This is a genomic window from Achromobacter veterisilvae, from assembly GCF_037619525.1.
GTDB classification, from domain to species: Bacteria; Pseudomonadota; Gammaproteobacteria; order Burkholderiales; family Burkholderiaceae_B; genus Achromobacter; species Achromobacter veterisilvae.
Genome location: NZ_CP148753.1, coordinates 3561367 through 3674175 on the forward strand (window position 1 = coordinate 3561367; position 112809 = coordinate 3674175).

Sequence of the window (112809 nt, forward strand, 5' to 3'; positions counted from 1 at the left end):
GTGACCGATGTGATCATTACCCACATGCACATGGATCACGTGGGAGGGCTGCTGGTCGCCGGGGTGAAGGAGCGCCTGCGACCGGACGTGCGCATCCATGTGTCCGCCGCCGAAGTCGAGTTCTGGACGTCGCCCGATTTCTCCCACACGGTCATGCCGAAGCCGGTGCCGGACGTGCTCCGATCCACCGCCACAAGCTTCTACAACGAGTACCGCGACCGGCTGCGGATCTTCGAGGACAGGCATGAGGTTGCGCCGGGCGTGGTCGTCCGGATCACCGGCGGCCATACTCCGGGGCACAGTGTGGTCGACCTGGTGTCGGGCGATGAACGCCTGACCTTTGCCGGCGACGCCATGTTCCCGGTCGGGTTCGACCACCCCGATTGGCACAACGGCTTCGAACATGACCCCGAGGAGTCGGCCCGCGTTCGCATCGGCCTGTTCCGGGAACTGGCGCAGAATCGCGGGCTGCTGGTGGCCGCCCATCTGCCGTTCCCGTCCGTCGGCCGGGTGGCGGTCGACGGCGACGCCTTTCGCTGGGTTCCGGTCATCTGGGATTACTGATCGCTTCATCGAAGGAAACCCATGAAAAAACTCTCGGGAAAGACCGCTGTCATCACCGGCGGAAACAGCGGCATCGGCTTTGCCGCGGCCCGCGCCTTCGTGGCCGAAGGCGCGCGCGTCGCGATCCTCGGGCGGCGGCGGCAGGCCGTCGACGACGCGGTGGCGCAACTCGGAACCGCCGCGTTCGGCGTGGTGGGGGACGTCGCCGAGCTGTCGACGCACGATCGCCTGGTGGCCGAAGTGCGCGAGCGCTTCGGCACCATCGACATTTACATGGCCAACGCCGGCATGAACAATATCGAGCCCTCGCCGGCGGTGAGCGTGGACAGCTACGACGCCCAGTTCGGCACCAACGCGCGCGCCGTGTTCTTCGGCGTCAACAAGGCGCTGCCGCTGATGCGCGACAGGGCCTCCATCATCCTCACCGGCTCCATCGCGAGCGCGAAGGTGCTGGAAAACCACGCGGTCTACGCCGGCTCCAAGGCGGCCATCGGCGCCTTCGCGCGCGCCTGGGCGCTGGAGTTCAAGGCCAGGAAGATCCGCGTCAACGTGCTGAGCCCCGGTCCCACCGACACTCCCATCCTCGAAAAGCTGGGCGTGGCCGAATCGGACCGGCCGGCGTTCGAGCAGGGCATGGCCTCGGCCATTCCCCTCGGACGGCTGGGGCAACCGGACGAACTGGCCCGCGCCGCGCTGTTCCTGGCGTCGGACGACAGCAGTTTCATCACGGGAGTCGACCTGCGCGTCGACGGCGGCATAGCGTTGGCTTGAGGCGGTTCGCCGACGGCGCTGTCGTAGCGCCTGTCGAAATGTGGCTGTAGCTGGCGCGCGGCCGCCTACCACCGGGCCGGCCGCAAGGCGCCCAGCGCCACGAGTCCGGCCGCCGCCAGCAGCCAGCGCCACAACGCGTCGGGCGCGGTCCGCAAGGGAGCGGGGGCGCGCGCCTCCAGCGCGTAACCCTGGACCTGCACGCCAGGAGGCGCCGCGCCGGGCTCTTCCGCGGCGGGCGGGGCCAGCGCGGGCGCGGGCTGCGCCTGCGCCGGCGCCGCGGAACGGCAGCCGGGCAGCGCGCAGTCGGCCCCGTATCGCGCCACGCTTTGCGCCAGCGCCTGTTCCAGTTGCCGCCGATCCGCGGCATCGGCCCGCCACGCGCCCCGGTCGATCGCGGCGACCAGGGTTTCGAGCAAGTGCTGGCGCGCATGCGGATTGTGCCGGTCGAAATAGTCGTCCAGGCCGAGGTCGAATTTGTCGTCGACATAGACGGCCTTGACTTCGGACCAGTCGGCATCGCTCACCAGCCGGGGCGTCGTGACGTCCCACAGGAGCAGGTGCGCGGGCAGGTCGGCCATGTAGCGGGCGCCGTTGTAACCGCTGTCCTGCATGGCGCGGATCCAGGCCGGATTGAAGTAGCGCGATTGCAGCTCGCGGCCGAAGGTCCGCGCCAGCGGTTCGAGCCGTTCCGCGCCCGGCCGGCTGTCCTTCAGGTCGGCGACATAGTTGGTCACCTCCCTGCCGGTATGTTCACGCACCGCCATGCCGATGCCGCCGAGGTACGCGGCCGGCATGCTGGTGTCGAGCAGGCCGTAGGTGTTGGAACTGCGGCTGAAGACGGCGGCCTCCACGCCGGACAATTGCGCCACGAAACCCTGCGCATCGGGCGCGCCGCTGTCGCCTTCGCCGTAGGCATGGCCCAGGCGGTCGGTGTAGAGCCTGGACAAGCGGGCGTCGGTCCAGTCGGCCCCCGCCTGTATCGCGAACTGGGTCGAGGGCGAGTAGGCGCCGGGCGCGGTGGAATAGATGCGGCGGTCGGCCCGCGCGCGCGCCTCGGGCGCGGCCACGCCCGCGGCAAGCAATTGTTCCGCGATCGCCAGGCTGTTCGCGCGCACAGCGTTGTCGCGTTCGTCCGCCGCGGACGCCAGCCGGGCGGCCTTCGCCAGCAGGGCGATCTTGTCGCCGAAGTGGTCGCGATAGGTGCCCGAGGTGGTGACCAGCACGTCCACGCGCGGGCGTCCCAGCGCGGCGCGGCTGTCCAGCGCGACGTCGATGACTTCGCCGCGCGGATTCCATACTGGGCGGGCGCCCATCAGGCGCAGGATCTGCGCCTCGACGGCACCCTGGTTCTGGGCCGATTCGACCGACCAGAGCACGAAGGCCACCTTGCGCGGCATGACGCCATGTTCTTCGCGATACGTGTCGATCAGGGTGTCGGCCATGCGCGATCCGGTCTCCCAGGCTTCGCGCGTGGGCAGGCGCCGCGTGGCGAAGGTGTAGGGATTGCGCCCGGGCGGAAGCGCGTCGGGGTTGCGCACGGCGTCGGCCATGGGGCCGGGTTCGATGTAACCGCCGTTGAGCGCGTCCAGCAGGGCGTCGATCTCCCGCGGCGCGGCCGCGACGCGCGCGGCGTAGTCCTGGATGCGCGCCGCCATGTCCGCCGGGGCCTGCCGCGCGCCGTCCGCCATCGCCGCGCGCACCGCCTCGATCGACGGGGGTTCCGCCATATCGCCCGCCAGCATGGCGTGCACCATGCGCGCCGACCCGTCGGCGCCGGGAGCCTGGCCCAGCACATGCCCGCCGACCGGCATCGCCGCCGCCGAGACTTCGGCAAGATAGCGGCGCAGGGCGGCGTCCAGCCGCGGCCACGGCGCATGCGCCACGTCCAGGCCCAGCGCGCGCGCGTGGCCCGCGGCCAGGCTTCGCACGGCCTGCCTGGCCGTCTCGTCGGACGACTGCGCGGCGGTATCGAGCCGGTCGCGCAGGGTGGCGAGTTCGGGCGGCAGCGGAGAGCGGGCGAGGGCCGGCATGAAGCCGATGGTCACCGCGTTGGCGCGCCGCTTGTTGCCGATGCCGCCGTTGGCCTGCAGGGGCGTGGGCTGTATATGCGGCAGGTCGCCGATCAGGCGGCCGATCCAGTCATCGCGGGACGGCCCCTGTTGCTTGCCGGGCATGAGCGACAACTGGGTGAACAGCGGTACATAGGCGTCGGTATGGCGGTCGCGCGTCATCCATAGATAGAACGCGATGTATTGATGATGCGGCGGCAGCGCATCGGTCGACGCCAATGCGCCGGCGTCCTGCAGGAAGCCCCAGACCGGATGCGGCGCGGCGATGACCTTGCCGAAGCGCAGCATCGGAATCACGATGGAGCGCTGGCCGTCCTCGGCGGTGTGCACCATGATGCGGCCGGGAGGAGGGCCCCAGCGCGCTTCGGTCGCGGCGCGCAAGGCTTGCGGAAGCTGCCGGTACCAGGCGAGATACCGCGCTTCGGGAATCGCCACCGCGTCGCCGGATTTCAGGCGGCGCGCCAGTTCGGCCTGCGCGCGCGCATACTGCTCGTCGGATTCGCCGGCATGGCAGGGGCTGCCCCACAGGCCGGCGCTCACGTTGCTGCCGTCGCGCGCCATGCGCTGCGCCAGCGCGTCCGCGTCCGGCAGGGGGGCGGCGCCGACGTCGTAGCCTTCGTCCCGCAGCCGCCGCAGCAACGCGGCCAGGCTGGCCTGCGCGTCCAGGTAGCTGTCCGGATCGCTGCCCACGTCGGCCTGGTCGGCGGCTTCGCTGTGGTAAGAGATTACCAGCCGCTTCTCCGCGTTGGGCAGGCGGCGCAGCCGTGTCCAGGCCAGGGCGCGCGCCACGCGCCACGACACCTGTTCGGCGAGCGGCTCGTGCAGCACCGCGCCGTCTTCGCGCAGGCGCCGCGCGCCCACCATCATGGGTTCGACGACGCCGTTCGCTTCGCTGAGCGCCAGTTGTCCGCTGCGATCCGGCGCGAAGCCCCCCGGGTCCGCGCGCCATTCGGCCAGGTCGCGCGTGTAGTCGGTGGTGCAGCCCAGCACGGCCACGCCGAGCGCGCGCGCCTCGTCCACGCCGGCCCGGTGGGCGGTGTAGTCGATCTGGCTCGCGCAAAGCACCAGGGCGTCCACCGCGGGCTTGCCGTCGGCGCCGCGCAGAGGGCGCAGGGAATCGTGGCTGTCGCTGCGCCACAGGGGCACCGGCAGGCCGCCCTGGCGTTCGGTCTCGCCGATCAGCGCATCGATCACCGCCGCGTTGTTTCCCAGGACCAGGCTGCGATAGAACACGATGCCGATCCGGGGCCGCGTGCCGGCGTCCGGCAGGCGCTGGCGCGTCCACGCCAGATAGGCATCGACGTCCGGGAAGACTCCGTCATGCGCGGGATGGTAGAAGGCGCGGTCGGGATACTCGATGGGCGGCTCGAACGGCAGCGGTAGGCCGAGGACGCGCGCGCCCAGATAATCCAGCAGGCGCGTGTAGTTTTCGACGGTGCCGTTGCGCCAGTAGGCAAGGGCTTGCGGCACCGCCGAGGCGGCGACGTTGCCGCGTACCCATTCGTCGCCATTGATGACGAGCACGCGGGTCCGCTTTGCCGCCGCGTCGAAGCGGGCCCGGTACTGGGCCAGGCGCGGGCCGATGCCTTCGACCACGACCAGGTCGTAGGCCGACAGGTCCACCGAATCGATCCCGGGCAATTGGCCGCCGCCCAGGCCGTAGAGGTCGATCGCGAGGGTGCCGGCGCGCCGCGCCGCGGCGGCGCGCATCAGGGTCGGCTGCTGCGCGAGTTCGATCGAAATCACGGCCACGCGCGGACGCGCGCCGGCGCGCGCCGGAGGGTCATTCGCAGCCTGCGCCCAGCCCGCGAAGGCCAGCGCGACCAGGGCTGCGCAGGCCGCGGCCAGCCGGGCGAACGCGCGCGCGGTTCGCAGCGGCGCGGCTGCCTGAAGGGCGCGATGCGTGCCGCCGGCTGCCGGGAGTTCAACGGTTCGTGTGCGCATGGACGTTCCTATTTCGCCGCTTCGCCCGGCTCGGGGACATACACCACCTGTCCGTCCGGCAGGCGGTAGGCGGTGCCCAGGCGTTCGCCCTGTCCGGACAACTGGCGATCCGTGACCCGCTCGACCTTGACCTGTTGCTGTGTCTTGCTCACCACTTCAAGTTCGCCGTCGGCGGTCTGGCGCGTCAGCGTCCAGGACGCGTCGGCGCTGAGCAGATCGGTCGAGCCCAGCACCGAGAACAACGCCAGGGCCATGGCCACGATGAAGGCCAGGCTGGCGTCGAACAGATTGGCCACGCCCGCGAGCGGGTCGTCGTGATGGGCGGACTCAAGCCGCGAGCGGGTGAACCTCAAGCGGGATTTCATGCGGGCCGCTCCGTCGGGCTGGCCGCCTGCGCAGCGCGCAGCGCGCGTTCGGCATACAGCCGCAGGGCGTCCAGGTCTTCGCGCTGCCAGCCTTCGCGGACCATCGCGATGACATGCGCCGCGACGCCGATCGCGATGCCGACGATGGTGGCGGAGAATGCCACCACCATGTGTTCGGCCAGCGCCGGCAGATCGCCGCGCGCCAGGCCGTTCAGCGCGGCCGCCATCGGGATCAAGGTGCCCATCAGGCCGAGCGACGGCCCCGCCCGCACTGCGAAGCGCACCGCGTTCAGGCTGCGCAGGCTGGCGTGCTCGGCGCGGGCCAGGACGCGTTCGATAGCCAGGTCCAGGTCGGCGCCGGGTGCGGCGGCGGCCGCGTCGATCTGGGCCGCATGGCGCGCCACCGCCGGCCGCCGGCCGCGCCAGCGGACGGCGGCGCTGCGCGCGAACATGCCCAGCGCCACCAGGGTCCAGACCACCAGCGCCACCAGCAGGAGCAGTACGGGCGCGAACAGCAGTTGAGAGACTTGCTCCAGGACGAATTTGGGATTCATGATTAGAGGGCTCGCGTGTAGCGCAGGTAATAGGCACGGCCGGGCATGGTGTAGTCGGCCTTTTCGTAGTAGTCGCGGTTGAAGAGATTCGACACGTCGAACCGCAGGGTGTCCTTGGGCGTGACCTTCCACCGCGCGCTCAGGTCCACGACCGTGAACGGCCTGTTTTCGAACAGGCCGCCGCGGCCATCGGTGAAAATGCTGCGCTGGCTGTTGTCGGTGTCGTAGCGGGTATCGACGTGGCGGGCCGTCAAGGTTCCCGACAGCGTGTTGCCGTCGCTGACGGTGAGCGAAAGATTGCCTTTCCATTTGGCCACGTTGCGGATCGGCACCGCGCCGGTGGCGTCGAAGTCTTCGGCTTGCAGCAGCCGGGTGAAGCTGCCTGAGATGCCGACGCGGCCCGCGGGCAGGCCGAACCAAAGGCCGGCGTCATAGGCCAGCCGCGCCTCGATCCCGCGCATGCGGGAGTTGTCCGCGTTTTCGTAGCTGCTGACGCGCTCGGCGGCGGTGTTGCTCACGATCACGGAGCGGATGCGGTCGCGAATGCGCGAATCGAAGTACGTCAGGTCCGCGTCGAGCCGGCCATCGGCATAGCCGAGGCCGATGTCCCAACTGCGGTTGCGCTCGGGTTCGAGACCGGCGTTGCCCATCGTGACGCGGCGCTGCGCGCCCGCGTATTCGACGTTTTCACCCGCGAGTTCGCTGCCCTGCGGCGGCGCGAACGCCGTGCCGGCCGAGCCGTGCACCCGCCATGAGTCGGTCAGCTTGAAGACCGCGCCGCCGCGCGGGTTGAAGCTGGTGAAGTCCGACGAACCGGGGCTGTAGCTTGTCTTGTAGGGCGTGGCGCGAGTGCTGGAACGGATCCAGTCGTAGCGGCCGCCCAGGGTCAGGATCAGCCTGTCGTCGAGCCAGTTGCTGGCCCATTCCGCGAAGACGCCGTTGCTGTCGCGGCGTTCGTTGGGGCTGAACGGCGCCAGGCGCTGGCCTTGGGCGCCATAGGAGTACCGATCGGCCTCGACCCGCTGCCAGTCGGTGCCGTAGGTGAGCGTCATGCTGTCGGCGAAGGCCCACACGTCCTGCACCTGATAGCCCAGGTACCGCGACTCGGTGCGGCTGGAACGGTAGCGTTGCGCGGCCGCGGGCACCGTGATGTAGTTGTAGTTCTCGCGCGAGGCGTAGGCCGTCGCCGTGATGAGGTGATCCCGCGGCGCGATGGTGAAGCGCAGGTCGCCGCCGAGCCGGTCGGTTTCGTTGGCGGAGGCATTGGGCGGATCGAAGCTGACCGGGCCCGGCGCGTTGTTGCGCAGGTCGGCCCAGTCGATCGTGGCGTCGACGCGCACCATGCCGGTCAGGTCGCTGCCGATGCGCGCCTTGCCGGACGTGCGGCGAAAGTCGCTGTTGGGCCGCTTGTCGCCGGCGCCGGTGGTGAAGTCCCCATTCTGATTCACGTAGCCGACGGCCAGATCGAAATCGGTGCGATCGGACAGGGAGCCGCCCAATGCGAAATCGGTCATGCGCGTATCGAACGAACCGTATCCCACGCCGATCGAGCCGCCGATCGGGCCGGTCGACCGGCGCGTGATGATGTTCACCACGCCGCCCATGGCCGAGGCGCCGTACAGCGACGAAGCGGGGCCCTTGAGCACCTCCACGCGCTCGATGCTTTCGGGCGAGAGTGTCGTGAAACTGGTGGATCCCGAAGGCCGGCCGTCGATCAGCACCAGCGTGCGCGGGTTGATCGTGAACTCGAAGTTCGGCCGCATTCCGCGCAGGCCTATGCCCGCCAGCCCATTGGGATACTGGATCACATCGACGCTGGCGTTCTTCTTGAGTTGATCGATGAAGCTGTTGGCGACCGTTGCCTGCAACACATTGCCATCGACGACTTCCATCGACGAGGCCACGTCATCGAGGCGCTGTTCGTTGCGGGTGGCGGTGACCACCACAGGATTCAGCTCCACCACCTGGTCCAGGGCGGCCCCGCCGTCTGGCGCGGCGCCGGGCGAGCGTCCGTCCCCGTCATCGGCGGCCTGCGCGCTGAACGTCAAACACAGCGCGGCGCCCAGCGCCGCGAATCGCCTGCCGTCACGCCCCGACGGCCACACATGCACAGACTTCTTTTTCATCCCGCTGCTCTCTAAGCCCTGCTTAAATTTGGTAATGATATAACATATCAAATCAATACCGAAATTTTTGTGCATGCAGCCGCCGGCCCAGGGTAGGTCCTTTCAACGGCACGTACTATTATTCAAAAGGCAGCTTTGGCGCATCGCTGGAAACGGCGGTTGCGCCTTTCCGGGAGCCGGAGAAATCGCTGAAGTCGCAAGCCCACACGTCCAGGAGGCGTTCATGCAAACAAGTGCCCGCAATCAACTATCCGGCGAAGTGGTCGCCTTTACACGGGGATCGGTCAATGACGAGGTCGTGCTGCGCACGACGGATGGCCTGGATGTCGCGGCAATCATCACGCATGGCAGTTCGCTTTCGCTCGATCTCGCGATCGGCAAGGCCGCCATTGCGTTGGTAAAGGCATCATCGGTACTCATCATGGTCGATACCTCCGCCGCGCAGGTGTCCGCCCGCAATTGCGTTGGCGGGGTGGTCAAGGCCATTACGAAGGGCGCCGTCAATAGCGAAGTCATCGTGGAAGCGCCGGGTGGCGCCCAGATCGCGTCGATCATTACCAACAATAGCGTCGAACGCCTCAATTTGAGCGTCGGCAAGCCTGCCACCGCGGTTTTCAAGGCATCGAGCGTCCTCATCGCCGTTGATGCCTGACCCCCGCTGCGCAGCGCCGAAGGCAACGCCCACGCACCGGACGAGGTGGCGGCGGGCGTTGGCCAGCGCGGCGTCAGGACGCGTCAGCGAGCGCGTCCCGCAGCCAATCTACAAAAACCTCCGCCTGGGCATTCATCCGTCGTCCGGCCGCGGGCAGGGCGCGTAAACCTTCGTCGAATTCTACGGATCCGAACGGGGCGACCAGTGTGCCGTCGGCCAGTTCACGCGTGATCAACCGCTTTTCCACCAGGGCGACGCCCAGTCCGGAAAGCGCGGCCTCGATGCAAAGATGGGTGTGCGGGAACTCCAGCACATCTCCGCGGGCGACGGATTTTCCAGTCTTGATTTCCCACTGATTCCAGGCGCTGGAGGTGTACTCGTGCGCGATCCGTACGCGCTTGCCGGGAGGCAGCTTCGCGCAGGCAGGCACGCAGACCGCGGCAAAGCTCACTGGGGCCAGGGGAATGGCGCGCCGCTGATCGGCATCGGTGTAATGGGACATGTCCCAAGCCACCAGCAAGTCCGCGCCTTCATTGCGCATTTCGCGTGCCGATGTCATGGACAGCCGGATCCGGATGTCGGGGTGTCTGCGATAGAACACCGCCAGTTGCGGCACCAGCCATCGCATTGCGAAGGTCGCGCTGCACGCCACGTGTACGCCGGGTCCCGACGCATGATTCGCGAGACTGCTGTAGGCGCTTTCCAGTTGATCGAACGCGGACCGGGCCGCGGCGTAGAAGTCGGCCGCCGCCGGCGTCATCCGCAGGCCCGTGCCGTCCTTTTCGAAGAGTTCGACGCCCGCGTCGTCCGCCAACAGCCTGAGATGCCGGCTGACCGCGCCGTGGGTGCGTGCCAATTCCTCGGCCGCCCGCGTGACCGAGCCGGTGCGCGCGACCGCTTCGAACGCCCGTAAGGAAGCCAGCGGGGGGAGTTTTCGCATGAATGCCCATCTGTCAGAAAAACTGACGAAGCCACAAAACAAATCGATTTTCGGATGCTAGCAGGCTGGATAGCATTCTTCAAAGAAATGTGCCGGATCGCGGTCATGGCATAGGGCTAACTACGTTCAATTAACTGACATATTGGAGTCATGCGGCATGCACATTACCAACATCGGCGCGCACGAGGCGCTCGACAGCCGGGGCAACCCTACGCTGGAGGTGGAAGTCGAGTTGTCGGATGGCGCCAGCGGGGTGGCGCTGGTGCCGTCCGGGGCATCGACGGGCAACCGGGAAGCCTGCGAACGGCGCGACGGCAACGCGGAACGCTTTCGAGGGCGCGGCGTCCTGGATGCCGCCCGGAGCGTGAATACGGAACTGCGCGGCTTGCTGCTGGGCATGCGCGCGGATCGGCAGGCGGAACTCGATCAGGCGATGATTTCCCTGGATGGCACGGAGAACAAGCGCCGCATCGGCGCCAATGCGATCCTGGGCGTATCCCTGGCCGCGGCTCGCGCGGCGGCGTCCAGCCTCGGTGTTCCTCTCTGGCGTTACCTGGGCGGCAGCCAGGCTTGCGTCATGCCGGTGCCCATGATCAATGTGCTCAACGGCGGCGCCCACGCGGACAATCCGCTGGACTTCCAGGAATTCATGATCCTGCCGGTGGGCGCCGCGTCATTCGCGGAAGCCGTTCGTATGGGCGCCGAGGTGTTCCACTCGCTCAAAGAGGTTCTGAAGCGCGCGGGTCATGCCGTCAATGTGGGCGATGAAGGGGGCTTCGCGCCCGACCTGCGCACCGCCGTCGAGGCGCTGGACTTCCTGATGGATTCGATTGAACGGGCAGGGTTCAGGCCGGGCCAGGACATTGCGTTGGGGCTCGATCCGGCCGCCAGCGAATTCCACAGCCCCGCGGGCTACCTTTATGCCGGACAGGACCGCCACTTGAGTTCCGAAGAGCAGGTCGATTATCTGGCGGAACTGGTGCGGGCCTATCCGATCGTGTCGATCGAGGATGGCATGGCAGAAGACGACCCGGCCGGCTGGCAGATGCTGACCGCCAGGCTGGGAGATCGTTGCCAATTGGTCGGCGACGACGTGTTCTGCACCAACCCGGCCCTGTTTCAAAGCGGAGTGGAGCAGGGCATCGGCAACGCCATCCTGGTCAAGATCAACCAGATCGGCACCCTGACCGAAACCCAGGAGGTATTGCGCATTGCCGCCAGGCACGGATATCGCGCCGTCATTTCGCATCGCTCCGGCGAAACGGAAGACACCAGCATCTCGGATCTGGCGGTGGCCGGCAATGGCGGATTCATCAAGACCGGTTCGATGTCGCGCTCGGACCGCACGGCCAAATACAACCGGCTGCTCAGGATCGAGCGCGAGATCGGCGCCGGCGCGATCTACGCGGGTCCGTTATCGTTTCCCCGGGTAATTCGCCCCAATTGAGTGTCGGATCGCCCTTGGCGCCTGCGGCCTGGCGCGCGGACGCCGGTTTGGGTAAAGTTATCCGCCGCCGGCGCCGCAGGCTCCTATGGCGCATTTCCGTGTTGTCGTTCCCAAGAATAATCAGAGTCCCACGATGAATAGCACTGAAGCTGCAAAACGCGAGGCAACCGGCGCCGGGTTCTCACTGGCGTCGATGCAATACGCCCGCATCCGCTCCTGGGAAGCCGTGCGTGAAATAGCGGCGGGGATACGCCCGGGGATGACCGAAAACCAGGCCCGCGAGCATGCCGCGGGCGTGTTGGCGCAGGCGGGAATGGACCGAATCTGGCATCCGGTCATCGTCCGCTTCGGCGAAGGCACCCTGAAGACGTTCAAAGAACAGTCGGATCCGGCGCGGGCCCTGGGCGAGAACGACATTTTTTTCATCGACATCGGGCCCGTGTGGCAGGGGCACGAGGGAGACGCGGGCGATACTTTCGTTGTGGGCGACGACCCGGACATGCACGCCTGTGCGGAGGTTGCCCGCCTGCTCTGGGAGGAGGTCAGCCAACACTGGAGGACAAACGGCGTGAGCGGGACCGCGCTGTATGCGTTCGCCGCCGAGCGGGCCGCGTCTTTGGGATGGCGGTTGAACCTCGACATCAAGGGACACCGTGTCTGCGATTTTCCCCATGCGATCTACAAAGCCGGCAGTCTCGGGGATTTCGCCGCGTGCCCGAATACCGGTCTATGGGTACTGGAAATCCAGATCGCGCATCCTTCGCGCCCTTTCGGCGCATTCTACGAAGACATATTGATCGCCGACGATGCCGGCGTCCGCCCGGAACCGTCTTCTGCGGCGCGCTGACCGCGCCGGTCTCATCGCGCGTCCAGTAGAATCAACGCCCGGCACCACTCCGATAAAGGAGGTTCCATGGCTTCCCTTACGCCGGCCTCTGCCGATACGCCGCCCCGGTCCTGGCTGCGCTGGCTGCCCGGACTGGCGGTGTTGCGGTCATATGAAGCCGCCTGGCTGCCGAAGGACCTGGCCGCCGGCCTGGTGCTGACGGCGATGCTGGTGCCGGTCGGCATTGCCTACGCCGAGGCCTCGGGCGTGCCGGGCGTCTACGGTCTTTACGCCACGATCATCCCGATGCTGGCCTATGCGCTGTTCGGCCCGAGCCGGATCATGGTGCTGGGGCCGGACTCCGCGCTGGCGGCGCCGATCCTGGCGGTGGTGCTCGGCGTTTCCGGCGGCGATCCCATGCGAGCGGTGGCCGCGGCCAGCCTGATGGCCATCGTCGCCGGGCTGTTCTGCATCGTGCTGGGCTTGCTGCGGCTGGGGTTCGTCACCGAGCTGCTGTCCAAGCCGATCCGCTACGGCTACATGAACGGCATCGCTCTGACGGTGCTGGTGAGCCAGTTGCCGAAGCTGTTCGCCGTTCCCATAGACGATGCCGGCCCGCTGCGCGAACTGTGGCAACTGGGGCTGGCGGTGTCGGGCGGGAAGACCAACTGGCACAGTTTCGCGGTGGGGGCGGCGACCCTGGCGGCGATCCTGCTGCTCAAGCGCTTCGAACGCGTGCCGGGCATTCTGATCGCGGTCATCCTGGCCACGCTGGCGGTCAGTGTGTTCCGGCTGGACGCCGTGGGGGTGAGCGTGCTGGGCGAGATTCCCCAGGGGCTGCCGAAGTTCGCGTTGCCGTGGCTCAGCAACGCGGACCTGGTCAAGATCGCGCTGGGCGGGTGCGCCGTGGCGATGATCGCCTTCGCGGATACCAGCGTGCTGTCGCGCACCTACGCCGCGCGCACGCATACGCGGGTGGACCCCAATCAGGAAATGGTGGGCCTGGGCGTCGCGAACCTGGCCGCCGGTTTCTTCCAGGGGTTCCCGATCAGCGGCAGCGCGTCGCGCACGCCGGTGGCCGAGGCGGCGGGTTCGCGCACGCAGCTCACCGGCGTCGTGGGCGCGGTCGCCGTGGCCGCCTTGCTGCTGGCGGCGCCGAGCCTGCTGCGCTATCTGCCGAACAGCGCGCTGGCCGCCGTGGTGATCGCGGCCGCCATCGGCCTGTTCGAATTCAAGGACCTGCGGCGCATCTACCGCATCCAGCAATGGGAATTCTGGCTGTCGATGCTGTGCTTCGCGGGCGTGGCCGTGTTCGGCGCGATTCCCGGTATCTGCCTGGCGGTGGTCATCGCCGTCATCGAATTCCTGTGGGACGGCTGGCGGCCGCATTTCGCGGTGCTCGGCCGCGTGCCGAACCTGCGCGGCTACCACGACCTGAAGCGCTACCCGCACGCGGCGCTGATCGACGGCCTGGTCCTGTTCCGCTGGGACGCGCCGCTGTTCTTCGCCAACGCCGAACTGTTCCAGCAGCGGCTGATGGAAGCCGTGCGGGCCTCGCCCACGCCGGTGCGGCGCGTGGTGGTGGCGGCCGAGCCCGTCACCAGCGTGGACGTCACGTCGGCCGATATGCTGCGCGAACTGAGCCGCAACCTGGCCGAGGAGGGGGCCGCGCTGCATTTCGCCGAGATGAAGGACCCGGTCCGGGACAAGCTCAAGCGCTTCGAGCTGACCGAGATATTCAGAGACGACCGCTTCCATCCCACGGTGGGCAGCGCGGTGGAAGACTATCTGGAGAGCGTGGGATAGGCTCGCGCGAAGACCGGGGCGGCGGTCCTCAGTCCGCCGCCGCGATCGCGGCGGCGATTTCGGCGGCCGCGGCCTGCATGGGTTCGCGGAACCCGGCCAGTTCGTCGAAGGCCACGCGCGCGCTGGGCACGGAAATCCCCAGGCCGGCGATGAGCTTGCCCTGCGCATCCCGGATGGGCACGGCGCAGCCGACCACGCCGGCCATCACCTCTTCATTGCTTGCCGCCCATTGATCCTTGCGCACCTTGCGCACCACGTCGCGCAGCGTATCCGCGGAAACGATGGTGTTGGGCGCGAGCGGTTCGAGCGTGGCGTGGCCGAGCCACCATTCGAATTGTTCCTCGGGCATTTCGGACAGGAACAGCTTGCCTATCGACGTGCAGTACAGCGGCGAACGGTGTCCGTGGTCGAAGTACAGGCCCTGCGACCGCGTGGCGGTCGCCGAATCCACATAGAACACTTCGTCGTCCACCCGGCGGCCGAGCTGGCAATGTTCGCCGATGCGGTTGGACAGCGCGACCAGGATCTGGTGGCTCTGGTCGCCGCGCATGGCGGCCGAGACCGCGGCCATGCCCAGGTCGACCAGGGCGGCGCCGACCGCGAGCTTCTTGCTGCCCAGCACGCGCTTGAGCAAGCGCCTTTCTTCCAGTTGCGCGACGAGCCGGTGCACGGTGGGCACCGGCAGGCCGCAGGCGGCGGCCACATCGGTCATGGTGAGGGCGCGGTCCGCATGCGCCACTACGTCGAGCACGTGCAGCAACCGGTCTAGGGGTTGATCCCTAGGGACAGCCTGTGAGTCGCTGATCATAATGAATCCAATTAGTGAAAGAAAAACTTCCAATATTCGGAAGTTTATCACAGGGCAGATTTTCTTTCCAAGTGAGATCGGAACCCACCATGTCCAGTTCCCCCGAAACCGTACCCAGCGCCGAACCGGCCGCGGCACTCTCTCGCAAGGGGCCGCTCGCGGGCCTGCGCGTCATCGATGCGGGCAATATGATCGCCGGGCCGTTGGCGGCCACCCAGATGGCCGATTTCGGCGCCGACGTCATCAAGCTGGAATTGCCGGGCTCCGGCGATTCGATGCGCCACTGGACCCCGATGAAGGAGGGGCTGTCGCTGTGGTGGAAGGTGATCGCCCGCAATAAGCGGCTGATCACCCTGACCTTGTCGAATCCGCGCGGCCAGGAGCTGTTCCGGGAACTCATCCGCGAAGCCGACGTGCTGATCGAGAACTACCGTCCCGGCACGTTCGAGCGCTGGGGCCTGGGATACGACGAACTGGCGCGCATCAATCCGCGCCTGGTCATGGTGCGCGTCTCGGGGTTCGGCCAGACCGGCCCCTACGCCAGGCGTGGCGGCTACGGCACGATCGCGGAAGCATTTTCGGGCATCCCGTCGTTCACGGGCGCGCCGGACCGGCCGCCCACGCTGCCGGGCTTTCCCATGGCCGATTCGGTGGCCTCCACCTTCGCGGCGATGGCGGCGATGTTCGCCGTCTACAACCGCGATCACGGCAACGGGCAGGGCCAGGAGATCGACGTCAGCCTCTATGAGCCTTTGTTCCGGCTGGTCGAATCCCAGGTGATCGGCTTCGACCAGTTGGGCATCGTCAAGCAGCGGCTGGGCAATCGGTTGGCGGAGGATTCGCCGCGCAATACCTATCAGACGCTGGACGGGCGCTGGGTGGGTATTTCGGCCAGTTCGCAACGCACATTCGAACGCCTGGCCCAGGCGCTGGGCATGCCGGAACTCATTACCGATCCGCGCTTCGTCGACAACGCCTCGCGCTGCGAACACGACACGGCGCTGGACGAGATCATCGCCGGCTGGTTCCGCGAGCGCGACTGCGCGGCCGTCATGGCGCTGTTCGAAGAGGCCGAGGTGGTCGCCGGGCCGGTGCTGGACATCAGCGACATCGTCCGCGACCCGCACTACCAGGCCCGCGAGAACATCGTGTCGGTGCCCGACGACGATTTCGGGCAGGTGCGCATGCAGGGGGTGGTGCCGCGCTTCCTGGACACTCCGGGAGAGGTGCGCCACGCCGGCCGCGCCCTGGGCGCCGACAACCGCGAAATCTACCAGGGCCTGCTGGGCGTGTCGCCGCAGGAATTCGACGCGCTGACCGCGCAGGGAGTGATCTGATGGCCGGGATGTTCGAAGGGGTGCGGATCGTGGGCGCGGGGCAGGCGCCCTACGCCAAGCGTTCGGAACGCGGCGTGCAGCGACTGATGTACGAGGCGGGCGCGGCGGCGCTGGCCGACGCCGGGCTGCCGTGGAGCGCCGTGGACGGGCTGGCCGTCACTTGCTTCCTGCTGCCGCCCGACAATGCGCCGACGGTGGCCGAGCACCTTGGCATCGAGGCGCGCTTCCTGTTCCAGGGCCTGTATGGCGGCGCCTCGGGCATCATCGGCATGGCCCACGCGGCGCGCGCCATCCGCGACGGCGCCTGCGACGTGGCGCTGGTGCTCGCCGCCGACGCGTTCGACGTGGCCGCCCATAACGAAACCCTGGACCGCTTCAACGGTTCCATCAAGGAATACATGTCGCCGCAAGGGTTTGGCGGCGCCAACGGCATGTTCGCGCTGCATACCCGTCTGTATATGGAGCGGCATGGCGCGACGCCCGAGGATTTCGGCCGCTTCTGCGTGGCCTTGCGGGAGAATGCGCTGCGCAATCCCAACGCGCTGTTCAAGACCCCGCTCACGCTGGACGATTACCTGAACGCCAAGCCGATCGCGGATCCTCTGCGCCTGTACGACTGCGTCATGCCCTGCGTGGGCGGAGACGCCATCGTGCTGGCGTCGGAGCGCGTGGCCGCCGGGCTCAAGGGGCCGTCGCTGCGCATCCTGGCGGCGGAAGAAATCCACAACTACCCGGCCAACGATCCCTATGCCGTCCCGGGCGGCTGGTCGGGCCTGTCGAGCCGCCTCTACCAGCGTGCCGGCGTCGAACCCGCGCAGATGCAGTTCGCCCAACTGTACGACGATTACCCGGTCATGGCCTTCGTGCAGATGGAAGGGCTGGGGCTGTGCGAGCCCGGCCGCGCCCACGAGTACGTCCGCAACAACGACCTGAGCTGGCGCGGCGCGTTGCCCGTCAATACGGGCGGCGGCCAGTTGTCGGCCGGCCAGGCCGGCGCCAGCGGCGGAATGATCGGCGTCTACGAGGCCGCGGCCCAGTTGCTGGGCCGCGCGCCGGGCCGGCAACTGGACTGCCGGCTGGGCCTGGTGTCCGGCTACGGCATGGTGGCCTACGGCCGCGGCCTGTGTTCCAGCGCCGCCATTCTCGAACGCGTCCACTGAGGAATCGACATGCTCAAGCCCCAACCGCGGATCAATGCCTTGAACCAGCCCTTCTGGCAGGGCTGCAACGAGGACCGGCTGATGATCCAGTACTGCGGCGCCTGCCGGCGCCACGTGTTCTATCCCCGCGTATGTTGCCCGTTCTGCCGCGAGGACGGCCTGCAATGGGTGTCGGCCAGCGGGCGCGGAAAAGTGATTTCGCACACCACGGTGCGCCGTACCCACCATGACGGCTTCAATGCGGAGGCGCCGTATGTATTCGCCGCCATCGAACTGGAAGAGGGGCCCTGCCTCTATGGCCAGTTGCCTGGCGCGCCGCTCGAAGGCGCGTCCCTGATCGGCCAGGCGGTGCTGGCCACCTTCGTCGAGCACGGTCCGGGCCAGAAGATCGCGGCCTTCCGCCTGGCTTGAGGCGCAATCCTTTCTGGTAGACCTGCCATGTCCGATTTCCATGCTTGCGCCGCGGTGCGCGAGGATTTTCCCGCCAGTTCCCGGATGTTGTACCTGGATACCGCCCACCAGTCGCCGCTGGCCGGCAGCGTGCGCCAGGCGCTGGAGGCCTTCTATCAAGAGGCCAGCGCCTGCGGCGGCCCCAAGCCGGTCTGGCTCGAGCGGGTGGAGCGCGTGCGCGCCCGCGTCGCCGCCTTCCTCGGCGCGCAGGCGGGAGAGCTTGCATTCACCAAGAACACCTCGGAAGGCTTGAACATCGCGGCCAACGCCATCGATTTCAAGCCGGGCGACAACGTGCTGCTGATCGAGGGCGATCATCCCAACAACGCTTATGCCTGGCTGAACCTGAAACGGCGCGGGGTGGAAGTGCGCTTCGTCAAACTGGACCGGGGAGTGGCCGACGCCGCCTTGTTCGCGCCGCGCGTGGACGCGCGCACCCGGGCCATCTCGCTGTCTCACGTCACCTTCCATGCCGGCCATCGCCATGACGTGGCCGACGTCGGGCGGCTGTGCCGCGAGCGCGGAATCTACCTGGTGGTGGATGCGATGCAGTCGGTCGGCGTGCTGCCGGTCGATGTGAAGGCCATGGGCGTGTCCATGCTGGCCGCCGGCTGCCACAAGGGGCTGCTGGTGCCGCAGGGGCTGGGCCTGCTGTACGTGGACGCGGCGCTGACTGAGCTGCGGCCGGTCTATCTGGCCACGGCCGGGCTGGCGCGCCCGCCGGCCGATCTGATCGCCGATCCCGACGACCTGGCCTTGCGCGAGGATGCCGGCCGCTTCGAGATCGGCAACTACAACCTGGCGGACATCCACGCGCTGGATGCCGCGCTGGATCTCATCGCCGGCGTGGGCATCGCCAACATCGAGCGCCACGTGCTGGCGCTGGGCGACCGCCTGATCGAACGCATGGACGCGCTGGGCGTGGGCCTGGCGGGCCCGCGCGAACGCGCTCGCCGCGCGCACATCTACGTGCTGGACCTGCCCGCCGAACGATGGGCGGGCTACCTGGCGCAGCAGGGCGTGCGCGTTTCGCCGGAACGCGACGGGGTGCGCGTGTCGTTCGGCGTATTCAATACCCCGGACGACGTCGATCGCGTCGCCGGGATCATCGCCGCCGGCTTGCAGGCGCCGGCGTCGGCTTGAGTAGAAGTGCCGCCTGCCATGCTAATCGCCCGGTCCCGAGGCCTGGCTTTACACAAGGGGTATGACATGAAAAACAGCACGTTCTCCCGCTACGCCACCGCCTGCGCGCTGGCGCTGGGCCTGTCGTCCGCCTGGGCCCAGGATCCGGGACCCACCCTGCAGAAGATCAAGGAGACCGGATCGGTGACGCTGGGCTACCGCGAATCCTCGGTGCCGTTCTCCTTCCTGGACGGTCAGCAGAAGCCGGTGGGCTTCTCGCTGGACCTGTGCGCGGCCATCGTCGACCGCATCAAGCAGCAGTTGGGCCTGTCCAGCCTGGCGGTCAAGCAGGTGGCGGTGAATTCCTCCAACCGCATCCCGCTGGTGGTCAACGGCACCGTGGACATCGAATGCGGCGGCACGGCCAACAATCTGGCGCGGCAGAAGCAGGTGTCCTTCTCGGTGGCCACGTTCGCCAGCCAGCCGCGCTGGCTGGTGCGCGCCGATTCCGGCCTGAAGCAGCCGGCCGATCTCAAGGGCAAGACGGTGGTGGTCACGCAGGGCTCGAACGCCGTGGGCTTCGTGCGCGCCGCCAACGACAAGGAGAAGCTGGGCATGAACGTGATCCAGGCCAAGGACCACGGCGAATCCATGCTGACCCTGAGCAACGGGCGCGCCGTCGCCTTCCTGGAGGACGACATCCTGCTGGCCGGCGAGCGCGCCAATTCGCGCGATCCGGCGGCCTTCGTCTTCCTGGAGGGCGGCTACGATCCGGGCTACTACGGCCTGATGTTCAAGAAAGACGACGCGCCCTTCAAGGCCCTGGTGGACGGCGTGCTGACCGGGATGATGAAGGACGGCTCGTTCGAGCAGGCCTACCGCAAGTGGTTCGAATCGCCCATTCCGCCGCGCAACGTCAACCTGAGTTTCCCGGTTCCGGAGCGGCTGCGCGAACGCATCGCCTCGCCCAGCGACAAGGTCGATTTCTGAAGACGGCGGGGCGGCCATGTTCAGCGTGCTATTCGAGGAAGTGCCGGAAGGCGGCGAGCGTTATCTGGATTGGCTGATGACCGGACTGGGCTGGACGCTGTTCCTGGCTCTGGCGGGATGGGCGGTCGCCTTCGCGCTGGGCCTGGCCGTGGGTTGCGCGCGCACCGCGCGCAGGCCGCTGGTCGCCGCGCTGGCGCGGATCTACGTGGAGGTGTTCCGCAACATTCCGGTGATTGTGCAGATGTTCGTCTGGTACTTCGTCGTGCCGGAGCTGCTGCCGCGCGCCTGGGGCGACGCGGTCAAGGCCGTCCCGCCGCCCTGGGGCAGCGTCATCCCCGCGCTGCTGGGGCTGGCGCTGTACACGGCGGCGCGCGTGGCCGAGCAGGTCAAGGCCGGGATCGAAGCGCTGCCGCCGGGCCAGCGCCAGGCCGCCGAGGCGCTGGGCATGCGCAGCTTGCAGGTCTACCGCCTGGTGCTGTTGCCGCAGGCGCTGCGCATCATCATTCCCACCCTGACCAGCGAGGTCATGGGCATTTTCAAGAACAGTTCGGTGGCGCTGACCATCGGCGTGCTGGAGCTGACGGCCCAGGCGCGCCAGATCAATGAGTTCACGTTCCAGACGTTTCAGGCCTTCGGCGCGGCGACGCTGCTGTACCTGCTGCTGGCCTGCCTGGTGTACGTCTGCATGCGCCTGATCGAAGGCCGCCTGCGCATTCCGGGCCAGCAGGCGGATGCCGCGCCCAACCGTCCGGCGCGCGGCCGCATGCGCTGGCGCAAATCGTTCAAGGAGGTGTGACGGCCATGAACAGCTTCGACTTCGGCGCCATCGAGCGGGCCGCGCCCTATCTGCTGGAGGGGCTGGGCTTTTCGCTGCGGCTGACCGTCAGCAGCTTCGCCGGCGGGCTGGTGCTGGGCGTGGGGCTGGCCCTGGCGCGGCACCTGCGCGTGCCGGTGCTGGCGCCGCTGGCCACCGCCTACATCACGCTGATGCGCGCCATTCCGCTCATCATGGTGCTGTTCTGGTTTTTCTTCCTGGTGCCCATGCTGCTCATGTGGGCCACCGGCGCGGCGCGGCCGGTGCCGGTGGGGCCGGTGTATACCGCCTTCATCACGTTCGCGATGTTCGAGGCGGCCTATTACGCCGAGATCATCCGGGCGGGCCTCAATGCCGTTCCCAAGGGGCAGTACGAGGCCTGCCGGGCGCTGTCCATGTCCACGGCCAAGACCTACTGGCTGGTCATCCTGCCGCAGGTGCTGCGTTCGGTCAGCCCCATCCTGCTGACCCAGACCATCATCCTGTTCCAGGATACCTCCCTGGTCTACGTGCTCTCGATCACCGACATGCTGGGCGCGGCGTCGAAAATCGCGCAGCGCGACGCCAGCCTGGTGGAGATGTACCTGACCATCGCGGCGACCTACCTGTTGATTTGCGTCGTGGCCTCGCAGGCCGTCGCCTATCTTCGCAAACGCAATACCCCGGCCGCGCATGCCTGAGCGCCCCGGCCCCACCTGGAGAACGATCATGAGCCCGATCACCGCCACGCCCGCCGTCCAGTTGCGCCGGCTGAACAAGCACTACGGCGAGTTCCACGTCCTGAAGGACATCGACCTGGAGGTGGCCCAGGGCGAGCGCGTCATCGTCTGCGGACCTTCAGGGTCGGGCAAATCCACCATGATCCGCTGTGTCAACGGGCTGGAAAGCTATACCGATGGCGAAGTGCTGGTGCTGGGCCACGCCCTGGCCCACGAGGGCGCGGCGCTGTCGCGCGCCCGCCAGGAGGTGGGCATGGTGTTCCAGAGCTTCAACCTGTTTCCCCACCTGACGGTATTGGAGAACTGCATGCTGGCACCGGTGCATTGCCAAGGGGTGTCGCGGGCCGAAGCGCGCGAGCGCGCCTCGCACTACCTGGACCGGGTGCGCATCGCCAACCAGGCGGGCAAGTATCCCGGCCAGTTGTCCGGCGGGCAGCAGCAGCGCGTGGCGATCGCGCGAGCGCTGTGCATGCGGCCTAAAGTCATGCTGTTCGACGAGCCGACCTCCGCCCTGGACCCCGAGATGGTCAAGGAAGTGCTGGATACCATGCTGGCGCTGGCGGCCGATGGCATGACCATGATCTGCGTCACCCATGAAATGGGCTTTGCGCGGCAGGTTGCCGACCGGGTGGTCTTCATGGATGAAGGACTGGTGGTCGAGCAGGGCTGCCCCAGGCAACTCTTCGACGCCCCGGTCCATGAGCGCACGCGGCGCTTCCTGGAGCAGGTGCTGCATTGATCGGCCCGGAAGGGGCCTGCCGGCCGCCGCGTCCGGGTGAAATGCGGAGGCCGCCGTGCTAGATTCAGATACCTCTTCCATGGCGCAGCCATCATGCCGCGACACACCGAACCCGCGATCGTCCCGGCGCGCACCGCGCTGCTGGTGATGCACTACCAGACGGACATCATGGCGCTTTTCCCCGCGGTGGCGCCGACCCTGCTGGCCAATACCCGCGAGCTTTGCGATGCCGCGCGGCGCGCGGGCGTCGCGGTCTATTTCGCGCGGATCGGGTTCAGCGCGGGCTATCCGGAGGTCAGTCCGCTGAACAAGAACGGGCAGGGGATCAAGCGGCTGGGCCTGTTCCTGGATGACGAGATTTCTCCGGAGCTGGGCCGGCGGGCCGGCGAGCCGCTCATCCTGGCGCACCGGGCCAGCGTGTTCTTCGGCACCGATCTGGAACTGCGGCTGTCGGCGGCGGGGGTGGATACGCTGCTGATGGCGGGCATCGCGTCCACGGGCGTGATGCTGTCGTCGGTCGCCTATGCGAGCGACGCGGATTTCCGGCTGTACACCGTCAAGGATTGCTGCTTCGATCCGGACCCGGTCGTGCACGAACACCTGTTCGCGACGGCGTTCGAGTCCCGCACGACGGTGCTGTCCCTGGCCGAGGCCTTGTCCCTGCTGGCGTAGCGGCGGCGCCCTCAGGCCGTGGCGCGGACCTGTTCGGACGCCAGGTAGGCGTCCCGCGAGGGCACGAGGTGGTTGCGGCAGACCGCCATCAGCGCGCCGCGGTCGCCGTCGCGCAGGGCGTGGATCAGGGCCCAGTGCTCTTGCCGGGCCCGTTCGCGGTAAGCGGCCGAGGTCAGCGAGCCGAAGCGGATGGGGTGGGTGCGGCGGGCGTATTCCTCGATGGCCTGGCCCAGCACCGCGTTGTCCAGCAGGCTGAAGAATTCATGGTGGAAGCGCTGGTTGCTGCGGAATACGCGGCGGGTGTCGCCGTCGGCGACGGCCGCGTCGTGTTCGCGCTGCACGGCCACCAGCGCCGCCAGCCGCGCTTGCGGCACGGGCAGGGGAATCAGGCTGGCGGCGTGCACTTCCAGCACTTCGCGCAGGGCGTACAGCTCCATGACTTCGCGCGCCGAAAAGGCGCGCACGACGGCGCCCACGTTGCGCTTTTTCTCGACCACGCCCAGCAGTTCCAGGCCGGTCAGGACCTGCCGCACGGCGTGGCGCTTCATGGAAAAGCGCGCCATCAGGTCGTCTTCGGTCAACCGTTCGCGCGGGTGCAGCCGGCCGAAGACGATGTCTTCCTCCAGGGCCGCCACGGCGGCTTGCACGGCGTCGGGGGCTTGCGCCTGCAGGGCGTCGGGCGTGATGGCGTTCATGGAGCGATGGCCTATTTCTTCGGAACGGTGTCGTGCGTGACGCCGGCGCGCAGGAAGTCGAAGTCGACGCCCTGGTCGGCCTGGGTCACCGTCTGCAGGAACAGCTTGCGGTAGCCGCGTTCGGCGGTGGGACGGCTGATGGGCAGGGCCGCGGCGCGGCGCGCCAGTTCGGCGTCGTCCACCAGCAGCGAGATTTCGCGGCCGGCCACCGACAGGCGGATGCGGTCGCCGTTCTGCACGTAGGCCAGGGGCCCGCCGATGGCGGCTTCGGGCGTGACGTGCAGAACGATGGTGCCGGCGGCGGTGCCGCTCATGCGGCCGTCGGAGATGCGCACCATGTCCTTCACGCCGGCGCGCGCCAGCTTCTTGGGGATGGGCATGTAGCCGGCTTCGGGCATGCCGGGCGCGCCGGTCGGGCCGATGCGCTTGAGCACCAGGATGTCGTCGGCGGCCACGTCCAGCGCGTCGTCGTCGATGCGCCGCGCCATGTCCTCGGCGTCTTCGAACACCACGGCGCGGCCTTCGTGTTCCATCAGCGCGGCGTTGGCGGCCGATTGCTTGATGATGGCGCCGCCGGGCGCCAGGTTGCCGCGCAGCACGGCCAGGCCGCCCACCGGGTAGATGGGCGAAGCCGCCGTGCGGATGACGTCCTGCGGGAAGGCGGGAGGCGCGTCGTCGAGTTCTTCGCCCAGGGTGCGCCCGGACACGGTCAGCGCGTCCAGGTGCAGGTAGGGGCGCAGTTCGCGCAGCAGCGCCGGCATGCCGCCGGCGTGGTGGAAGTCTTCCATGTAGTGCTGGCCCGAGGGCTTCAGGTCCACCAGCACGGGGGTCTCGCGGCTGATGCGGTCCAGGCCGGCCAGGTCGATGTCGATGCCCAGGCGGCCGGCGATGGCCGTCAGGTGCACGATGCCGTTGGTGGACCCGCCGATGGCCAGCAGCACGCGCAGGGCGTTTTCGATGGACTTGCCGGTCAGGATGCGGTCCGGGGTCAGCCGCGACGCGGCCATGGCCACGGCCGTGGCGCCGGTCTTTTCCGCGACGCGCACGCGGTCGGCGGTGACGGCCGGGGCCGAGGCGCCGCCCGCCACCATCATGCCCAGGGCTTCGGTGATGCAGGCCATGGTGCTGGCGGTGCCCATCACGGAACAGGTGCCGACGCTGGCCACCAACTGGTTGTTGACGTCCGCGATCTCCTCGGCGTCGATTTCATCGGCGCGGTAGCGGCCCCAGTAGCGGCGGCAGTCGGTGCACGCGCCCACGCGTTCGCCGCGGTGCGAGCCGGTGAGCATGGATCCCGTGACCAACTGGATGGCGGGCACGCCGGCGGACGCCGCGCCCATCAACTGGGCGGGCACGGTCTTGTCGCAGCCGCCGATCAGCACGACGGCGTCCATGGGCTGCGCGCGGATCATTTCCTCGGTGTCCATGGACATGAGGTTGCGCAGGTACATGCTGGTGGGCTGCGAGAAGCTCTCGTGCACCGAAATGGTGGGGAAGTCCATCGGCAGGCCGCCGGCCAGCATCACGCCGCGCTTGACCGCTTCGATCAGTTGGGGGGCGTTGCCGTGACAGGGGTTGTAGCTGCTGCCGGTGTTGACGATGCCGATGATGGGGCGGGACAGGGCGTCGTCGGTGTAGCCCGCGCCCTTGATGAATGCCTTGCGCAGGAAGAGCGAAAAGCCGGTGTCGCCGTAGTTGGTGAGCCCGCGGGCCACGCCGCGCGCGGCCGCGCCCGCGCTGTCGAAAGGCCCGGGGGCCGGCTTGCCGTGCTTGGTCTCGTCCGTCATTTTGCTCTCGATAATATTATTGATAATCTAATGGCGGCATCATATCCACCCTTTGAAAGCGGCGGCAAGCGCTTTGTTCCAGCAATTCTATTGATCTATTTTTAAGATCAGTCGATAGAAAAATTCTGCTTCTTCAATCAAGTTGCTGACCCTACACTGGCGCCGTTGACGAGCCGGGCGTCCCGTTCATTCCTATACCCATCCCGGCAGGAGACCTACATGTCAGACCTGCGTCTGCGGCCCCGCCGCGCCATGCTGTTTTCCCTGTTGGCGCTGTGCGCCGGCGTTTCCGCTCCGGCCCTGGCCGCCGATGCCTATCCCGACAAGCCCATCCGCCTGATCGTCCCGTACCCGCCCGGCGGCGCGACCGACGTGATCGGCCGCGTGCTGGCGCAGGAGCTGACGGGCGCGCTGGGGCAGTCCGTGGTCGTGGAGAACCGCGCGGGCGCCGCCGGCAACATCGGCGCCGACCAGGTCGCGAAGGCGCCGGCCGACGGCTACACGCTGCTGATGGGCGCGCTGACCAGCCATTCGATCAATGCCGCGCTGTACCGCGGCCGCGTCACCTATGACGTGGAGAAGAGCTTCGCGCCGGTGTCCATCGTGGGCACGGTGCCGCTGGTGTTCGTGGTGCACCCGTCGGTGCAGGCGAACACGCTGGCGGAGTTCATCGCGCTGGCGAAGTCCAAGCCGGGCTTCATCACCATGGCGTCGGCCGGCAACGGCTCGCCGCAGCACCTGGCCGGCGAAATGTTCAAGCGCACCGCGGGCGTGGACGTGCTGCACGTGCCGTACAAGGGCAGCGGCCCGGCCATGACCGACCTGATGGGCGGCCAGGTGCTCAGCATGATCGAAACCGTGCCGGCGGCCCAGGCCAACATCAAGGCGGGCAAGCTGCGCGCGCTGGCGGTGACCTCGCCGCAGCGCGTGGAAGCGCTGCCGGACGTTCCCACCGCGGCCGAGGCCGGGCTGAAGGACTTCGAAGTGAGCTCGATGTTCGGCATCGTGGCGCCGGCCAACACGCCGGCTCCGGTGGTCGACCGCCTGAACGGCGAACTGAAGAAAATCCTGGCCAAGCCGGACGTCAAGGCGTCGTTGCTGAACCAGGGCGCGATCGCCACCTGGACCACGCCGGCCGACGCCGGCGCCCGCGTGTCGGCCGAGCTGGCCCGCTGGACCAAGGTGATCGACGAGGCCGGCGTCAAGGGCGACTGATCGTCCGCTTGCGCCAAGGTTGCGCCGTTGCGTCACTCGCCGGAAGTTCCTCCAGGAATTTCCGGCGATGTTGTTGCGGCCGGCCGCAAGGCATGCGCAACAAGGCTTGCGCGCGAGCGCGGGCGGACGCGTCATCGGCCGCGCCGCCGCGGCGCACGCATGCAATATTCCGCAATAAACCCCGAGCGGTCCGATACGGGGAGGTTGACCCCGAATTGACTAGGCCGTAATGTGCTTTGCGGGCCATCCTAGGACGGCAGGGGGATTCCACAATGACAGAGAACCAGGACGAAAGATCGATCCTGTATGCGCATTTCGGTACGCATAGCCCGTATTGGCGCCTGGCGGCTGACAGCGACGCGTTCGAGCTCGCAGCGGTCAAGGGCGCCGCGAACATCGCCATGGCGCTGCGGCCGGAACAGGCCGCGACGATACGCGGGTTGACCGGCATCACCTCCAGCGTGCGCATCGACATCGCGCTGTACGGCGACCTGCTCCGGCTCCACCTGGTGGGCCGCAAGATCAATCCCAACGAATGGGCCGGCACCGCGTCCGCGCATTCCGATACCGAGTCCGTCGCCAAGGACCTGGTCGAGGGCCTGTCCTTCGCCGAAACCGTGGTGTCCGAGGCCAATTCGGTCATCGTCATCGTCGACCAGAACGGCCGCGTGCAGCGCTTCAACAAGCTCAGCGAGGAATACACCGGCAAGCGCGAACAGGACATCGTCGGGCGCAGCGTCTTCGACATGTTCATGACGCGCGAAGAGGCCATCGCCTCGCGCCGCAATATCGCCGAGTTCTATAAGCGCGGCCAGTCCTACGAAGCCGAGCGGGTCATCAATACGGTCAAGGGCCCCCGGCTGTTCCTGTTCCGCAACAAGTTCGTCACCAGCGGCAGCGGTGAAAAGCGCGTCTACCTGATCTGCTCGGGCACCGACATCACGGAAGAGCGCCAGGCGCAGGAGCGCCTGCGGGTGCTGGCCAATACCGACATGCTGACCGACCTGCCCAACCGCCATGCCATCACGGCGCGGCTGAAAGAGGCGCTGGCGGCGGGCCGGGAAGGGCGGGGCGGCGTGCTGTTCCTGGACCTGGACAACTTCAAGCGCATCAACGACCACTACGGCCACGGCTTCGGCGACCACCTGCTCAAGGCGGTGGCGGTGGCCATCTCCGCCTGCCTGTCCGAGGGCCAGACGCTGGCGCGGCTGGGCGGCGACGAGTTCATCGTCCTGCAGGAAGCGGCCCAGCCCTGGGAACTCGAAGCCACCGCCCAGCGCATCATCGAACGCCTGCGCGAACCTTTCCGCCAGGGGCTGATCGAGGTCTACACCAGTTGCTCCATCGGCATCGCGATGTACCCCGACCACGGCGCCGACCTGGACAGCGTGGTGCGCAGCGCCGACATCGCCATGTACGTGGCCAAGGAAGCGGGGCGCCACACTTATCGCGTGTTCCAGCCCGAAATGGACCGGCGCAACGCGGACTACGTCTGGCTGGATACCAATCTGCGCAAGGCCCTGAGCGAAGGCCACCTGATGCTGTACTACCAGCCCAAGCTGGCGGGGCGCACCGGCGAGGTCGACGGCGTGGAAGCCCTGGTGCGCTGGCGCTCGCCCGAGCGCGGCATGGTCGGCCCGGGCGCCTTCATCCCCTATGCCGAGGAATCCGGCCTGATCTCGCCGCTGGGCGTATGGGTCATGCGCGAAGCCGCCCGGCAGGCTGCCGCCTGGAAGCGCGACGGCCTGAATATCCGAATCGCCATCAACATGTCGGCCCGGCAGTTGAACGACAAGGGCGTGGTCAGCGATTTCATGCGCGCGATCGGCGACACCGGCCTGGATCCCTGCCTGCTGGACATCGAACTCACCGAAAGCTGCCTGATCGAAGACGAAGTCGCGGCCATCGAACTGATCAAGCAGTTCCGGCAACTGGGCGCGCGCGTCCACCTGGACGACTTCGGCACCGGCTATTCCTCGCTGTCGCAACTGGCCCGCATTCCGCTGGACGCGATCAAGCTGGACGCCAGTTTCGTGCGCGGCGTGAACGAGAACCCGGTGTCGCAGGCGCTGGCGCGCGCCATCGTCGCCGTGGCGCGCACGCTGGAACTGAAGGTGATCGCCGAGGGCGTGGAAACGACGGAAGAGGCGGTGTTCGTGGATACGCTGGGCGTGGACGCCAAGCAAGGCTATCTCTATGCCAAACCCATGCCGGCGCCGGAGTTCACCGCCTGGCTGACCCAGCGCCGCCGGCTGCATCTGATCGCCTGACGCAGCCGGCACCGCGCCGGCGTCAGTGCATGGTGGCTTCCATCGCGGCGTCGGCGGTGACGGCGCTGCGCCGGTTCTGCGCGATCACCAGGCGCTCCATGTAGGCCCGGTCCTTCGGATCGATCGAGAACGCGGCGTCGACCCAATCCTCGGTAATGTCCATCAGCTCGGAACGCGGCAGGCTCAGCACGCGCTGGCGCGTGCGCAGCATGGCGCGCATGCCGTTGAGCTTGGGCCGCATGACGTCGATGAACGTGCGCGTGGCCTTGTAGGCGTCGCCCGGCTCGAACAGCACGTCCACCAGGCCCCTGGCGTGGAACCATTCGGCGGTGTGGGATTCGCCCGTGCCGATCAGTTCTTCCGCGAGCTTCATGCCCGAGCGCCGGGCCACCAGCGAATAGCCGCCCATGCCCGGGAACAGGTTGAACGCCATTTCCGGGAAGCCCATGCGGGCATTGTTCTGGGCCAGCACGAAATGGTGGGCCAGCGCGGCCTCGAAGCCGCCGCCCAGCGCCGTGCCTTCGATCATCGCCAGCGAGATCGCGCCGGTGTCGAAGCCGCGCGTGGCCGCGTGCACGCAATCCACGCAAGCCCGCGCATAGGCCCGCAAGGCCTCGCGCTTGCCGGTGCGGATGGCTTCGGCGAAGAAGTTGAGGTCGCCGCCGACGTTGTAGATCTGCGGAACCAGCGAACCCGTGACCCAGAAGTCGATGGGCAGGCCGGAATCCTTGGCGGCCCGCGCCAGGGTCATGATTTCGTCGATCAATTCATGGTTAAAGCATGGGCGCGGCTGCGCCCGGAGCATCATCCACATGACTCGACGTCCCTCCTCGTAAAACGCGGAGATCTGTTTCAGATTGCCTGCTGCGGTGAAGGGGTGGCAGTCCGGATGAATGAGTTGATTCATTTGCTTTCGTCCAATCGATCAGGGTGAGTCGGAGTACTGCGGAGTCAGCCTAATACAGACCTTCCGGCTTCCGTCTCATGCAAACCTCATGCGACTGGCCAGACTTGTCCGTAAGTCAAAGGTCCGAGTGATCGTTGGAAAAAAGCGCGGCGCGCCATGGCCCGCTCAGCCCATCAGGCGAGGCGGGCATGGGTAGAACGGATGAGGACGCACGCAAATCCGCGGCTGTCCGGGCGGCGCGCCGCAAGTCCGCCGCGGCGGGCGGGCTCATGCGTAGGGAGGAGGAAGACGGCGCGTTCAGGCAAGGCCGCCGTTGGCGCGCAGGACCTGGCCGTTGACCCAGCCGGCGTCGGGGCCCGCCAGGAACGACACCACGCCCGAGATGTCGTCGGGCTGGCCCAGGCGTTCCAGGGGCGGCATCTTGGCGTAGTGCTCGATCAGTTCCGCGCTCTTGCCTTTCATGAACAGTTCGGTGGCGACCGGGCCCGGGGCCACCGCGTTGACGGTGATGCGGCGCCCGCGCAGTTCCTTGGCGAATACCTGGGTGAGGCTTTCCACCGCGGCCTTGCTGGCGATGTAGACGGCGTAGCCCGGCAGGTTGAGCGCGACGGTGGTGCTGGACACGTTGACGATGGCGCCGCCGTCGGCCAGGCGGGCGGCCGCCTCGCGCAGCGTGTTGAAGGTGCCGCGCGTGTTGATGGCGAAGGTGCGCTCGAACAGGTCGTCGCTGGTCTCGGCCAGCGGCTTGATCTCCAGGATGCCGGCGCTGTTGACCAGCACGTCGACGCGGCCCAGTTCCGCTTCCACCTGGGCGAACATGGCGCGCACGTCGTCGGCGGCGGACACGTCGGCGCGCACCGCCACGGCGCGGCCGCCCGCCAGCCGGATTTCCTCGGCCAGCGCGTCGGCTTGCGCGGCGCTGGAGGCGTAGTTGATGCCGACGGCGAAACCGTCGCGGGCCAGCCGGCGCGCGATGGCGGCGCCGATGCCGCGCGACCCGCCGGTGACCAGGGCGATGCGTTGCGGGGTTTGGACGTTCATGAAGTCTCTCCTGTGGGTGGGGGGATGAGTCGAATCATGGACTATTTCAGACGGAAGATAATTACTCTATATTCGCTAACATAATTTCATTTCCATTAATAATGGACGGGGCGCGATGGATCGTTTCCAGGAAATGCGGGTGTTCGTGCGCATCGCCGAGCGGCGCAGTTTTTCCAAGGCCGCCGAGGACCTGCGGATACCGCGCCCCACGGTCACCAATCTGATCAAGCGGATGGAAACGCGCCTGGGCGCCCGGCTGCTGGAGCGCACCACGCGGCAGGTGCGGCTGACGCACGACGGCGAGGCCCACTACCGGCGCTGCGTGCGCCTGCTGGCGGACCTGGAAGAGGCCGACGGCGCGTTCCTGGACACCGCGCCCAAGGGGCTGCTGCGCGTCAACGCGCAAGGCACGCTGGCCAGGTTCTTCGTCATGCCGGGGCTGCCCGGCTTCCTGGAACGCTATCCCGACATCGTGCTGCACCTGGGCGAAGACGACCGCCTGGTCGACCTGGTGCGCGAAGGCGTGGATTGCGTGTTGCGCACCGGCTCGTTGCAGGACTCGTCGCTGGCGGGGCGGCAGATCGCCCTGATGCCGCAGGTGACCGTGGCCAGCCCGGCCTATCTGGCGCGCTACGGCGAGCCGACGCGCCTGGAAGACCTGGAGGGGCACCGCGCCGTGGACTACCTGTCCAGCGCCACGGGGCGCAGCCTGCCGCTGGATTTCACGGTGGACGGGCGCAACGTGCAAGTCCGGCCCCGGGCCGTGGTCAGCGTGACCGGGGCCGAGCTTTATACCGGCGCGGCGCTGGCGGGCCTGGGGCTGGTCCAGGTGCCGCGCTACCGCATCGAGCGCGAACTGGCGGCCGGCGAACTCAAGGTCGTGCTGCCCGCCGCGCCGCCCGCGCCCATGCCGGTGTCGGTGCTGTACCCGCAGAACCGCCAGGTGTCCGCGCGGGTGCGGGTCTTTACGCAGTGGCTGGCGGAGATCATTGCCCCCGCCTTCGGTCAGACGATGCCGGTCAGGTAGTACACGGCGATCGCCAGGAAGACCGACAAGGTCGATATCACGGTGATGGCGAAGATATCGCCGTAGGACTGGCGGTGCGTCAGGCCGGTCACCGCCAGCAGGGTGATGACCGCGCCGTTGTGGGGCAGCGTGTCCATGCCGCCGCTGGCCATGGCGGCGATCCGGTGCAGCACTTCCATGGGGATGCCCGCCGCGTTGGCGCTGTCGATGAAGGTCTGCGCCATGGCGGCCAGCGCGATGCTCATGCCGCCCGAGGCCGAGCCCGTGATGCCGGCCAGCGAGGTCACCGCCACCGCTTCGCCCACCAGCGGATCGGGAATGGCCTTGAGCGCGTCGGCCACCAGCAGAAAGCCCGGCAGCGCGGCGATGACGCCGCCGAAGCCATATTCGGCCGCGGTGTTCATGGAGGCCAGCAGGGCGCCGGAGACCGCGCTTTTGCTGCCCTCGGCGAAGTGCGCCTTGATGGCCCGGAACGAGAACAGCAGGATGGTGACGATGCCGGCGATCAGCGCGCCCATGACGGCCCACAGCGCCACCTGGTCCTCGGCGTTGACGGGCATGGGCTGGGGCAGGCCGGGCAGCGCCACTTCGGAGCCGGCCGGATACCAGCCCGGGATCCAGCGCGTCAGCAGGTAATTGGCCACCCCCACCACGACCAGCGGCAGCAGCGCGACCAGCGGGTGGTGGTCGCGTTCGCCGGGCGGGGTGGCCGGCTCGTTGCGCAGGTCCGTGCCATAGGTTTCCCCGGCCGCCGCCGCGCGCTTGCGCCGCCATTCCAGGTAGGCGATGCCGGCCGTCAGCGTGAAGGCCGCGCCGATCAGGCCCAGCCAGGGCGCGGCCCAGGTGGTGGTTTCGAAGAAAGTGGTGGGGATGATGTTCTGGATCTGCGGCGTGCCGGGCAGGGCGGTCATGGTGAAGGTGAACGCGCCCAGCGCGATCGCGCCGGGCATCAGCCGCTTCGGAATGCCGCCCTGGCGGAACATCTCGGCGGCGAACGGATAGACCGCGAACACCACCACGAAGAGCGACACGCCGCCGTAGGTCAGCACCGCGCAGACCAGCACGATGGCCAGGATGGCGCGTTCGGCGCCGATCAGGCGCAGCACCGCCTGCACGATGGCGCGCGAGAAGCCCGACAGCTCGATGAGCTTGCCGAACACCGCACCCAGCAGGAAGACCGGGAAATAGAGCTTGGCGAAGCCCGCCATGCGCTCCATGAAGATGCCCGAGAACACCGGCGCCAGCGCCGAAGGGTCGGTCAGCAGCACCGCGCCCATGGCCGCGATGGGCGCGCACAGGATCACGCTATAGCCTCGATACGCCGCCAGCATCAGAAACGCCAGCGCCGCCACCACGATGAACAATCCGGTCATTCGGTGCTCCAGGAATGAAGAGATAAGGGGTGAGGGGCTACACCTTACCGCATCCTTCCCGGAGACCGGGCGGCGATCAATATGTGGCGCGCAAGGTCAGCATCACATTGCGGGGTTCGCCATACACGCTGTAGTAGCTGGACGGCACCCGGCTGTAGTAGTGGCGGTCGAACGCGTTGTTCAAGGTGATGGACGCGTCCAGGTTGCGGTTGACGCGGTAGCCGACCTGCGCGTCGACCACGGCATAGCCGCCCTGCCACGACTCGCCGTTGCGGCTGGTGCGGCTCTGCACCCGCGCGCCCGCGCCCACGCGCCAGCCCGGCAGCACGTCGGGCGTGAATCGGTAGGTGGTCCAGACCTTGAACAGGTGCTTGGGCGACTCCGGATTCACGATCTGGTTTTCCTGCGTGGGGTCGGACAGGTAGCGGGTCTGAAGATAGGTGTAGCCGGCGTATACGTCCCAGTTGGGCAGCAGGCGGCCGGTGATTTCGGCTTCGACGCCCTGGCTTTGCGCTTCGCCCTGGGAAACATACCGTCCGGGGTTCGCGTCGTCCGGCACGGCACGGTGGTTGTCGCGGATCCGGAACAGGGCCAGGGACGCGTTGGCGGCGCCGTCCAGGAACTCGCCCTTCAGCCCGATCTCGTATTGCTTGCCCGTGCGCGGGGCCAGCGGCTTGCCGTCGGCCGTCATCTGCCAGGCTTCCGAAAAGGCGAATACGTCGGAGTAGCTGGCATACGCCGACAGCCAGGGGTTCAACCGCGCCACCGCGCCGAAGTACGGCACGAATTTGCGCACTTCGGGGTCGCGCCGCGTGTCGCCGGCCGTCGGCAGCACAGGCTGGGTCGCGTTGCGGTACCAGCTCTGGCGGCCTCCGGCGATCAGGGTCAGCGGATCGGCCACGTTGAAGCTGAGCTGGCCGTACACGCCCATCTGGCTGGACTTGCTGTTGTCGCCCGAGGTGAACGGCACATCCATTTCCGGCACGTCGATGTGGTGGATGTCCACGCTGTCGATGCCGGCGCCCGACGACCGGCTGTCCTGTTTGCGCTCGGCGTAGTTGGCGCCGACCATGGCCGTGTGGGTGCGGCCGAACAGCGTGAACGGGCCGGAGGCGTGGGTGTCCAGGCCCATCCAGCGGATGCGGTCCTTCTGGAATTGCAGCCAGTAGGCCGCCTGGTCCGTGGCGGGATCGACCGGGCCGTCGATGTAGCCGTACTTGCTGTCCAGGTCGGTCGCCCGGTAATTCATCGACACCTGGCCGGTCCAGCCGTTGGCGAAGCGGTGGCTCAGTTCCGCGTAGAACTCGGACAGGTCGGTATCGCCGCGCGCCCAATCCACGCCGTAGAAGCCGGAGCGGGGGCCGTCCACGAACCTGCCGTCGGAATAGGTCGACAAGCCGTAGTCGAAAGGCTCCATGCGCGTTTTCTGGTAGGCCGCCGACAGCGTCAGCAATGTATTGGCGGTCAGGTCGAATTCCAGCGATCCGTAGACCAGGCCCTGGCGCGTATGGGCTTCGTCCATCGAGTAGTCGCGGTCCTGGCCGGCCAGCCCGGCCCGGGCGCGGACGCGGCCGTCGGCGGTCACCGGGCCGGTGACGTCCAGTTCGGTGCGGTAGTTGTTCCAGGATCCGGCCATGACGCTGCCGGTCAGGCTGAAGACGTCCAGCGGACGCTTGCGCACCAGGTTGACGGTGCCGGCCGGACTGCCGAATCCTTGCAGCAGGCCCGCCGGACCGCGCAGCACTTCAATCCGGTCGTACATCGCCAAGTCGAACTGCGGCAGGTATTGCAGCGCGCCGTTGGCGGGCACGCCGTCGAACTGGACGTCGGTTTCGTAGCCGCGCGCGGTGAAATAGGCGGTGCCGTCGCCATAGCTCATGGCGCTCACCCCGGTGGTCTCGCGCAGCGCGTCCTGCACGGTGGTCATGTTCTGGTCGTCCATGCGCTGGCGCGTCACGACGGACACCGAGTTGGGGATGTCGCGCACGTTCGTGGCGCTCTTGCCGATGGTGACGGTGTTGGCGGTGTAGGACTGCGAACCCTCGGTCTGGCCGGGATCCGAGAGTTTCTCGGCCGCGCCGGTGACGCGCACGGGACTCAGTTGCGGGACATCGTCGGCGGCCTGGGCCAGGCCGGGCAGGCAGGCCTGGGCCAGCAGGGCGGCGGCGAGGGTCAGGCGGAAGGCGGGGAGGCGGCGTGGGGCAAATGCGACAGGGGGAAGTGCGGCGGGCGTCATTTTCTTTTGAAAACAATGGGAATCATTTGCATTAATGATAAAAAGCAATTTCCCTGCGCGCTGGACAGAAAATGTCGAAAAACGGACATAACTGGCTGGATCGCGAGCCTTTCAACCTTTGCTATCGAAATCCCGCCAATGCGTGAGTTTCCCGTCGAGGCGCCGCCCGTGGTGGCGCGCTCGTTCCACTACGAAGATGGCCAGCGGCAAGAGCCGCATTCGCACGAGCGCATCCAACTGATGTATTCGCCCACCGGCATCATGCGCGTCATGACCGAGGACGGCGCCTGGCTGCTGGCGCCGATGCGCGCGCTGTGGATCCCGCCGGGCGTGGCCCACGAGGTGCGCATGGTCGGCCAGGTGACGATGCGCTCGGCCTTCATCGCGCCCGACGCCGCGCCCTGGCTATGGAAGGATACTTGCGCGCTGGACGTGGCGCCGCTGATGCGCGAACTGATCCTGGCGCTGAACCAGCCGGTGGCGCGCCACGGGCCGGTGCAGCGGCTGAGCGCCGAGCTGTTGCTGAACCTGCTGGCCGGCACCGAGCGGCAGCATCGCCAACTGCCGCTGCCGTTCGACCGGCGCCTGCGCAAGGTCTGCGCGGCGGTGCTGCAGTCGCCCGGCAACGACGACACGCTGGAACAGTGGGGCGAGCGCATGGGCGCCAGCGCGCGCACGCTGGCGCGGCGCATGAAGGACGAGACCGGCATGAGCTTCCACAACTGGCGGCTGCAGGTGCGCATCGACGAAGGCATCTGCCGGCTGCTGCAGGGGCAGCCGGTGGTGAGCGTGGCGCGGGCGCTGGGGTATGCCGGCGCCAGCGCCTTCGTCTATATGTTCCGCAATGTGATGGGGGTGTCGCCGACGCGGTATCTGGAGCAGATCGCGGGCGGGCCGCGCTAGCCTTCCAGCAGCGCCAGCGCCTTGCGCGCCACCGCCGCGACGCCGAAGCTGGTCGCCAGGGCCTGGCCCTCCAGCTCGGCCAGCGGCACCCAGCGCGCGTCCAGCGCATCATCGCCGGCCACCGGCTCGCCGGCCTGCCAGCGGCACAGCACCGCGATCAGGATGTAATGCCGGCGCAGCGCGCCGGCTTCGTCATGGTCGAACACGTCGACGGCGTCGAAGACGCGCAGCGGCTGGGCGCGTACGCCGCATTCCTCGAACAGTTCGCGCGCGGCGGCGTCCTCGATCCGTTCGCCGGCCTCGATCTTGCCGCCCGGAAAGGCCCAGCGGCCCTGGTCCGGCGGGTTGGCGCGCCGCACCAGCAGCACGTGGCCGTCGCGCACCACGGCGGCGATGGTGGCGGGAATGGGGCGCGAGGGCGGGGTGGTCATGTCGGGCTGTCCTTGGGGGTGTGGGCCGGCGGCATTCAGTCGGGCGCCAGGCCGTCGAGCATCATCGCCAGGCCATATTCAAAGGTGGCGTCCGGTCCCTGCCTGTCCAGCGCTTTCATGGCGCGGGCCAGGGCGGGCGGCGGCGTGGGCGGGTCGGCGCGTTCGGGGGCGGCGGCTTCGGCGGCCTGCTGTTCCATGACCGAGCCGACCACGTAGTGGCCGATGGCGACCAGGGCGTTGGCCGCCTGCAGCGGCTTGAAGCCGGCATCGCAGAGCAGCTTCAATTGCGCCTCGACGCGATCGTACTGGGGCTCGGCGGGGTGGGTGCCGGCGTGGATGCGGGCGCCGTCGCGGTAGGCCAGCAGCGACCGACGAAAGCTGCGCGCATTGGCGTACAGGAAGTCCTTCCAGGGCGCGCCGGGCGGCGGCATCGACTGGGTGTGGCTGCGCGCCATGGCGTCGGCCAGCGCGTCCAGCAGCGCCTGCTTGTTCTTGAAGTGCCAGTACAGCGCCGGCTGTTGCACGCCCAGGCGCTCGGCCAGCCTGCGGGTGGTCAGGCCGTCCACGCCCACTTCATTGAGCAGCTCGAGGGCGCTGGCGATGACGGCGTCGCGTTGCAATTTGGCCATGGGGATTCCGGTTCGGCTTGATAATTTATCGACGATCAATTTATCATGCGAAAACTTATCGTTGATAAATTTCATCCTCATGCCGGACCGCGCCATCGCCTTGCTGCTTTTCATCGTCACCCTGGACGCCGCCGGGATCGGGCTCATCATGCCGGTGTTGCCCGGCCTGCTCGACCAGTTGAGCGACCCGGCCTCGACCCCCGCCCACTACGGCCTGCTGCTGTCGCTGTATGCGCTGGCGCAATGCCTGGCCGGGCCCGTCCTGGGGGCGCTGTCCGACCGCTACGGGCGGCGGCCGGTGCTGCTGGCGTCGCTGGCGGGCGCGGCCGTCGACTACGTGGTGATGGCGGCCGCGCCGGCGCTGTGGGTGCTGTACCCGGGCCGCATCCTGGCGGGCATCACGGGGGCCACCGGCGCGGTGGCCGCCGCCAGCATCGCAGATGCCGGCGATCCGTCGCGGCGCGCCCGGCGCTTCGGCCTGCTGTCGGCCTGTTTTGGCCTGGGCATGATCGTCGGCCCGGCGCTGGGCGGGCTGGCGGGGCTGGCCGGCGCGCGCATGCCGTTCGTGGCCGCGGCGCTGGCCAACGGCGTGGCCTGCCTGCTGGCGCTGGTGTGGCTGCCGGAATCGCGCCAAGGCGCGCGGCCGCCCTGGTCCTGGCGCGCGCTCAATCCGGTGGCGGGGCTGCGCCAGGCGTTGGGCGGCAAGGGCCTGGGCGGATTGCTGTGGGTGTTCCTGGTGATGCAGATGGCGGGGCAGGTGCCGGGGGCGCTTTGGGTGCTGTATGGCCAGGACCGCTTCCAGTGGGACGCGGCCGCCGTGGGCCTGTCGCTGGCGGGTTTCGGCGCCTTGCACGCGTTGACGCAGGCGACGCTGCCGGGGCCGCTGAGCGCGCGGCTGGGCGAGCGCGGCGCCCTGGCGGTGGGCATGGCGGCGGATGCGGCGGGCTATGTGTTGCTGGCCTGGGCCACGCAGAGCTGGATGGTGGCGCCGCTGATGCTGCTGTTGGCGGCGGGCGGCGTCGGCGCGCCGGCGTTGCAGGCGCTGCTGTCGGCGCGCGCCGGCGCGGGCAGCCAGGGGCAATTGCAGGGCGCCATGAACAGTCTGGCCAGCGCCGCCGCCATCGCCGGGCCGCTGGCGTTCACCACGCTGTACGCGGCCAGCGTCGGCGGCTGGACCGGCTGGCCGTGGGTGACGGGCGCCGCGCTCTATCTGCTGTGCGTGCCGGTGCTGGCTCGGCCGGGCACGCGCCACGGCACGGCGGCCCAGGCGAGCCAGCACCGGCGCGCCTAGCGCAAATCCCGGTAGTGGCCGCCGGGGCCTTGGGGCACACTGTCGCACTCGCCCGATAAGGGCGTGATGGATAACGACAGGGCCCGCGGGCCCGCTGGGGAAGCCGCATGGATACGCCGGACCGGCAGTTGCGCTATTTCTTGCGCATTGCCGAATTGAAATCGCTCTCGCGCGCTGCCGAGGACCTGGACCAGACCCAGTCCGGCCTGAGCCGGCAACTGGCCGCGCTGGAAGCGCACGTGGGCAAGCCGCTGTTCGTGCGCACCGGCCGGGGGGTGGAACTGACTGAGGCCGGCGCCCGCCTGCTGGACGGCATCCAGCCGGCCTACCAGAGCATCGACCGCGTGCTGGAGGCCGTGCGCCAGCGCGAGGGCGTGACCCAGGGGACCGTCAGGCTGGCGACCGTGCATACGCTCAGCTATTACTTCATGGCGGAGGTGGTGGCCAGTTTCGTCAGCAGCCATGAACACGTGAACCTGTCCGTCATGGGCCGCAGTTCGCCGGAAGTGGTGGCGCTGGTGGAAAGCGGCAAGGCTGACGTGGGCTTCGTCTACGATTCGGCGGTCGCCTCCGACAACCTGGCGTCGACCACACTGTTCGACGACGACATGTGCCTCATCGTGCAGAGCGACCAGCCCCTGATGGACAACGTGGACCTGGCGGGCATGAACCTGCGGCTGGTAGGCTTCCCGCCGCACTACGCGCTGCGCAAGATGATCCACAGCGCGGGCCTGGAGCCCGAATTCGTGGCCGAGGCCGAGACCATCGACGCCATGCTGAAGCTGGTGTCCTCGGGCGTGGGCGCCTGTATCCTGCCGTCCCGCATTCCCGACAAGCTGCTCCGCGACTATGGCTTGCGCAAGATCCGCGTCCACAGCCCGATCCTGCGCCGCCGCGTGGTCGCCATCACCCAGGCCAACCGCCAGCCCTTGCCCCTGGTGGGGGAATTGCTGGCCAGCGCGCACCGCATCGCCCTGCAATGACCCCGGCGCCGTCCCTGCCGGCGCGTTCCGAATAGCAGCTATGAGCCTGGCTGCATGGCTCGTTGGCGCCGCGGTTTCCATACTGTCGGTACTTCGCGGGGCGTCCGGTGGCGCCGGCGGCGGAGGGACCAACAGGGGAAGACATGAGCACCGCATTACGAGAGAAATCCTATTTCGACACCCGCGCCACGCAGGAAATGGCGCGCCATCTGCGCACCGTGCCGCGCGGCATCCAGGAAACCATGGCCTATGCCTGTCGCATCCTGGCCATGACCGGGCAGGAGGCCGGCCTGGCCGGGCAGATCAGCGTGCGTTCGCAGCGGCCCGGCGCCTATTGGACGCTGCGCTTCGGCCTGGGCTTCGACGAGGCCACGCCGGCGGACTTCATCGAGGTGGACCGCGACCTGCATACGCTGACCGGAGAGGGCATGGCCAATCCGGCCACGCGCTTCCACCTGTGGGTCTACGAGGCGCGGCCCGACGTGCAGTCCATCATCCACACGCACTCGCCCTGGGCCTCGGCGCTGGCCGCCGCCCGCCAGCCGCTGGTGATCTCGCAGATGGACATGACGCCGCTGCATGACGACTGCGCCTTCCTGGGCGAGTGGCCGGGCGTGCCGATCGCCGACCAGGAGGGCGTGATCATCTCCGAGGCCCTGGGGAGCAAGCGGGCCATCATCCTGGCCCATCACGGCTATCTGACGGCGGGCAAGTCCTGCGAAGAGGCGACCTACCTGTCGGTGTACCTGGAGCGCGCGGCGCGCATGCAGATCCGCGCGCGCGCGTTCGGGCCGCTGACGCCCGTGGACGACGCGCTGGCGCGCGAGGCGCATGACTACCTGCTCAAGCCCTCGATCGTCAACGCGACGTTCAACTACTGGGCCCGCCAGACGCACGGCGTTGCGCCCCTGCCGCTGCCCGCGGCCTGACGCCAGACGCCGCCCTGCGGCATTCCTCCAGACTTTTACTTCGGGGAGTCATGATGATGACGACCAAGCCTGCGGCTGCGCGCTCGCGCCGCGATTACGTGACGGCCGGACTGGCCAGCATGATGGGAACCACGATCGAGTGGTACGACTTTTTCCTTTACGGCACCGCCGCCGCGTTGATCTTCAACAAGATCTTCTTTCCGTCCTTCGATCCCTTGACGGGCACGCTGGCGGCGTTCGCCACCTATTCGGTGGGCTTTTTCGCGCGGCCGCTGGGCGGCGTGATATTCGGCCATTACGGCGACAAGATCGGCCGCAAATCCATGCTGCTGATCACCCTGCTGCTGATGGGCGTGCCCACCATCCTGATCGGGCTGATTCCTTCTTATGAGCAGATCGGCTACTGGGCCGCGGTGCTGCTGGTGCTGATGCGCTTCCTGCAAGGCATCGCGGTGGGCGGCGAATGGGGCGGGGCGGTGCTGATGGCGGTGGAACACGCGCCGGCCGGCAAGAAGGGCTTCTTCGGCAGCCTGCCGCAGGCCGGCGTGGCGCCGGGCCTGATCCTGTCGTCCCTGGCGATGGGGGCCGTCGCCGCCTTGCCCGAGGCCGACATGCTGGCCTGGGGCTGGCGCCTGCCGTTCCTGGCCAGCGTCGTGCTGCTGCTGGTGGGGTGGTTCATCCGCGTCAAGGTGGCCGAATCGCCGGACTTCGAGCAGATGCGCGAAAAAGGCGCCAAGGTCGAGGTGCCGGTGGCCGAGGTGCTGAAGCATCACCGGCGGGCCCTGCTGGTGGTGGTGGGCGCCAGGCTCGCGGAGGTGACCTGGTTCTACACCGTGGTGACCTTCTCGCTGGCCTACGCGACGGGCACCCTGGGCATCCCCCGCTCGGTCATGCTGGACGCCACGATCTGGGGCGCGGCCGTCGCCTTGTTCACCATGCCGCTGTTCGGCATGCTGGGCGACAGGATCGGCCACAAATGGGTATTCATGGCGGGCACCGTGGGCATCCTGGCCTGCGCGCCGGTGTTCTTCCATCTGCTGGGCACGCGCGACACCGGGTGGATCATCCTGGCGGTCTGCCTCGCGGTCGGCCTGGTCTACGCTTGCCTGTACGGGCCGGAAGGCACCTTGTTCTCCAGCCAGTTCCCGGCCGAAGTCCGCTACACGGGAATCTCGCTGGCGGTGCAGGTATCCGGCGCCATCGGCGGCGGCCTCGCGCCCATCGTGGCGACCTGGCTGCTGGCAAAGGGCGGGGGCGATCCCCGCTACGTGGTGTGGTACTTGAGCATCCTGGGAGTGATCGCCTTGTTCAGCGCGTGGCTGATGCGCAGCGAGGCCTCTGCGGCCGTCGCCCTGCGGGTGCCTTCGAGCGCCAAACTGAGGACGCCATGAAAACCATCGACTACTACTTCTGGATGAATTCGGACTGGGCCTACCTGGGCGCCGACCGCCTGGAGGCGCTGGCCCAACGCCAGGGGGCGGCGATCCGCTACCTGCCGGTGGACCTGCCCGACGTCTATGCCCGCACCGGCGGGATCCTGCTGGGCCGGCGCTCGCCCGAGCGCCAGGCCTACCGCGTGGCGGAACTGGCGCGCTGGTGCCGCAAGCTGGGGATCCACGTCAATCCGCAACCGGCCCACATGTGCCCCGACGCGGGCCTGGCCTCGCGCACCGTCATCGCCGCGGACCAGGCCGGCCTGCCGGTGGCGGCGCTGTACAAGGCCATCCTGAAGGCCGAGTGGTGCGACGAGCAGGACATCTCCGACGCGGCCACGCTGCGCGCCATCCTGCTGCGCCAGGGGCTGGACGCCCCGGCGCTGCTGGCGGCGGCGGCCCGGCCCGAGGCGCAGGCGGCCTATCGGCGGAACACGGACGCGGCGGTCGAGGCCGGCGTGTTCGGATCGCCCGCGTACGTCTACCGGGGCGAGGTCTTCTGGGGCCAGGACCGGCTGGACATGCTGGAAGAGGCTGTCGCGGGGTAGAGGGGGGCGGGCGCTTAAATGTGCCTGCCCTGCGGCAGCACGGTCAAGGCCACCAGGGCGACGATACTGGCGCCCATCACATACAGGGCGGGAGCGAAGGCCACGCCCGTGGTGTAGGTGATCCAGGTCAGGATGGCCGGAGCGAAGCCGCCCAGGACGGTCACCGCGGTGTTGTACGTCAGGGACATGCCCGAGGAGCGCACCGCGGTGGGAAACACCTCGGACAGCGCGGCGGGCGCCACGCCGACGTACATCGCCACCATCAGGCAGAACAGCGATTGCACCACGATCAGCGTCATTTGCGTGTGCGATGCCTGCAGCCACATCATGAGCGGATAGACGGCGATCAGCAGGACCAGGGCGGCCGCGCGCAGCAGGTTGCGGCGGCCGTAGCGGTCCGACAGGGTGCCGGAGAATACACAGCCGCCGGTCAGGAACAGATTGCCCACCAGCGCGGCCAGGAAAGCTTGCGAGCTGGTGAAGCCCATCGACTTCTGCACGTAGATCGGCATGAAGATGATGAGCGCGTAGGGTCCGACGGCCCAGAGCACCGACATGCAAAGCCCGGTCAGCAGCTCCTTGGGATAGTTGCGGATGACGGCCAGCAGCGGCGCCTTGACCCGGGCGTTCTGGCGAGCCTGGCGTTCCTGTTCTTCGCGGAAGTGCGGCGTTTCGTCCAGCGCGGCGCGCATCCACAAGCCGACCGGCGCAATGGCCAGGCCGATGATGAACGGAATGCGCCAGCCCCATTCGCCGACCTGTTGCTCGGTGAGCAGGGTGGTGACCAGGGTTGCCACGAGGGCGCCCAGCAGATTGGAGATGCCCATGCTGGCCTGCAGCCAGGAGGCGTATTGGCCGCGCTTGCCTTCGGGCGCGTGTTCCACCAGAAAGGCGGTGGCGCCGCCGACTTCGCCGCCGGCGGAGAAGCCTTGCAGCATGCGGCCGCAGACGATCAGCAGCGGAGCGCCCACGCCTATGGCGGCATAGGGAGGCGCGGCGGCGATCAGCAGGGTGCCTAGGGCCATCAGCATGATGGTCAGAGTCAGGGTCGCCTTGCGGCCGGCGCGGTCGCCGTAGGAACCCAGTACCAGCGCGCCCAGCGGACGGACCACGAAGCCCAGGCCGAAGGCCAGGAACGACGTCATTAGCTGGACGGTCGGGTTGGCGTCCTTGAAAAAATTCTGTCCGATGTAGACCGCGAACAGGGCATAGACCGTGAAGTCATACCATTCGAGGGCATTGCCGGCCGAAGCGGCAATGACTGCCTTGCGTCCGCTGTGGTGCCGTGCGGGTTGGGTCGCGGTCCGGCCCGGCAAGGCCTCGGCGCCCAGATTCATGGAGATGTCCTTCATTATTTCCCAATTCAGATCGTGCGCGTTCGGGTTGCGCCTGGTGTGTGGTGTATGTGGTCCCCGGAAAGACGAGCGCATCATAGAAATCAATCTCGATAATGTCGTATTACCTTTTGTTCCTGGTCCATAACATCAAATTAATCCCTGGCCCCCCGCCATAGCGGGACATGGGGGACGGTTGAGGTCACGCTAAGGGATAACCCCGACGTTTATGTCGGGCAGAAGGGGGCCTAGTTGTGCTGTTCGAGGTTGTGCAGCACGTTGATGAAGGCCAGGGCGGGGCGCGACAGGGGCTGTAACTGCAAATGGAAGACGTTCACGGGCGCGTTCACCGTGCCTCGGATGGGAACCGTCACCACTTTCGACCAAATCGGTCCGGCCACGGTGATTTCGTCCACCAGCGCCACGCCCGCGCCGGCCTGCACCAGGGCGCAGGCCACGTGGGCCTGCTGCACTTCGATGCGCGGTTCCGGCTGCGAGTCCTCGTCGCCGAACAGCCGGTTGATCAGCATGCCGAAGGGAATGTCGGCGCTGTAGCCGATCAGAGGCTCGTTGATCAGGTCGCGCACTTCCACCTGGCCGCGCGCGGCCAGCGGGTGGCCCTTGGGCAGGACCGCGACGATCTTGTTCTCGTAGAGAGGCTGCGAGGCCAGGCTCGGGTGCTCCACCGGCATATAGGCCACGCCCAGTTCCACCTGCTGCGTCAGCAGCGCCTGTTGCAGCGTCGCCGGGATCTGGGTTTGCAGCACGATGCGCATCTGCGGGTAGCGCTTGCGGAACTGCGCGATGGCGCGCGGCAGCAGGGATTGGCCCAGGCTGGGGCTGCAGGACAGGCGCAACTGCCCCTCGCGGTTCTCCGCCAGGTTGTCGGCCACTTCGTTCACGCGCTGCACGTTCTGGTAGAGCGCCGTGACTTCCACGAACAGCCGGCGGGCTTCCGGCGTGGGGTAGAGCCGGCCCTTGATGCGCTGGAACAGCATCAGCCCCAGGCGTTGTTCGGTATAGGCGATCAATCGGCTGACCGCGGGCTGGGACACGAACAGCAGCTTGGACGCGCCGCTGATGGAACCGCTGAGCATGATGGCCCGGAAGACCTCGATCTGCCGCAGATTCAATTTCATATGCTTAACCTGATGTTAATTCCGATGCACATATAAGCATAAGACGTTTTGGCAGGTCGCTCACTACACTGCACCCACTGATTTAAGGATGGAAGCGGTCATGAGCGATTTCGATTTGGTGGTGCGCGGCAATATCGTCGATCCGGATGCGGTGGCGATGGACGGCTGGCTGGCGGTGCGGGAGGGAAAGATCGCGGCGCGCGGCGTGGGCGCGCCTCCCGCGGCGCGGGCCAGCGTGGACGCGAGGGGCCAGTGGATCGTCCCCGGCGTGGTGGACGGCCAGGTGCATTCGGGCAGCCAGCAGAACCAGGAGGGGCTGGGCTGGGCCTCGCGCGCCGCGGCGGCTGGCGGCGTCACCGTCATGGTGGACATGCCCTACGACGATCCGGAGCCCGTGGCTTCGCGTCCTCAACTGGACGCCAAGATCGCCGAAGCCGAGCGCGACTGTCATGTGGACGTCGCGCTGTTCGGCACCCTGAACACCCAGCATGGCCTGGCCGCCGCGGCCGGCCTGATCGAAGGCGGCGTGTGCGCGTTCAAGTTCTCGACCTTCGAGGCTACGCCAGGCCGTTTCCCCCGCATCGAGGAGGACGACCTGTACGAGGCGTTCCGGTTGATCGCGCCGTCCGGACTGGCCTGCGGCGTGCACAATCAGATGCAGGAACTGACGCGCAAGAACATCGCGCGCCTGGTGGATGCCGCAGACACGGGGTGGGACGCCTTCATGCGCGCCCACACGCCGCTGATCGAAAACCTGGCCACCGCGCTGATCTACGAGATCGGCGCCGAGACGGGCGCGCGCGCGCACGCGGTGCACGTTTCGACCTCGCGCGGGTTCGAGATCTGCAATATGTACCGCCGCAACGGCCATCGCGCCAGCATCGAAACCTGCGTGCAGTACCTGATGCTCAACCATGAAGAGCACACCCGGCGCTTCGGCGCCAAGACCAAGCACTATCCGCCGATCCGGCCGAAGGCGGAGGTCGACCTGCTCTGGACCCATATCGCCAACGACGAATGCACCTTCGTCTCGTCGGACCACGTCAGTTGGGGGCTGGAACGCAAGCAGAATCCCAACGTTTTCAAGAACTCGTCCGGCGGCCCGGGCCTCGAAACGCTGCTGCCCGCGTTCTGGACCGGCTGCGAAGAGCACGGCATCGCGCCGTCCATGGTGGTGCGGCAATTGAGCCGCAACCCGGCGCGGCACTTCCTGCTGGACGACCGCAAGGGCTCGCTGGAGGTGGGCAAGGACGCCGACATCGTCATCCTCAAGCCGGAGCGCCATGCCTACGACCCCGCGGGCAGCCTGTCGGCCGTGCAGTGGAGTTCGTTCGAGGGCCGCGAGTTCTCGGTGCGCGTCGCCGCCACGTGGTGCCGCGGCCAGCAGGTGTTCGACGGCCAGCGCATCGTCAACCAGAAGGGCGACGGCCGCTTCCTGCGCCCGCGCCAGGCTTGAGGACCGGAACCATGGCTGTCGAGTTTCCGCCCCTGAACGCCGAGCGCCTCTGGGCCCGCGTCGAAACCCTGTCCCGCTTCACCCTGCCCGACGTTCCCTGGACGCGCCGGGCGTTCTCGCCGCTGTTCGGCGAGGCCCGCGCCTGGCTGCGCGGCGAGTTCGAAGCCGCGGGCCTGTCCACCCGCCTGGACGCCGGCGGCAACCTGATCGGCACGCTGCCCGGGCGCGATCCCGCGCGCAAGCCCATCGCCACCGGTTCGCACTGCGACACCGTCATGAGCGGCGGCCGGTTCGACGGCATCATCGGCGTGCTGGCGGGCATCGAAGCGGCCCGCACGATGCGCGAACACGGCATCCAGCTTGAACACCCCTTCGAGGTCATCGACTTTCTGTCCGAGGAACCCAGCGACTACGGCATCTCCTGCGTGGGCAGCCGCGCGCTGTGCGGCCAGTTGACCGCCGACATGCTGCAAGCCCGCAACCCCGAGGGCGAGACGCTGGCCCAGGGCATCGCCCGCGTCGGCGGCGACCCGTCCGCGCTGGACGCGCCGCTGCGCCGCGCCGGCGAAACCGCCGCCTTCGTCGAACTGCACATCGAACAGGGCCCGGTGCTGGAAAGCCGCGGCCTGCCCATCGGCGTGGTCACCAATATCGTCGGCATCCGCCGCGTGCTGATCACGGTGGAAGGCCAGCCCGACCACGCCGGCACCACGCCCATGGACATCCGCCGCGACGCGCTGGTGGGGGCCGCGCGCATCATCGACGCCGCCAGCCGCCAGGCCGGCGCCGCCAGCGGCAATCCGCATTATGTGGTGGCCACGGTGGGCCGGCTGTCGATGACGCCCAACGCGGCCAACGCCGTGCCCGGCCTGGTCGAACTGACGCTCGAAATGCGCAGCGACAGCGACGCCGTGCTGGACGCCTTCCCGGAGACGCTGATGGCGGGCGTGGCGCAGGACCTGAAGGCGCTGCGCCTGACCGCGAGCTTTGCGCAACTGAGCCGCGCCCGCCCCACCGACTGTTCGCCGCTGGTGATGGACGCCGTCAAGGCCGCCGCCGACCGACTGGGCTACGCCTCCATGCGTCTGCCCAGCGGCGCGGGCCACGACGCGGTCTACATGGCGCCCACCGGCCCCATCGGCATGATCTTCATCCCCTGCCTGAACGGGCGCAGCCACTGCCCCGAGGAATGGATCGAACCGGCGCAGTTGCTGGACGGCACCCGCGTGCTGTACCAGACGGTGCTGGAGCTGGACCGGACGCTGCGCGGCTGACGGGACGGGCGATGGCGGGCGCGTCCCGGCGTCCGCCACCGCCGCCCGGCTACTTCTTCACCAGCGGGCAGGTGGACTTGGACAGCGGCATGAAGGCCTGGTCGCCCGGCAGGGTGGCCACAAGTTTGTAGTAGTCCCAGGGCCGCTTGGACTCGGACGGCTGCTTCACTTCGAACAGGTACATGTCGTGCACCATGCGGCCGTCCTCGCGGATGCGGCCGTTGGCGGCGAAGAAGTCGTTGATCGGCATGGACTTCATCTGCTTCATCACGGCGATGGGTTCGTCCGTGCCCGCCGCCTGCACCGCCTTCAGGTAGTGCATCACGGACGAGTAGGTGCCCGCCTGGCTCATGTTGGGCATTTTCTTGAGCTTGTCGTAATAGCGCTGCGACCAGGCCCGGGTCTGGTCGTTCATGTCCCAGTAGAAGGCCTCGGTCAGCGTCAGGCCCGCGGCGGCTTCCAGGCCGATGGCGTGGATGTCGTTGATGTACAGCAGCAGGCCGGCCATTTTCTGGCCGCCCTTGGTCAGGCCGAACTCGCTGGCGGCCTTGATGGCGTTGACCGTGTCGCCGCCGGCGTTGGCCAGGCCCACGATCTGCGCGCGGCTGGCCTGGGCCTGCAGCAGGTAGGAGGCGAAGTCGCTGGAGCCCAGCGGATGGCGCGACGCGCCCAGCACCGTGCCGCCGTTGGCTTTCACGACCTCGGTCGCCGACGCCTGCAGTGTGTGGCCGAAAGCGTAATCGGCCGTCAGGAAGTACCAGCTCTTGCCGCCCTGTTCGACGGTGGCGCGCGCCGTGGTGTTGGCCAGCGACCAGGTGTCGTACGTGTAGTGCACGGAATAGGGCGAGCACAGGTCGTTGGTGATGCGCTCGGTGCCGGGCCCGCTGAAGACCACGATCTTCTTTTTTTCGCGGGCCACTTCCAGCACCGCCAGGGCAGGCGCGGATCCCGCCACGTCCATGATGGCGTCCATCTTCTGGACGTCGTACCACTCGCGCGCCTTGGCCGCGGCGATGTCGGCCTTGTTCTGGTGGTCCACCACCATCAGGTCGATCTTCTTGCCCAGCACCTTGCCGCCGAAGTCGGCGATGGCCATTTCCGCCGCGGCGGCGCTGCCCTTGCCGGTCACGTCGGCGTAGACGCCGCTCATGTCCAGGATCAAGCCCAGGCGGACCACGTCATCGGAGATGGCCGCGGGTTGCGCGTGGGCGGCGCTGGCGGCGAAGGCGGCGGACAACAGGGCAAGCGTGCTGCGCAACTGCAGGGACATCCGGGGTGTTCCGGGGCATTTCATGGTCGGTCTCCTTGGTGCCGGATCTTTTCGGATACTGCGGGAGGCGCCTCGGAGGCTGCTGCGGCGCTCTGTTTTGGGGAAAGCGGTTGCGGGCGGGCCGGACCTCAGCGGCCGGTCAGCAGGTCGAATTCCATCCGCACCTTGCGGAACGGAAACTCCAACCGGGCGAAATACACGACGCGGCCGTCGATGCAGGCATAGCGGCGCAATTCGGCGACGGGGGAGGACACGGGAATCTGCAAGGATTCGGCGGATTCCTGGCCGGCCTCGATCACGTTGAGCACCTGGCGGGCCTCGCTGATGCGCGCGCCGTAGAACTGGTCCAGCACGGGCGCCACCGTGCTTTTCCGGATGCGGGCGCGGTGCTTGCGGAACAGCCCGCTGTCGAGGAAGACCTCGCTATAGCAGAAGGGGCCCGCGTCCGTGGTGTGCACCCGGCTCAGGTACTGGAAACTGCCGCCGCGGTCGGCGCCGCAAGGCATGCCCAGGGTGTCGGGCAGCGGCGAATCGGCGCTGGATTCCACCAGCGACACCGTGCCCAACTGGTTGCTCAGTTCCACGGTCTCGGCCCAGGTCTTGGGGATCAGCAGCGTGGGCGTCTCGGGCAGTTCGGCGTTGACGAAGGTGCCGGAGCCGCGCGAGCGCCGGATCAGGCCGTCCTCTTCCAGCAGGCCGAACGCCTGGCGGATCGTCGCCCGCGAGATGCCGTAGGTTTCCATCAGGGATTCCAGCGGCGGGATCTGCTGGCCGGGCCGCCAGGTGCGGTTCTGGATGTGGCTGCGGAACAGCGCGGCCGCCTGCAGATAAAGCGGCTGGGGGCTGTGCGAGAAGAGCTTGCGGGCGGACATGGTCAGGGCGAGGGCGGGGCCGCGAGCATGGCGTCGGCCATGTCGCGCAGCCGGTGTTTCTGGATCTTGACCGAGTTCGCGCTTTCCACCGAGGGGAAGGCGTCCAGCACGGTGAAGCCCGCCGGCACCTTGAAGCCGGCCATGGCCGCCTTGCAGGCCGCAGCCCAGCCCGCGGGATCGGCCTGGGCGCCCTCGCGCAGCAGCACGAAGGCATAGGGCACGATCTTGCCGCCCTGGGTGGCGCCCACGACCTGGCAGGCGCGCACGCCAGGCAGGGTCTCGACCACCTGCTCGATTTCCACGGGATTGACCAGGAAACCGGACAGGCGCAGCGAATCGCCCATGCGGGTCTGGAACACGAACTGGCGCGGCGTCAGCGTATAGCCCAGGTCTCCCGTCTTGAAATAGCCGTCGCCGGTGACGGCGCCGCGGGTGGCTTCCGGATTGTCCAGGTAGCCCTGCATCAGGCTGGGCGACAGGATTTCGAGTTCTCCGGACTGGCCATGGGGCAGGACCTGGCCCGTGGCCGGGTCGCGCGCCCGCACGCGGGCGTCGGGGTAGATCAGCGTGCCGCCGGGCTGGTGGCGGGCGGAGACGTCGCCTTCGGCCGGATCGCGGGGCTGGCCGGCGACCAGCGCCACCAGTTCGCTGGACCCGTACAGGCCGGTAAGCGGCACGCCGGCCTCGCGGGCGAGGTCGAGCATGTGGTCCAGCGCCGGCGTGAAACTGGCGAAGCCGAACAGCCGCGCCGAGGCGAAGTCGCCCGGGGCGGCCGCCTGCATCATGCCGACCAGCGCTTCATTGTTGGCATAGGTGTGCGTGACCGCGTAGCGGCGCGCGGCATCGGCGGATTGGGCCGCGTTGAAGACGGGCGCGCAGACCACGGGCACGCCTTGCGCCAGGCCGCCCACCAGGGTGGCGAAGCCGAAGGCGCCGCAGAACGGCGCGCTGGCCAGCACGCAACTGCGGGCGTCGTAGCCATAGGCCGCGGCCACCGCCGCGCCATGGCGCAGCAGCGTGCGCTGGTCATGCAGCACGAATTTGGGCTTGGACGTGGTTCCCGACGTGGTGAAGCACAGCACGCCGGCATTGCCCTGCGCCGGGGGCGCGGGGTCGGGCGAGGCCAGCAGGTCCGCGTAGCGGTGTGCCGGGCTGCCGTTCACGGCGGGGGATTCGCCGGCCCCGGCCAGCGCGATCGCGCCTCGCAGCCGCGCCAGGTGCTCGGGCGCCACGCCGTCCAGGATGCCCTGGAAGTCGATGCCTTTGAACCCCGGCCAGAACACCAGCCAGTCCGCCTGGCCGCGTCCCAGGATGTCGGCCACTTCCAGCGCGCGAAAGCGCGTGTTGACCGCCAGCACCAGCGCGCCCAGGTGGGCGCAGGCCAGGAAGGATTCCACCCACGCCGCGCAATTGGGCAGCCAGACCGCGACGCGATGCCCCGGCCGCACGCCGATGCGCGCGAGCCCGGCGGCCAGCGCGCGGCTCCGCGCGCGCAGCGCCTCGGCGCTGACCGGCCGGTCCTGGTCGATCAGGAGGGGGGCGTCGGGCTGGCGTGCGGCCAGCGCGTCCAGGTGTTCGGAGAAAGTCGAGTACGGAAACGGCATGGCTTACACCGTGGCGATAGGCGTCACGGGGGAACCCACCGCGCCCGGCATGCGCAAGGGCGGGGCGGTCAGCAGGAAGCGGTTGCGGCCCTGCCCGTGCAGCCAGTCGGCCAGGTCCTTCAGGTACCAGAGTTCGGCCAGCGGCACGCCCAGCTTGAACAGGCAATGGTGGTGCAGCGGCAGGATGGAATGGCCGGGCCCGGAGGTGCGCGCCGGATAGGCCTCGACCGCGTAGTTGTCCGCGCAGAGGGCGGCGATGCCGGAGCGCGTGATCCAGTCCAGCAGCGCCGGATCGGACCCGTCCAGCACGGCGCCGGTCCGTTCCAGTTCGTGCGGGTCGGGCTGGCCGTTCATGGCCACGACCGCTTCGGCGAAGCCGGTGCGCAGCACCAGCATGTCGCCGGTCTCGACCGAGACGTTCTGCGCCTGCATGGCCGCCTGTAGCTGGGCATGGCCCACCACCGTGCGGCCGGGGCCGAACGCCCGGGCCAGGTCCACCAGCACGCCGCGGCCCTGCATGCCTTTTTCGGCGTAGCGGCTGACGCTGAGTTTGCGCGCGAACGAGCCGCCCGGCGGGCAGCAGGCGTCGGCCGAGGTATCGGGATCGGCCCCGCCGAACACGTCCACGCCCGCGGCGTAGCCGTTGTAGTACACGCGGCGCGCCTGGCCGTCGCCCTGGATGTCGAACATCGCGCCCACGTGGCACAGGCCGTCCCATTGCGTGGAGTACTGCATGGACAGCGTGACCTGGTCGTCGGACAGCACGTCCACGGCCTCGGGCTGCACCTGCGACATCTGGAAGTTCAGGTAGGGCGTGCCCTCGCGGAAGGTGGGCTTGAGCGTGGGCGCGTGGCGGCGCGGATTCAGCACGTTGCCGCCGGGCAGGTCCAGCGGCAGCGACAGGCAGAACACCTTGCCCGCCCGCACCTCGCGCACCGCCTGCAGCACTTTTTCTTCGGTCAGCAGGTTCAGGCGGCCGATCTCGTCGTCCGCCCCGAAGTCGCCCCAGGTCGATCCTTCCGGGCGTCGGGTCCAGCGTTTCATCTGCTTGTCTCCTTTCGGCTTTCTGTGTTTTTATTAATATAGTACGTATTTACGTACTATAGGAAGAAACCAAAAAAACCCAAAAGAAATCCGCGATCAGCGGATTCGTTAGGAGACAAAACCATGACGCAATTCCTGCATCCGCGCTCCGGATGGCGCGGGCTGGCGGCCGCCGCGCTGGCCGTGCTGGCGTTGCCCGCGGCCCATGCCGCGGGCTATCCCGACCATGCCGTCACCGTCGTCGTCCCTTATCCGCCCGGAGGCGGCGCGGACATCTTCGGCCGCGCCATCGCCCACGCGCTGGAGCCCGGCCTGAAGCAGACGGTGCTGGTCGAGAATAAGCCCGGCGCGGGCGGCAACATCGGCATGGCCTACGTGGCCCGCGCCAAGGCCGACGGCTATACGCTGGGCCTGGGCACCATCGGCACCCAGACCATCAACCAGTTCCTCTACAGCAACATGGCGTTCGATCCCGAGCGCGACCTGGTGCCCATCGCCCTGGTGTCCACCACGCCGAACGTGATCGCCGTGAGCGCCAAGTCGCCCTACAAATCGGTGGCCGACGTGATCAAGGCGGCCAAGCAGTCCAAGGACAAGAAGCTGACCTACGCCTCGCCGGGCGTTGGCTCGTCGGTGCACCTGACGGGCGCTTATTTCGAGGCGATGGCGGGCGTGACGATGCTGCACGTGCCCTTCAAGGGCACTTCCGCGTCGCTGCCCGCCGTGGCTGGCGGCCAGGTCGACCTGCTGTTCGACAACCTGCCGGGATCGCTCGCGCAGATCAAGGACGGCAACCTGGTGCGCGGCGTGGCCGTCACCTCGGCCACGCGCGACCCGTCGGTGCCCGACCTTCCGACCGTGGCGGAATCCGGCCTGCCGGGCTTCGATGTCACGGCCTGGTTCGCGCTGTACGCCCCGCGCGGCACGCCGGAACCCGTGGTCAAGCAGTTGATAGAAGCCGCGCGCAGCGGCCTGCAAGGCCAGGCCATCGCGAAGAACTTCGCCGGCATGGGCGCCAGGCCCGGCACGCTCTTCGGCGCGGACCTGGCGGCCTTCGAAAGCGAGGAACGCAGGAAGTGGGGCGGACTCATCAAGGACAAGGGGATCACCGCGCAATGAACACACCCATCGCACTGGTCACCGGCGGCAGCCGGGGCATCGGCCGCGCCATCGTCGCGCGCCTGATCGAGGACGGCTACCAGGTCGTCAACTTCAGCCGCGGCGCGCCCGAGGCGCCGCTGCCCGGCGAAACCTTCCGCTCGGTCGACCTGGGCGACGCGGCGGCCACCGCAGCCGCCGCGCGGGAACTGGCGGCCGAGCGTCCCGTGCTGCACCTGGTCAACAACGCGGGGATGATCCAGGTCGCCAACATCGAGGACGTGACGCAGGAGCAACTGGCGCGGACCATGGCGCTGAACCTCACGGCGCCGCTCCTGCTGTTGCAGGCGCTGCTGCCCGGCATGCGGGCGGCGCGGTACGGCCGCGTGGTGAACATCGGCAGCCGCGCGGCCCTGGGCAAGGGAGGACGTTCGGTCTACGGCGCGTCCAAGGCCGGACTGGCGGGCATGACGCGGACCTGGGCGCTGGAACTGGCGGGCGACGGCATCACGGTGAATACCGTGGCGCCGGGGCCCGTCGCCACCGAACTGTTCAACCAGTCCAATCCGCCCGGCGCGCCGAAGACCGTGGCGCTGGAAGCCTCGATCCCGGTGGGCCGCGTGGGCCGGCCGGACGAGGTGGCCCACGCGGTGGCCATGTTCCTGGATCCGCGCGCGGGTTTCACCACGGGGCAGTTGCTGTATGTGTGCGGCGGGATGTCGGTGGGCCTGGCCTAGCGGTCTTCCGGCGCCGGCCGTTCCGGCGCGGCCCGGCCGCCAAGCTGCCGCGCGATTTCCTTTCTGGAAACCTTGCCCGTGGCGGCCAGCGCCGCCGCGCGCTCTTCGCGCAACCGCCTCAGCACTTCGGTGGGCGCCACGCCGAAATGGGCGGCGAACCTGCGCTGGAAGGTCCGGCGCGACATATGGCAGGCGTCGGCCATGTCGTCCACCGACCAGCGGGCCGACAACTGCGCCTCCATTTTCTCGACCAGCTCGCGGAAGGGCGCGGCCACTCGGTCCTGCAGGCGCAGGGTCTGGTTGTACTGGCGCTGGTCGCCGTTGCGCCGCATGAAAACGACCAGGCGGCGGGCCACCTGCTGCGACAGGTCCGGCCCGAAGTCGCGTTCGATCATTGCCAGCGCCAGGTCGATGCCGGCCGTGACGCCGGCGGAGGTCCAGTATTTGCCGCTTTCGATGTAGATGCGGTCGTCCTGCACGCGCAGGGCGGGGTAGCACGATTGCAGCCGGGTGGCCGAGCGCCAGTGCGTGGTGACGGCCCGCCCGTCGAGCAGGCCCGTGGCGGCCAGCACGAAGGCGCCGGTGCAGACGCTGCACGTGCGCCGGGTGTCCGGGTCGCGGCGGCGCAGCCACGCCTGCGTTTCGCCGTGGGCGCTGGCGAGGTCCGCGCCCGGTCCGCCGGGGACCAGTATCGTATCGATGGGCGCGTCGGCGTCGCTGGCGAAGGTGTCGTCCACCTGCATGCGCAGGCCCTGTTCCCAGGTGGCGACCACGGGCGCGGCCGCGATGGTGTGCAGGCGGTAGAGCTTGCGGCCGGCTTCTTCGTTGGCCGAACTGAAAGCCTGCCACGGCCCGGCCAGGTCCAGCGGCTGGAAGCCGTCGTACAGCACGAACACGATGCGCAATGGCGCATTCGGGGCCGCAATTGGCGCGCCCGGGCGGGCGCGTCCGCCTATCCTGGAGGCTGGCGTTTCTAACGGAGCATCGTCATGCATGTGAATTTTCTCTTGTTCGAGGGACTGACCCAACTGGATATGACCGGACCCTACGAGGTGCTGGCGAACGCGCCGGGCTTCACCGTGGATTTTGTCGCAAAAACCTCCGATCCGGTGCGTTGCGATCGCGGGCTGCGTTTCGTGCCCACGCAGACGATCGCGTCCGCGCCGCCCTGCGACCTGCTGGTGGTGCCGGGCGGGCCGGGCACGGACGACGCCATCGTCGATCCCGATTGGGTGGCGTTCACGCGAGGGCAGGGGCGGCAGGCGCGCTACGTGTTCGGCATCTGCACGGGTTCGCTGCTCCTGGGCGCGGCGGGGCTGCTGCGGGGCAAGCGGGCATCCAGCCATTGGCGCGCGCGCGAACTGCTGTCGCGCTTCGGCGCCACGCCCAGCGACGAACGCCTGTGCGTGGACGGCAGGCTGTTCACCGCCGGCGGGGTGACCTCGGGCATCGATATGGCGCTGAAGGTGGTGGCGGAGCTGTGCGGCGAGGACGCGGCCAAGCTGATCCAGTTGCAGATCGAGTACGACCCGAAACCGCCGTTTCCCGGCGGCACGCCCAAGACGTCGGAACCGGCCGTGGTGCAGCGCTATCTGGAGATGTCGCAGGCCCGCTACGAGCGCCGCTCGCAGGCGGTGGACCGCGCCGCGGCGGCGATGGCGCCCTGAAGGGCTATCTGGCCAGGTGGTCCAGCGGCAGCGGGCTTTGCGGCTTGACGGTCTGGATGGCGAAGTTGCTGCGGATGTCCTTCACGCCCGGCAGCTTCAGCAGGGTGCCGAGCAGGAAGCGTTCATAGGCGCGCAGGTCCGGCACCACCACCTGCAACAGGAAGTCGGATTCGCCCGAGACCAGGTGCGCGGCGATCACTTCGGGCAGCGCGCTGACCTCTTGGCGGAACTGGGCGGCGTCCCGTTCGTGGTGCCGCTCCACCTTGATGCCGACGAAGACGGTCAGGCCCAGGCCGACCTCGTCCGGCGCCAGCCGGGCCTCGTAGCCCTGGATGACCCCGGCTTCCTCCAGCAGGCGCACGCGCCGCAGGCAGGGGGACGGGGACAGCCCGATCTGTTCTGCGAGTTCGACATTGGTCAGCCTGCCGTTCTGCTGCAAGGCCTCGAGGATGCGGCGGTCGTAGCCGTCCAGTTCGCGTTTTGGCATGGAGTTGGAAATGGAGCTTGGATATTGGCGAAGTATGCCAATAATGATAGCCACGATGGCAGGAATAGCAAGCACATGCCAGCCCGATTTTCCTAGAATGGTGGCCTTCGACTAGACGGGCAGGGGCGGACGATGGCGGATATGGCGGTGTTTCTCGGGGCTTTGCTGATCGTCTACGTGGTGCCGGGGCCCGACATGATCCTGCTGCTGGAAACCGGCGTGCTGCGGGGGCGCGGCCAGGCGCTGGCGGTGGCCCTCGGGCTGGCGATCGCCCGGGCCGCCCACGTAACCCTGGCCGCGCTGGGGCTGGCCGCGCTGTTCAAGACCCATCCTTGGGCCTTCGATGCCGCGCGCACGATCGGCGGCTGCTACCTGGTCTGGCTGGGCGTGCGCCTGCTGCGGGCGGGGCCGGTGTCGTACGACGCCGCCGGCCAGGCGGCCCCCGCCAAGGCGGGCTGGGGGCCGGCGCTCCTGAGCGGCGTCCTGACCAATGTGCTCAATCCCAAGGCCTTGCTGTTCTGCTCGGTGCTGCTGCCGCAGTTCGTGTCGCCGGGCCAGGGGTCGATCGGCGGGCAATTCGCCGTGCTGGGCGTGGTCCTGGTCGGCCTGGGCCTGGCGCTCGACGTGATGTGCGCGCTGGCGGGCGGCGCGGTGGGACGCTGGATGTCGGCCAGTCCGCGGGCGCAGAAGATCCAGGGCCGGGTCTTCGGCCTGGCCCTGATCGGCTTCGGCCTGCGCCTGACGATCGCGCAGCGTCCCGCATGAAGCGCGGCGCGCCCGGGGCGGGCGCCCCGGGCGCGCTTTACTTGGCGTAGGCGTACGAGGATTCGTCCGTCTCTTCGGCCCGGGCCGCGGGCGGGGCCGCGCCGTCCTCCAGCAGCTCTTCCGGCCGCAGGCCCTTCGTCAATTCCAGGGCCTGGCGTTCGAACAGGCGCCGGTACAGGCCGTTCTTCAGGCGGATCAGCGCTTCGTGGCTGCCTTCCTCGATGACGCGGCCATGGTCCATCACCAGCAGGCGGTCCAGCGCGCGCACGGTGGACAGGCGGTGCGCCACCACCAGCGTCGTGCGGCCTTCCATCAGGCGGTCCATCGCCCGCTGGATCAGCACCTCGCTTTCGCTGTCCAGGCTGGACGTGGCTTCGTCCAGGATGAGGATGGGCGCATCGGCCAGGAAGGCGCGCGCGATGGCCACGCGCTGGCGCTCGCCGCCCGACAGCTTCACGCCGCGCTCGCCCACCAGCGTGTCGTAGCCCTTGGGCAGCGCCACGATGAAATCATGGGCGCTGGCCAGGCGCGCGGCCTGCTCGATCTCGGCCTGCGTGGCGCCGGGCCGCGCATAGGCGATGTTCTCCGCCAGCGTGCGGTGGAACAGCACCGGCTCCTGCTGCACGATGGCGATCTGGCTGCGCAGCGACGCCTGCTTCGCCTGGGCGATGTCCTGCCCGTCGATGGTGATGCGGCCGCCGTTCACGTCGTACAGGCGCTGGATCAGCTTGATGAAGGTGGTCTTGCCCGATCCGGAATGTCCCACCAGCCCGACGCGCTCGCCCGGCGCGATGCGTACCGAGAACCTGTCGTACAGCGCCGTGTCGTGCGCGCCGTAGCGGAAGCTCACGTCCTCGAAGCGGATCTCGCCGGCCGTGACGCGGATTTCGCCCGCGCCGGGGCGGTCGTCCACGCCCAGGGGCTGCTTTTCCAGCGCGACCAGTTCTTCCATGTCGTTGACCGAGCGCTGCAGGTTGCGGATGTGCATGCCCACGTCGCGCAGGTGGCCCTGCAGCATGAAGAACATCGTCAGGGCGAAGGTGATGTCGCCCACGCTGGCCTGGTCGCGCGACCACAGCAGCAGCGACACGCCCAGGATACCCGCCTGCATGGCGACCAGCATCGCGCCCTGGATGCCGCCATTCAGCGTGCCGCGGACCCAGGTGCGCCGGGTGCGGCGGCGCCATTTGTCGACGACGCGGTCCAGCCTGGCCTCTTCGCGCGTTTCCGCGCCGAAGGCCTTGACCACGGCGTTGCAGCTCACGGCGTCGGCCAGCGCGCCGCCCATGCGGGTGTCCCAGGCGTTGCCCAGGCGCGCCGCCGGCGCCACGTAGCGCAGCGACAGCGTGGCCGTGACGGCGATGTACAGCACCGAACCCGCGCCGACCACCAGCCCCATCATGGGCCAGTGCGCGCCCAGCAGGGCGGTGGCGCCGACCAGCATGACGACCGAGGGCAGCAGCGCGATCAGCAGGGTGTCGTTCAGCAGGTCCACGGCCCACATGCCGCGCGTGACCTTGCGCACCGTCGAGCCGGCGAAGCTGTTGGCGTGCCAGTCCGTGGAGAAGCGCTGCACCCGGTAGAAGGCGTTGGACACGATTTCATTCATCATCTTCAGCGTGAAGGCGATGATGTTCTGGAACACGCCCTGGCGCAGCAGCGTGCTGCCGATGCCCAGCGCGATCAGCAGCCAGAACGAGGTAAGGGCGGCGCTCCAGACCAGTTCGTCGCCCGCGGCGCCGGAGGCTACGGCGTCGACCAGCCGGCCGGCGTACAGCGGGGTCAGCACGTCGGCCAGCGACGACAGCAGCGCCAGCACGACGATCAGCGCCGTGCGCCAGGGCTGCGCGCGCCAATAGCGGAAGGTAAAGCCCAGGACGTCCTTGAAGGCCTGTCCTCGAAGATCGGTTTTTTTTCTAGCCATTGCAATGGCCCGGCGGCACCAGGACGCCGGGAGTCCTTGTGTGGAAAGAGGAAGGAACGGCCCGCGCGGTCTGCGCAGGCATTGCGTTCAGGGGTTCGGGGCGGGCGCGGAGGACCGGTCGCTAGATGGACGTCCAGCGATGGGTCCGCGCGGGCGACGACTTAATGGCGTCGCGGGGACACGCGCGGGACGGCGTTGTGCGGATACATCATCTTGCGCCTCCCAGTGGTGTATTGAATGGAGAAAAGGAATGGGCAGTGGCCCGAATTGAAGATTCTATAGATGTGGTGTAAGTCAATCAACGGCAGGCGCCGGGAAATGGGCGCGGTGTGGCTTTTTTTCAACTTTGCCGTAATGGGAACGATAGGCGGCAATGCGCCTCTTTTCCCGGCCGTGACGGACGCGCGCCGCGCCCGGCGCGGCGCGAACCGTTCTATTTGAGAAAGCCCGTGGAGATCCAGGGCACCGCGGCAATGACGACGATGCCGACGGCAAGGGAACTCAAGTAGCCCATGATGGGCCGGATGCCTGTTTCGGGGGCGACCCGGCCGATGGCGCAGGCGGCGTAGTAGCCCACGCCGAAGGGCGGCGCGAACAGGCCGAGGCCCATGGACAGGATGACCACCATGGCGTAGTGCACTTCATGGATGCCCATCTGGTGCGCGATCGGGAACAGCAGCGGGCCGAACAGCACGATGGCGGGGATGCCTTCCAGGACGCTGCCCAGGATCACGAAGGCGACGATGGACACGGCCATGAAGGTCGCCGCGCCGCCGGGCAGGCCCGCCATGGCCGTGGCCAGTTGGGTCGAAAACCCCGATTGCGTGAGCGCCCAGGCCATGCCGGTGGCGGTGCCGATGATGAGCAGGATGGCGCCGGACAGGCAGGCCGTGTCCACCAGCATGGGTTTGAGCCGCTTGGGATCGAAGCAGCGGTAGACCAGCAGCCCGACGAGCGTGGCGTAGACGATGCCGATGGTGGATACCTCGGTCGCCGTGGCCACGCCTTCGACCACGGCGGCGCGGATGACGAAGGGCAGCGCCAGCGCGGGCAGGGCCACCAGCAGGGCGCGGCCGATCTGGCGGCCGCTGGCCTTGCGCACCGCGCTCAGGTCTTCGCGGCGGTTGCGCCACCAGACGACCAGGCACAGCATCACGCCCAGGACCAGCCCCGGCAGCAGGCCGCCGGTGAACAGGGCGGTGATCGACACGCCCGTGACGGATCCGATGGTGATGAGCACGAGGCTGGGCGGCACCGTTTCGGTCTGCGCGCCCGTGGCGGACAGCAGCGCGACCAGGTCGCCTTCGTCGGCGCCCCGTTCGCGCATTTCCGGAAACAGCACCGGCGCCACCGCCGCCATGTCCGCCGCCTTGGCGCCGGAGATGCCCGACACCACGTACATGGCGCCGATCAGCACATAGGACAGACCGCCCCGCACGTGTCCGAGCAGGCTGGCCAGGAAGGCGACCATGCGCTTGGCCATGCCGGTCATTTCGATGAGAACGCCCAGGAACACGAACAACGGCACCGCGAGCAGGATCAGGTGGGACATGCCTTCGTCCATGCGCCCGACCACCACCATCATCGGCACGTCGGTGGCCAGCGACAGGTAGCCGAACGTGGCCAGCCCGAACGAAAACGCGATCGGCACGCCCGCGAATACAGTCGCCGCCACGATCCCGACGAAGAAGATCAGCAGGTTCAAATTGCCCAGGCCGGCGAACACGGGCTGCAGCGCCGCCATGGCCGCGACCACCCCGCCGACCAGCAGCAACGCAAACCCCGCGGTGCGCCACTGCGCGCGCTCGACGAGCCGCAGCAGCGCGATCAGCGCCATCAGGGCGGTGCCCACGGGCAGCGCGGCGGCGCGCCAGACGTTGGGGATCTCCAGCGCGGCGGTCGTGACGTAGCGCTCTTCCGAGGCGTATTCGAACCCCGGCGCCTGCAGCATGAGCAGGAAGGCCAGCGCGGCCGCCACCGCCACCATGTCCAGCACGGCGCGGGCCGCGGGCGAGGCGCGGTTGACCAGCGCGCCCATGCGCATGTGTTCGCCGCGCCGGAAGGCGACGACCGCGCCCAGCATCGCCAGCCACAGGAACAGGATCGAGGCCAGTTCGTCGGACCACACCAGCGGTTCGTGCAGTACGTAGCGCGCCACGATGCCCGAGAACAGGATGACGATCTCCGCGACCACCAGGATGGCCGCCGGGATTTCCACCAGGTGCCCCAGGGCGTTGTCGGCGGCGACGGCCCAGGGACGCCTGGCGCCCGGCGGCGCTTCCGCGCCGGCCAGCACGTCCGCGGGATGGGTCATCGCCGCCCTCATGAGAGCCTCCCCACGGATTGTTCGAGCAGGCTCCAGGCCTTCTCGCCGTACTTCTCTTTCCAGCCTTCATAGAAGCCCGCCTTGCGCAGGGACTCGCGGATGGGGGCGGCGTCGGGCGTATTGAAAGCCAGGCCCTCTTCGGCCAGCTTGGTCTGCAACTGGTTGTTCAGCGCCAGCACGTCCGCGCGTTCGGCCATGCCGGCCGCGTCGATGTGCTTGGCGACGACCTCGCGGATGTCGGCCGGCAGCTTTTCCCAGGCGCGGCGGTTGCCCAGGAACCAGAAGCCGTCCCACATATGGTTGGTCATGGAGCAGTACTTCTGCACTTCGTAGAACTTGGCGGTCTGGATGATGGCCAGGGGGTTTTCCTGCGCGTCGACCACGCGGGTCTGCAGCGAGGAGTAGGTTTCGTTGAAATTGATGCTGGCCGGCGACGAGCCGAGCGCCTTGAACATCGACGTCCAGAGCGGGCTGACGGGCACGCGGATCTTCAGGTCGCGGAAATCGTCCGGGCCCGCGATGGCGCGCGAACTGGTGGTGACCTGGCGAAAGCCGTTGTCCCAGATGCGGTCCATGACGTACAGGCCCTTGCCGTTGATTTCGCGGCGGATGTGCGCGCCGAGTTCGCCATCCATGGCCTTCCAGACTGCGTCGTAGTCGGGAAACGCGAAGCCGATGCCGCTGATGGACGCGGCGGGAACCAGGGTGGACAGGATCAGGCCCGACAGGGTGAAGAACTCGACGGCGCCGGCGCGCAATTGGCTGAGCGTGTCGGTGTCGGACCCCAACTGGCTGCTGGGGAACACGGCAAGCTCGAAGCGGCCCCCGGTGTCGCGCAGGATGTTCTGCGCCGCTTCGTTGGCGCGCAGGTTCATGGGATGCGCCGGGGGCAGGTTGTTGGCGTACTTGTACCGGTATTGCGGCGCCGCCAGCGTCCGCTGGAACGGCGCCATGGCCAGAAGCGCGCCGCCTCCCGCGGCGCTCATGAGTTTGCGTCGAGTCGTGTTCATGCTGTCTCCTTGGTTATGAGATCCGGCCTTCTTCGAGGGAGGCCGGATAAAGCGCCTTGTGAGGCTTCTTGCTTTATCTTTGCATGGGGTCCATTATATGGACCTACGTAATACCCTTGAATTTATTTAATCACATTGATTCCCTAGCGTAAATCACTAAAACTGGCGCAGAATGAAAAAACAGGATGAACAAAGTGGTCCACAAAATGGACCACTGAAAAAATCAGGCGGAGGCAACGTGACGGACACCTCATCCCAGGTCGGCGGCGCCCAGGCGATTTCCCGGGCCATGCTGGTGCTGCGCGGCGTATCGCGCATGCGCGGCGAGGGCGCGGGCCTGCTGGCGCTGACCCGCGACACCGGCATGAGCAAGCCGACCGTGCACCGCATCCTGGCGGCGCTGGCCGCCGAAGGCATGGTCGAACAGGACCCTGTCAGCCGCCGCTATTTCCTCGGCCCCGAATGCCATGTGCTGGGCAACATCGCCAGCGAGCGCTTCGGCATCAACCGGCTGGCCGCGCCCGTGGTGGCGCGGCTGGCGCACGAGTGCGGCGATTCCGCCTTCTTTTCGCTGCGGCGCGACGTATTCGCGGTCTGCGTGCTGCGCGAAGACGGCGATTACCCGCTCAAGACCCACGTACTGCTGCCCGGCGACCGCCACCCGCTGGGCATCGGCGCGGGCAGCCTGGCCATCCTGGCGGCATTGCCCGACGACGAGGTCGAGGCATGCCTGCAAGCCAACGCGGCCCTGATCGCGCGGCGCTATCCACACTACTCGGTGCCGCTCATCCGCACGCTGGTGGACGAAGTCCGCGAACAGGGCTATGCCGTGAACCGCGGCCTGGTGGTGCCGGGATCGTGGGGCATCGGCATGCCGCTGCGCGACGAGCAAGGGCACGTGCTGGGCGCGCTGAGCATCGCCGCGGTCGAGTCGCGCATGGACGAGGAAAGGCAGTTCCAGTTGGCCAAGCTGTTGTCCCGCGAGGCCAAACGCCTGCTCGCGCAGGCCAATCCAGGAGGCCGCAGCGAGGCGCGGGCGCGCTCGCCGGCCCCCAAGCCCAAGCCCTGATCCGCCTTGCGGACGGACCGGGGCGCCACTTGAGGAGACAGCAATGAGCAAGCGTGCCGTCATCGTGGGATGGTCGCACATCCCGTTCGGCAAACTCGACGATCCCGACACCGAAAGCCTGATGGCCCGGGTGTCCGGCGCGGCCCTGGACCACGCGGGCATCGGCCCCGACGCCGTGGACGGCATTTATGCCGGGGTCATGAACAGCGGCTTCCAGAAGCAGGACTTCCAGGGCGCGCTGGTGGCGCTGGCGCATCCGGCGCTGGCGCAGGTGCCGGCGGCGCGGCTGGAGAACGCGTGCGCGACCGGGTCCGCGGCGCTGTACGCGGCAATGGACTTCATCGAGGCGGGACGGGGGCGCGTCGCGCTGGTCGTCGGCGCCGAGAAAATGACGTCGCGCCCCACCGCCGAAATCGGCGACATCCTGCTCAATGCGAGCTACCGAAAGGAAGAGGCGGACATCGCCGGCGGCTTCGCCGGCGTCTTCGGCCGCATCGCCGCGGCCTATTTCGAGCGTTACGGAGACCAGAGCGAGGCGCTGGCGCGCATCGCTGCCAAGAACCACAGGAACGGCGTGGACAACCCCTACGCGCAGATCCGCAAGGACCTGGGCTTCGATTTCTGCAACACCGTTTCGGAAAAGAACCCCTACGTCGCCGCGCCGCTGCGCCGCACCGACTGCTCGCTGATCTCGGACGGCGCGGCCGCGCTGGTGCTGGCCGACGAAGAGACGGCGGCGGGCCTGCGCCGCGCCATCGCCTTCCGGGCGCGCCGGCAGGCCAACGACATCCTGCCGCTCAGCCGGCGCGACCCCATCGCTTTCGAGGGCGCGGCGCGGGCCTGGCGCGAGGCGCTGGCCGACGCCGGCGCGACGCTGGACGACCTGAGCCTGGTCGAGACGCACGATTGCTTCACCATCGCCGAACTGATCGAGTACGAAGCCATGGGGCTGGCGCCGCGGGGGCAGGGCGCCAGGGTCCTGCGGGAAGGCTGGGCGGAAAAGGGCGGCCGCCTGCCGGTGAACCCGTCGGGCGGCCTCAAGGCCAAGGGGCATCCGGTGGGCGCCACCGGCGTGTCGATGCACGTCATGGCCTGCCTGCAACTGGCGGGAGAGGCGCAAGGCATGCAGGTGCCCGGCGCGACGCTGGCCGGCGTGTTCAACATGGGCGGCGCCGCCGTCGCCAACTACGTCAGCATCCTGGAGCGCGTCAAATGAGCGGCCGTCCGGATTTCGGTGCGGCGGCCGTCGCCGCGGCGGCCGTCGCCGCGGCGCCGCCGGGCGGCGTGGCGCCCGTGTCGCGCCGGGCGATGAACCTGGCGCACTTCCTGGTCCAGGCGGCGCGCCGCCATCCGTCCCGCCCCGCGCTGCTGTGCGGGAATCTCCGCCGGAGCTGGCGCGAACTGGACGCGCGCACCGCCGCGCTGGCGCAGGCCCTGGCGGAGCGGGGCATCGGCAAGGGCGACCGGGTGCTGGTGCATTCCCGCAACAGCTTCGAATTCGTCGAAACCCTGTTTGCCGTGCTGCGCCTGGGCGCGGTCTGGGTGCCGACCAACTTCCGCATTTCGCCGGACGAGGCCGTCTATCTGGCCCGGGCGGCGGGCATCAAGGCCTTTCTTTGCGAAGGGCAGTCCCCGGATCACGCGGCGGCGGTGGCCGGCGCCATGCCCGGCCTGGCGCTGCTGGCGCGCCTGGGGGCGGGCGGTTTCGGCGAGACGGACACTTCGGCTCTCATCGAGGCTCGCCTGGAGGGCGCGCCCCGGGCCTGCGCGGACGTGGACCACGACGACCCCTGCTGGTTCTTCTTCACCTCCGGCACCACCGGGCATCCGAAGGCCGCGGTGCTGACGCACGGGCAGATGGCCTTCGTGGTCACGAACCACTTGTGCGACCTGATGCCGGGCACGACCGAGGACGATGTCAGCCTGGTCGTCGCGCCGCTGTCCCACGGCGCGGGCATCCACTTCCTGACCCAGGTGGCGCGCGCCACGTGCACGGTGCTGCCGGAAGGCGCGCGTTTCGACGCCGGCGAACTGTGGCGCCTGGTCGAGCGCCACGGGGTGACCAACATGTTCACCGTGCCCACGATCGTGAAGATGCTGGTCGAGCACCCCGCGGTGGACGAGTGCGATCACCGCAGCCTGCGCTATGTGGTCTACGCCGGCGCGCCCATGTACCGCGAAGACCAGAAGCGCGCCCTGGAAAAGCTGGGCAGCGTGCTGGTGCAGTACTTCGGGCTGGGCGAGGTGACCGGCAACATCACGGTGCTGCCGCCTTCGCAGCATCGCGCCGGCGATGCGCCGGATGCCCGCGCCGGCACTTGCGGATACGAGCGCACCGGCATGCAGGTCAGCATCCAGGACGACGCGGGGCGTCCGCTGCCCGCGGGGCAGACCGGCGAGATCTGCGTCTGCGGGCCGGCCGTGTTCGCGGGCTACTACGCCAATCCGCAGGCCAACGCCAAGGCCTTCCGCGACGGCTGGTTCCGCACCGGCGACCTGGGCTACCAGGACGAACAAGGCTACCTCTACATCACCGGCCGGCAGTCCGACATGTACATCTCGGGCGGGTCCAACATCTATCCGCGCGAGGTCGAGGAAAAAGTGCTGGCCCATCCGGCCGTGGCGGAGGCGGCGGTGCTGGGCGTGCCCGATCCGACCTGGGGCGAGGTGGGCGTGATGGTCTGCGTGCTGCGTCCCGGCCATGCGCTGGAGGCGGACGCGCTGCTGGACTGGCTGGCGCCGCGCATCGCGCGCTACAAGCTGCCGCGCCAGGTGTTTTTCTGGGAGGCGCTGCCGCGGTCGGGCTACGGCAAGATCACCAAGAAGCTGGTGCGCGACGCCCTGCGCGAGCGCGGGTGCCTGGCGCCGGCGGCACAGGCCGGACGCTGAACGGCGGTATCCACAACAATGAGGAGACAGGATCATGGAGATGGCGCAAGAGGCAATTCTGGTCACGGGCGGGGCGTCGGGCATCGGCCTGGCCGTGGCGCGCGGCCTGCTGGAAGCGGGGCGCCGGGTGCTGGTGGCCGACGTGTCGCAGGAAAGGCTGGATGAAGTCAGGGACATGGCGCCCGCCGCCCGCCTGGGCTGCGTGCGGCTGGACGTGGCCGACGAAGCGCAGGTGGTGGACGCGATGGCGCGGCTGGAGCGGGATTTCGGGCCGATATCCGGCCTGGTGAATTCAGCCGGGATCGGCCGCGACGTGCCCTTTCTGGATACCGACGCGGCGTTGCTGCGGCGCATCCTGGAGGTGAACCTCGTGGGGTCCTTCGTGGTGGCGCGCGAAGCGGCGCGGCGGATGCGCAAGCGCCGGCGCGGCTCCATCGTCAACATTGCCTCTGTGTCCGGCATCCGCGGCAACGCCGGCCGCGCGGCCTACGGCGCGTCCAAGGGCGGCGTGGTGACGCTGACCCGAGTCATGGCCGTGGAACTGGCGGCCTACGGCATCCGCGTCAACGCCGTGGCGCCCGGCCCGATCGAGACGCCGCTGGTGGGGCAGATGCACACCGAGGAGGCCCGCGCCGCCTGGCGCCAGGTGGTTCCGCAGCACCGCTACGCCGCGCCCGAAGAACTGAACGGCACCATCGGCTGGCTGCTGGACGAAGCCCAATCGAGTTATGTGACGGGACAGGTTATTTGCGTGGACGGCGGCTTTACCGCCGCCGGCATGCTGCCCGCCGTGCATTGACCCGGGCCCGTCGACGCCGACAGGCCCGGGCCTTCCGATTCCACCCATCGCGCCACAAGCGCACGGAGTCCAGACCATGCGAACCACCACCGTGGATCGTTCGCTGCGGGGATCACCAACACCGCCCCGTCCCAGAACGCTGATACACCCGGGAACCTTCAACCCGGTACGCATCCATAGCCGCAGCGCGCGGCGAGGCCGCCACTTCCGCCTGTCCCTGCGGCCGGGAGCCAGCCTGTACGACGCCCTGGTCCAGGCGCTGGCCGGCGCCGGCGTCGCCAACGCGTCGATGACGCTGCTGGGGGGCGTCTTCAGCCACCTCGATTACTGCACCGCGCCGCCCGATCCCCGGCACCAGCGGGTCGTGGCCTATACCGAGCCCATCCCGGCCGGGCCCGCGTACCTGATCTTCGGCAACGCCACGCTGGGCAAGACCGATGCGGGCGGGGCGCTGGTGCATTGCCACGCGGCGTTCTGCGACGCGCGCGGAGAACCGCTGGGCGGCCACATCATCGCCCAGACCACGATCGTCGGGCCGCGGCCCGTTCCCGTGCTGGTGACGGCGCTGGACGGATTCGAACTGCGCGCCACCTACGACGCCGAGACCAATCTGCGCTTGCTGCAACCCCAGGGAGCCGACGACCATGACGCCGCCTGAAATCGAAACCGGAACCATGGGCCGCGTGGCCTACGCGCGCATCGGCCCCAACGAGGACCTGGTGCAGGGCGTGGAAAAACTGTGCCTCGCCGAGGGCTTCCGCAACGCCTTCGTGCGCGGGGCGCTGGGCAGCCTGGTCGATGCCTGCCTGTATGCGCGCGACGGCGGCTATCGCTGCCTCAGCGGACCGGCGGTGGAAATCGTCAGCCTGGCGGGCGAGGTCCGCGCCCAGCCCGACGGCTCGCTCGTCGCATCGCTGTCCGGTGTGGTGGCCGACCCGCAGGGCCGGATCCATGGCGGGCCGTTCGTGCCGGGCGCCAATCCCATCTGCATGACGTTCGAGGTCACCCTGGAAGAATGGCTGCCCGCGGGCGGCGATTGACCGGGCGGCCGGGGCGAGCCGCCGCCCCGGCCGCCGTCTCTGCCGATGCCTTGCTCCTGAATTTCAAAAAATCTCGATAAAAATTATTGACGCCGAGATTTTTGCTGTTTATCGTAGAAAAAAACGCGCCAGGATGACCGGCATGAAGCCGGCGGCGGGCGCATCAGGAGACAAGCAGTGATACGGCTACATGACATCCGGTACGTCCGGCTGGGCACCCGCGACCTGGAGGGCGCGGTCCGTTACGCGACCACGGTGCTGGGGCTCGAATTGGCCCGCAAGGAGCACGGCGCGGCCTATTTCAAGTCGGATTCGCGCGACCACACCCTGTGCTATTTCGAGGGCGACCCGCGCGACCATACCGCGGCGTTCGAGGTGGACACCTCCGAAGAACTGGAGCGCGCCGGCGCGGTGCTGGAGCGCAGCGGCTACGCGGTCGAGGCGGGCAAGCGGGAAGCGGCCGAACAGCGCTACGTGCGCGATTTCCTGCGCTTCACCGATCCGTCCGGCAACCGCATCGAACTGGTGCATGCGCCGCAGCATAGCGGCCGCCGCTACTTCCCGGGCCGCGACGCCGGCATCACGGGCTTTTCGCACATCGGCCTGCGCACGCTGGACGCCCGGCGCGACGAAGCCTTCTGGACCGGCCTGCTGTCGGCGCGCGTCAGCGACCGCATCGGCGAGGCGCCGCTGCTGCGCATCGACGAAGTCCATCACAAGATCGCGCTGTTCCCGTCCGCCCATCCGGGCGTGCAGCACATCAACCACCAGGTCGAGAGCATCGACGACATCATGCGCGCCTGGTATCAGTTGCGCGAATGGAACGTGCCGATCCGCTTCGGTCCGGGGCGGCATCCGACCTCGGGCGCGATGTTCCTGTACTTCGACGGGCCGGACGGGATGATCTACGAATACTCCACCGGCGTGCGGCTGATCAGCGCCGAAGAGGAAAAGACCTACCGGCCGCGCAGCTTCCCGGCCGTGCCGTCCTCGTTCTGCATGTGGGGCGCCAAGCCCGATATCCCGGAGTTCAAGTCGTGAGCGCCGCGCAGGAGGCGCTGGTCCGCGCGGCTGCGCGCGCCCTGGCCCGCGCCAACCTGGTCCATGCCTACGGCCATTGCAGCGCCAGGCTCGATGCCGGCCATTTCCTGGTGTGCGCGGCCCGGCCCATGGGCCTGATCGAACCCGGCGAGGCGGGCACGGTGGTGCCGGTGCACGGCGAACTGCCCGAAGGCGTGCTGGGCGAGGTCCGCATCCACCAGCACATCTACCGCCTGCGTCCGGACGTGGGCGGCGTGGTGCGGTCCATGCCGCCCACGGTCATGACGCTGTCGTCGGCCCGCGTGACGCCCAGGCCGCGCCATGGCATGGGCTCGTATTTCTCGCCGGCCGTTCCGCTCTGGGACGATCCGCAACTGGTGCGCAGCGATGCGCAGGCGCGCGGCGTGGCCGAAACGCTGGGCGCGGCGCGCGCGGTGGCCATGCGCGGCAATGGCGCGGTGGTGGCGGCGGAGTCGCTCATGCATGCCGTGGTGCTGACCTGGTATCTCGAAGACGCCGCCCGCATCGAATGGCAATTGCGATCGGCCGGGCTGGCCGAAGGCGCGCCGACGCTGGCGCCCGAAGAGGCGGCCACCCGCGCCGTGGGCACGGGCCGCATCTACGAGCGCATGTGGGAATACCTGACCGCCGGCGACCCTGAAGCGGCGCTGGCAGACCTGTCGCAACCGAGGACGCAATGACCGATTTCCGCAATTTCATCGACGGCCAATGGGTCGCCACCGGCAACACGTTCGACAACCGGGATCCGGTCGACAACCGCCTGATCGGCCGCGTGCACGAGGCGGGCGACGCCGAGGTCGACGCGGCGGTGCGGGCCGCCAACGCCGCGTTGCGCGGTCCGTGGGCAAAGCTGAAAACGCAGCAGCGCGTCGAACTGCTGCACGCGGTGGCCGACGGCATCACGCGCCGCTTCGACGACTTCGTCGACGCCGAGATCGCCGATACCGGCAAGCCCTACGACCTGGCCAGCCATCTGGACATCCCGCGCGGCGCCGCGAACTTCAAGATCTTCGCGGACCTGGTGCGCAACATTCCCAACGAGACCTTCGACCTGGAAACGCCCGACGGCGGCCACGCCCTGAACTACGGGGTGCGCGTGCCGCGCGGCGTGATCGGCGTGATCTGCCCCTGGAACCTGCCGCTTCTGCTGATGACCTGGAAGGTGGGGCCGGCGCTGGCCTGCGGCAATACGGTGGTGGTCAAGCCGTCCGAGGACACGCCGGGCACGGCCACGCTGCTGGGCGAAGTGATGAACGAAGTCGGCGTGCCGCCCGGCGTCTACAACGTAATCCACGGCCGCGGCCCCGGATCGGCGGGCGAAAAACTCACCCGCCATCCGCTGGTCGACGGCATCACCTTCACCGGCGAAACCCGCACGGGCGAAGCCATCATGCAGGCCGCGGCGGTGGGCGTGCGCCCGGTGTCGTTCGAACTGGGCGGCAAGAACGCGGGCATCGTGTTCGCCGACGCGGATTTCGACAAGGCGGTGGCCGGCATCGCCCGCGCCGCGTTCGACAACACCGGACAGGTCTGCCTGGGCACCGAGCGCGTCTACGTGCAGCGGCCGATCTTCGAGCGCTTCGTGGCGGCGATGGGCGAGCGCGCGCGAGGCTTCCGGCTGGGCCGCCCCAGAGACCCCGGCGTGAACCTGGGGCCGCTGATCTCGCAGCGCCACCGGGACAAGGTGCTGAGCTACTACACCCGCGCCCGCGAAGACGGCGCCACCGTGGTGGCGGGCGGCGGCGTGCCGGACATGCCGGACGAACTGGCCGCCGGCGCGTGGGTGCAGCCCACGGTCTGGACCGGGCTGCCGGAAACCTCGGCCGTCATCCAGCAGGAAATCTTCGGGCCCTGCTGCCACATCGCGCCCTTCGACACGGAAGAAGAGGCCGTCGCGCTGGCCAACGCCACGCCCTACGGGCTGGCGGCCACGGTGTGGACCAGCAACGTGGGCACGGCGCACCGGATGGGGCAGGCCCTGGAAGTGGGCATCTGCTGGATCAATTCCTGGTTCCTGCGCGACCTGCGCACGGCCTTCGGCGGCGCCAAGCAGTCCGGCATCGGCCGCGAAGGCGGCGTGCATTCGCTGGAGTTCTACACGGAGCTGCGCAATGTCTGCGTGAAGCTCTGACGTACCTGGCAGGCGCCGCGCAGAACGGCGCCGCCGCCCATCCCCCAAGGAGACATAGCATGCAAGCATACGCACGCGGGCTGTCCGCGTTGGCCGCCATCGCGGCCCTGACGGCGGCCGGCGCCGCAATGGCGGACATCCGCATCGGCTTTACCGGCGTGCTGTCCGGGCCGCAGGCGGCGCTGGGCCAGGACCAGTACGACGGCCTGATGCTGGGCATCGAGCAACTGGGCGGCAGCCTGGGCGGCCAGAAGGCCGTGGTGATCCGCGACGACGACCAGCTCAAGCCCGACGTGGGCGCGCAGATCGTGCAGAAGTTCATCGAGAAGGACAAGGTCGACGTGATCGTCGGACTGGGTTTCTCCAACGTGCTCATGGCGGAACTGCGGCGCATCAAGGAGTCGGGCGTGGTGGCGCTGTCCACCAACGCGGGCCCCGCGCCGATCGCCGGCCGCATGTGCCTGCCCAACCTGTTCGTGCTGGGCTGGCAGAACGACAGCATGTCGGAGGCCATGGGCAAGTACGTCAAGGACCGGGGCTACAAGCGGGCCTACCTGATGTCGTCCAACTACCAGGCCGGCAAGGACAAGCTGGCGGGCTTCAAGCGCTTCTACGGCGCGGCACCGTCGGACGAGATCTACACCCAGTTGGGCCAGCTCGACTATTCCGCCGAGATCTCGCGCATGCAGTCGGCCGGGCCGGACGCGCTGTTCGCGTTCTACACCGGCGGGGTGGGCGTGAACTTCGTGCGCCAGTTGCGCCAGGCCGGCCTGATGGAAAAGCTGCCGTTCTTTTCGGAAAGCCTGATCGATTCCAACACGCTGACCGCGCTGAAGGACCAGGCCGTGGGCGCGGTCTACGGCACGCCGTGGGCGACCACGCTGGACAATCCGCAGAACCGCCAGTTCGTCGAGGCCTTCAAGGCCAAGTACGGGCGGCTGCCGTCGGAATACGCGGTGGGCGGCTACGACGCGGCCTATCTGCTGGACGCGGCGGTCAAGCAACTGGGCGGCAAGCTGGGCGACAGCCGCGCATTGGCCGCGGCGGTGAAGGCGGCCGGCGCCACCTTCCCCTCGGTGCGCGGCACGTTCCGCTTCAACACCAACAACATGCCGGTGCAGAACCTGTACGCCTACCAGGTCGTGAAGGAAGGCGACGGCGTGAACGTGAAGCAGTTGGCCACGGTGTTCACCGACCACCAGGACGCCTACGTGGCGGACTGCCCGCTGAAATGACGGGCCGGCGGCACAGGGGAGACGCGCCATGAACGGATCGTTGCTGCTGTCGCAGTTGCTCAATGGCCTGCAACTGGGCGCCTTGCTGTTCCTGCTGTCTTCGGGGCTGACCCTGATCTTCGGCATCATGAACTTCATCAACCTGGCGCACGGGTCGCTCTATATGATCGGCGCCTTCCTGGGGGCCACGGCCTATAACGCCAGCGGCTCGTTCGCCTTCGCCATCCTGGCGGCGGTGGCGGGCAGCGGCCTCGTCGGCGTGGTGCTGGAGCGGCTGATCGCCCGGCCGCTGTACCGCCACGACCACCTCTACCAGGTGCTGGCGACGTTCGGCCTGATGATGTTCTTCAATGAACTGGCCTCGGTCATCTGGGGCAGCCGGCCGTACTTCGCGGCCGTGCCGCAGGGGCTGGACGGGGCGGTCAGCCTGTTCGGCAGCGACTATCCGGTGTACCGGCTGATGATCATCGGGGTGGGGGCGCTGGTGGCCCTGGGCGCCTGGTTCCTGATCCAGCGCACGCGCTTCGGCATGCTGATCCGCGCGGGCGCCAGCAATGCCCCCATGGCCAGTGTGCTGGGCGCCAACGTGGACCTGCTGAAGACGCTGCTGTTCCTGCTGGGCGCGGTGCTGGCGGGCGTGGCGGGTGCCCTGGCGGGGCCCATCCTGTCGGTGCAGTCCGGCATGGGCGAGCCCGTGCTGATCCTGGCGCTGGTGGTGATCGTGGTGGGCGGCATCGGCTCGGTGCGCGGCACCCTGGTGGCGGCTTTGCTGATCGCCATGATCGACACGCTGGGCCGCGCCTTCCTGCCCGACATGCTGCGCGCCGTCTTCGACGCCTCGGTCGCCAACGCGGTCGGGCCCGCGCTCGCCTCCATGCTCATCTACGTGCTGATGGCGGTGGTGCTGGCGTTCCGGCCGCAAGGCCTGGTCTTCTCGGCGCGGCGCTGAGCCCGCCGAGCCGCTTTCGCGCATAGGTCCAATCATCATGCAAGCAAACGACAAGCGGCGCTGGGCGCTGCCCCTGCTGTTCCTGGTCCTGGCCGGCGTGCCGTTCGCCGCGCAGTGGCTGGGCGAACCGTTCTACGTGACCCTGGGCGCGCGCATCCTGATCTACGCGCTGGCCGCGCTGGCGCTGAACCTGGTGCTGGGCTTCGCCGGGCTGGTGAGCTTCGGCCACGCCATGTTCCTGGGCCTGGGCTGCTACGCGGTCGGCATCCTGAGCTACCACGGCTTCGGCAACGGCTGGCTGCAACTGGCCGTGTGCATCGCGGTCTGCGCGCTGGTGGCGCTGGCGGTGGGCACCGTCTGCCTGCGCACCTCGGGCATCGGGTTCATCATGATCACGCTGGCGTTCGCGCAGATGTTCTATTTCCTGGCGGTAAGCCTGCGCGAGTACGGCGGCGACGACGGCCTGAACATCTACGAAGCCAGTTCCTTCGGCCTGTTCGACCTGGACGGCAGCCAGCCCGTGTACTGGGCGGCCTGGGGCCTGCTGCTGGCCTCCAGCATCGCCATGCTGAAGCTGCGCCGCTCTCCCTTCGGCATGATCCTGCGCGCCACGCACGCCAACCCGCGGCGCGTGGACGCGCTGGGCTATTCCGTGTTCGGCGTGCGCCTGGCGGCCTACGTGGCCTCCGGCGTGCTGACCGGCGTGGCGGGGCTGCTGCTGGCCAACCTGACGGCCTTCGCCTCGCCCAGCTACATGTCCTGGCCGGTGTCGGGCGAACTCATCGTCATGGTGGTGATCGGCGGCCTGGGCAGCGTGCTGGGTCCGATCGTCGGCGCCATCGCCTACCTGCTGATGGAAGAGGGATTCAAGAGCCTGACGCAGCACTGGATGCTGCTGATGGGGCCGGCGGTGGTGGCCATCGCGATGGTGGCCAAGGGAGGCTACGGCAGTTCGCTGGCCTGGCTGCGCCGTCCGCCGCCCAGTGCATCGTCCAGCGCTCCGCCAGCGGGCGCGGAGAGCAAGACGGACCGCCGTCCGCCGGACGCGCTGGCCAAGGAGGCTTCCGTATGAACATGCAGACCGCCCACGCCGCCGCGCCCGCGGGCCTGGCCACGCGGGACCTGGTGCGCCGCTTCGGCGGACTGAAGGCGACCGACGGGGTGTCGCTGGCCGTCGAGCCCGGCGAACTGCACGCCCTGATCGGCCCCAATGGCGCTGGCAAGACCACGCTGATCAATCTGCTGTCGGGCGAACTGCGGCCCGACAGCGGATCCGTGCGCCTGGGCGCCGCCGACGTGTCCCGCGCTTCGGTGCAGGAGCGCGTGGCGCAGGGCATGCTGCGGTCCTACCAGGTGACCTCCGTGTTCGACAGCTACACCGTGCTGGACAACGCCTGCCTGGCCGCCTTGCGCAAGCGCCGCCGGCGCCTGTCGCCCTGGACCGCGCTGCGCGATTGCGCGGACGTGGTGGACGCCGCGAGGCGGGCGTTGCAGGCCTGCGGGCTGGACGACGTGGCCGAGGCGCCGGTGGAAAGCCTGGCCTACGGCCAGCGCCGCCAGCTCGAAATCGCGATGGCGCTGGCCGGTGAGCCGTCCGTTCTGCTGCTGGACGAACCCATGGCCGGCATGAGCGCGGCCGAAAGCGCCGGTGTGATCGCCTTGCTGCAAAGCCTGAAGGGCCGCTACACCATCGTGCTGGTCGAACACGACATGAACGCCGTCTTCGCGCTGGCCGACCGCATCAGCGTGCTGGTCTACGGCAAGGTCATCGCCACCGGCTGCGCGGACGACATCCGCAACCATCCCGACGTGCGCCGCGCCTATCTGGGCGACGACGCCGACGCCTAGGAGCGCGCCATGTTGAACATACGCGGATTGACGGCGGCCTACGGCCATTGCCAGGCGCTGTTCGGCGTCGACCTGGACGTGGGGCAGGGCGAGGTCGTGGGCCTCATCGGCCGCAACGGCATGGGCCGCAGCACCGTCATCAAATGCCTGTTCGGCCTGCTTCCCGCCGGCCAGGGCAGCATCGAATACGGCGGCCGCTCGCTGCGCGGCCTGGCGCCGTACCGGATCGGACGGCTGGGCCTGTCGCTGGTGCCGGAAGGGCGCCAGATATTCCCGACGCTGACCGTGGAGGAAAACCTGGTGGCCACGGCCTGCGCGCCCAAGGCCGCCGGCGGCTGGACGCTGGAACGCGTGTACGGACTGTTTCCGCGCCTGCGGGAACGGCGCGCCAACCTGGGCACGCAGCTCTCGGGCGGCGAGCAGCAGATGCTGGCGCTGGGCCGCGCCCTGATGACCAACCCCAGCCTGCTGGTGCTGGACGAGGCGACCGAAGGCCTGGCGCCGGTGGTGCGCGCCGAGATCTGGCGCGTGCTCGCCCAACTGAAGGCCGAAGGCCTGTCGATGATCGTGGTGGACAAGAACACCACGGCCTTGCTGCGCTTGTCCGACCGCAACTTCATCCTCGACAAGGGGACGACGGTGTGGCGTGGAAGCTCGGCGGAATTGTCCGCGCGGCCCGAACTGGTGGCCGCCTACGTGGGAGTCTGAAATGAGATTGCAGGATCGGGTGGCGCTCGTCACCGGCGCGGCCGGCGGCATCGGGCTGGCGATTGCGCGGCGCTTCGCGGCCGAAGGCGCCTACGTGCTGATGGCGGACCGCAAGGCCGCCGAACTGGAGACCGCGGCGCGCCCCTTGGGCGAACGGGCCGCGGCCGCAGTGGCCGACGTGACCGATCCGGCCGACGCGCAGGCGCTGGCCGACGAATGCGTGCGGCGCTGGGGCGGCCTGGATATCTGCGTGTGCAACGCCGGCGTGATCCGGGCGGCGGATTTCCTGGACCTGACGCTGGAGGAACTGGACGCCGTCATGAACGTGAACGTGCGCGGCACCTTCCTGGTGGCACAGGCCGCGGCGCGCGCCATGGTGGCGGGCGGACGCGGCAACGGCGCCATCGTGACCCTGTCGTCGATGACGGCGGAACTGGCGATGCCCGACCAACTGGCCTACGGCGCCAGCAAGGGCGCGGTGCGCCAGATGACGAAGTCCATGGCGCTATCGCTGGCGCCGCACGGCATCCGCGTCAACGCCATCGGGCCCGGCAGCATCGACACCGAGATCCTGGCGACCATCACCGCCAACCCCGAGGCGCGCAGGACCGTGCTGTCGCGCATTCCCATGCAGCGGCTGGGCGCGACCGACGAAGTGGCCAAGGTGGCGGTGTTCCTGGCCAGCGACGATTCCAGCTACGTCACCGGCCAGACGGTGTATGCGGATGGCGGCAGGCTGGCGCTGAACTATACGGTGGCGGTGAGGGAATAGGGGGCTGGGTGGCGGGCGGCGCATGCGGCAGACAGCGCGAGACGCCGGCGGAGGCCTCGTATTGCGAGTAAGGTACGGAGTAAAGGCCTTGATTGCCCGGCACTTCGGCCTGTGCCGCCAGCGGGAAACAGAACATGATGAAGAGCCTACGCTTAGCACTGCGGCCCGTCCTTATCGCGGCCGCGTGCGCGTCCATTGCCGCCTGCGCGGATAATCCGCCCCGGCAAACCGACATGGACTATCGGAGCCGCCCATCTCCCACGACGCAGGGCGCGAACAGCACCCCCGGTTCCTCGGACCAACGTTTGACCATACAGTCCGGGGAAGGGGAAAGGTTGAATCTTCCGTGGTTCATCCGGGACACGCAGGAGTGGATCAATAGCAACTGATTTCTAGCCGATTCGTTAGTTGCGACGAGGCTTCTGGCTGGGGCGGTCCGCTACCACCTTTCAAGAAGACCGCCTGGGCATATGGCGTCTAAGATATCTTCCGATAGGCATGGAACGCGCGGTTCCATTTGAAGGGTCACGCTACATAAAGCTGTGCCATTTGCTGCAAAGACCCGGGACTTCAGTCTTAACTACGGTCTCCTGAGTAGCATCGACAAAGTCAACCAGTCTCGACTGGCAGCTCGAGCCATTCTCGATCATTACGAGCTCATAGTTGTGGCCCGGTTGTGGAGTGAAACTCCGAGAAACGAAGCACTGTTCTCGTGCATAGGCGGAGACGCGACCATTGCCGATGAAACTCAACGACAGCGGTTCGCCTGCGGGCACACGTACTTCGGTGTTATAGAAATTCGATTTGGAGACTGCCGCAGTCCACTTGCTGTCGGGCATGCCCAGGTCTTCGTAATTTCTATGGGCAAATCCGTCCCTGGCGGCGATCACTCCTGCACCAGGGAGATACCAGTCAATGCACTCGCTATTAGGTACGCCACGCACCATGCCGTTTGTGATCACGCGCAGGTTGGCTGTCTTCCCCTCGGCGGGACTTTCGAACTTGGTCGAAAACGACTTCACTACTGCAATGTTCCCGCATCCCGCAAGCGTCACCACCACAACAACAACACTGGCAATTCGCAGGTGCACAACTCATCTCCTCATCTTCTAAGAAAGATCGCGTTGATCAACGGCCAGAACCTTCGCAGCAGGCTCAAGTCAAGCGGTATAAACATTACTGTACATGGCATTTATATGCGAAATGATACGGCAGCAAACGCATTTCTATTTGATCCACGTCATGAAAAGGATTCAGACGAACGGCACGGAACGCGCCGATGCCTACATCAACGCGATATCGATTCATTGCGTGGCGTGCTTCACTACTCATCTCACATAAAAATGATGCCCGACCACAATTCCCACCGTCGAAATCGCAGTCCGGCACCATTCCCCTTGTGAATCAGAAGTCGTAGCGCAGCGTCACGCCTGCATATCGCGGCGAACCGTAGTGGCCATAGCTGCCGCCTATGCCCTGGTAGTAGGTCTTGTCGAACAGGTTATTGACGTTCAACGTGGCGGCGAGCTTCTTATTGAACTGATAGCGCGCCATCAGGTTGACCACGGTATAGGCATCCTGACGCACCGTGCTGTCGTATCGACTGAAATACAGCGAAGTCTTCGACGTCCAGTCGATACCGCCGCCCACCGTCAGCCCGTTCCATTCCCCGCCCAGCCGGTAGGTGGTCCACAGACGCAGCGTATTGACAGGTAGCTGGCTCAGCAACTGCTTGCCTTGTGCGTCTTCGCTTTTGGCATGGCTGAAGCCGGCATGCACGTTCCAGCCGGGCAAGACTTCACCGGCCACTTCCAGATCGATGCCCGTGGTCTTTGCGCCTTTGGCCGCGCGGTACGCCGAGTTGTCCGTCCCCGGCACTGTGAAACCCGCATCCAGTTCCGCCACATTGTCTTTCTGAGACCGGTAGATGGCCACGCTGGTGTTCAGGCGGCGGTTGAGGAATTCCCCCTTCCAGCCCATCTCATAGTTCTTGCCCACGATGGGGTCGAGGACATTTCCGTTGCGATCCTGGGAGGATTGCGGCTGGAAGATGTCGGTATAGCTCGCGTAGATCGACTGCTCGGGGGTCAGGTCGTAGACGATGCCGGCGTAGGGGGTAATTTCGCCCCGAGCGCGCATGTTGTAGGTTTGCAGAAAATTGTCGGTCGGGCTCTCGTAGTGGTAGTCGTAGTTATAGTCGGACCGCCGCGCACCAAGAATCAGATGCACGTCATTGATCGGGTTCAACCGGAACGCTGCATAGCTGCCACTCTGGCGTGAATTCACATTGAAGATCTCGCCCACGGTTCCCGTATTGCCTGGCCGGGCCATGTTGTTGTCCCAGGTATAGAAATTTACGGTGGACACGCCCACGTCCCAGCCCTTGTGCTTGTTTTCGTAGTCCTGGAAGTTGAAGCCGGCGATGAATTCATGCATCCGTCCGCCCAGTTCAAAGGGGCCCTGAATCGTGACGTCCACACCGGTCTGGGTTTGCGATGCGCCGGCCCGGTAGGCCAGCACGCCAGCGTTGCCGGTGGCCTGATTCAGGAAGGATAGTCCGGACCCCACCCGATACGAGCCGTTCAGATTGGAGCGGCTCACATCCATGTAGTTCGCGGCGACCTTGAACTGCCAGTCATGCGCCAGCGCTTGTTCAAAGTTGACGGTGTAATTGGTGGTCTTGAACTCGTCATACATCCACCGGGCGCCGGAACTGGTGGATCGCGAAAAGCGCGTCTGGTCGCCGTTGGTGAATATCAAGGGAACCCCGGGCGCGCCCGTTGCCTTGTACCGTTGGTGGTCGATGCCGAAACGCAGCAGCGTGGAATCCGTCAGATCGGCTTCCACGACACCGTACAGCACGTCCTTGTCCTGCGTGTACGCGTCCATGAACGTGTGATTGTCCTGCGTGGCGGCCACGAGCCGGCCGCGCAGTTTGCCGTTGTCGATCAGCGGGCCCGAGATGTCGGCCTCGGCGCGATACAGGTCCCACGACCCCGCGCCAACTTGTACATGGGCCTGGAATTCATGGGTGGGACGCTTGCGGATCAGGTTGACGGTGCCGCTTGGGCTGCCCGCGCCCGTCATCAGACCGGTGGCGCCGCGCACCACTTCAACGCGGTCGTAGAGCGCCATGTCGAGCAACGTGCTGGGCATGGTGCGGGATTGGTTCACCTGCGTGGTCGTCACGCCATCCAACTGGTAGGTATCCATGGCGCTGCCGCGCGAATAGATGTTGAAGCGTTCGCCTCCATCCTGGGACATGGTGATGCCCGGTGTCTGATTCAGCACGTCGGTCATGCTGTTGAGCTGCTGGTCTTCGATCTGTTGCCGGGTGATGATGCTGATCGACTGCGGCGTTTCCTTGATCGACAGGTTCATCTTCGTCGCCGTGCTGCTGACAGGCATCATGTAGCTGCCGGTACCTTCGCTGGCGGGCGCGTCGAAGTTGCCCAGCACGGTGACCGGTTCCAAGACCGTCGCCGCGTTCGCGCCGGCGGTCTCGGCACGCAGGGTGTAAGCGCCGTCGGCTTGCCGAACGGCCTGCAGGCCGGAACCCGACAATAGCGTCTGGAAGGCGGCCTGCACGCTGTGGCGGCCTTGCAGGCCGGCGGTGGTCTTTCCTTGCGTCAGCGTGCCCGGCGCGGTCAGGAAGACGCCGGCTTCCGCGGCGAGCTGGTTGAGTGCGGCGGTCAGCGGCCCGGCCGGTATGGCGTAATCGCGGACGTCAGCGGCTTGCGCCTGCGCCAAGGGTGCCCAGGCCGCCGCGCCGCAGATCAGACCGGCCAGGGCCAAATGCAGGGAAAGCGCCAAGGGCCGGATGGCCAGACGCGGATCGGTGATGGGCGCGCGGTCGGCGCGAATGCGGGTAGGGCGGCGAAGCATAAGACGGAATCCCTCAGGCGTGGTGGAGAACAACGAGAGGGAGGCCATCGACATGTCGATCTGATCTTCTCTCATTCCGTAAATCGGATGAGATTTGAAAACCCGAACTATTTTTCAAAAAAAAGTTGAGCTACGGCCGTGCAACGATCGATGTCCACCATGGCAGTGGCCGTTGCACCCGGACGGGCAGATTGCGTTCCAGCATGTCCAGCGCGCGGTCGGCGTCGTCGGCGGGGAACACGCCCATGACGAGCAGGTCGGCTACTTCCGGCGCCACGCCCAGGTAACCCTTGCGGTAACGCCCGAGTTCGGCGATGAGCGTTTTCAAGGGCAGGTTGTCGGCCAGAACGATGCCCCGGCTCCACGCTTCGCGGGCCGGATCGGCGCGCTCGGTGGACAGGATCGACTCGGCGTCGAAGCGGGCTTGCCCGCCAGCCACGACATTCACCGAAGCGCCGGTATTCGTGCGTACGGCCACTTCGCCGTCGTACACGTCGAGTTGAACCCGGCTTTCGGTCAGGCGCACGCTGAAGCGCGTGCCCAGCGCCTGCATCCGTCCGAAGCGGGATTCGACATAGAAAGGGCGGCGCGCGCGGTCGGGTGCGGTTTCGATCAGGATTTCGCCTGCCAGCAGCGTCAACCGGCGCGCGGCGTTGCGGTAATCCACGTCCAAGGCGCTGTGGGCGTTGAGCCAGATTCTTGATCCATCGGCCAGAAGCAGCTCGCGCCGTTCACCGGTGCCGGTGGAATAGTCGGCGGCAAACGCCAGCGCCAGATCCGGCAACGGCGTGTGGCGCCAGCCCAGCCAGCCCAACACGCTCGTGCCCAACACGATTGCGCCGCTGCTCAGCAGTTGGCGCCGTTTGAGCGCGCTCTTGCGCGCCGCGGTGGCGCCCGCCAAGGCGGCCTCCGTCCCGCCCATGCGCAGCGGCTCGAACCGCTGGCTGACCGCTTCGATGTGATGCCAGGCAGTCGCGTGCTCGGGCCGTTCGCGCAGCCACGTCTGCCACGAGGTCCGGTCTCGCTCAGTGACGCTATCTCCTCGCAGCAAGGCGAACCAACTGGCGGCCTGCTGCAGGCTGTCGAAATCGGCTCTTACCGTGCTGGCGGGCGCCGCCTCGGAGGCGGTGCCGGACGGCGCTCTCGGGGAGGGCGATACCATCCGCCTACTTGCCCAGCCCGGCATCGATCAGGGCGCATTGCAGCATGCCCTGGGCAATGTACTTTTGCACCATGCGCTCAGACACGGCAAGCGTCCGGGCGATTTCGCGGTAAGGCACGCCGTCCACCTGTGCCATGACGAAGGCCGTGGCGGCCTTGTGCGGCAAGCGGCTCAGCATCGTGCCGATTTCCATCAGCGTTTCGATGATCAACGCCCGCTGCTCCGGAGACGGCTCGAACGATTCGGGACGCGCGGCCAGGGTGTCCAGCCAGGCTTGTTCGACTTCGCGGCGGCGCCAGAAGTCCGCGCACAGGCCGTTGGCCATGGCGCGCAAATAGCCGCGTGCTTCCGGAAAGCTCTTGAATCCTTGCGGGGCCGGCTTGCTGAGCAAGCGGAGGAAGGCATCGTGAGCCAGGTCGGCAGCGTCCGCCGCGTTGCCCAGGCGGCGTCGCAGCCACCCTTGGAGCCATTCGTGGTGATCGCAATAGATGTGGTCGATGGACGGTGCCGCACCGTATCCGTCTGGCTTCATTTCCCAATAGGCCCGAGGCGGTGGGGCCTCTCCATCAAGGTTTCATAAACGCAAATAATTCGTATTTGCGAAAAACTGAACGAATCATACATCAAGCGGAAACGCTGGCGTATGCTTCCTGCCGCACCCATCATCGAGCGCGACAACCAGGCGGGTGCGGCCGCAGCGCCGCAGCTTGTTGGGGGTTCCAGGACGAGCTTGGCCGCCGCGGCGGAGCTTGCCGCCTGCGCGGATAAGCCGCCCCGGCAAACCGATCTGGGCTATCGAGCCGGCCGTCTCCCACGGCGCAGGGGGCGAACGACACCCCCGGTTCCTCCGATCCGCGTTTGACCATACCGTCCGGCGAGGGGGAAGGGTTGAATCTTCCGGAGCGTCATCACCGGTCTCGCGCCGAACCGCCTCCACAAGCGTGGCGGCGTTCCTCGCGATGGCACTCGGCATTGGCCAGGTCGGCGATTGGCGCCAGCAGCCCCCGATCGAAGGTCTCCAGCTCCTCGCCGGCGCGCAGTCTTGCGGGCCAGTCGGGATGCGTAAGCGCGCCGCGGCCGAGCGAAACGAAGTCGGCGTCCTTGCTCGCCATCATGCCGCCGGCCTGCTGGGGATCATGCAGCGAGCCGTTGGCCAGCACCGGGACCGGAACGTGCCGCCGTGCCAAGGCTGCAAGGCTGGGGCCCTGTTCGCCAAAAGCGGGGCGCCAGGCCTCGAACTCGGTCGTGTGCAGGTAATCGATGGGCTGCGCGCCCAGCGTGCGGAAGATCCGCGCCGCATCCGCCTCGCCGCCTTCCCACTTGTGCGTGAAGTCGTTGACCTTGCCTTGCGAACTGCGCACCCCCACGACAAAGTGCTTTGCCGTCGACCGGCGGACGGCCTGGATGACGTCCACGGTCAGGCGCAGGCGATTGTCCAGGCTGCCGCCGTAGCGGTCCTCGCGCAAATTGGTGTGGGCGGTGAGGAACTGGTCCAGCAGATAGCCGTTCGCGCCATGGATCTCGACGCCGTCGAATCCGGCCTCCTGCGCCCTGCGCGCCGCCTGTGCGTAGCCTTCGACCGCTTCGGAGATGTCCTCGTCCGACATGGCTTCGGGCATCCGGTACGGTCCCGCGCCCCGATAGAAGGCCATCTGCTGTCCCCTAGGCTGTACGGCCGAGGGGCCCTTGGTGGTGGCGCGATGGGGATTGCCTTGCGACAGCGCGCCCGCATGCATGAGCTGCGCGACGATGCGGCCGCCGTGTGCGTGCACGCGGTCCACCACGGTCCGCCACGCATCGCGCTGCGCGTCGTCGGTCAGCCCGGGCTGGAAGAGGTAGCCCTGCGCATGGGCCTTGTCCGTGTAGATGCCTTCGGTAATCACCAGGCCGAAGCCGCCGGCAGCGTAGGCTTCGTAGTAGTCGGCCATTTGCGCCGTGGCGCGGCCGTCCGCCGTGGCGCTGACCCGAGTCATCGGCGCGACGGCGAGGCGGTTGCGCAAGCTCAGGCCCCTCTCCAGCCGCAGCGGCGTGAACAGTCCGGCGTGCGCGGTCCGCGCATCGCCGGCCGGACGATCGGCGAGCGTGCTCATGTCAGCGGCCCTCCTGTGGGCGCACGGCCGCGATCGCCTCGATCTCGATCATGGCGGCGGGGTCGTAGAGCGCCTTGATTTCGGCGATCGTGTCGGCCGGGTAGGGGGCAGAGAAGAAGCGGCGGCGCAGCGTCACCACGTCCTCGAAATGCCCCATGTCGGTGACGAAGATGGTGACCTTGATGACGTCCCGCAAGCTGGAGCCGCCGGCTTCCAGCGCGCGGCGCAAGTTCAGGAAGGCTTGTTCGCCTTGCGCAAGAAAGCCGCCCGCGACGATCTTTCCGTCATCGCCGGCGCCTGCCTGGCCGGAGATGAACAGCAGGTTTCCGAATTGAATGCCCTGCGACAGCAGGAAGGGCTCGTAGTTGTCGGGCTGGGTGACGACGCGTTGTAGCATGGTGCGAATTCCTTCACTTATGGTTGCTGGGAGGATCAGCGCGATAGCGGCCGATCCATGCCCACACTGTAGAGATGCGTGGCCCTGGTGACAAAGGTTCGTTTGTCAGCTATAAGGTGAAAGAAACTCATCTATTATGCCGGTCATGCAACGTCGATCCCTCCCGCTTTCCGGGCTACGCGTATTCGAAGCCGCCGCGCGCCTGGGCAGCTTCAAGGCCGCCGCCAAGGAACTGGCCGTCACGCCCACCGCCGTCAGTCACCAGATCCGCGCGCTGGAGGCGCAGACCGGGCTTTTGCTGTTCGATCGCCATGTGCGCAGGGTGTCCCTGACCGACGCGGGGACGCAGCTCTATCCCGTCCTGCGCGACGGGTTCGATGCCTTCGAAGCGACGCTGGCGCGGTTGACGCATCGGCGGACACGCACTCAAGTGACCATCTCCGCGACGAATGCATTTACCGTGAAGTGGCTGGTGCCGCGCATGGCCGATTTCCGGAGCCGGCATCCCGGCATCGACTTGCAGTTGCAGGCCAGCGACGACCTCGTCGATCTGCGATCGACCGCGGTCGACATCGCGATCCGCTATGGCCGCGGGCCGTATCCCGGCCTGGTGACCCAGCCCCTGTTCACGGACCGGTTCGCGCCCGTGGCGAATCCGCGCCTGGGCGTCGAATCGCCGGACGATCTGGCTCGCGTGCCGTTGATCCGTTTCGACTGGAAGCGGCCCCAACCGGAGAATCCCACCTGGGACCGTTGGTTCAAGGTCGCGCAGCGGCCCCAGCCCCGCCAGGCGAGTCAACTGCGCTTTTCCGATGAAGGACACGCAATACAGGCGGCCGTCGCCGGCCATGGGGTCGCGCTGGTCAGCCTGGCCTTGATCTCCGAGGAACTGGAGGCGGGCCATCTGGTGCAGCCGTTCGGCCCGGAGATAGACGGGCACACCTACCACCTGGCCATGTACGCCGGCCGGCCGCCGTCGGCGTCAGTCCAGGCCGTTGCGCACTGGTTGAGCACGCAGGCCTAGCGACGCAAATCCATCCCAGCACCCCCGCGTGAACTCGTACAGCGCATCCTGCGCCGTCAGCGGCGTGCGCCCCGCCAGCCGGGCCAGCGCGTAGTGCCCCTGGCGCTGCGGATCCGGCGGGATCGGCACTTCGACCATCAGCCCGGCCTCCTGCTGGCGGCGGGTGACGCAGGTCACGCCCAGCAGCAGGGTGTCCGAGCGCAGCGCCAGTTCGACCAGCGCGTCCAGGTTTTCGCAGCGGTGGGTGACCATCTGTTCGGGGGCGCCGCCCGGTCCCAGCGTTTCCGTCAGCCGCAGCGAGACTTCGGGGCTGAGGGTGCTGGAGGCCACGGGGTACTGGCGGACCTGTTCGATGCCCGGCCGCTTGTGGGCCAGGATGGGATGGCCTTTGCGGCAGACCAGGCCGGCCCGCAGCGGGGGCAGGGGGCGGGTTTCCAGGTCGGCCGCGTCATACAGCATGCGGGCATCGCAGACCATGGCGTCGATGCGCTCGGCGCGCAGCATCTCCAGCAGGGCGGCGGTGGCGCCCAGTTCGACGCCGACGCGCACCTGCGGGTGGCGTTCGGCCATATGGGCCAGAAACGGCGACAGCAGCAGGGATGCGGGCGTGGGGCTCAGCCCGATGGACAGCGCGCCCGATTCGCCGCTGTGCAGGGTCTTGAGTTCGCGTTGCAGTTCCGCTTCCTCGAAGCGCATGCGGCGCGCGCGTTCGGCCACGCAGGCGCCGTAGGGCGTCAGGCGCACGCGCCGCGTGCCGCGGTCCAGCAGGGGCAGGCCCAGTTCGGCTTCCAGGGCCTGGATGCTGCGGCTGAGGGCGGGTTGCGACAGGTTGACCGCGTCCGCCGCGCGCGAATAGGTGCCGTGTTCGATGACGGCGAGCAGATGCTTGAGTTTCTGGAAGTCCATGTCCAAATCGCATTAATACTATGAAATAAATGCATTGGAATTATAAATGGGCTGTTCGTATGATGGTCCGGACGGCGCCCGCCAGAGGCGCCGCAATCCGTGCCCGGGACTCGCACCGCGGCGCGGCTCGTCAAATACGGAGACAGATTCGAATGAAGCAGCACTTGTTGTCGGCCGCCCTTGTGGCGGCCTGCGCGGCCATGGGCGCCCAGGCCCAGGAAGTCCGGCAAGATCCCCAGCCGTCCGAGGCCGCGGCGCGCCCGGCAGGCGCCGTCAGCGGCCAGGTCACGATCCGCCGCGACGGCTATGGCATGCCGCATGTGTACGCCAACACCGTCTACGGCATTTTCTATGGCTACGGCTACGCCGTGGCGCAGGACCGCCTGTTCCAGATGGAGATGGCAAAGCGCAGCACCCAGGGCCGCGTGGCCGAGGTGCTGGGCCAGTCCATGGTGGCGTTCGACAAGTCCATCCGCGGCAATTTCTCGCCCGAACGCATCCAGCGCCAACTGGCCGCGCTGCCGGCCTCCGAGCGCCAGATCCTGGACGGCTACGCGGCGGGCATGAACGCCTGGATCGCGCGGGTGCGCGCCGAGCCGGGCAGCCTGATGCCCAAGGAATTCAACGACCTGGGGTTCCAGCCCGGGGACTGGACGGCCTACGACGTGGCGATGGTGTTCGTGGGCACCATGGCCAACCGTTTTTCCGACGCCAATAGCGAGATCGACAACCTGGCGCTCTTGACCGCCCTGAAGGACCGGCACGGCGACGAGCGCGCCATGCAGATCTTCAACCAGTTGCGCTGGATGACCGACAGCCGGGCGCCCACCACCGTGCCCGAGGAAGAGGGCGTCTACCGGCCCGACGGCGGCCGGCCGCCGGCCAGGCTGTCCTATGCCTTGCCGCGCTACGACGGCACGCCGCCCATGCTGGAACGGGTGGCGCGCGATGCGCAGACCCGGGGTGTGCTGGACGCGTCCCCGGCCGATACGCGCAAGCTGCTGCTGGCGCAGTTCGCCGAATCGGGCCAGCCGGGCATCGCCGGGTTCCCCACCACCAGCAATATGTGGATCGTGGGGCGCGAGCACGCCAAGGACGCGCGTTCCATCCTGCTGAACGGGCCGCAGTTCGGCTGGTGGAATCCGGCCTACACCTACGGCATCGGCCTGCATGGCGCGGGCTTCGACGTGGTCGGCAATACCCCGTTCGCCTATCCCAGCATCCTGTTCGGCCACAACGCGCACGTGACCTGGGGCTCCACCGCGGGCTTCGGCGACGACGTGGACATCTACGCGGAAAAGCTGGACCCCGCCGACCGCACCCGCTACTTCCATGACGGCGCCTGGAAGACGATGGAAAAGCGCACCGAGCTTATCCAGGTCAAGGACGGGCAACCCGTGATGATGGACGTGTACCGCACGGTGCACGGCATCGTCGCCAAGTTCGACGACAAGCAGCACGTGGCCTACGCCAAGGCGCGCGCCTGGGAAGGCTACGAGCTGCAATCGCTGATGGCCTGGACGCACAAGGCGCAGTCGCGCAACTGGGACGAATGGAAGCAGCAGGCGGCGCGCCACGCGCTGACCATCAACTGGTACTACGCGGACGACCGCGGCAACATCGGCTACGCGCACACGGGCTTCTATCCCAAGCGCCGCCCGGGCCACGATCCGCGCCTGCCGGCGCCGGGCACCGGCGAGATGGACTGGGACGGCATGCTGCCGTTTTCGACCAATCCGCAGGTCTACAACCCGCGCCAGGGTTTCATCGCCAACTGGAACAACCAGCCCATGCGCGGCTATCCGTCCACCGACCTGTTCGCCATCGTGTGGGGCCAGGCCGACCGCTACGCAGAAATCGAGACGCGCCTGCAAGCCATGACCTCCCATGGCGGCAAGGTCAGCGCTCAGCAGATGTGGGACCTGATCCGCACCACCAGCTACGCCGACGTCAACCGCCGCCACTTCCTGCCTTTCCTGCGGCGGGCGGTGGAGGGCCTGCCGGCGGACGACGCGCGGGCGCGGCTGGTCGCCGGGCTGGCGTCCTGGGACGGCATGGGCACGAGCGAGAAGCAGGCCGGCTACTACGACAACGCCGGGCCGGCCGTGATGGACGCGTGGCTGCGCGCCATGCTCAAGCGCACGCTGGCCGACGAGATGCCCGCCGACTTTTTCAAGTGGTACAGCGCCACCGGCTATCCCACGCCGGCCGCGCCCGCCACCGGCTCGGTCAACCTGACGGTGGGTTCGAAGGTGCTGTACAACGCGCTGGCCGGGCAGGACGCCGGCGTGCCGCAGCAGTACGACTTCTTCAACGGCCAGCCGCCGCGGGCCGTGGTGCTGGCCGCGCTGGACGACGCGCTGGCCGCCTTGCGCGAAGCCTACGGCGCGGACCCCGCCGGCTGGCGCGTGCCGGCGCCGCCCATGGTGTTCGCGCCCAAGAATTTCCTGGGTGTGCCGCAGGCGGACGCCAAGGCGGTGCTGAGCCATCCGGCCACGCAGAACCGCGGAACCGAGAACAACATGACGGTGTTCGACGCCCGCGGCGTGCGCGCTGTGGACGTGGTGGCGCCGGGGCAGAGCGGCTTCGTCGCCCCGGACGGCACGGCGTCGCCCCACACCCGCGACCAGTTCGACCTGTATGCCAGCTTCGGCAGCAAGCGGGTCTGGTTCACGGAGGCGGAAGTGCGGGCCAACGCTAAGTCGGCAGAGACGCTGCGCTATTGACGGCGTAGCCGCCCTGGTGGCTGGCCAGCCGCGCATAGACCCCTTGCCGCTTCAGCAACTGGTCGTGCGTGCCGGCCTCCGCCAGCGCGCCGCGGTCCAGCACCAGGATGAGGTCGGCGTCGCGGATCGTCGACAGGCGGTGCGCGATGACCAGCGTGGTGCGGTGGCGCATCAGCACGTCCAGCGCGCCGCGCACCTGCATCTCGGACAGGGTGTCCAGGTGCGAGGTGGCTTCGTCCAGGATCAGCACCGGCGCGTTCTTCAGGAAGGCGCGGGCGATGGAGATGCGCTGGCGCTGTCCGCCGGAGAGCTGCATGCCGCGTTCTCCCACCCGCGTGGCGATGCCGTCCGGCAGGCTGCGCACGAAGTCCCCCAGCGCGGCCTGTTCCAGCGCGCGCGCCAGTTCCTCGGGGCTGGCCTCGGGCCGGGCCAGGCGGATGTTGCCTTCCAGCGTGTCGTTGAACAGGTAGGTGTCTTGCGTGACGAGCGCCACGCGCTCGCGCAGGCCGTCGAGTCGCAACTGGCGCACGTCCACGCCCTCCAGCTTCACCGCGCCCTCGCGCGGATCCCAGAAGCGCAGCAGCAGGCTGGCCACGGTGCTCTTGCCCGCGCCCGACGCGCCCACCACGGCGACCGTGGCTCCGGCCGGCACCTTGAAGCTCAGGTCGCGCAGGGTGTCTTCGCGATTGCCCGGGTAGGCGAAGCTGACGTGCTCGAACGCCAGGGACAGGCCCTGCGCGGCGACGGGCGCGGCCAACGGGCCGTCGGCGACGGGTTCGGGCTCGTTGGCCACCACGTGCAGGCGGCGCGTGGCGGCGATGGTGTCGGCAAGCTGCCGGCTGACCTGGGAAATCTCCGACACCGGCAGGAAGGTGGCCAGGGCGATCAGCACCAGCAGCGGCAGCATGCCGGCCGACAGCGCGCCGGCCGCGACCTGCAGGGCGCCCACCACCGCGACGGCCAGGCCGCCCAGCCCCATCGCCACTTCGAACCACGCGGTCTGCCGTGACAGGTCGCGCAGGATGTCCAGGCGGCGGACGCGGTAGCGGTCGGCCACCTGCAGGAATTCGTCGCGCCGGCGGCCCGTGGCCTGGAAGGCGGTCAGGTCGGCCAGGCCCTGGATGGTGTCGGTGGCGTGCGCGCTCATTTCCCCCAGCGCGTGGCGGGCCTTGTCGCCCAGCGCGTCGATCTTGCGGCGCCCGCGCACGGGAGACACCAGCGCGTACGCCAGGAAGGGCAGCAGGGCCAGCGCCACCGGCCAACTGTAGACGCCCAGGAAGCCCAGCACCGACAGCGGCACCAGCACCGACACGATGGCGGGCGCGATGGTGTGGGCGTAGAAGTACTCCACCATTTCGACGTCCTGGGTGGCCAGCGCCACCAGGTCGCCGGAGCGGCGCTGCAGCAGGTAGGCCGGCGCCAGGCGCTCCAGCTTGTCGTAGAGCTTGACCCGCATGTCGGCCAGCAACTGATAGGCCATCGCGTGCGCCAGCCACGATTCCAGCCAGTGGAAGAGGGCGGCCAGGGGCGCCGCGATCAGCAGCCCGACGACCAGCGTGGAAACGTCGCGGCCGTCGCGGATGGCGGCGACGATCAGCGCGCTGAAGACCCCCACGCCGATGAAGGCGGCGACGCGCGCCACGCCCAGCAGGATGGTGGCCGCCAGCGTGCCGCGCCACGGGCGGACCACCGACAGCAAGGTGCCCAGGGTGCCGCGCCAGCCGACCTGGGCGGCGTCGGCGTCCAGCGCGCGCAGCGCGGGGCCCGGCGCGCCGGACCCGGCGTCGGGCTCGCCGCCGTCCCGCGCGGGGGCGGACGACACCGCCGCCGCGGGGCTGCCCGCGGCCGGGTTCCGGTGCGCCTCGGCCTGTTCGCGCATCAGGCGGTAGTACAGCCCGCCTTGTGCCATCAGCGCGGCGTGCGTGCCCGTTTCCACGACCCGTCCCTGGTCCAGCACCAGGCAGCGGTCGGCGCCGATGACGCTGGCCAGCCGGTGCGCCAGGATCAGCGTCGTGCGGCCGGCCATCAGCCGGTCGAGCGCCTGCTGGATCAGCGCCTCGTTTTCGGTGTCCACAGAGGAGAGCGCTTCGTCCAGGATCAGGATGGGCGCGTCGCGCAGCAGGGCGCGCGCGATCGCCACGCGCTGGCGCTGGCCGCCGGACAATTGCAGGCCGCGCTCGCCGATGCGGGTGGCGTAGCCGTCGGGCAGCGCCATGATGAAGTCGTCGATGTTGGCGGCGCGGGCGGCGGCGCGCACCTGTTCGTGCGTGGCGCCGGGGCGTCCCAGCCGCAGGTTGTCGTCGATGGTGCCGTGGAACAGCGTGATGTCCTGGCTGACCAGCGCGATGTGCGACAGCAGCGCCTGGGTGTCGAGTCCGTTCACGTCGCGGCCGCCGACGCGGATGGTGCCGGCCTGCGGCACGCATTCGCGCAGCAGCAGGCGCACGATGGTCGACTTGCCCGCGCCGCTGGGGCCCACCACGCCGACGCGTTCGCCGGCCGCGACGCGGAACGCCAGGCCCTGGTGCGCGCGGCGTTCGAGCGTGTAGGAGAACGCCACGTCGTCGAATTCGATGGTGGGCGCCAGCCGCTGCGGCGCATCGCCAGCGCCGCGCGCGTCGGGCGCGGGCGTCAGGGGCCGGGCGTCCATCAGGGCATGGATGCTGACCGCGGCGGACTGGCCCAGCATGCCCCGGTGCAGCACCGAGCGCAGGTCGCGCAGCGGCCGGAAAATCTCGGTGCCGGCCATCAGCACGATCAGCAGGGCCTCCACGCTCATGTCGCCGGCGGCCACGCGCCAGGCGCCCAGCGTCAGCGCCAGCGCCGCGCCCAACGCCACGCCCAGGTCGCTGATGCCGCGCGTCAGCAGGCTGACCGACAGCACCCAGAACGTATTGTCCGACAGGCTGCGGGCGCGGGCGGCCAGCCGCCGGCCCCAGGCCTTGCCCTGGCCATAGGACTTCAAGGTGGGCAGGCCCTGCACCGCGTCGAGGAAGTCCTCGCCGAAATCGTTCAGAGAGCGCGTGCGGGCCAGGCTGGCGCGGCGGTCCAGCATGTGCACGGCCATCGGCCCGAACAGGGCGAACAGCGCCGCCGCCAGGAAGACCAGCGCGGTCGGCACGTCCCAGAACGCGATGACGGCGAAGATGGCGAAAGGCGCCGCGGCCGCGATGGCCACCTGCGGCAGGTACTGGCCGAAGAAGGTCTGCAATTGCTCGACCCCGTCCACCACCGTCAGCATCACGCCGCCGGTGCGCTGATTGGCGAACCAGGCCGGGCCCAGGGCGACGATGCGGTCATACAGCTTGCCGCGCAGCGCCTGCTGCACCTCGGCCGAGCAGCGGTTGGCCTGCACGGTGCGCCAATGGTCGAAGCCCGCGCGCAGCAGCACCATCGCGGCCGCGCACAGGGCGGGCGCGGTCCAGTCCCGCCACGGCGCGCCCTCGAACACCCGGGCCAGCAACTGGCCCAGGAACACATAGCGCGCAATGCCGGCCGCCAAGGCCAGCAACCCCAGGAATATGCCGCCCGCCATGCCGGCGCGCAGCCCTTCGGTCAGCCGCCAAAGCCGTGAATCGAAATACATTGCACTCTCCTTCCAGAGCTTGCATGGTCCCCGATCGCGACCGCCGGCGAAAGCGATAGTTTTTCAATCAGGGGTTGAGATAAACTCAACGCATGGCCGACCTTCCCAACCGCACCCCGCCCCTGGCCGCGCTGCGCGCCTTCGAGGCCGTAGCCCGCCTGGGCAGCCTGAGCCGGGCCGCCGCCGAACTCAGCGTGACCAAGAGCGCCGTCAGCCACCAACTGCGGGCGCTGGAGGCCGATCTGGGCGTCACGCTGCTGCGCCGGGGCGGCACGGTGCGCCGCGCCGAAACCACCGGCGCGGGCGCCGATCTGCTGGCATCGGTGCAACAGGCCTTGACCCTGCTGGAGACCGCCTGCCGCAATGTGCGCGCCGCCGCCCGCGGCAGGCGGCGCTATACCCTGAACGTATCGGCCAACCCCTCGCTGGCCGCCCTGTGGCTGGCGCCGCGCATCGGCCGGTTCATCGAATTGCACCCCGACATCGACATCCAGGTCTACCTGCATGCCAGCCAGGATCCGGCCTGGAAGAGCCAGGACATCGACCTGGCGTTCCTGCACGTGCGCGCCATGGGGCCGCACAACGCCGAACCCGGCGACATCCCGCTCATGACCGAGACCGTGGTGCCGGTGTGCAGCCCGGCGCTGATCGCGCCGTCCGAGCGCGACGACCCGCGCGCGTTCACGCGCCACCGCTGGCTGGAGGAAAAGCACATCGACAGCCCCGAGACCGATTGGCGCATCTGGAGCCCGCGCCTGGGATTGGCCGAGTCGGACTGGCAGGAGCCGATGGTGCTCAGCGGCATGAGCACGGTCGCCGCGGCCGCGGCGGCGGGCGTCGGCATCGCGCTGGGGCGCGCGCCCCTGATCGACGAGGAACTGGCCAGCGGCCGCCTGGTCCCCTTGGTGCCGCGGCTGCGCATGCCGGGGTCCTGGGGCTACGTCATGCGCATCCAGGCCAACCGCCCGATGGACGCGTCCCTGCCGGCGCTGGTGGAGTTCCTGCTCGAGGAAGGGCGCAGCCCGGGAGCGTGGCAGCATTCGGAGAGCGGCGTGGGCCCTCTATCGGGCCTGTCAGTCTGAACCCCCCCTGCCTCGCGGCGGGGAGCTGATGGTGACCGCCGACGTGACGATCAGCTCCATCAGGATGTCGCGCGCGAGGTTCTCGGCGTAGTCGTTGCGCGCCTCCGCTGTGGCGATCGCGCGTTCCACCGACCCTTCCACAATGGCATTGATCTGCTGGATGTGCAGTTCGCAGATCTGCACCAGATCGGGATGGCGCTTCTGGTGGAAATACAGGAAGCGACGCGCCAGCGTCTGTAGCATGGCGTGGAATTCCGCCGCATAGCTATTGCGCGACGCGGCGCCGATCTGGCTGGTGAGCGTGAAATGCAGGCGCATGTAGATGCGCATATCATTGATCGCCTTCAGCGCTTCCAATTCGCGAGCCAGGCGCGCCAGCTCCGCACGTTCGCCATCGTCGGCCCATTGCGCGGCCTGAGCGACGATGAGACGCTCGATCTCCCGCCTCGCCTGGATGATCTTCAGTTGCCCCTGGTAGTCGATTTCGGAGATGAAGATCCCCTGGCGCGGCGCGATTTCGACCAGCCGCTGGAATGCCAGCTTCTGCAGGGCGTCGCGTACCGGCGAGCGGCCGATGCCGACCCGCTCGCTCAGCGTGGTTTCCGACCACTGGCTGCCAGGGGGCAGTTCCCCCGTGACGATCATCTCCTCCAGGGCGCAATAGGCCTTTTCGGTCTGGCTGACGGCGGTGCGGCCAAAGAGGGGGGCGGACGAATTCATGGGATCGGGAGCGCGCGTTGTTGGAGTTCGCGTTTTAACACTTTGCCGGTGCTGTTTTTCGGCAACTCGTCCAGGAAGACGTAGCGCTTGGGGCGTTTGAACCGGGCGATCGACGCCAGGCAGAGGCGGTCCAGGTCCTGGGCCTGCACCTGCGCGCCAGGTTTGAGCACCACGAAGGCCAGCACTGACTCCCCCCATTCCGGGTCCGCCACGCCCACTACCGATACCTCCTGCACCGCCTCGTGGCGCGTCAGCGCTTCTTCCACTTCGCGCGGGTAGATATTGGTGCCGCCGCTGATGATCACGTCCTTGGAGCGGTCCTTCAGGTGGAGCAGGCCGCGGGTGTCCAGGATGCCGATGTCGCCGGTATGGAGCCAGCCGTCCACGATGGTATCGGCGGTGGCGCGCGCATTGTTCCAGTAGCCCAGCATCACTGTCGGGCCTTTGACGGTCACTTCGCCCAGTTCGCCCAGGGCGGCCGGGCTGCCGTCGCCACCGCGCAGTTCGACCTCCATGGATGCCTGCACGTAGCCTACTGAGCCCAGCAGCGCGTCGTCGTTCCTGGACACCGCGTCGGCGATCTGGGCCGCCGACAGGGCGGATATCGACATGGGGCTTTCGCCCTGGCCGTAGATCTGCGCCACGCGTGGGCCGAAGCAGGCGACAGCCTCCTTGATATCCTCTACGTAGAAGGGCGCGCCGCCCACGATCAAGGTGCGTAGACCCGGTGGCGGTCCGCCGTTCTGGCGGGCATGGCGCACCATGCGCTGCACGATGGTAGGCGAGGCGAACAGGCTGACCCGTTCGTAGTGCGTCAGCAGGGCGGACAGTTCATCCTCGTCCAGCCCGCCGCTGTCGGGGACGATCTGCAAGGCGCCATGCAGCCAGTAAGGAATGCTGTAGAGGCCGCCGCCATGCGACAGCGGGGCTACGTGGACCATTGCGTCGCCGGGGGCCACCGCCTGCACGTCGGCATAGAAATTCAGGCACATGCCCAGCAGATTGGCGTGGCTGAGCATGACGCCCTTGGGCTTGCCCGTCGTGCCGCTGGTATAGAACAGCCAGGCCAGTTCCTGTGACGAGCGCCGTTCCAGCGCCAGCGCCGGCCCGCTGGCGGCCTTGGCGTAGGCGGCGGACTCCACGTCCTCGACGCGCACGGCGTCCAGGCTGCGGGCGGCCGGCAAAAGCGCTTCGAACAGCTCGCCTTGAGACAGACAAAGCCGCGCTTCGCAGTCGCGCAGAATGTACTCGAGCTCGTTGGGGTGCAGCTTGGCATTGACGGGCACGGCGCACAGGCCCGCGTGCCAGATGGCCAGCACGGATTCGATGTAGCTGGGGTGATTGCGCAGCGCCAGCATGACGCGTTGTCCGGGCTGCAGGCCCATGGGGCCGCGCAGCCAGCCGGCCAGCGCCTGGACCCGGGCCTGGAGCTGGGCGTAGGTAAGAGGAGTCCGGGTGCCCGCGGCCAGCGCGGGACGGTCGGCGTGCATGAGGGCGCTGCGATGGAAGAGAGAGCTGAGATGCATGGCGGTCTCTGGGTTGGAAGGGGCGCGGTTCAATGGCCGAGCAGGGTGATGCAGGTGACGGCTTCCTCCACGCCGTTGAATCCGCCGCCGTTCTCGGCGATGGCGAAGCGCGCGCCTTCGACCTGGCGCGCGCCCGCCTCGCCGCGCAACTGGGTCACCATTTCGTGGACCTGGGCCAGGCCCGTTGCGCCGATGGGATGGCCGCGCGACAGCAGGCCGCCGGACACGTTGATGGGGATGCTTCCGCCCAGGCTGGTGGCGCCGGACTCCGCCATCGGCCCGCCTTCTCCGAAGGCGCAGAAGCCCAGGGCTTCGGTCTGCTGGATTTCGGCGAAGGCGGTGGCGTCATGGACCTCAGCCAGGGACATATCTTGAGGGCCGACGCCAGCGCGCTCGTACGCTTCCAACGCGGCAAGGTGGCACAAGTGGCGATCGTAGCGGTCCGCGGGACGGTCCGTGGCGGTGCGCAGCACGCTGGCGTACAGGCGCACCGCGCGGGCGCGCGCCAGCCGCTTCAGGCCCTGGGCGTTGCAGACGATGGCGGCGGCGGCGCCGTCGCTGATGGGGGCGCACATGGGCAGCGTCAGCGGCCACGACACCGGCCTTGCGGCCAGCGCTTCGTCCACGGTCAGCGGGTACTGGAACTGCGCCAGGGGATTGTGTGTGGAGTGCATGTGGTTCTTGGCGGCCACGGCGGCGAGTTGGCGCTGCGTGGTGCCGAAGGTCTTCATGTGCAGCCGCGCCAGGCTGGCGTATATGTCCATGAATACGCTGCGCTTGCCTGGCTCCTCGAAGCCGGGCGGAGGCGTGACGTCGGGCGCCAGCGCCATCAGCCGCGCCATCTGCGCCGACGCGTCGTGGACGTCCCAGGCGCCGTCGAACACCGCGAAGCTCCTGGCCTTGTCCTCCGAATACAGTTTGTCCACGCCCACGGCCAGGCAGATGTCGCCCGCGCCCGAGGCGACATACAGGTGGGCGGCGTTCAGCGCCGTGCTGGAGCTGGCGCAGGCGTTCTCCACATTGGTGACCGGGATGCCGGCGATGCCCATGGCCTTGAGCGCGACCTGTCCCGCCACCATGTACTGGCCTTCGATCGATCCTTGGCCGGCCGTCGCGAAATAGGCCGCTTGCAGACCGGCGGCGTCGCAGCCCGCGTCGGCCAGGGCCTGGGACACGGCGTCGCGAACCAGGTCCTTGACGCTCTTGCCGGGCTGCTTGTCGAAACGGGTAATGCCTACGCCCGCGATGTAAGTGGTGTCGTTGCTCATGATTGGATACCGGTGGTGAGTATGGATTCGATGACGTGGCGGCCGGCCTCGACTTCCGCGGCCGATCCGCTCCAGGCGACTTCGCCGTGGTCCAGTACGTACTGGCGATGCGCGAGGCGCGCGGGCACTTTCAGGTTCTGCTCGACCAGCACGATGCCCGTGCCCTGGCGGTGGACTTCGGCGAATACACCGATCAGGTCATTGACGATGCGCGGCGCCAATCCTTCGGTGGGTTCGTCCAGCAGCAGGATGCGGGGATTGCCAAGCAGAGCGCGGGCGATCGACAGCATCTGCTGTTCGCCGCCCGACAACTGGTCGCCGTCGAAGCCTATGCGTTCCTGCAGCCGGGGGAATATCTGCAGCACCCGGTCTGCGGTCCAGTAGCCGGGCCGGTGCGCCAGCGCGCCCATCCTCAGGTTTTCCCGCACGGTGAGATTGGGAAAAATGCGGCGCGTGTCGGGCACCAGCGCGATGCCGTCGCGGCTGATCTGTTCAACGGCGCGGCGCGTGGCATCCTGGTTCGCCACGAGGCGGCTTCCCGACGACAGCGGCAGCAGCCCGATCAGCGTCTTGAGCACGGTGGACTTGCCGGCGCCATTGCGTCCGACGATGGCGACGATCTCGTCCTGGGCCGCGCGTAGCGTGATGTCCTTGAGCGCCAGCGCCTGGCCGTAATGCACGCTGGCGTGTTGCAGCTCGATCATGCCGCCACCTCTTCGCCCAGATAGACCGCGCGTACGGTGGCGTCGTCGCGGATTGCATCCGGCGGGCCCTCCGCCACCTTGCGGCCGTTGGACAGCACCACGATGTGTTCGGAAAGCGTCATGATCACGTCCATGTTGTGTTCGATCAGCAGCACCGTGCGGCCGGCGGCCGCGTGGCGGACCAGGCGGGTGGCCGCTCCGATCTCGTGGTGGCCGACGCCGGCCAGCGGTTCGTCCAGCAACAGAATGCGGGGATCGGGCAGCAGCGTCAGGCCCAGTTCCAGCGCGCGCTGCAGGCCGTAGGACAAGGTGCCGGCGACGGTGTCGCGCCAGGGGGCGAGGTCCGTAAGTTCCAGCATCTCGTCGATGGTGGACGCCAGCCGCCGGTCGTAGCGCGGCGCCAGCCAGAAGGGCAGCAGGCGCGAATGGCTGATCTGTGCGGCGATGCGCAGGTTCTCCAGCACCGTCATCTCTGGAAAGATCTTGGTGATCTGGAAACTGCGGCCGATCCCGTGGCGGGCGCGCTCATGGGCGCGCAGCCGCGAGATGTCCGCGCCGTGGCACAGAATGCTCCCGCCGTGTCCGGGCAGATGCCCGGCCAGCACATTGAGCAGGGTGGTCTTGCCCGCGCCGTTGGGGCCGATCAGGCCATAGACGCGGCCGGTCTCGAACGCGTAGCTGAACTCCTCGATGGCGCGCAGCGCGCCGAAGGTGACGCTGACCTTGTCACATTGCAGGGCGATACCGTTCATGACAGGCTCCCTTCGCGAGGCGCCAGCGGCACCGCGGGCGCCGCCTCGCCGGCAGCCGGAGACGCCGGCGAGGCGGGCCGGCCCCGGCCCCAGCGAGCCTGCACGGCGCCCAGCACGCCTTGCGGGAAGTACAGCGTCGCCAGGATGAAGACCAGCCCCAGGATGCCGTACCAATAAGGCGTCCAGCCGCTGAGCCATTCCTTCAGCGTTTCAAACATCAGCACGCCCGCCACCGGGCCCCAGAGCGTGCCCGCGCCGCCGAGCAGGGTCATGATGATCACGTCGCCAGAAGTGGTCCAGTGCAGCATTTGCGGATTCATGTACATCAGCACCGCCGCCAGCAGGCCGCCCGCGAGGCCGCTGACCGCGCCGGATACAAGGAAGGTGATCTGCTTGAGGCGCTGCACGTTGTAGCCCAACTGGCTGGCCCGGATCTCGTTCTGGCGCACGCCGGCCACCGCCCGGCCGAAGGGCGAGGCGCGCAGCATCGCCATCAGCGCCATTACCAGGGCGAACACTGCTGCCACGTACCAATAGAAGTTCACTGTGGCGAAGAAGTCGATGCCGGCGAGTTCGGGCCGGCCTATGCCGGGCAATCCATCCGCGCCGCCCGTCCATTCGCGCAATTTGCTGTCGGCCAGGATGTACATGAGCTGCGAGAGCGCCAGCGTAACGAGCGCGAAGAAGATCCCCGAGACCCGCAGCGCGAAGATGCTGAAGATCCAGGCGCAGGCCGCGCCGGCCAGGATGGCGAGGCCCAGGCCCGCCTCGAAGGACAGGCCGTATCGTTGGGTGGCCAGGGCCAGCGCATAGCCGCCCGTGCCCAGGAACGCGGCGTGGCCGAAGGACACCATGCCCAGCAGGCCGAACACCAGATCGAAGCCCACGGCGAAGATCGACCACACCATGATGAGAATGGTCAGGTTGAGCAGGAAATCGTTTTGCGTGCTGAAGGGCACCGCCAGCACCACGGCGGCAACGCAGGCGGCGATTGCGACGTTTTGGCGGGAAGTCTTCATGCCAGCCTCGCTTGACGGGAAAACAGTCCTTGCGGACGGGTGAGTAGCGTGGCGATGAGCATGGCGAAGGTCAGGATGTCGACCCAACTGGGCATGAAGGTGTAGCCCACCGCCCGGACCATGCCGATGAGCAGCGACGCGGCGACCACGCCGCGGATATTGCCCAGCCCGCCGAGGATCACGACGATGAAGCAGTCGATGATGGTGTTGGTGGCCATGCCCAGCTCGATCGGGAACAGCGGGGCGGAGATGGCGCCCGCCAGGCCGGCCAGCGCGGCGCCCACGCCGAACACGGCGCTGCGGATGGCGGCTGCCGGCAGGCCCAGGATCCGCACCATTTCGCCGTCGCTGCTGGCTGCGCGGACCAGCATCCCGAAGGTGCTTTTTTCCAGCACGAAGAAGAGCGCCGCGGAAACCAGCAGGCCGAAGGCGATGACGAACAGGCGGTAAACGGGGATGGTGCTGCCGGCCAACTCGACCGTGCCGGCCAGCGGCGCGGGCATCGGCGTTTCCTGGTAGCCCAGGCCCCAGACGAATTTGACGGCTTCGCTGATCACCAGGATGAAGCCGAAGGTCAGGATCAACTGGTAGAAGTGGGGACGGTTATAGAGCGGCCGCAAGGCGAGCCTTTCCATCGCCATGCCGACCAGTCCCACGCCGATTGTCGCCACGGCCACGCCGGCGATGAAGGAGCCGGTGCGCAATTGGATGTCGAAGGCGAGATAGGCGCCCAGCATGTACAGCGCGCCATGGGCGAAATTGATGACGCCCAGCATGCCGAAAATAAGCGTAAGGCCGGAAGCCAGCAGGAACAGCAGCATTCCCAGGCTCAGGCCGATGATCACGGTGGACATGGCAGATATCCGTCAGGCGGCGCGCGAGCGTGCCGGGAGGAAGCCGGCCCGCGGGCCGGCCGGTGTGTCGGGCGCGGCGCGTTCAGCCCGCGCAGGCTTCGAAGACCTGGTCCGGCGGGAACACGCGGACGATGTCCATCACATAGGCGGGTTGGGGCGGCTTGCCCGCGGTCACTACACCCCACAAACCGTTCTGCATGGCCTGGTGGTCGCAGGCCCGCATGGTCTTCGTGCCTTCCACGGAGTTCTCGCGCACGCTGCCGGCGAAGGCCTCGACCCACTTTTCCTTGTCCCAGGTGCCGGTCTTGTCTACGACGTCCAGCCACCAGCTCATGCCGTCGTAGGCCTCGCCCGCCGCGGCGGAGGGGAACTCGTTGTATTTCTTGCGGAATGCCTCGACGAAAGCCTTGTTGGCGTCGTTCTCGACCGTGAAGTGGTAGCGCACGCCGGATTGGACGCCCACCGACGTGGGGCCCACCCCCGCCGCCATGGTCTCGTCGGCGATGACCGGGCCGAAGATCTTGCGTGTCTTGCCCAGGTCGATCTGGCCCGCTTGCTTGACCATGGTGACTGCGTCCGAACCCGTCATGAACAGCGCCACGCCATCGGCGTTGGAGCGCGCGATCTTATCGGCGATCGACGAGTAGTCGCGGTTGCCCAGCGGCGGGAAGTCCGCGCCCACGATCTCGATGCCCGCCTTCTCGGCTTCCCGCCGGTACCAGTCCCAGCTATCGCGGGTGGCCTGGTAATCGGCCGTGACGCCATAGATGCGCTTGAGCTTCTGCTCCTTGGTGTATGCCAGCGCCATCCGCTGCTCCATCCCCAGCGTGTTGGACGTGCGGAACGTGTAGCGCGAACCGCCCGGCACGGTGATCTTGTCGTCGGCCGACATGGTGACCAGGTGCGGGATCTTGCGCTGCTTGGCGATGTTCATGATCGCCAGCGTGCTGGCGGAGCTGACCGCGCCGAAGATCATCTGCGACCCGTCGGATATGAGGCGGGTGGTTTTTTGCACGGCGGGCTGCGGCTTGGTCTCGTCGTCCTCCCACGTGACCTGGATCGGCTTGCCCAGCACCTTGCCGCCGCGTTGTTCGATGGCGATGGTGACGCCCTTGCGCATGTCTTCGCCAAAAATGCCGTAGGTGCCCGACAACGACACCACGCCGCCGATCTTGAACGTGTCCGGATCGGCAGCGTGCGCACTTGCTGCGAATAGGGCGCACACGGCCAGCGCGCCGCTGACGGCGTGACTCCATGTCTTCATTTCTTGTCTCCGTGTATTTTTCATTATGGCTCGTAATGTTTTACGAAGCTCATTTGATATGCTACGACCTTGCCTGTGATCTGAATAATTGGGGTAAACCCGGAATTAGCGGAAAGCAGGAATCGTCCCAAGGCCGGCAGGCGCTGGGACGGTTTCAAAGTGAGGAGATAGACATGGGCCCATTCGTGGGCCAGTGAAATAGGCGGAAGGCGCCTTGGTGTCCGTGGAGACGGCGATGGAGCGGCCGGCGGGTTTCGATGGCTCCGGAGGAAGGAGCGCGCCGGCGGCTTGGCGCGGCTAGCGCCGGCGCGCGCCCGTCTGCCGCAGGGCGGCCTGCACCAGGCTTTCGACGACCGGAATCACCTTGCCGGCCAGGTCCTCGCGATAGCCGTAGGGATGGGTTTCGTCCATGTAGGTGGATTGGCACATTTCCAACTGGATGGCGTGGACATCGTCCGCCGGCGCGCCGTAGTGGCGCGTGATGTAGCCCCCCTTGAAGCGGCCGTTGACTGCCCAGGTATACGCGGAGCAGCCGCGCAGGCGGTCTTCGACCATCGCCAGGATGTCGGGGGCGCAGGCGGCGCCGTCGGCGGTGCCGATGTTCAGGTCGGGCAGTTTGCCTTCGAACAGGCGCGGCAGCACGCTGGCGATCGAATGGGCTTCCCAGAGCAGCACGGTGCCGTGCTCGGCCTTGATGCGGTCCAGTTCTTCACGCAGCTTGGCGTGGTAGGGCTGCCAATAGGTTTGCAGGCGGTGGGCCCGCTCGGCGTCGGTCAGGACGGCGTCATCCAGGTAGAGGGCGTCGCCGCGGAAGGTCTGGGCCGGGCACAGGCCGGTCTTGGTCTGGCCGGGGTACAGGCTTTCGTCGTTGGGCGGACGGTTCAGGTCCACCACGTAGCGCGAATAGCGCGCGCCCAGGACCGAGGCGCCCATGGCCTCGGCGAACCGGTACAGCGTATCCAGGTGCCAATCGGTGTCGCCGGATTGCAGGCCGACGGGCGTCATCTGCGCGCGCTGCGGGCCGGGGATCTGGCTGCCCAGGTGGGGGATGGAAACCAGCAGCGGGGCGGTGCCGCGGCTGAATTGGTAAATATCGCTCAAGAAAAACTCCGGGGGAAAAGGCAGGGCGCCGCAGGCGGCAGGCAGGGACATGCCGGGCAGCGTCCTCGGGTATCCGGTATTGCACGACGAAGTGCAAGGCTGATGATCATAAAGGATGATGCAATCGGCGCGGGACAGGGCACTAGGCCCGGAAGGCGCGCAGCAGCGTGTCCACGCCGTAGCGGCAGGCGGCCAGGTGTTCGGCATTGGGGCCCTCGGGGCTGCCGCCGGACAGGCGCGCATGGGAGGCGATGCCATTGATCAGGTTGCCCAGCGCCAGCGCGGCCTGGCGCGGGTCGTCGATGCGCAGCTCGCCGCGTTCGCAGGCCTGGCGCAGGCATTGCTCGAGCGGCGCGTGGATCTGCGTTTCCACCGCAAGCCGCAGCGACTCGGCCAAGTGCGGCAGGCGATGGCATTCCGATACCAGCAGGCGGTACAGCGCAACCGATTTGGGCAGAAGGGAATAGGCCAGCAAGCGCACCGCCAACTCGTGCAGCGCGGCGCCGACGGGTTGTTGCAGCACGGCGTCGGGGAATACCGCCGCGCGCAGGCCGTCCAGCTCATGCTGCAGCACCGCCGCCAGCAGGCCTTCTTTGTTGCCGAACAATTGATAGGCGGTGGCCGCGGAGCCGCCGGCCTGCCGGAGCACGCGCTGGATGGACGTTTGGGCGTAGCCGTGCTGCAGCAACGATTGCGTGGCCGCTTCCAGCAGGCGCACGCGCCGCGCTTCGCCTCTGCCGGTCAGCGGGCGTGGCGCCGGACCGTTGGAAACCGTGCTCACTTCCTTCCTCCTGCCTCGAATGGGAAGACCGGGTATGGGGCCTTCCATTCCGGTCGATGTATGTAATGTATAGTACATTACACTACTTGGCATCTCTTGCGCAGCCGCCGGATACCGGGCCGCGCATCTCGCATAAAGGCGGCCTTCATGACCGACGACCTGATTCAATTGGGCAAGCTGGTGAGCCTGGGGCTTGCCCTGATGCTGCCCCTGGCCAATCCGCTGACCTCCATGACGCTGCTGCTGTCCCTGGGCCAGCACATTCCCTACAAGGAGCGCGAACGCCAGGTGACCCAGGCGGCGTTCTACGTGGTCGGCATCATGGTCGTGACCTACTACGCCGGCGCCTGGATCATGCATACCTTCGGCATTTCGATTCCGGGGCTGCGCATCGCGGGCGGGCTGATCGTGGCCAGCATCGGTTTCAGCATGGTGTTTCCTTCCGGAGACACGAGCGCCTCGCAGGCCGACGTCGCCGACGCGCAGGCCAACCGGCAAGTGCCCAACATCGCGTTCGTGCCGCTGGCCCTGCCCGGAACCGCGGGGCCGGGCACCATCGCCATGATCATCAGCGGAGCGGCGTCATTGGACTCGACGGTCGCGCACGACTATGCGCCCTGGGTAGTGGCCGTCACGCCGGTCATCGTGTTTTCCGTGCTGGGCCTGCTGTTCTGGGCCTGCCTGCGGTCGGCCGGCCGCATCGTGGCGGTGATCGGCCAGGGCGGGGTGGAGGCGATCTCCCGAATCATGGGTTTTCTGCTGGTGTGCATGGCGGTCCAGTTCGTCATCAACGGCGTCCTGGAAATCGTGCAGCAATATGGCGCGGGCTAGCCGCGCCGCGCCCCGCGCCCTCGCCGTCGCGGGGCGCGCCGTCCTGAGCCTGCTGCTGGCATTTTCCGCGGTGTGGGGCTGCCTGGCGCTGGGCTACCGGGTGCCGGCGGGCGCGGTGGCCAAGGGCGCGGCCGCGCTCGCCTGGGGCGGCCTGTGCGTCTATGCGGCCGTGGCGCTGTGGCGCGGCCGGCCGCGGCGGGCCCTGTGGGCCTATCTGATCGGGCTGGCGGCGCTTTGCGGCTGGTGGCAGGCGCTGGCGCCGTCCAACGACCGGGTCTGGGCCGACGACGTGGCGCGCACGCTGCGGGGCAGCGTCGCGGAGTCCGTCGTCACGCTGGAAAACGTGCGCAACTTCGACTGGCAGCCGGACAGCGATGCCCGCTACACGCCGCGCTGGGAAACCCGGCGCTACGACCTCGACCGGCTCGCGTCCGTGGACATGGTCCTGTCGTACTGGGGCAGTCCGGCAATCGCGCACACGCTCGTGTCCTTCGGTTTCAGCGATGGCCGCCACGTCGTGTTCTCGGTCGAGATCCGCAAGGAGCGCGGCGAGCAGTTCTCCGAGATAGGCGGTTTCTTCAAGCAGTTCGAACTGAGCGTCGTGGCCGCGGAAGAGCGCGACATCCTCTACGTGCGCGCGGGGCCGCGCGCCGAACGCGTGTATCTCTATCCAGTCAGCATGCCTTTGTCCGCCATGCGCGAACTGTTCCTGTCCTACGTGCGCACCGCGAACGAACTGGCCGACACGCCGCGCTTCTACCATACGGTGACCGCCAACTGCACGACGCTGGTCTACCGCATGGTGCGCGCCATCGTCCCGGGCCTGCCCATGGACTACCGCATCCTGCTGTCCGGCTATCTGCCGGAGTACCTGTACGAGCAGGGCGGGCTGGACCGCGGCCAGTCTTTGGCGGCGCTGCGCGAGCAGGCGTTCATCGGCGTGCCGGCCGCGCCGGGGCCGGACCCGGCCGCGTTTTCCCGCGCCATCCGCCAGCCGGCGTCCGCCAGGAGCGCGCCATGACGGCGGCGCGGGGTCGCCGGCAGGCGGCATTCTTGCGAGGCCTTGCGTTCGCGGCCGTGTTCCTGTGCGCCGGCTGCGCGGGCGTCAAGGTGTCTTCCGTCAGCACGCAGGACTACATCGCCCAGCGCCGGGGCGACGTGCTCACCACCGGCCGGCTCAGCGCTTCGGCGCGCGAGGCCATGGCCGTCCTGGGCCTGAACGCGCAGGAGTGCCGCAAGGACCGCGACGCCTGCACCCGGTCGCTGGCGGCGACGGAAGGGCTGGACAGCGAACGGCGCCTGGCCACGTTGTCCGAAGTCTGGCTGATGGATGCGCTGGCGACCGAAAAGCAGCGCCCTGTCGGCCAGGAGGGCGTGGACCGGCTGCTGGACGCCTATCTACAGACCGCGCGGGCCGCCTATGCGTACCTGTTCTTCACGCCGCGCTCGCCCAGCGACCGCGCGTTCGAGGACCGGCAGACCCAGGTGCGCGACTACTACAACTACGCCGTCCAGCAGGCCGTCACGCGCCTGTTCGAGCAGTATCGCGGCCATCCGCCCGAGCCGGGCGCGACGGTGTCGGCGGGGCCCTGGCAGGTGCTGGGCGAGATGTCGGAAGTCAAGCTCGCCCATGGCTTGCGGCTGCCGCTGGAGCTGGTGCCCGCTTCCACCCTGACGTTCCAGGGCCTGCGCAGCATGTATCGCCGCGACGGGTTCGGCGCCGAGCTGGTGGCGGTCACGGCCCGGCGCGTGAACGACGCCGACACCTTCAAGACGCCGTTCAGCGAAACGCCGTTCCCGGCCGTGACGGCGATCCTGAGCTTTCCGGGCGATACGCTGGAGCAGGTGATGGCCGCAAGGGAGACCACCCTGATCGGATACGATCCCTACAAGCGCGACGCCGTGCAATTGGCGGGCACGAGAGTGCCCTTGGCCGCGAATTTCACGTCGGGCTACGGCTTGTGGCTGGCGCGTTCCGGCTTCGCCACCCAGGCCCTGCGCAACGTGCTGGGCGGCGAGGAGAGCATCGAGGCGCCGCACGTGTACCTGCTGCAGCCCTACGATCCGGGTCGGCGCACCATCATCATGCTGCATGGCCTGGCCAGCAGTCCGGAAGCCTGGATCAACGTGGCCAACGAGGTGCTGGGCGACGAGACGCTGCGCCAGCACTATCAGATCTGGCAGATCTATTACCCCACCAACGCTCCCCTGGCGATGAACAACCGCGCCATCCGCGAAGCGCTGGGCCGGACGATGGCGCATTTCGATCCCGCCGGCACGGCGCAGGCCTCGCGCGACGCCGTGGTCATCGGCCACAGCATGGGCGGCGTGCTGAGCCGGCTGCTGGTGTCTTCGTCCGGCACGGTGCTGTGGGACGCGCTGCGCGACCACGGCCGGCTGGACGGCGTCCGGCTCGAACAGGCGCATGCCGAGTTCGATCCGATCCTGAGCTTCGACGCCTTTCCCGGCATCACGCGCGCGGTGTTCATCGCGGCGCCGCACCGGGGCACGCCGTTCGCCGAGAACACGCTGTCGCGCTGGCTGTCCAACCTGATCACGCTGCCGGCCGCGGCGGTCCGGCAATTCGCCAGGCTCAGCCGCCTGACCGACGCGGACGGCGCGCCTCCGCCCGAATCCCCGGTCCGCGTGCCTAATGGCGTGGACAACCTGAGCGAGAACGACCGCTACATACAGTTGACTGCCCGGATGCCGATTTCGCCGTCGGTGCGGTATCACAGCATCATCGCGAACGACACGCCCGGCGTGCCGCTGGCGGAATCGGACGACGGCCTGGTTCCGTACCGCAGCGCGCACCTGGACGGCGCGGAATCCGAAAAGATCATCCGCTATTCGCATAGCGTGCAGGAGACGCCGGAGGCGATTCTGGAACTGCGGCGCATCCTGAGGCTGCAATTGGGGCCGGGCGCGCCATGATGGCCTGGATGATCGTCGGCGCCCTGGGCGCGGCCATGCTGCGTCGGCCCGGCGTCGTGCTGTACGACTGGATCGCGACGCTGTCCCACAAGCTATCCGCGCGCGGGCTGGCGCCCAGGCCTTTCCAGGCCGAGGTGGCCGCGCAGGGTGTCGTGCTCGTAATCCGTGCGGAACAGCCCGCGGCGCTGCAGCACGGGGATCACCTGCTCGACGAAGTCGTCGATGCCGCCGGGCAGCGAAGGCGGCATCAGGTTGAAGCCGTCGGCCCCTTCGTTGCGGTACCAGTGCTCCATCCGGTCGGCGATCTGTTCGGGCGTGCCCACCATCGTGCAGTGGCCGCCGCCGGCCGCCAGCCGCCCGAGCAGTTGGCGGACGGTGGGCCGTTCGGTCTCGATGATGCGCAGAATGGTCGCGTACCGGCCCTTCGGACCCGTGAACCCGGACAGCGGCGGCAGGGGCGGCACGGGCGCGTCCAGCTCCCAGGCTGAGCAGTCCTGCAGCACGAAAGTGCCCAGTTGGCGCAGCGACGCGTCGCTGGGCAGCAGCACGTCCAGTTCGCGCTGCTTGGCCCGGGCCTCGGCTTCGGTCGAACCCACGTAAGTGACCAGGCCCGGCATGATGGGCACGAAGGCCTTGCGGCCGGCGGCCAGCACCCGCTGCTTGATGTCGCGGTAATAGGCCTGGGCGGCGGGCAGGTCATAGGCGACCGCGTAGATGGCCTCGGCGCGCCGGGCGGCCAGGTCGCGGCCCTGGTCCGATGCCCCCGCCTGGAACAGCACGGGATGCCCCTGGGGCGGCCGCGGCACGGTAAGCGGCCCGTCCACCAGGAAGTGTTCGCCGCGGTGATTGATCTTGCGCACGCGTTCCGGCACGCCATAGACGCCGGCGCGGTCGATGGCCAGGGCGTCCTCTTCCCAGGAGTCGAACAGCCGCAGCGCGACGTCGACGAATTCCTCGGCGCGCGCGTAGCGCCAGTCGTGGCCGGGCATGGATTCGTAGCCATGGTTGCGCGCTTCCGCGTCGAACATGGAGGTCACGACGTTCCAGCCCATCCGCCCGCCGGAAATGTGGTCCAGCGAAGCGACCATGCGGGCCGCGTGGAAGGGCGTGAAGAACGTGCTGGAAACCGTGCTGATCAGGCCGATGCGGGTGGTGGCGCGCGCGATGGCGGCCATGGCGGTCAGCGGCTCCAGGTACCAGCGCGGTCCGTCGCCGATATTGTCGACGGATTGGCCGTCGGCGAAGAAGACGGCGTCGAGCTTGCCGCGCTCGGCGGTGCGGGCGAGTTCCTCGTAATAGCGGATGTCGCCCAGGCGTTCCACGGGGGAATCCGGATGGCGCCAGGCGGCGCGATGGTGGCCGCAACCGAAAATGAATAGGTTCAGGTGCAACATGGCGGTCAGTGTCCGGCGGGGCCGGAGGCGAGGGGGCAGGGTTGGGCTTTCGGCGGACACGCGAACGGGCGCCGCAAGCGGGCGAACTTAGCACAAATGCCGGACCGCGGGGCCGCTTGCCGTCCTGCGCAAATGCGTTGACATTGGCGCGCCGCTCTCCTAATCTTGCGGCAATTCCTGGGGGAGCCTCTTACGGGCTGAGATTCCGCGTCGCCGCGGTAACCCTTTGAACCTGATCCGGGTAATGCCGGCGAAGGGAAGGACATCGCAAGACTCGCGCGCCCTCCCTAGCTTTCCATTCATCTTGCGGTCCCCCTTGGTCGGGCGGGGCCGCCGCGTTGCGCCTCCGGCTGTGGCCGGCAGCGGGAGGACCGATCCTTATGCTGACCCAACCCGTCGCCCTGATGTGGCTGCTGCTGTTCTCGGGCGGCTTCGCCCTGGCCAGCGTCCTGTATACCCGGCGCAAGCGCGGCACGCTGGAAGACTATATCGTGGCCCGCAACAGCCAGGGGCCGGTCGGCACGATCCTGACCCTGATGGCGTCCACGCTGGGCGCATGGATCCTGTTTTCGCCCGCCCAGGCGGCGACCTGGGGCGGCCTGGCGGCGGTGATCGGCTACGCGCTGGGCTCGATGTCGCCGCGGCTGGTGATGATTCCGCTGGGCCGGCGCATGCGCGAACTGATCCCGCACGGGCACACCCTGACCGAGTTCCTGATGGCCCGCTACGGCCGCCCCATGTACGGGCTGGCGCTGTTCATCATGCTGTTCTACCTCTTCATCGCGCTGTCGGCGGAAGTCACGGCGATCTCCAAGCTGGTCGCCATGCTGGCGCCCGTGCCGCTGTGGGCGACGGCCGCCATCGTGATGGGCACCACCTTGCTCTACACCAGCTACGGCGGCCTGCGCTCTTCCATCTTCACGGACCAGGTGCAGATGATGGTGATCGTGCCCTTGCTGGTGGTCCTGTGCGCGGTCGGCTGGCAGGCGGCGGGCGGAGCGCTGCCCACCATCGAGGCGCTGCAGGCCAAGGCCCCCCAGTTGCTGGACCTGACCGACCCGGTGGGCGTGAAGGCGGGGCTGACGTTCTTCGTGGCGATCCTGCTGACCGGCATCTTCCACCAGGGCAATTGGCAGCGCATCTACGCCGCGCGCGACGCGCGCACCATGCGCAACGGCTTCCTGCTGGGCGGCGTGCTGGTCGCTCCGTTCATTTTCCTGATGGGCCTGTTCGGCCTGGCCTTCGTGGGCCTGGCCCCCCAAGGCGACAGTTCCATCGCGCTGTTCAGCGTCATCATGCCGCACGCGCCCGCGTGGTTCGTGATCGCCCTGATCCCGCTGGGCCTGTCCCTGGTCATGAGCACGGCGGACACGGCGATCAGCGCCGTCTCCAGCATCATCGCGGTCGACCTGCGGCGCCTGATGCCCAACGCCGGATCCATGACCATGAAACGCCTGGCGCGCTGGCTGGTGCTGCTGATGGCCATTCCCGTCATGATCGTGGCCTCGCAGGGATACAGCGTGCTGTACCTGTTCCTGCTGGCCGACCTGCTGTGCTCGGCGGCCGCGTTCCCGGTGTTCTACGGCCTCTTCAGCCGCAAGCATGACGGCCTGACGGCCACCGCCGCGACGATCAGCGGCCTGGCCGCCGGCCTGTTCTACTTCCCGGCGCCAGGCGACAAGCCGACGTACCTGCTGGAATCCTTCCTGCTGGCCGCGCTGGTGCCGGTCGCGACCACCGTGCTGATGCGCTGCCTGCTGCGCGGCCGCAAGGAGTTCGATTTTTCGACCTTGAGCGCGGCAGTGCGCAGGCTGGACCAGGACACCGTCTGAACCGGCGGCGGGGCCGGCGCCCCAAGGGCGCCGATCAGCGCGCGATGCGCACCGAATCCGCGCTCCCGTTGGAGGATGCCGGAGCACGGAATTTACACCGACTCCACCGGGCGCGCATCGCGAGCTGGAAATGTTCTCTCTGGGTCCCGTGATGACGATCGGACGAATCGATGCTCCGTCCCGCGGGGGTTGTGCGATCCTCCAGACTTCGATATACAGAAGGGCCTCGATTGACGAAACGCTGCGCGCGGATTACCCCTATCCGAAGATGGAACAAGGATGAGAACGGCACTGATCGAATTCCCGGCGAACCGGGCGCCGATGTTTTTCTTGCAGGGGCTGCGCGCGATCAGCGCCCGCCTGGCGCGTATCGAAAGCGCGTTCGAAGGTTGGGACGGGAGGCCCTGACATCATGTCCGACCTGAAACCGCCGCGGCCCGTCGCCCTCGTCACCGGTTCAACTTCCGGCATCGGCGAGGCCATCGCCCGCCGGCTCTCGCACGAAGGCTACGCCGTCATCCTGCATTCGCGCAGTTCGGTCGAAACCGGCCGCGTCCTGGCCCGCGAATTGGGCAATGCGGCATACGTCCAGGCGGACCTGTCGGTGGATGCCGACAGGGTAAGGCTGGTGCGGGAGGCAACGGCGCGGTGGGGCAGGCTCGATGTCCTGGTCAACAATGCCGGCATCAGCCAGGTGATTCCCCATGCCGATCTGGCGGCGGCAACGCCGGACGTCTGGCATACCCTGCACGAGGTCAACGTCGTCGCGCCGTTTCGCCTGGTCGCCGAAGCGGAGTCCGCGCTGCGCGAGGCCGCGGCCCGAGGGAAGGCCGGCTGTGTGGTGAACGTCAGCTCCCATGCGGGCGTCAGGCCCAAAGGGGCGTCCATTCCCTATGCCGCGACCAAGGCCGCCTTGAACCATGTCACGCGTTTGCTGGCGCTTTCGCTTGCCCCGGCCATCCGCGTCAATGCGGTTGCTCCGGGCCTGGTGGACACGCCGCTGACCGCGGATTGGACGCAGGCGCGGCAGCTATGGCAGGACAGGGCGCCGATGCGCCGGTCCGCCGGCCCGGAAGAAATCGCCCAGGTGGTGGCCATGCTGGTGGCATCGGACTACCTGACCGGCGAGATCCTGCTGGCCGACGGCGGCTTGAATCTCACCTGACCGTCTCGCGCTCGACCAGCACGCACGGCACGACAATGTCGCGCGCCGGGGCCTGGCCGGACATCCGTTCGCACAGCAGCGTCACGGCGGCGTCCACCATGGGTTCCACGCGCTGGCGGATGGTGGTCAGCCGGTACGCTCCCCAGGCTGCCTGCGGCACGTCGTCAAAGCCGATCACGCCTACGTCTTCGGGGATGCGCAAGCCCAGTTCCAGGCGCAGCACGTCCATGGCCGCAATCGCCATGTGGTCGTTGGCGACAAAGACGGCATCCGGCCGATCGGCCCGGTCGAACAGGCGCCGCACGGCATCCTGAGCGCCTGTGAAGCTGTAGTTGCCCGTGTCGCGATACGCTACGCGCGTACCCAGTTCGGCCAGCGCCTGATTGAAACCCCGTTCGCGTTCCATGCTGGTGGAGGAGTCTTCCAGCCCCGCCAGGAACGCAATGCGTTGGTAGCCTCGCGCCACCAGCAATTCGGCCGCCAGCCGGCCGCCGGCGGCGTTGTCGGAGGTGACGGACCCGGTGGCGTAACGCGCCAGGCCGGCCAGGTCCGATACGCGGTTGAACTGCACGACCGGCACGCCCACGTCCAGGCAGCTTTTCGCCAATGTGGGAGACAGCATCGCCGACGCCAGCACAATCCCGTCGACCTGGTATTGCAGGATGTCGGCCAGCACGCCGTCCGCGCCTTCGTCGATGTTCGCGATGAACATCAGCACGTGGTA

At 68.1% G+C, this 112809-nt stretch carries 99 protein-coding genes and 1 riboswitch (2 of these 100 cut by a window edge); of the genes, 54 read left to right on the forward strand and 45 right to left on the reverse strand.

Annotation, left to right across the window (positions count from 1 at the left end; genetic code table 11):
* Positions 1-564: the 3' portion of an MBL fold metallo-hydrolase gene (locus WHX56_RS16605; RefSeq protein ID WP_338878407.1), read on the forward strand. Its footprint begins 354 nt before the window's first position; only the last 564 of its 918 coding nucleotides appear in the window; the start codon falls outside the window, past its left edge; it ends in the stop codon at positions 562-564.
* Positions 565-585: 21 nt separating this feature from the next.
* Entirely contained in the window at positions 586-1335 is a 750-nt protein-coding gene (locus tag WHX56_RS16610) for an SDR family NAD(P)-dependent oxidoreductase (protein ID WP_338878408.1), read from the forward strand.
* A 65-nt stretch (positions 1336-1400) separates the two neighbouring features.
* Here the strand turns inward: WHX56_RS16610 and WHX56_RS16615 are convergent, their stop codons facing one another.
* The 4 genes from WHX56_RS16615 to WHX56_RS16630 are packed head-to-tail and all read right to left on the reverse strand — an operon-like array spanning position 1401 to position 8393.
* Complete coding sequence (locus tag WHX56_RS16615; protein WP_338878409.1) at positions 1401-5348, reverse strand: cobaltochelatase subunit CobN; 3948 nt, start codon at positions 5346-5348, stop codon at positions 1401-1403.
* An 8-nt stretch (positions 5349-5356) separates the two neighbouring features.
* Positions 5357-5713, reverse strand: a complete 357-nt coding sequence (locus WHX56_RS16620; RefSeq protein WP_129244731.1) for a DUF2149 domain-containing protein — start codon at positions 5711-5713, stop codon at positions 5357-5359.
* A complete protein-coding gene (locus tag WHX56_RS16625) occupies positions 5710-6267 on the reverse strand; it encodes a MotA/TolQ/ExbB proton channel family protein (protein WP_129244733.1) in 558 nt (185 codons plus the stop codon). Before WHX56_RS16625 ends, WHX56_RS16620 begins: the two co-directional genes overlap by 4 nt.
* Positions 6268-6269: 2 nt before the next feature.
* The gene (locus tag WHX56_RS16630) at positions 6270-8393 is read right to left on the reverse strand and encodes a TonB-dependent receptor (RefSeq protein ID WP_338878410.1); all 2124 of its coding nucleotides are present in this window, start codon (positions 8391-8393) and stop codon (positions 6270-6272) included.
* A gap of 223 nt (positions 8394-8616) precedes the next feature.
* On the opposite strand from WHX56_RS16630, the gene WHX56_RS16635 reads away from it, so the two are divergent.
* A complete protein-coding gene (locus WHX56_RS16635) occupies positions 8617-9045 on the forward strand; it encodes a TOBE domain-containing protein (protein WP_129244737.1) in 429 nt (142 codons plus the stop codon).
* Positions 9046-9118: 73 nt separating this feature from the next.
* Here WHX56_RS16635 and WHX56_RS16640 read toward each other — a convergent pair whose 3' ends face one another.
* A complete protein-coding gene (locus tag WHX56_RS16640; protein WP_338878411.1) occupies positions 9119-9985 on the reverse strand; it encodes a LysR substrate-binding domain-containing protein in 867 nt (288 codons plus the stop codon).
* Positions 9986-10142: 157 nt separating this feature from the next.
* Between WHX56_RS16640 and eno the strand changes: the two genes are divergently transcribed.
* The 3 genes from eno (at position 10143) to WHX56_RS16655 (ending at position 14064) form a co-directional block, all read left to right on the forward strand.
* Complete coding sequence (gene eno / locus WHX56_RS16645) at positions 10143-11432, forward strand: phosphopyruvate hydratase (protein ID WP_338878412.1); 1290 nt, start codon at positions 10143-10145, stop codon at positions 11430-11432.
* A gap of 133 nt (positions 11433-11565) precedes the next feature.
* Positions 11566-12279 carry a M24 family metallopeptidase gene (locus tag WHX56_RS16650; RefSeq protein WP_287753164.1) on the forward strand — a complete coding sequence of 238 codons (714 nt, stop codon included), beginning with the start codon at positions 11566-11568 and terminating at the stop codon, positions 12277-12279.
* 66 nt (positions 12280-12345) lie between these two features.
* Entirely contained in the window at positions 12346-14064 is a 1719-nt protein-coding gene (locus tag WHX56_RS16655) for a SulP family inorganic anion transporter (RefSeq protein WP_338878413.1), read from the forward strand.
* A 28-nt stretch (positions 14065-14092) separates the two neighbouring features.
* On the opposite strand, the gene WHX56_RS16660 is transcribed toward WHX56_RS16655, so the two are convergent.
* Positions 14093-14872, reverse strand: coding sequence for an IclR family transcriptional regulator (locus WHX56_RS16660; protein ID WP_338878414.1), 780 nt, complete (start codon positions 14870-14872; stop codon positions 14093-14095).
* Positions 14873-14961: 89 nt separating this feature from the next.
* On the opposite strand from WHX56_RS16660, the gene WHX56_RS16665 reads away from it, so the two are divergent.
* From WHX56_RS16665 to WHX56_RS16705, 9 genes are all read left to right on the forward strand, one after another.
* Complete coding sequence (locus tag WHX56_RS16665; protein ID WP_129244749.1) at positions 14962-16209, forward strand: CaiB/BaiF CoA transferase family protein; 1248 nt, start codon at positions 14962-14964, stop codon at positions 16207-16209.
* Positions 16209-17369 (forward strand): thiolase family protein, encoded by a 1161-nt coding sequence (locus WHX56_RS16670; RefSeq protein WP_287752035.1) that lies wholly within the window; start codon positions 16209-16211, stop codon positions 17367-17369. The genes WHX56_RS16665 and WHX56_RS16670 overlap by 1 nt, the downstream gene beginning before the upstream one ends.
* 9 nt (positions 17370-17378) lie before the next feature.
* Positions 17379-17780: a Zn-ribbon domain-containing OB-fold protein gene (locus WHX56_RS16675; RefSeq protein WP_129244753.1), complete on the forward strand. Its 402-nt coding sequence runs from the start codon at positions 17379-17381 to the stop codon at positions 17778-17780.
* 27 nt (positions 17781-17807) lie between these two features.
* Complete coding sequence (locus WHX56_RS16680; RefSeq protein ID WP_338878415.1) at positions 17808-18962, forward strand: aminotransferase class V-fold PLP-dependent enzyme; 1155 nt, start codon at positions 17808-17810, stop codon at positions 18960-18962.
* 66 nt (positions 18963-19028) lie between these two features.
* A complete protein-coding gene (locus WHX56_RS16685; protein ID WP_129244757.1) occupies positions 19029-19931 on the forward strand; it encodes a transporter substrate-binding domain-containing protein in 903 nt (300 codons plus the stop codon).
* 16 nt (positions 19932-19947) lie between these two features.
* Positions 19948-20727: an amino acid ABC transporter permease gene (locus tag WHX56_RS16690; protein WP_129244759.1), complete on the forward strand. Its 780-nt coding sequence runs from the start codon at positions 19948-19950 to the stop codon at positions 20725-20727.
* 5 nt (positions 20728-20732) lie between these two features.
* Positions 20733-21425, forward strand: a complete 693-nt coding sequence (locus WHX56_RS16695; RefSeq protein WP_338878416.1) for an amino acid ABC transporter permease — start codon at positions 20733-20735, stop codon at positions 21423-21425.
* Positions 21426-21453: 28 nt separating this feature from the next.
* Positions 21454-22203: an amino acid ABC transporter ATP-binding protein gene (locus tag WHX56_RS16700; protein ID WP_208742436.1), complete on the forward strand. Its 750-nt coding sequence runs from the start codon at positions 21454-21456 to the stop codon at positions 22201-22203.
* A 93-nt stretch (positions 22204-22296) separates the two neighbouring features.
* Positions 22297-22875, forward strand: a complete 579-nt coding sequence (locus WHX56_RS16705; RefSeq protein ID WP_338878417.1) for an isochorismatase family cysteine hydrolase — start codon at positions 22297-22299, stop codon at positions 22873-22875.
* An 11-nt stretch (positions 22876-22886) separates the two neighbouring features.
* Here the strand turns inward: WHX56_RS16705 and WHX56_RS16710 are convergent, their stop codons facing one another.
* Positions 22887-23570: a GntR family transcriptional regulator gene (locus WHX56_RS16710; RefSeq protein ID WP_287752055.1), complete on the reverse strand. Its 684-nt coding sequence runs from the start codon at positions 23568-23570 to the stop codon at positions 22887-22889.
* Positions 23571-23581: 11 nt separating this feature from the next.
* On the reverse strand, positions 23582-25357 hold the full coding sequence (locus WHX56_RS16715; RefSeq protein ID WP_338878418.1) for an IlvD/Edd family dehydratase: 1776 nt from the start codon (positions 25355-25357) through the stop codon (positions 23582-23584).
* Between the two features lie 219 nt (positions 25358-25576).
* On the opposite strand from WHX56_RS16715, the gene WHX56_RS16720 reads away from it, so the two are divergent.
* Both WHX56_RS16720 and pdeR read left to right on the forward strand, forming a co-directional pair.
* The gene (locus WHX56_RS16720) at positions 25577-26572 is read left to right on the forward strand and encodes a tripartite tricarboxylate transporter substrate binding protein (protein ID WP_338878419.1); all 996 of its coding nucleotides are present in this window, start codon (positions 25577-25579) and stop codon (positions 26570-26572) included.
* A gap of 272 nt (positions 26573-26844) precedes the next feature.
* Complete coding sequence (pdeR, locus tag WHX56_RS16725) at positions 26845-28842, forward strand: cyclic di-GMP phosphodiesterase (protein WP_338878420.1); 1998 nt, start codon at positions 26845-26847, stop codon at positions 28840-28842.
* Positions 28843-28864: 22 nt separating this feature from the next.
* Here pdeR and WHX56_RS16730 read toward each other — a convergent pair whose 3' ends face one another.
* Together WHX56_RS16730 and WHX56_RS16735 are read right to left on the reverse strand one after the other, a co-directional pair.
* Positions 28865-29749 carry a crotonase/enoyl-CoA hydratase family protein gene (locus tag WHX56_RS16730; RefSeq protein ID WP_129244773.1) on the reverse strand — a complete coding sequence of 295 codons (885 nt, stop codon included), beginning with the start codon at positions 29747-29749 and terminating at the stop codon, positions 28865-28867.
* 297 nt (positions 29750-30046) lie between these two features.
* Positions 30047-30790: an SDR family oxidoreductase gene (locus tag WHX56_RS16735; RefSeq protein WP_338878421.1), complete on the reverse strand. Its 744-nt coding sequence runs from the start codon at positions 30788-30790 to the stop codon at positions 30047-30049.
* Positions 30791-30905: 115 nt separating this feature from the next.
* Between WHX56_RS16735 and WHX56_RS16740 the strand changes: the two genes are divergently transcribed.
* Entirely contained in the window at positions 30906-31817 is a 912-nt protein-coding gene (locus WHX56_RS16740) for a LysR family transcriptional regulator (protein ID WP_129244777.1), read from the forward strand.
* Here the strand turns inward: WHX56_RS16740 and WHX56_RS16745 are convergent.
* Complete coding sequence (locus tag WHX56_RS16745) at positions 31796-33190, reverse strand: GntP family permease (protein ID WP_129244779.1); 1395 nt, start codon at positions 33188-33190, stop codon at positions 31796-31798. The two genes, WHX56_RS16740 and WHX56_RS16745, sit on opposite strands and share 22 nt — an antisense overlap.
* A 76-nt stretch (positions 33191-33266) precedes the next feature.
* Entirely contained in the window at positions 33267-35426 is a 2160-nt protein-coding gene (locus tag WHX56_RS16750) for a TonB-dependent siderophore receptor (RefSeq protein ID WP_338878422.1), read from the reverse strand.
* Between the two features lie 138 nt (positions 35427-35564).
* Here WHX56_RS16750 and WHX56_RS16755 point away from each other — a divergent pair, with 138 nt between their 5' ends.
* Positions 35565-36329, forward strand: coding sequence for an AraC family transcriptional regulator (locus WHX56_RS16755; RefSeq protein WP_129244783.1), 765 nt, complete (start codon positions 35565-35567; stop codon positions 36327-36329).
* On the opposite strand, the gene WHX56_RS16760 is transcribed toward WHX56_RS16755, so the two are convergent.
* Together WHX56_RS16760 and tetR are read right to left on the reverse strand one after the other, a co-directional pair.
* On the reverse strand, positions 36326-36760 hold the full coding sequence (locus WHX56_RS16760) for an NUDIX hydrolase (protein ID WP_129244785.1): 435 nt from the start codon (positions 36758-36760) through the stop codon (positions 36326-36328). The genes WHX56_RS16755 and WHX56_RS16760 overlap by 4 nt on opposite strands.
* Before the next feature lie 35 nt (positions 36761-36795).
* On the reverse strand, positions 36796-37389 hold the full coding sequence (gene tetR, locus WHX56_RS16765) for a tetracycline resistance transcriptional repressor TetR (protein ID WP_338878423.1): 594 nt from the start codon (positions 37387-37389) through the stop codon (positions 36796-36798).
* 79 nt (positions 37390-37468) lie between these two features.
* Between tetR and tet the strand changes: the two genes are divergently transcribed.
* The 5 genes from tet to WHX56_RS16790 all read left to right on the forward strand — a co-directional run bounded on the left by tet (position 37469) and on the right by WHX56_RS16790 (position 42573).
* A complete protein-coding gene (gene tet, locus WHX56_RS16770; RefSeq protein ID WP_338881790.1) occupies positions 37469-38680 on the forward strand; it encodes a Tet(A)/Tet(B)/Tet(C) family tetracycline efflux MFS transporter in 1212 nt (403 codons plus the stop codon).
* 107 nt (positions 38681-38787) lie between these two features.
* The gene (locus WHX56_RS16775) at positions 38788-39663 is read left to right on the forward strand and encodes a LysR family transcriptional regulator (RefSeq protein ID WP_338878424.1); all 876 of its coding nucleotides are present in this window, start codon (positions 38788-38790) and stop codon (positions 39661-39663) included.
* A gap of 143 nt (positions 39664-39806) precedes the next feature.
* On the forward strand, positions 39807-40592 hold the full coding sequence (locus WHX56_RS16780) for an aldolase (protein WP_287754625.1): 786 nt from the start codon (positions 39807-39809) through the stop codon (positions 40590-40592).
* Positions 40593-40645: 53 nt separating this feature from the next.
* Positions 40646-41983, forward strand: a complete 1338-nt coding sequence (locus WHX56_RS16785) for an MFS transporter (RefSeq protein WP_338881791.1) — start codon at positions 40646-40648, stop codon at positions 41981-41983.
* Complete coding sequence (locus WHX56_RS16790; RefSeq protein ID WP_338878425.1) at positions 41980-42573, forward strand: 2-hydroxychromene-2-carboxylate isomerase; 594 nt, start codon at positions 41980-41982, stop codon at positions 42571-42573. The genes WHX56_RS16785 and WHX56_RS16790 overlap by 4 nt, the downstream gene beginning before the upstream one ends.
* 14 nt (positions 42574-42587) lie before the next feature.
* On the opposite strand, the gene WHX56_RS16795 is transcribed toward WHX56_RS16790, so the two are convergent.
* A complete protein-coding gene (locus WHX56_RS16795) occupies positions 42588-43910 on the reverse strand; it encodes an MFS transporter (RefSeq protein WP_338878427.1) in 1323 nt (440 codons plus the stop codon).
* A 245-nt stretch (positions 43911-44155) separates the two neighbouring features.
* Positions 44156-45046 (reverse strand): LysR family transcriptional regulator, encoded by an 891-nt coding sequence (locus tag WHX56_RS16800; protein WP_129244793.1) that lies wholly within the window; start codon positions 45044-45046, stop codon positions 44156-44158.
* A 100-nt stretch (positions 45047-45146) separates the two neighbouring features.
* Here WHX56_RS16800 and WHX56_RS16805 point away from each other — a divergent pair, with 100 nt between their 5' ends.
* Together WHX56_RS16805 and WHX56_RS16810 are read left to right on the forward strand one after the other, a co-directional pair.
* On the forward strand, positions 45147-46502 hold the full coding sequence (locus WHX56_RS16805; RefSeq protein ID WP_338878428.1) for a dihydroorotase: 1356 nt from the start codon (positions 45147-45149) through the stop codon (positions 46500-46502).
* Between the two features lie 11 nt (positions 46503-46513).
* Positions 46514-47776: a Zn-dependent hydrolase gene (locus WHX56_RS16810; RefSeq protein WP_338878429.1), complete on the forward strand. Its 1263-nt coding sequence runs from the start codon at positions 46514-46516 to the stop codon at positions 47774-47776.
* A 49-nt stretch (positions 47777-47825) separates the two neighbouring features.
* On the opposite strand, the gene WHX56_RS16815 is transcribed toward WHX56_RS16810, so the two are convergent.
* From WHX56_RS16815 to WHX56_RS16830, 4 genes are all read right to left on the reverse strand, one after another.
* Positions 47826-49070, reverse strand: a complete 1245-nt coding sequence (locus tag WHX56_RS16815; RefSeq protein ID WP_338878430.1) for an ABC transporter substrate-binding protein — start codon at positions 49068-49070, stop codon at positions 47826-47828.
* Between the two features lie 104 nt (positions 49071-49174).
* Complete coding sequence (locus WHX56_RS16820; protein ID WP_338878431.1) at positions 49175-49918, reverse strand: GntR family transcriptional regulator; 744 nt, start codon at positions 49916-49918, stop codon at positions 49175-49177.
* Positions 49919-49920: 2 nt separating this feature from the next.
* On the reverse strand, positions 49921-51522 hold the full coding sequence (locus tag WHX56_RS16825; RefSeq protein WP_338878432.1) for an AMP-binding protein: 1602 nt from the start codon (positions 51520-51522) through the stop codon (positions 49921-49923).
* A gap of 3 nt (positions 51523-51525) precedes the next feature.
* Positions 51526-52566: a cyclase family protein gene (locus tag WHX56_RS16830; RefSeq protein ID WP_129242116.1), complete on the reverse strand. Its 1041-nt coding sequence runs from the start codon at positions 52564-52566 to the stop codon at positions 51526-51528.
* Between the two features lie 123 nt (positions 52567-52689).
* On the opposite strand from WHX56_RS16830, the gene WHX56_RS16835 reads away from it, so the two are divergent.
* Together WHX56_RS16835 and WHX56_RS16840 are read left to right on the forward strand one after the other, a co-directional pair.
* The gene (locus tag WHX56_RS16835; protein WP_338878433.1) at positions 52690-53685 is read left to right on the forward strand and encodes a tripartite tricarboxylate transporter substrate binding protein; all 996 of its coding nucleotides are present in this window, start codon (positions 52690-52692) and stop codon (positions 53683-53685) included.
* Complete coding sequence (locus WHX56_RS16840; RefSeq protein ID WP_129242114.1) at positions 53682-54401, forward strand: SDR family oxidoreductase; 720 nt, start codon at positions 53682-53684, stop codon at positions 54399-54401. The genes WHX56_RS16835 and WHX56_RS16840 overlap by 4 nt, the downstream gene beginning before the upstream one ends.
* On the opposite strand, the gene WHX56_RS16845 is transcribed toward WHX56_RS16840, so the two are convergent.
* Complete coding sequence (locus WHX56_RS16845) at positions 54398-55300, reverse strand: AraC family transcriptional regulator (RefSeq protein ID WP_338881792.1); 903 nt, start codon at positions 55298-55300, stop codon at positions 54398-54400. The genes WHX56_RS16840 and WHX56_RS16845 overlap by 4 nt on opposite strands.
* 90 nt (positions 55301-55390) lie before the next feature.
* On the opposite strand from WHX56_RS16845, the gene WHX56_RS16850 reads away from it, so the two are divergent.
* The gene (locus tag WHX56_RS16850; RefSeq protein ID WP_338878434.1) at positions 55391-56068 is read left to right on the forward strand and encodes a DJ-1/PfpI family protein; all 678 of its coding nucleotides are present in this window, start codon (positions 55391-55393) and stop codon (positions 56066-56068) included.
* Between the two features lie 4 nt (positions 56069-56072).
* Here the strand turns inward: WHX56_RS16850 and WHX56_RS16855 are convergent, their stop codons facing one another.
* Complete coding sequence (locus WHX56_RS16855; RefSeq protein ID WP_129242111.1) at positions 56073-56555, reverse strand: Lrp/AsnC family transcriptional regulator; 483 nt, start codon at positions 56553-56555, stop codon at positions 56073-56075.
* 132 nt (positions 56556-56687) lie between these two features.
* On the opposite strand from WHX56_RS16855, the gene WHX56_RS16860 reads away from it, so the two are divergent.
* The gene (locus WHX56_RS16860) at positions 56688-57320 is read left to right on the forward strand and encodes a LysE family translocator (RefSeq protein WP_338878435.1); all 633 of its coding nucleotides are present in this window, start codon (positions 56688-56690) and stop codon (positions 57318-57320) included.
* A gap of 37 nt (positions 57321-57357) precedes the next feature.
* Here the strand turns inward: WHX56_RS16860 and WHX56_RS16865 are convergent, their stop codons facing one another.
* From WHX56_RS16865 to WHX56_RS16875, 3 genes are all read right to left on the reverse strand, one after another.
* Complete coding sequence (locus tag WHX56_RS16865) at positions 57358-59244, reverse strand: ABC transporter ATP-binding protein (RefSeq protein WP_338878437.1); 1887 nt, start codon at positions 59242-59244, stop codon at positions 57358-57360.
* A 433-nt stretch (positions 59245-59677) separates the two neighbouring features.
* Entirely contained in the window at positions 59678-61558 is a 1881-nt protein-coding gene (locus tag WHX56_RS16870) for a TRAP transporter large permease subunit (RefSeq protein ID WP_422393597.1), read from the reverse strand.
* A gap of 8 nt (positions 61559-61566) precedes the next feature.
* On the reverse strand, positions 61567-62580 hold the full coding sequence (locus WHX56_RS16875) for a TRAP transporter substrate-binding protein (protein ID WP_338878438.1): 1014 nt from the start codon (positions 62578-62580) through the stop codon (positions 61567-61569).
* Between the two features lie 238 nt (positions 62581-62818).
* Between WHX56_RS16875 and WHX56_RS16880 the strand changes: the two genes are divergently transcribed.
* The 16 genes from WHX56_RS16880 (at position 62819) to WHX56_RS16955 (ending at position 77471) form a co-directional block, all read left to right on the forward strand.
* Positions 62819-63649 carry an IclR family transcriptional regulator gene (locus WHX56_RS16880; RefSeq protein ID WP_244235078.1) on the forward strand — a complete coding sequence of 277 codons (831 nt, stop codon included), beginning with the start codon at positions 62819-62821 and terminating at the stop codon, positions 63647-63649.
* Between the two features lie 43 nt (positions 63650-63692).
* Positions 63693-64865: an acetyl-CoA acetyltransferase gene (locus WHX56_RS16885; protein WP_129242105.1), complete on the forward strand. Its 1173-nt coding sequence runs from the start codon at positions 63693-63695 to the stop codon at positions 64863-64865.
* Entirely contained in the window at positions 64862-66538 is a 1677-nt protein-coding gene (locus tag WHX56_RS16890) for an acyl-CoA synthetase (protein ID WP_338878439.1), read from the forward strand. The genes WHX56_RS16885 and WHX56_RS16890 overlap by 4 nt, the downstream gene beginning before the upstream one ends.
* A 34-nt stretch (positions 66539-66572) precedes the next feature.
* Positions 66573-67337 (forward strand): SDR family oxidoreductase, encoded by a 765-nt coding sequence (locus WHX56_RS16895; protein ID WP_338878440.1) that lies wholly within the window; start codon positions 66573-66575, stop codon positions 67335-67337.
* A 76-nt stretch (positions 67338-67413) separates the two neighbouring features.
* On the forward strand, positions 67414-67995 hold the full coding sequence (locus WHX56_RS16900; RefSeq protein WP_129242102.1) for a PPC domain-containing DNA-binding protein: 582 nt from the start codon (positions 67414-67416) through the stop codon (positions 67993-67995).
* A complete protein-coding gene (locus WHX56_RS16905) occupies positions 67982-68377 on the forward strand; it encodes a PPC domain-containing DNA-binding protein (RefSeq protein WP_208742402.1) in 396 nt (131 codons plus the stop codon). The genes WHX56_RS16900 and WHX56_RS16905 overlap by 14 nt, the downstream gene beginning before the upstream one ends.
* 177 nt (positions 68378-68554) lie before the next feature.
* A complete protein-coding gene (locus tag WHX56_RS16910; protein ID WP_338878441.1) occupies positions 68555-69418 on the forward strand; it encodes a VOC family protein in 864 nt (287 codons plus the stop codon).
* A complete protein-coding gene (locus tag WHX56_RS16915; RefSeq protein ID WP_338878442.1) occupies positions 69415-70119 on the forward strand; it encodes a class II aldolase/adducin family protein in 705 nt (234 codons plus the stop codon). The genes WHX56_RS16910 and WHX56_RS16915 overlap by 4 nt, the downstream gene beginning before the upstream one ends.
* Positions 70116-71570, forward strand: coding sequence for a 2-hydroxymuconic semialdehyde dehydrogenase (locus tag WHX56_RS16920; protein WP_338878443.1), 1455 nt, complete (start codon positions 70116-70118; stop codon positions 71568-71570). Before WHX56_RS16915 ends, WHX56_RS16920 begins: the two co-directional genes overlap by 4 nt.
* 59 nt (positions 71571-71629) lie before the next feature.
* The gene (locus tag WHX56_RS16925) at positions 71630-72805 is read left to right on the forward strand and encodes an ABC transporter substrate-binding protein (RefSeq protein ID WP_338878444.1); all 1176 of its coding nucleotides are present in this window, start codon (positions 71630-71632) and stop codon (positions 72803-72805) included.
* Positions 72806-72833: 28 nt separating this feature from the next.
* Positions 72834-73754 (forward strand): branched-chain amino acid ABC transporter permease, encoded by a 921-nt coding sequence (locus tag WHX56_RS16930; protein ID WP_287755130.1) that lies wholly within the window; start codon positions 72834-72836, stop codon positions 73752-73754.
* A 37-nt stretch (positions 73755-73791) separates the two neighbouring features.
* Positions 73792-74826: a branched-chain amino acid ABC transporter permease gene (locus tag WHX56_RS16935; RefSeq protein ID WP_338878445.1), complete on the forward strand. Its 1035-nt coding sequence runs from the start codon at positions 73792-73794 to the stop codon at positions 74824-74826.
* Complete coding sequence (locus WHX56_RS16940) at positions 74823-75602, forward strand: ABC transporter ATP-binding protein (protein ID WP_338878446.1); 780 nt, start codon at positions 74823-74825, stop codon at positions 75600-75602. The genes WHX56_RS16935 and WHX56_RS16940 overlap by 4 nt, the downstream gene beginning before the upstream one ends.
* 9 nt (positions 75603-75611) lie before the next feature.
* Positions 75612-76310, forward strand: a complete 699-nt coding sequence (locus WHX56_RS16945) for an ABC transporter ATP-binding protein (RefSeq protein ID WP_338878447.1) — start codon at positions 75612-75614, stop codon at positions 76308-76310.
* Between the two features lies 1 nt (position 76311).
* A complete protein-coding gene (locus WHX56_RS16950) occupies positions 76312-77082 on the forward strand; it encodes an SDR family NAD(P)-dependent oxidoreductase (RefSeq protein ID WP_338878448.1) in 771 nt (256 codons plus the stop codon).
* 137 nt (positions 77083-77219) lie between these two features.
* The gene (locus WHX56_RS16955) at positions 77220-77471 is read left to right on the forward strand and encodes a hypothetical protein (RefSeq protein ID WP_338881793.1); all 252 of its coding nucleotides are present in this window, start codon (positions 77220-77222) and stop codon (positions 77469-77471) included.
* Positions 77472-77612: 141 nt separating this feature from the next.
* On the opposite strand, the gene WHX56_RS16960 is transcribed toward WHX56_RS16955, so the two are convergent.
* The 6 genes from WHX56_RS16960 to WHX56_RS16985 form a co-directional block, all read right to left on the reverse strand.
* On the reverse strand, positions 77613-78173 hold the full coding sequence (locus WHX56_RS16960; RefSeq protein WP_287755818.1) for a hypothetical protein: 561 nt from the start codon (positions 78171-78173) through the stop codon (positions 77613-77615).
* A gap of 313 nt (positions 78174-78486) precedes the next feature.
* Positions 78487-81042 carry a TonB-dependent siderophore receptor gene (locus WHX56_RS16965; protein ID WP_338878449.1) on the reverse strand — a complete coding sequence of 852 codons (2556 nt, stop codon included), beginning with the start codon at positions 81040-81042 and terminating at the stop codon, positions 78487-78489.
* A 55-nt stretch (positions 81043-81097) separates the two neighbouring features.
* Entirely contained in the window at positions 81098-82129 is a 1032-nt protein-coding gene (locus WHX56_RS16970; protein WP_338878450.1) for a FecR family protein, read from the reverse strand.
* Between the two features lie 4 nt (positions 82130-82133).
* The gene (locus tag WHX56_RS16975) at positions 82134-82661 is read right to left on the reverse strand and encodes a sigma-70 family RNA polymerase sigma factor (protein ID WP_287753720.1); all 528 of its coding nucleotides are present in this window, start codon (positions 82659-82661) and stop codon (positions 82134-82136) included.
* A gap of 376 nt (positions 82662-83037) precedes the next feature.
* Entirely contained in the window at positions 83038-84219 is a 1182-nt protein-coding gene (locus tag WHX56_RS16980; RefSeq protein ID WP_338878451.1) for an NADH:flavin oxidoreductase, read from the reverse strand.
* 1 nt (position 84220) lies between these two features.
* Positions 84221-84616, reverse strand: a complete 396-nt coding sequence (locus WHX56_RS16985) for a RidA family protein (RefSeq protein WP_338878452.1) — start codon at positions 84614-84616, stop codon at positions 84221-84223.
* A 145-nt stretch (positions 84617-84761) separates the two neighbouring features.
* Here WHX56_RS16985 and WHX56_RS16990 point away from each other — a divergent pair, with 145 nt between their 5' ends.
* Positions 84762-85640, forward strand: coding sequence for a LysR substrate-binding domain-containing protein (locus WHX56_RS16990; RefSeq protein WP_338878453.1), 879 nt, complete (start codon positions 84762-84764; stop codon positions 85638-85640).
* On the opposite strand, the gene WHX56_RS16995 is transcribed toward WHX56_RS16990, so the two are convergent.
* Positions 85599-86546: a LysR family transcriptional regulator gene (locus tag WHX56_RS16995; protein ID WP_338878454.1), complete on the reverse strand. Its 948-nt coding sequence runs from the start codon at positions 86544-86546 to the stop codon at positions 85599-85601. The two genes, WHX56_RS16990 and WHX56_RS16995, sit on opposite strands and share 42 nt — an antisense overlap.
* A 152-nt stretch (positions 86547-86698) precedes the next feature.
* On the opposite strand from WHX56_RS16995, the gene WHX56_RS17000 reads away from it, so the two are divergent.
* Entirely contained in the window at positions 86699-89272 is a 2574-nt protein-coding gene (locus WHX56_RS17000) for a penicillin G acylase (RefSeq protein WP_338878455.1), read from the forward strand.
* Here WHX56_RS17000 and cydC read toward each other — a convergent pair.
* Positions 89244-92858 carry a thiol reductant ABC exporter subunit CydC gene (gene cydC, locus WHX56_RS17005; protein ID WP_338878456.1) on the reverse strand — a complete coding sequence of 1205 codons (3615 nt, stop codon included), beginning with the start codon at positions 92856-92858 and terminating at the stop codon, positions 89244-89246. The two genes, WHX56_RS17000 and cydC, sit on opposite strands and share 29 nt — an antisense overlap.
* 92 nt (positions 92859-92950) lie before the next feature.
* Between cydC and WHX56_RS17010 the strand changes: the two genes are divergently transcribed.
* Positions 92951-93940 (forward strand): LysR substrate-binding domain-containing protein, encoded by a 990-nt coding sequence (locus tag WHX56_RS17010; protein ID WP_338878457.1) that lies wholly within the window; start codon positions 92951-92953, stop codon positions 93938-93940.
* On the opposite strand, the gene WHX56_RS17015 is transcribed toward WHX56_RS17010, so the two are convergent.
* The 10 genes from WHX56_RS17015 to WHX56_RS17060 form a co-directional block, all read right to left on the reverse strand.
* On the reverse strand, positions 93932-94660 hold the full coding sequence (locus tag WHX56_RS17015; RefSeq protein WP_129242079.1) for a GntR family transcriptional regulator: 729 nt from the start codon (positions 94658-94660) through the stop codon (positions 93932-93934). The genes WHX56_RS17010 and WHX56_RS17015 overlap by 9 nt on opposite strands.
* Complete coding sequence (locus WHX56_RS17020; protein WP_338878458.1) at positions 94657-96186, reverse strand: AMP-binding protein; 1530 nt, start codon at positions 96184-96186, stop codon at positions 94657-94659. The genes WHX56_RS17015 and WHX56_RS17020 overlap by 4 nt, the downstream gene beginning before the upstream one ends.
* Before the next feature lie 29 nt (positions 96187-96215).
* Entirely contained in the window at positions 96216-97454 is a 1239-nt protein-coding gene (locus WHX56_RS17025) for a thiolase family protein (protein WP_129242077.1), read from the reverse strand.
* Complete coding sequence (locus tag WHX56_RS17030; RefSeq protein WP_338878459.1) at positions 97451-98158, reverse strand: ABC transporter ATP-binding protein; 708 nt, start codon at positions 98156-98158, stop codon at positions 97451-97453. Before WHX56_RS17030 ends, WHX56_RS17025 begins: the two co-directional genes overlap by 4 nt.
* Positions 98155-98910, reverse strand: a complete 756-nt coding sequence (locus tag WHX56_RS17035; protein ID WP_129242075.1) for an ABC transporter ATP-binding protein — start codon at positions 98908-98910, stop codon at positions 98155-98157. Before WHX56_RS17035 ends, WHX56_RS17030 begins: the two co-directional genes overlap by 4 nt.
* A complete protein-coding gene (locus tag WHX56_RS17040) occupies positions 98907-99929 on the reverse strand; it encodes a branched-chain amino acid ABC transporter permease (RefSeq protein WP_338878460.1) in 1023 nt (340 codons plus the stop codon). The genes WHX56_RS17035 and WHX56_RS17040 overlap by 4 nt, the downstream gene beginning before the upstream one ends.
* On the reverse strand, positions 99926-100783 hold the full coding sequence (locus tag WHX56_RS17045; RefSeq protein WP_338878461.1) for a branched-chain amino acid ABC transporter permease: 858 nt from the start codon (positions 100781-100783) through the stop codon (positions 99926-99928). Before WHX56_RS17045 ends, WHX56_RS17040 begins: the two co-directional genes overlap by 4 nt.
* Positions 100784-100865: 82 nt before the next feature.
* Positions 100866-102047 (reverse strand): ABC transporter substrate-binding protein, encoded by a 1182-nt coding sequence (locus WHX56_RS17050; protein ID WP_129242072.1) that lies wholly within the window; start codon positions 102045-102047, stop codon positions 100866-100868.
* A gap of 297 nt (positions 102048-102344) precedes the next feature.
* Positions 102345-103148, reverse strand: a complete 804-nt coding sequence (gene hutG, locus WHX56_RS17055) for an N-formylglutamate deformylase (protein WP_338878462.1) — start codon at positions 103146-103148, stop codon at positions 102345-102347.
* Between the two features lie 142 nt (positions 103149-103290).
* The gene (locus WHX56_RS17060; RefSeq protein WP_338878463.1) at positions 103291-103929 is read right to left on the reverse strand and encodes a TetR/AcrR family transcriptional regulator; all 639 of its coding nucleotides are present in this window, start codon (positions 103927-103929) and stop codon (positions 103291-103293) included.
* A gap of 147 nt (positions 103930-104076) precedes the next feature.
* Between WHX56_RS17060 and WHX56_RS17065 the strand changes: the two genes are divergently transcribed.
* From WHX56_RS17065 to WHX56_RS17075, 3 genes are read left to right on the forward strand one after another with little or no spacing between them, the layout of a single operon-like run.
* On the forward strand, positions 104077-104760 hold the full coding sequence (locus WHX56_RS17065) for a MarC family NAAT transporter (protein ID WP_129242069.1): 684 nt from the start codon (positions 104077-104079) through the stop codon (positions 104758-104760).
* Positions 104747-105781 carry a DUF4105 domain-containing protein gene (locus WHX56_RS17070; protein ID WP_338878464.1) on the forward strand — a complete coding sequence of 345 codons (1035 nt, stop codon included), beginning with the start codon at positions 104747-104749 and terminating at the stop codon, positions 105779-105781. The genes WHX56_RS17065 and WHX56_RS17070 overlap by 14 nt, the downstream gene beginning before the upstream one ends.
* A gap of 32 nt (positions 105782-105813) precedes the next feature.
* Positions 105814-107694: an esterase/lipase family protein gene (locus WHX56_RS17075; protein WP_338878465.1), complete on the forward strand. Its 1881-nt coding sequence runs from the start codon at positions 105814-105816 to the stop codon at positions 107692-107694.
* 92 nt (positions 107695-107786) lie between these two features.
* Here WHX56_RS17075 and WHX56_RS17080 read toward each other — a convergent pair whose 3' ends face one another.
* Positions 107787-109088, reverse strand: a complete 1302-nt coding sequence (locus WHX56_RS17080; protein WP_338878466.1) for an LLM class flavin-dependent oxidoreductase — start codon at positions 109086-109088, stop codon at positions 107787-107789.
* A 169-nt stretch (positions 109089-109257) separates the two neighbouring features.
* A riboswitch (TPP riboswitch) is annotated at positions 109258-109364 on the forward strand.
* A 104-nt stretch (positions 109365-109468) separates the two neighbouring features.
* Here WHX56_RS17080 and WHX56_RS17085 point away from each other — a divergent pair.
* Both WHX56_RS17085 and WHX56_RS17090 read left to right on the forward strand, forming a co-directional pair.
* The gene (locus WHX56_RS17085; RefSeq protein ID WP_129242066.1) at positions 109469-110920 is read left to right on the forward strand and encodes a sodium:solute symporter family protein; all 1452 of its coding nucleotides are present in this window, start codon (positions 109469-109471) and stop codon (positions 110918-110920) included.
* A gap of 412 nt (positions 110921-111332) precedes the next feature.
* Entirely contained in the window at positions 111333-112085 is a 753-nt protein-coding gene (locus tag WHX56_RS17090) for an SDR family NAD(P)-dependent oxidoreductase (RefSeq protein ID WP_129242064.1), read from the forward strand.
* On the opposite strand, the gene WHX56_RS17095 is transcribed toward WHX56_RS17090, so the two are convergent.
* Positions 112078-112809, reverse strand: partial view of a LacI family DNA-binding transcriptional regulator gene (locus WHX56_RS17095; RefSeq protein WP_338878467.1) — the 3' portion only. 276 nt of this gene lie beyond the right edge of the window; the window shows 732 of its 1008 coding nt (coding positions 277-1008); its start codon lies beyond the right edge, outside the window; it ends in the stop codon at positions 112078-112080. The two genes, WHX56_RS17090 and WHX56_RS17095, sit on opposite strands and share 8 nt — an antisense overlap.

Bases quoted from the DNA above. Each gene is read 5' to 3' on its own strand.
- WHX56_RS16610 (WP_338878408.1), top strand. From the start codon at position 586: ATGAAAAAACTCTCGGGAAAGACCGCTGTCATCACCGGCGGAAACAGC.
- WHX56_RS16615 (WP_338878409.1), bottom strand. From the start codon at position 5,348: ATGCGCACACGAACCGTTGAACTCCCGGCAGCCGGCGGCACGCATCGC.
- WHX56_RS16620 (WP_129244731.1), bottom strand. From the start codon at position 5,713: ATGAAATCCCGCTTGAGGTTCACCCGCTCGCGGCTTGAGTCCGCCCAT.
- WHX56_RS16625 (WP_129244733.1), bottom strand. From the start codon at position 6,267: ATGAATCCCAAATTCGTCCTGGAGCAAGTCTCTCAACTGCTGTTCGCG.
- WHX56_RS16630 (WP_338878410.1), bottom strand. From the start codon at position 8,393: ATGAAAAAGAAGTCTGTGCATGTGTGGCCGTCGGGGCGTGACGGCAGG.
- WHX56_RS16635 (WP_129244737.1), top strand. From the start codon at position 8,617: ATGCAAACAAGTGCCCGCAATCAACTATCCGGCGAAGTGGTCGCCTTT.
- WHX56_RS16640 (WP_338878411.1), bottom strand. From the start codon at position 9,985: ATGCGAAAACTCCCCCCGCTGGCTTCCTTACGGGCGTTCGAAGCGGTC.
- eno (WP_338878412.1), top strand. From the start codon at position 10,143: ATGCACATTACCAACATCGGCGCGCACGAGGCGCTCGACAGCCGGGGC.
- WHX56_RS16650 (WP_287753164.1), top strand. From the start codon at position 11,566: ATGAATAGCACTGAAGCTGCAAAACGCGAGGCAACCGGCGCCGGGTTC.
- WHX56_RS16655 (WP_338878413.1), top strand. From the start codon at position 12,346: ATGGCTTCCCTTACGCCGGCCTCTGCCGATACGCCGCCCCGGTCCTGG.
- WHX56_RS16660 (WP_338878414.1), bottom strand. From the start codon at position 14,872: ATGATCAGCGACTCACAGGCTGTCCCTAGGGATCAACCCCTAGACCGG.
- WHX56_RS16665 (WP_129244749.1), top strand. From the start codon at position 14,962: ATGTCCAGTTCCCCCGAAACCGTACCCAGCGCCGAACCGGCCGCGGCA.
- WHX56_RS16670 (WP_287752035.1), top strand. From the start codon at position 16,209: ATGGCCGGGATGTTCGAAGGGGTGCGGATCGTGGGCGCGGGGCAGGCG.
- WHX56_RS16675 (WP_129244753.1), top strand. From the start codon at position 17,379: ATGCTCAAGCCCCAACCGCGGATCAATGCCTTGAACCAGCCCTTCTGG.
- WHX56_RS16680 (WP_338878415.1), top strand. From the start codon at position 17,808: ATGTCCGATTTCCATGCTTGCGCCGCGGTGCGCGAGGATTTTCCCGCC.
- WHX56_RS16685 (WP_129244757.1), top strand. From the start codon at position 19,029: ATGAAAAACAGCACGTTCTCCCGCTACGCCACCGCCTGCGCGCTGGCG.
- WHX56_RS16690 (WP_129244759.1), top strand. From the start codon at position 19,948: ATGTTCAGCGTGCTATTCGAGGAAGTGCCGGAAGGCGGCGAGCGTTAT.
- WHX56_RS16695 (WP_338878416.1), top strand. From the start codon at position 20,733: ATGAACAGCTTCGACTTCGGCGCCATCGAGCGGGCCGCGCCCTATCTG.
- WHX56_RS16700 (WP_208742436.1), top strand. From the start codon at position 21,454: ATGAGCCCGATCACCGCCACGCCCGCCGTCCAGTTGCGCCGGCTGAAC.
- WHX56_RS16705 (WP_338878417.1), top strand. From the start codon at position 22,297: ATGCCGCGACACACCGAACCCGCGATCGTCCCGGCGCGCACCGCGCTG.
- WHX56_RS16710 (WP_287752055.1), bottom strand. From the start codon at position 23,570: ATGAACGCCATCACGCCCGACGCCCTGCAGGCGCAAGCCCCCGACGCC.
- WHX56_RS16715 (WP_338878418.1), bottom strand. From the start codon at position 25,357: ATGACGGACGAGACCAAGCACGGCAAGCCGGCCCCCGGGCCTTTCGAC.
- WHX56_RS16720 (WP_338878419.1), top strand. From the start codon at position 25,577: ATGTCAGACCTGCGTCTGCGGCCCCGCCGCGCCATGCTGTTTTCCCTG.
- pdeR (WP_338878420.1), top strand. From the start codon at position 26,845: ATGACAGAGAACCAGGACGAAAGATCGATCCTGTATGCGCATTTCGGT.
- WHX56_RS16730 (WP_129244773.1), bottom strand. From the start codon at position 29,749: ATGAATCAACTCATTCATCCGGACTGCCACCCCTTCACCGCAGCAGGC.
- WHX56_RS16735 (WP_338878421.1), bottom strand. From the start codon at position 30,790: ATGAACGTCCAAACCCCGCAACGCATCGCCCTGGTCACCGGCGGGTCG.
- WHX56_RS16740 (WP_129244777.1), top strand. From the start codon at position 30,906: ATGGATCGTTTCCAGGAAATGCGGGTGTTCGTGCGCATCGCCGAGCGG.
- WHX56_RS16745 (WP_129244779.1), bottom strand. From the start codon at position 33,190: ATGACCGGATTGTTCATCGTGGTGGCGGCGCTGGCGTTTCTGATGCTG.
- WHX56_RS16750 (WP_338878422.1), bottom strand. From the start codon at position 35,426: ATGACGCCCGCCGCACTTCCCCCTGTCGCATTTGCCCCACGCCGCCTC.
- WHX56_RS16755 (WP_129244783.1), top strand. From the start codon at position 35,565: ATGCGTGAGTTTCCCGTCGAGGCGCCGCCCGTGGTGGCGCGCTCGTTC.
- WHX56_RS16760 (WP_129244785.1), bottom strand. From the start codon at position 36,760: ATGACCACCCCGCCCTCGCGCCCCATTCCCGCCACCATCGCCGCCGTG.
- tetR (WP_338878423.1), bottom strand. From the start codon at position 37,389: ATGGCCAAATTGCAACGCGACGCCGTCATCGCCAGCGCCCTCGAGCTG.
- tet (WP_338881790.1), top strand. From the start codon at position 37,469: ATGCCGGACCGCGCCATCGCCTTGCTGCTTTTCATCGTCACCCTGGAC.
- WHX56_RS16775 (WP_338878424.1), top strand. From the start codon at position 38,788: ATGGATACGCCGGACCGGCAGTTGCGCTATTTCTTGCGCATTGCCGAA.
- WHX56_RS16780 (WP_287754625.1), top strand. From the start codon at position 39,807: ATGAGCACCGCATTACGAGAGAAATCCTATTTCGACACCCGCGCCACG.
- WHX56_RS16785 (WP_338881791.1), top strand. From the start codon at position 40,646: ATGATGACGACCAAGCCTGCGGCTGCGCGCTCGCGCCGCGATTACGTG.
- WHX56_RS16790 (WP_338878425.1), top strand. From the start codon at position 41,980: ATGAAAACCATCGACTACTACTTCTGGATGAATTCGGACTGGGCCTAC.
- WHX56_RS16795 (WP_338878427.1), bottom strand. From the start codon at position 43,910: ATGAATCTGGGCGCCGAGGCCTTGCCGGGCCGGACCGCGACCCAACCC.
- WHX56_RS16800 (WP_129244793.1), bottom strand. From the start codon at position 45,046: ATGAAATTGAATCTGCGGCAGATCGAGGTCTTCCGGGCCATCATGCTC.
- WHX56_RS16805 (WP_338878428.1), top strand. From the start codon at position 45,147: ATGAGCGATTTCGATTTGGTGGTGCGCGGCAATATCGTCGATCCGGAT.
- WHX56_RS16810 (WP_338878429.1), top strand. From the start codon at position 46,514: ATGGCTGTCGAGTTTCCGCCCCTGAACGCCGAGCGCCTCTGGGCCCGC.
- WHX56_RS16815 (WP_338878430.1), bottom strand. From the start codon at position 49,070: ATGAAATGCCCCGGAACACCCCGGATGTCCCTGCAGTTGCGCAGCACG.
- WHX56_RS16820 (WP_338878431.1), bottom strand. From the start codon at position 49,918: ATGTCCGCCCGCAAGCTCTTCTCGCACAGCCCCCAGCCGCTTTATCTG.
- WHX56_RS16825 (WP_338878432.1), bottom strand. From the start codon at position 51,522: ATGCCGTTTCCGTACTCGACTTTCTCCGAACACCTGGACGCGCTGGCC.
- WHX56_RS16830 (WP_129242116.1), bottom strand. From the start codon at position 52,566: ATGAAACGCTGGACCCGACGCCCGGAAGGATCGACCTGGGGCGACTTC.
- WHX56_RS16835 (WP_338878433.1), top strand. From the start codon at position 52,690: ATGACGCAATTCCTGCATCCGCGCTCCGGATGGCGCGGGCTGGCGGCC.
- WHX56_RS16840 (WP_129242114.1), top strand. From the start codon at position 53,682: ATGAACACACCCATCGCACTGGTCACCGGCGGCAGCCGGGGCATCGGC.
- WHX56_RS16850 (WP_338878434.1), top strand. From the start codon at position 55,391: ATGCATGTGAATTTTCTCTTGTTCGAGGGACTGACCCAACTGGATATG.
- WHX56_RS16855 (WP_129242111.1), bottom strand. From the start codon at position 56,555: ATGCCAAAACGCGAACTGGACGGCTACGACCGCCGCATCCTCGAGGCC.
- WHX56_RS16860 (WP_338878435.1), top strand. From the start codon at position 56,688: ATGGCGGATATGGCGGTGTTTCTCGGGGCTTTGCTGATCGTCTACGTG.
- WHX56_RS16865 (WP_338878437.1), bottom strand. From the start codon at position 59,244: ATGGCTAGAAAAAAAACCGATCTTCGAGGACAGGCCTTCAAGGACGTC.
- WHX56_RS16870 (WP_422393597.1), bottom strand. From the start codon at position 61,558: ATGACCCATCCCGCGGACGTGCTGGCCGGCGCGGAAGCGCCGCCGGGC.
- WHX56_RS16875 (WP_338878438.1), bottom strand. From the start codon at position 62,580: ATGAACACGACTCGACGCAAACTCATGAGCGCCGCGGGAGGCGGCGCG.
- WHX56_RS16885 (WP_129242105.1), top strand. From the start codon at position 63,693: ATGAGCAAGCGTGCCGTCATCGTGGGATGGTCGCACATCCCGTTCGGC.
- WHX56_RS16890 (WP_338878439.1), top strand. From the start codon at position 64,862: ATGAGCGGCCGTCCGGATTTCGGTGCGGCGGCCGTCGCCGCGGCGGCC.
- WHX56_RS16895 (WP_338878440.1), top strand. From the start codon at position 66,573: ATGGAGATGGCGCAAGAGGCAATTCTGGTCACGGGCGGGGCGTCGGGC.
- WHX56_RS16900 (WP_129242102.1), top strand. From the start codon at position 67,414: ATGCGAACCACCACCGTGGATCGTTCGCTGCGGGGATCACCAACACCG.
- WHX56_RS16905 (WP_208742402.1), top strand. From the start codon at position 67,982: ATGACGCCGCCTGAAATCGAAACCGGAACCATGGGCCGCGTGGCCTAC.
- WHX56_RS16920 (WP_338878443.1), top strand. From the start codon at position 70,116: ATGACCGATTTCCGCAATTTCATCGACGGCCAATGGGTCGCCACCGGC.
- WHX56_RS16925 (WP_338878444.1), top strand. From the start codon at position 71,630: ATGCAAGCATACGCACGCGGGCTGTCCGCGTTGGCCGCCATCGCGGCC.
- WHX56_RS16930 (WP_287755130.1), top strand. From the start codon at position 72,834: ATGAACGGATCGTTGCTGCTGTCGCAGTTGCTCAATGGCCTGCAACTG.
- WHX56_RS16935 (WP_338878445.1), top strand. From the start codon at position 73,792: ATGCAAGCAAACGACAAGCGGCGCTGGGCGCTGCCCCTGCTGTTCCTG.
- WHX56_RS16940 (WP_338878446.1), top strand. From the start codon at position 74,823: ATGAACATGCAGACCGCCCACGCCGCCGCGCCCGCGGGCCTGGCCACG.
- WHX56_RS16945 (WP_338878447.1), top strand. From the start codon at position 75,612: ATGTTGAACATACGCGGATTGACGGCGGCCTACGGCCATTGCCAGGCG.
- WHX56_RS16950 (WP_338878448.1), top strand. From the start codon at position 76,312: ATGAGATTGCAGGATCGGGTGGCGCTCGTCACCGGCGCGGCCGGCGGC.
- WHX56_RS16955 (WP_338881793.1), top strand. From the start codon at position 77,220: ATGAAGAGCCTACGCTTAGCACTGCGGCCCGTCCTTATCGCGGCCGCG.
- WHX56_RS16965 (WP_338878449.1), bottom strand. From the start codon at position 81,042: ATGAGAGAAGATCAGATCGACATGTCGATGGCCTCCCTCTCGTTGTTC.
- WHX56_RS16970 (WP_338878450.1), bottom strand. From the start codon at position 82,129: ATGGTATCGCCCTCCCCGAGAGCGCCGTCCGGCACCGCCTCCGAGGCG.
- WHX56_RS16975 (WP_287753720.1), bottom strand. From the start codon at position 82,661: ATGAAGCCAGACGGATACGGTGCGGCACCGTCCATCGACCACATCTAT.
- WHX56_RS16980 (WP_338878451.1), bottom strand. From the start codon at position 84,219: ATGAGCACGCTCGCCGATCGTCCGGCCGGCGATGCGCGGACCGCGCAC.
- WHX56_RS16985 (WP_338878452.1), bottom strand. From the start codon at position 84,616: ATGCTACAACGCGTCGTCACCCAGCCCGACAACTACGAGCCCTTCCTG.
- WHX56_RS16990 (WP_338878453.1), top strand. From the start codon at position 84,762: ATGCAACGTCGATCCCTCCCGCTTTCCGGGCTACGCGTATTCGAAGCC.
- WHX56_RS16995 (WP_338878454.1), bottom strand. From the start codon at position 86,546: ATGGACTTCCAGAAACTCAAGCATCTGCTCGCCGTCATCGAACACGGC.
- WHX56_RS17000 (WP_338878455.1), top strand. From the start codon at position 86,699: ATGAAGCAGCACTTGTTGTCGGCCGCCCTTGTGGCGGCCTGCGCGGCC.
- cydC (WP_338878456.1), bottom strand. From the start codon at position 92,858: ATGTATTTCGATTCACGGCTTTGGCGGCTGACCGAAGGGCTGCGCGCC.
- WHX56_RS17010 (WP_338878457.1), top strand. From the start codon at position 92,951: ATGGCCGACCTTCCCAACCGCACCCCGCCCCTGGCCGCGCTGCGCGCC.
- WHX56_RS17015 (WP_129242079.1), bottom strand. From the start codon at position 94,660: ATGAATTCGTCCGCCCCCCTCTTTGGCCGCACCGCCGTCAGCCAGACC.
- WHX56_RS17020 (WP_338878458.1), bottom strand. From the start codon at position 96,186: ATGCATCTCAGCTCTCTCTTCCATCGCAGCGCCCTCATGCACGCCGAC.
- WHX56_RS17025 (WP_129242077.1), bottom strand. From the start codon at position 97,454: ATGAGCAACGACACCACTTACATCGCGGGCGTAGGCATTACCCGTTTC.
- WHX56_RS17030 (WP_338878459.1), bottom strand. From the start codon at position 98,158: ATGATCGAGCTGCAACACGCCAGCGTGCATTACGGCCAGGCGCTGGCG.
- WHX56_RS17035 (WP_129242075.1), bottom strand. From the start codon at position 98,910: ATGAACGGTATCGCCCTGCAATGTGACAAGGTCAGCGTCACCTTCGGC.
- WHX56_RS17040 (WP_338878460.1), bottom strand. From the start codon at position 99,929: ATGAAGACTTCCCGCCAAAACGTCGCAATCGCCGCCTGCGTTGCCGCC.
- WHX56_RS17045 (WP_338878461.1), bottom strand. From the start codon at position 100,783: ATGTCCACCGTGATCATCGGCCTGAGCCTGGGAATGCTGCTGTTCCTG.
- WHX56_RS17050 (WP_129242072.1), bottom strand. From the start codon at position 102,047: ATGAAGACATGGAGTCACGCCGTCAGCGGCGCGCTGGCCGTGTGCGCC.
- WHX56_RS17065 (WP_129242069.1), top strand. From the start codon at position 104,077: ATGACCGACGACCTGATTCAATTGGGCAAGCTGGTGAGCCTGGGGCTT.
- WHX56_RS17070 (WP_338878464.1), top strand. From the start codon at position 104,747: ATGGCGCGGGCTAGCCGCGCCGCGCCCCGCGCCCTCGCCGTCGCGGGG.
- WHX56_RS17080 (WP_338878466.1), bottom strand. From the start codon at position 109,088: ATGTTGCACCTGAACCTATTCATTTTCGGTTGCGGCCACCATCGCGCC.
- WHX56_RS17085 (WP_129242066.1), top strand. From the start codon at position 109,469: ATGCTGACCCAACCCGTCGCCCTGATGTGGCTGCTGCTGTTCTCGGGC.
- WHX56_RS17090 (WP_129242064.1), top strand. From the start codon at position 111,333: ATGTCCGACCTGAAACCGCCGCGGCCCGTCGCCCTCGTCACCGGTTCA.